Source organism: Paenibacillus glycinis, from assembly GCF_009909185.1.
In the GTDB taxonomy this organism is placed as follows: domain Bacteria; phylum Bacillota; class Bacilli; order Paenibacillales; family Paenibacillaceae; genus Paenibacillus_Z; species Paenibacillus_Z glycinis.
This window is the reverse complement of sequence record NZ_JAAAMV010000017.1, coordinates 57672-172628: the sequence shown is the minus strand read 5'-3', so window position 1 is coordinate 172628 and position 114957 is coordinate 57672. Positions and strand designations below refer to the sequence as shown.

General features: G+C 59.7%; 108 protein-coding genes and 1 tRNA gene (1 of these 109 cut by a window edge). 22 read left to right on the top strand and 87 right to left on the bottom strand.

Annotated features, from left to right (window positions below; genetic code table 11):
• The 21 genes from GT019_RS18810 to GT019_RS18710 all read right to left on the bottom strand — a co-directional run.
• On the bottom strand, positions 1 to 414 hold the 5' end (the start) of the coding sequence (locus GT019_RS18810) for a homoserine dehydrogenase (RefSeq protein ID WP_161744721.1). It extends 873 nt beyond the left edge of the window; only the first 414 of its 1287 coding nucleotides appear in the window; its start codon is at positions 412 to 414; the stop codon falls past the left edge of the window.
• A gap of 23 nt (positions 415 to 437) precedes the next feature.
• Positions 438 to 875: an ACT domain-containing protein gene (locus GT019_RS18805; protein ID WP_161744720.1), complete on the bottom strand. Its 438-nt coding sequence runs from the start codon at positions 873 to 875 to the stop codon at positions 438 to 440.
• Between the two features lie 174 nt (positions 876 to 1049).
• Positions 1050 to 2378 (bottom strand): GTPase ObgE, encoded by a 1329-nt coding sequence (gene obgE, locus GT019_RS18800; protein ID WP_161744719.1) that lies wholly within the window; start codon positions 2376 to 2378, stop codon positions 1050 to 1052.
• Positions 2379 to 2395: 17 nt separating this feature from the next.
• The gene (locus tag GT019_RS18795) at positions 2396 to 3124 is read right to left on the bottom strand and encodes a Spo0B domain-containing protein (protein ID WP_161744718.1); all 729 of its coding nucleotides are present in this window, start codon (positions 3122 to 3124) and stop codon (positions 2396 to 2398) included.
• Positions 3125 to 3258: 134 nt separating this feature from the next.
• Positions 3259 to 3564: a 50S ribosomal protein L27 gene (gene rpmA, locus GT019_RS18790; RefSeq protein ID WP_090641680.1), complete on the bottom strand. Its 306-nt coding sequence runs from the start codon at positions 3562 to 3564 to the stop codon at positions 3259 to 3261.
• A gap of 14 nt (positions 3565 to 3578) precedes the next feature.
• Complete coding sequence (locus tag GT019_RS18785; RefSeq protein WP_161744717.1) at positions 3579 to 3920, bottom strand: ribosomal-processing cysteine protease Prp; 342 nt, start codon at positions 3918 to 3920, stop codon at positions 3579 to 3581.
• Between the two features lie 11 nt (positions 3921 to 3931).
• Positions 3932 to 4243 (bottom strand): 50S ribosomal protein L21, encoded by a 312-nt coding sequence (gene rplU / locus GT019_RS18780; RefSeq protein ID WP_161744716.1) that lies wholly within the window; start codon positions 4241 to 4243, stop codon positions 3932 to 3934.
• A gap of 186 nt (positions 4244 to 4429) precedes the next feature.
• A complete protein-coding gene (locus GT019_RS18775) occupies positions 4430 to 5656 on the bottom strand; it encodes an Rne/Rng family ribonuclease (RefSeq protein WP_161744715.1) in 1227 nt (408 codons plus the stop codon).
• A gap of 43 nt (positions 5657 to 5699) precedes the next feature.
• Complete coding sequence (locus GT019_RS18770) at positions 5700 to 6587, bottom strand: site-2 protease family protein (RefSeq protein ID WP_161744714.1); 888 nt, start codon at positions 6585 to 6587, stop codon at positions 5700 to 5702.
• Positions 6580 to 7575, bottom strand: coding sequence for a M23 family metallopeptidase (locus GT019_RS18765; protein ID WP_161744713.1), 996 nt, complete (start codon positions 7573 to 7575; stop codon positions 6580 to 6582). The genes GT019_RS18770 and GT019_RS18765 overlap by 8 nt, the downstream gene beginning before the upstream one ends.
• 79 nt (positions 7576 to 7654) lie before the next feature.
• On the bottom strand, positions 7655 to 8446 hold the full coding sequence (locus tag GT019_RS18760) for a hypothetical protein (RefSeq protein ID WP_161744712.1): 792 nt from the start codon (positions 8444 to 8446) through the stop codon (positions 7655 to 7657).
• 63 nt (positions 8447 to 8509) lie between these two features.
• Positions 8510 to 9658 (bottom strand): FtsW/RodA/SpoVE family cell cycle protein, encoded by a 1149-nt coding sequence (locus GT019_RS18755; protein WP_161744711.1) that lies wholly within the window; start codon positions 9656 to 9658, stop codon positions 8510 to 8512.
• Positions 9659 to 9665: 7 nt separating this feature from the next.
• Complete coding sequence (gene minD, locus GT019_RS18750) at positions 9666 to 10457, bottom strand: septum site-determining protein MinD (protein WP_161744710.1); 792 nt, start codon at positions 10455 to 10457, stop codon at positions 9666 to 9668.
• Between the two features lie 16 nt (positions 10458 to 10473).
• Positions 10474 to 11133: a septum site-determining protein MinC gene (minC, locus tag GT019_RS18745; RefSeq protein WP_161744709.1), complete on the bottom strand. Its 660-nt coding sequence runs from the start codon at positions 11131 to 11133 to the stop codon at positions 10474 to 10476.
• A 69-nt stretch (positions 11134 to 11202) separates the two neighbouring features.
• Positions 11203 to 11727 (bottom strand): rod shape-determining protein MreD, encoded by a 525-nt coding sequence (gene mreD / locus GT019_RS18740; RefSeq protein ID WP_161744708.1) that lies wholly within the window; start codon positions 11725 to 11727, stop codon positions 11203 to 11205.
• Positions 11724 to 12599, bottom strand: a complete 876-nt coding sequence (gene mreC, locus GT019_RS18735) for a rod shape-determining protein MreC (protein ID WP_328803990.1) — start codon at positions 12597 to 12599, stop codon at positions 11724 to 11726. The genes mreD and mreC overlap by 4 nt, the downstream gene beginning before the upstream one ends.
• 101 nt (positions 12600 to 12700) lie before the next feature.
• Complete coding sequence (locus tag GT019_RS18730; RefSeq protein ID WP_161744707.1) at positions 12701 to 13735, bottom strand: rod shape-determining protein; 1035 nt, start codon at positions 13733 to 13735, stop codon at positions 12701 to 12703.
• Between the two features lie 44 nt (positions 13736 to 13779).
• Entirely contained in the window at positions 13780 to 14472 is a 693-nt protein-coding gene (gene radC / locus GT019_RS18725; protein ID WP_161744706.1) for a RadC family protein, read from the bottom strand.
• Positions 14473 to 14544: 72 nt separating this feature from the next.
• Positions 14545 to 15174 (bottom strand): Maf family protein, encoded by a 630-nt coding sequence (locus GT019_RS18720; RefSeq protein WP_161744705.1) that lies wholly within the window; start codon positions 15172 to 15174, stop codon positions 14545 to 14547.
• A gap of 35 nt (positions 15175 to 15209) precedes the next feature.
• Positions 15210 to 15452: a DUF4321 domain-containing protein gene (locus tag GT019_RS18715; RefSeq protein WP_161744704.1), complete on the bottom strand. Its 243-nt coding sequence runs from the start codon at positions 15450 to 15452 to the stop codon at positions 15210 to 15212.
• A 62-nt stretch (positions 15453 to 15514) separates the two neighbouring features.
• Positions 15515 to 16924 (bottom strand): SPOR domain-containing protein, encoded by a 1410-nt coding sequence (locus tag GT019_RS18710; protein WP_161744703.1) that lies wholly within the window; start codon positions 16922 to 16924, stop codon positions 15515 to 15517.
• Between the two features lie 134 nt (positions 16925 to 17058).
• Here GT019_RS18710 and GT019_RS18705 point away from each other — a divergent pair, with 134 nt between their 5' ends.
• The 3 genes from GT019_RS18705 (at position 17059) to GT019_RS18695 (ending at position 19046) form a co-directional block, all read left to right on the top strand.
• The gene (locus GT019_RS18705; RefSeq protein ID WP_161744702.1) at positions 17059 to 17391 is read left to right on the top strand and encodes an ArsR/SmtB family transcription factor; all 333 of its coding nucleotides are present in this window, start codon (positions 17059 to 17061) and stop codon (positions 17389 to 17391) included.
• A gap of 59 nt (positions 17392 to 17450) precedes the next feature.
• The gene (locus GT019_RS18700; protein WP_161744701.1) at positions 17451 to 17963 is read left to right on the top strand and encodes an SRPBCC family protein; all 513 of its coding nucleotides are present in this window, start codon (positions 17451 to 17453) and stop codon (positions 17961 to 17963) included.
• 222 nt (positions 17964 to 18185) lie between these two features.
• Positions 18186 to 19046 (top strand): peptidoglycan-binding domain-containing protein, encoded by an 861-nt coding sequence (locus tag GT019_RS18695; protein WP_161744700.1) that lies wholly within the window; start codon positions 18186 to 18188, stop codon positions 19044 to 19046.
• Positions 19047 to 19275: 229 nt separating this feature from the next.
• On the opposite strand, the gene murC is transcribed toward GT019_RS18695, so the two are convergent.
• The 22 genes from murC to GT019_RS18585 all read right to left on the bottom strand — a co-directional run bounded on the left by murC (position 19276) and on the right by GT019_RS18585 (position 47936).
• A complete protein-coding gene (gene murC, locus GT019_RS18690; RefSeq protein WP_161744699.1) occupies positions 19276 to 20670 on the bottom strand; it encodes a UDP-N-acetylmuramate--L-alanine ligase in 1395 nt (464 codons plus the stop codon).
• Positions 20671 to 20677: 7 nt separating this feature from the next.
• Positions 20678 to 22048 (bottom strand): bifunctional folylpolyglutamate synthase/dihydrofolate synthase, encoded by a 1371-nt coding sequence (locus GT019_RS18685; RefSeq protein WP_161744698.1) that lies wholly within the window; start codon positions 22046 to 22048, stop codon positions 20678 to 20680.
• Positions 22049 to 22053: 5 nt separating this feature from the next.
• The gene (locus GT019_RS18680) at positions 22054 to 24714 is read right to left on the bottom strand and encodes a valine--tRNA ligase (RefSeq protein WP_407945092.1); all 2661 of its coding nucleotides are present in this window, start codon (positions 24712 to 24714) and stop codon (positions 22054 to 22056) included.
• A 500-nt stretch (positions 24715 to 25214) separates the two neighbouring features.
• Entirely contained in the window at positions 25215 to 26666 is a 1452-nt protein-coding gene (locus tag GT019_RS18675; protein WP_161744697.1) for a LysM peptidoglycan-binding domain-containing protein, read from the bottom strand.
• Positions 26667 to 26856: 190 nt separating this feature from the next.
• Entirely contained in the window at positions 26857 to 27846 is a 990-nt protein-coding gene (locus GT019_RS18670) for an RluA family pseudouridine synthase (RefSeq protein WP_235948618.1), read from the bottom strand.
• Between the two features lie 38 nt (positions 27847 to 27884).
• Positions 27885 to 29186, bottom strand: coding sequence for a glutamate-1-semialdehyde 2,1-aminomutase (gene hemL, locus GT019_RS31600; RefSeq protein WP_201755453.1), 1302 nt, complete (start codon positions 29184 to 29186; stop codon positions 27885 to 27887).
• A gap of 63 nt (positions 29187 to 29249) precedes the next feature.
• The gene (gene hemB / locus GT019_RS18660; RefSeq protein WP_161744694.1) at positions 29250 to 30245 is read right to left on the bottom strand and encodes a porphobilinogen synthase; all 996 of its coding nucleotides are present in this window, start codon (positions 30243 to 30245) and stop codon (positions 29250 to 29252) included.
• An 18-nt stretch (positions 30246 to 30263) separates the two neighbouring features.
• Positions 30264 to 31835 carry a uroporphyrinogen-III C-methyltransferase gene (cobA, locus tag GT019_RS18655; RefSeq protein ID WP_161744693.1) on the bottom strand — a complete coding sequence of 524 codons (1572 nt, stop codon included), beginning with the start codon at positions 31833 to 31835 and terminating at the stop codon, positions 30264 to 30266.
• The gene (gene hemC, locus GT019_RS18650) at positions 31832 to 32791 is read right to left on the bottom strand and encodes a hydroxymethylbilane synthase (protein WP_161744692.1); all 960 of its coding nucleotides are present in this window, start codon (positions 32789 to 32791) and stop codon (positions 31832 to 31834) included. Before hemC ends, cobA begins: the two co-directional genes overlap by 4 nt.
• A gap of 3 nt (positions 32792 to 32794) precedes the next feature.
• Positions 32795 to 33472 (bottom strand): precorrin-2 dehydrogenase/sirohydrochlorin ferrochelatase family protein, encoded by a 678-nt coding sequence (locus GT019_RS18645; protein ID WP_161744691.1) that lies wholly within the window; start codon positions 33470 to 33472, stop codon positions 32795 to 32797.
• 35 nt (positions 33473 to 33507) lie between these two features.
• Positions 33508 to 34326, bottom strand: coding sequence for a cytochrome c biogenesis protein CcsA (gene ccsA, locus GT019_RS18640; RefSeq protein WP_161744690.1), 819 nt, complete (start codon positions 34324 to 34326; stop codon positions 33508 to 33510).
• Between the two features lie 27 nt (positions 34327 to 34353).
• Positions 34354 to 35739 (bottom strand): glutamyl-tRNA reductase, encoded by a 1386-nt coding sequence (gene hemA / locus GT019_RS18635; RefSeq protein WP_161744689.1) that lies wholly within the window; start codon positions 35737 to 35739, stop codon positions 34354 to 34356.
• A gap of 182 nt (positions 35740 to 35921) precedes the next feature.
• Positions 35922 to 36320 (bottom strand): adenosylmethionine decarboxylase, encoded by a 399-nt coding sequence (speD, locus tag GT019_RS18630; protein WP_161744688.1) that lies wholly within the window; start codon positions 36318 to 36320, stop codon positions 35922 to 35924.
• A 333-nt stretch (positions 36321 to 36653) separates the two neighbouring features.
• Entirely contained in the window at positions 36654 to 37313 is a 660-nt protein-coding gene (locus GT019_RS18625) for a non-ribosomal peptide synthetase module (RefSeq protein ID WP_328803989.1), read from the bottom strand.
• A 98-nt stretch (positions 37314 to 37411) separates the two neighbouring features.
• Positions 37412 to 38041 (bottom strand): ribosome biogenesis GTP-binding protein YihA/YsxC, encoded by a 630-nt coding sequence (gene yihA / locus GT019_RS18620; protein WP_161744687.1) that lies wholly within the window; start codon positions 38039 to 38041, stop codon positions 37412 to 37414.
• A gap of 18 nt (positions 38042 to 38059) precedes the next feature.
• Entirely contained in the window at positions 38060 to 40414 is a 2355-nt protein-coding gene (lon, locus tag GT019_RS18615; protein WP_161744686.1) for an endopeptidase La, read from the bottom strand.
• Between the two features lie 86 nt (positions 40415 to 40500).
• On the bottom strand, positions 40501 to 42207 hold the full coding sequence (gene lonB / locus GT019_RS18610) for an ATP-dependent protease LonB (protein ID WP_161744685.1): 1707 nt from the start codon (positions 42205 to 42207) through the stop codon (positions 40501 to 40503).
• 142 nt (positions 42208 to 42349) lie between these two features.
• Entirely contained in the window at positions 42350 to 43471 is a 1122-nt protein-coding gene (ispG, locus tag GT019_RS18605; RefSeq protein WP_161744684.1) for a flavodoxin-dependent (E)-4-hydroxy-3-methylbut-2-enyl-diphosphate synthase, read from the bottom strand.
• A gap of 101 nt (positions 43472 to 43572) precedes the next feature.
• Positions 43573 to 44829 carry an ATP-dependent protease ATP-binding subunit ClpX gene (gene clpX, locus GT019_RS18600; RefSeq protein ID WP_161744683.1) on the bottom strand — a complete coding sequence of 419 codons (1257 nt, stop codon included), beginning with the start codon at positions 44827 to 44829 and terminating at the stop codon, positions 43573 to 43575.
• 34 nt (positions 44830 to 44863) lie between these two features.
• The gene (gene clpP / locus GT019_RS18595; protein ID WP_161744682.1) at positions 44864 to 45445 is read right to left on the bottom strand and encodes an ATP-dependent Clp endopeptidase proteolytic subunit ClpP; all 582 of its coding nucleotides are present in this window, start codon (positions 45443 to 45445) and stop codon (positions 44864 to 44866) included.
• 216 nt (positions 45446 to 45661) lie between these two features.
• Positions 45662 to 46963, bottom strand: a complete 1302-nt coding sequence (gene tig / locus GT019_RS18590) for a trigger factor (protein WP_161744681.1) — start codon at positions 46961 to 46963, stop codon at positions 45662 to 45664.
• Between the two features lie 91 nt (positions 46964 to 47054).
• A complete protein-coding gene (locus GT019_RS18585) occupies positions 47055 to 47936 on the bottom strand; it encodes a hypothetical protein (RefSeq protein WP_161744680.1) in 882 nt (293 codons plus the stop codon).
• A 285-nt stretch (positions 47937 to 48221) separates the two neighbouring features.
• Between GT019_RS18585 and GT019_RS18580 the strand changes: the two genes are divergently transcribed.
• Positions 48222 to 48298 (top strand) — tRNA-Arg (locus tag GT019_RS18580).
• 211 nt (positions 48299 to 48509) lie between these two features.
• Positions 48510 to 49382, top strand: a complete 873-nt coding sequence (locus GT019_RS18575; protein ID WP_161744679.1) for an SDR family oxidoreductase — start codon at positions 48510 to 48512, stop codon at positions 49380 to 49382.
• A gap of 59 nt (positions 49383 to 49441) precedes the next feature.
• On the opposite strand, the gene GT019_RS18570 is transcribed toward GT019_RS18575, so the two are convergent.
• From GT019_RS18570 to GT019_RS18560, 3 genes are all read right to left on the bottom strand, one after another.
• Complete coding sequence (locus tag GT019_RS18570) at positions 49442 to 50773, bottom strand: 5'-deoxyadenosine deaminase (RefSeq protein WP_161744678.1); 1332 nt, start codon at positions 50771 to 50773, stop codon at positions 49442 to 49444.
• A 101-nt stretch (positions 50774 to 50874) separates the two neighbouring features.
• A complete protein-coding gene (locus GT019_RS18565) occupies positions 50875 to 51222 on the bottom strand; it encodes a hypothetical protein (protein WP_161744677.1) in 348 nt (115 codons plus the stop codon).
• Positions 51219 to 51575: a hypothetical protein gene (locus GT019_RS18560; RefSeq protein ID WP_235948615.1), complete on the bottom strand. Its 357-nt coding sequence runs from the start codon at positions 51573 to 51575 to the stop codon at positions 51219 to 51221. Before GT019_RS18560 ends, GT019_RS18565 begins: the two co-directional genes overlap by 4 nt.
• Positions 51576 to 51764: 189 nt before the next feature.
• Here GT019_RS18560 and asnB point away from each other — a divergent pair, with 189 nt between their 5' ends.
• Positions 51765 to 53609: an asparagine synthase (glutamine-hydrolyzing) gene (gene asnB, locus GT019_RS18555; protein ID WP_161744676.1), complete on the top strand. Its 1845-nt coding sequence runs from the start codon at positions 51765 to 51767 to the stop codon at positions 53607 to 53609.
• Between the two features lie 139 nt (positions 53610 to 53748).
• Here asnB and rdgB read toward each other — a convergent pair whose 3' ends face one another.
• The 3 genes from rdgB to GT019_RS18540 form a co-directional block, all read right to left on the bottom strand.
• Complete coding sequence (gene rdgB / locus GT019_RS18550; protein WP_161744675.1) at positions 53749 to 54390, bottom strand: RdgB/HAM1 family non-canonical purine NTP pyrophosphatase; 642 nt, start codon at positions 54388 to 54390, stop codon at positions 53749 to 53751.
• The gene (gene rph, locus GT019_RS18545; protein ID WP_161744674.1) at positions 54387 to 55133 is read right to left on the bottom strand and encodes a ribonuclease PH; all 747 of its coding nucleotides are present in this window, start codon (positions 55131 to 55133) and stop codon (positions 54387 to 54389) included. Before rph ends, rdgB begins: the two co-directional genes overlap by 4 nt.
• A 141-nt stretch (positions 55134 to 55274) precedes the next feature.
• On the bottom strand, positions 55275 to 56330 hold the full coding sequence (locus GT019_RS18540) for a GerMN domain-containing protein (protein WP_161744673.1): 1056 nt from the start codon (positions 56328 to 56330) through the stop codon (positions 55275 to 55277).
• A 163-nt stretch (positions 56331 to 56493) separates the two neighbouring features.
• Between GT019_RS18540 and GT019_RS18535 the strand changes: the two genes are divergently transcribed.
• Entirely contained in the window at positions 56494 to 57033 is a 540-nt protein-coding gene (locus tag GT019_RS18535; RefSeq protein ID WP_235948613.1) for a phosphatidylglycerophosphatase A family protein, read from the top strand.
• Positions 57034 to 57156: 123 nt separating this feature from the next.
• Here GT019_RS18535 and hemG read toward each other — a convergent pair whose 3' ends face one another.
• The 3 genes from hemG to hemE are packed head-to-tail and all read right to left on the bottom strand — an operon-like array spanning position 57157 to position 60669.
• Entirely contained in the window at positions 57157 to 58623 is a 1467-nt protein-coding gene (gene hemG, locus GT019_RS18530; RefSeq protein ID WP_161744671.1) for a protoporphyrinogen oxidase, read from the bottom strand.
• 35 nt (positions 58624 to 58658) lie between these two features.
• On the bottom strand, positions 58659 to 59600 hold the full coding sequence (gene hemH / locus GT019_RS18525; RefSeq protein ID WP_161744670.1) for a ferrochelatase: 942 nt from the start codon (positions 59598 to 59600) through the stop codon (positions 58659 to 58661).
• Complete coding sequence (gene hemE, locus GT019_RS18520) at positions 59593 to 60669, bottom strand: uroporphyrinogen decarboxylase (RefSeq protein ID WP_161744669.1); 1077 nt, start codon at positions 60667 to 60669, stop codon at positions 59593 to 59595. The genes hemH and hemE overlap by 8 nt, the downstream gene beginning before the upstream one ends.
• A gap of 201 nt (positions 60670 to 60870) precedes the next feature.
• On the opposite strand from hemE, the gene GT019_RS18515 reads away from it, so the two are divergent.
• Complete coding sequence (locus GT019_RS18515) at positions 60871 to 62085, top strand: MFS transporter (protein WP_161744668.1); 1215 nt, start codon at positions 60871 to 60873, stop codon at positions 62083 to 62085.
• Between the two features lie 116 nt (positions 62086 to 62201).
• On the opposite strand, the gene GT019_RS18510 is transcribed toward GT019_RS18515, so the two are convergent.
• Complete coding sequence (locus GT019_RS18510; RefSeq protein ID WP_161744667.1) at positions 62202 to 62843, bottom strand: O-methyltransferase; 642 nt, start codon at positions 62841 to 62843, stop codon at positions 62202 to 62204.
• A gap of 128 nt (positions 62844 to 62971) precedes the next feature.
• Here GT019_RS18510 and GT019_RS18505 point away from each other — a divergent pair, with 128 nt between their 5' ends.
• Positions 62972 to 64114: a THUMP domain-containing class I SAM-dependent RNA methyltransferase gene (locus GT019_RS18505; RefSeq protein WP_161744812.1), complete on the top strand. Its 1143-nt coding sequence runs from the start codon at positions 62972 to 62974 to the stop codon at positions 64112 to 64114.
• 101 nt (positions 64115 to 64215) lie between these two features.
• Complete coding sequence (locus GT019_RS18500) at positions 64216 to 66219, top strand: LTA synthase family protein (RefSeq protein ID WP_235948610.1); 2004 nt, start codon at positions 64216 to 64218, stop codon at positions 66217 to 66219.
• 78 nt (positions 66220 to 66297) lie between these two features.
• Here GT019_RS18500 and GT019_RS18495 read toward each other — a convergent pair whose 3' ends face one another.
• The 6 genes from GT019_RS18495 to melA form a co-directional block, all read right to left on the bottom strand.
• Positions 66298 to 66522, bottom strand: coding sequence for a DUF1450 domain-containing protein (locus GT019_RS18495; RefSeq protein WP_161744666.1), 225 nt, complete (start codon positions 66520 to 66522; stop codon positions 66298 to 66300).
• A 24-nt stretch (positions 66523 to 66546) separates the two neighbouring features.
• Entirely contained in the window at positions 66547 to 66849 is a 303-nt protein-coding gene (locus tag GT019_RS18490; protein ID WP_161744665.1) for an iron-sulfur cluster assembly accessory protein, read from the bottom strand.
• Between the two features lie 114 nt (positions 66850 to 66963).
• Positions 66964 to 67209 (bottom strand): hypothetical protein, encoded by a 246-nt coding sequence (locus GT019_RS18485; protein WP_201755452.1) that lies wholly within the window; start codon positions 67207 to 67209, stop codon positions 66964 to 66966.
• A gap of 20 nt (positions 67210 to 67229) precedes the next feature.
• Positions 67230 to 68447: a M14 family metallopeptidase gene (locus GT019_RS18480; RefSeq protein WP_201755451.1), complete on the bottom strand. Its 1218-nt coding sequence runs from the start codon at positions 68445 to 68447 to the stop codon at positions 67230 to 67232.
• Between the two features lie 130 nt (positions 68448 to 68577).
• Entirely contained in the window at positions 68578 to 69387 is an 810-nt protein-coding gene (gene racE, locus GT019_RS18475; RefSeq protein ID WP_161744663.1) for a glutamate racemase, read from the bottom strand.
• 216 nt (positions 69388 to 69603) lie between these two features.
• Positions 69604 to 70902, bottom strand: coding sequence for an alpha-glucosidase/alpha-galactosidase (gene melA / locus GT019_RS18470; protein WP_161744662.1), 1299 nt, complete (start codon positions 70900 to 70902; stop codon positions 69604 to 69606).
• A 173-nt stretch (positions 70903 to 71075) separates the two neighbouring features.
• Here melA and GT019_RS18465 point away from each other — a divergent pair, with 173 nt between their 5' ends.
• Positions 71076 to 71981: an AraC family transcriptional regulator gene (locus GT019_RS18465; RefSeq protein WP_235948592.1), complete on the top strand. Its 906-nt coding sequence runs from the start codon at positions 71076 to 71078 to the stop codon at positions 71979 to 71981.
• 194 nt (positions 71982 to 72175) lie between these two features.
• Here GT019_RS18465 and GT019_RS18460 read toward each other — a convergent pair whose 3' ends face one another.
• The 5 genes from GT019_RS18460 to GT019_RS18440 form a co-directional block, all read right to left on the bottom strand.
• Positions 72176 to 72577, bottom strand: coding sequence for a YtxH domain-containing protein (locus GT019_RS18460; RefSeq protein WP_161744661.1), 402 nt, complete (start codon positions 72575 to 72577; stop codon positions 72176 to 72178).
• Positions 72578 to 72703: 126 nt separating this feature from the next.
• Positions 72704 to 73186, bottom strand: a complete 483-nt coding sequence (locus tag GT019_RS18455; RefSeq protein ID WP_161744660.1) for a DUF948 domain-containing protein — start codon at positions 73184 to 73186, stop codon at positions 72704 to 72706.
• 153 nt (positions 73187 to 73339) lie between these two features.
• The gene (locus GT019_RS18450) at positions 73340 to 74011 is read right to left on the bottom strand and encodes a helix-turn-helix transcriptional regulator (RefSeq protein ID WP_235948589.1); all 672 of its coding nucleotides are present in this window, start codon (positions 74009 to 74011) and stop codon (positions 73340 to 73342) included.
• Between the two features lie 151 nt (positions 74012 to 74162).
• The gene (locus GT019_RS18445; protein WP_161744659.1) at positions 74163 to 74588 is read right to left on the bottom strand and encodes a DUF86 domain-containing protein; all 426 of its coding nucleotides are present in this window, start codon (positions 74586 to 74588) and stop codon (positions 74163 to 74165) included.
• Between the two features lie 145 nt (positions 74589 to 74733).
• Complete coding sequence (locus GT019_RS18440; RefSeq protein WP_161744658.1) at positions 74734 to 75021, bottom strand: Dabb family protein; 288 nt, start codon at positions 75019 to 75021, stop codon at positions 74734 to 74736.
• A 110-nt stretch (positions 75022 to 75131) separates the two neighbouring features.
• On the opposite strand from GT019_RS18440, the gene GT019_RS18435 reads away from it, so the two are divergent.
• Entirely contained in the window at positions 75132 to 75389 is a 258-nt protein-coding gene (locus GT019_RS18435; protein WP_161744657.1) for a hypothetical protein, read from the top strand.
• A gap of 79 nt (positions 75390 to 75468) precedes the next feature.
• On the opposite strand, the gene GT019_RS18430 is transcribed toward GT019_RS18435, so the two are convergent.
• From GT019_RS18430 to GT019_RS18380, 10 genes are all read right to left on the bottom strand, one after another.
• Positions 75469 to 75852 (bottom strand): cupredoxin domain-containing protein, encoded by a 384-nt coding sequence (locus tag GT019_RS18430; protein ID WP_161744656.1) that lies wholly within the window; start codon positions 75850 to 75852, stop codon positions 75469 to 75471.
• Positions 75853 to 76005: 153 nt separating this feature from the next.
• Positions 76006 to 76458, bottom strand: a complete 453-nt coding sequence (locus GT019_RS18425) for a hypothetical protein (protein ID WP_201755449.1) — start codon at positions 76456 to 76458, stop codon at positions 76006 to 76008.
• A 147-nt stretch (positions 76459 to 76605) separates the two neighbouring features.
• On the bottom strand, positions 76606 to 76998 hold the full coding sequence (locus GT019_RS18420) for a phage holin family protein (RefSeq protein WP_328803988.1): 393 nt from the start codon (positions 76996 to 76998) through the stop codon (positions 76606 to 76608).
• Positions 76999 to 77108: 110 nt separating this feature from the next.
• Positions 77109 to 79295, bottom strand: a complete 2187-nt coding sequence (locus GT019_RS18415) for an alpha-galactosidase (RefSeq protein ID WP_161744655.1) — start codon at positions 79293 to 79295, stop codon at positions 77109 to 77111.
• A 268-nt stretch (positions 79296 to 79563) separates the two neighbouring features.
• Entirely contained in the window at positions 79564 to 79992 is a 429-nt protein-coding gene (locus tag GT019_RS18410; RefSeq protein ID WP_161744654.1) for an RbsD/FucU family protein, read from the bottom strand.
• Positions 79993 to 80005: 13 nt separating this feature from the next.
• Positions 80006 to 82351, bottom strand: coding sequence for an alpha/beta hydrolase family protein (locus tag GT019_RS18405; RefSeq protein WP_161744653.1), 2346 nt, complete (start codon positions 82349 to 82351; stop codon positions 80006 to 80008).
• Between the two features lie 109 nt (positions 82352 to 82460).
• The gene (locus GT019_RS18400) at positions 82461 to 83606 is read right to left on the bottom strand and encodes a metallophosphoesterase (protein WP_235948569.1); all 1146 of its coding nucleotides are present in this window, start codon (positions 83604 to 83606) and stop codon (positions 82461 to 82463) included.
• A 200-nt stretch (positions 83607 to 83806) separates the two neighbouring features.
• On the bottom strand, positions 83807 to 84655 hold the full coding sequence (locus tag GT019_RS18395) for an AraC family transcriptional regulator (protein ID WP_161744652.1): 849 nt from the start codon (positions 84653 to 84655) through the stop codon (positions 83807 to 83809).
• A gap of 51 nt (positions 84656 to 84706) precedes the next feature.
• A complete protein-coding gene (locus GT019_RS18390) occupies positions 84707 to 85453 on the bottom strand; it encodes a phytanoyl-CoA dioxygenase family protein (RefSeq protein ID WP_161744651.1) in 747 nt (248 codons plus the stop codon).
• Positions 85454 to 85774: 321 nt separating this feature from the next.
• A complete protein-coding gene (locus tag GT019_RS18380) occupies positions 85775 to 86587 on the bottom strand; it encodes a phytanoyl-CoA dioxygenase family protein (protein ID WP_161744649.1) in 813 nt (270 codons plus the stop codon).
• 166 nt (positions 86588 to 86753) lie between these two features.
• On the opposite strand from GT019_RS18380, the gene GT019_RS18375 reads away from it, so the two are divergent.
• Positions 86754 to 87566, top strand: coding sequence for a helix-turn-helix domain-containing protein (locus GT019_RS18375; RefSeq protein WP_161744648.1), 813 nt, complete (start codon positions 86754 to 86756; stop codon positions 87564 to 87566).
• Positions 87567 to 87734: 168 nt separating this feature from the next.
• On the opposite strand, the gene GT019_RS18370 is transcribed toward GT019_RS18375, so the two are convergent.
• Positions 87735 to 89186 carry a DHA2 family efflux MFS transporter permease subunit gene (locus GT019_RS18370; RefSeq protein WP_161744647.1) on the bottom strand — a complete coding sequence of 484 codons (1452 nt, stop codon included), beginning with the start codon at positions 89184 to 89186 and terminating at the stop codon, positions 87735 to 87737.
• Positions 89187 to 89378: 192 nt separating this feature from the next.
• Here GT019_RS18370 and GT019_RS18365 point away from each other — a divergent pair, with 192 nt between their 5' ends.
• Positions 89379 to 90065 carry a TetR/AcrR family transcriptional regulator gene (locus GT019_RS18365; protein ID WP_161744646.1) on the top strand — a complete coding sequence of 229 codons (687 nt, stop codon included), beginning with the start codon at positions 89379 to 89381 and terminating at the stop codon, positions 90063 to 90065.
• Positions 90066 to 90125: 60 nt separating this feature from the next.
• Here the strand turns inward: GT019_RS18365 and GT019_RS18360 are convergent, their stop codons facing one another.
• The 4 genes from GT019_RS18360 to GT019_RS18345 form a co-directional block, all read right to left on the bottom strand.
• Positions 90126 to 92555 (bottom strand): diguanylate cyclase, encoded by a 2430-nt coding sequence (locus GT019_RS18360; protein WP_161744645.1) that lies wholly within the window; start codon positions 92553 to 92555, stop codon positions 90126 to 90128.
• Between the two features lie 177 nt (positions 92556 to 92732).
• Entirely contained in the window at positions 92733 to 93518 is a 786-nt protein-coding gene (locus GT019_RS18355; protein WP_161744644.1) for a phospholipase D-like domain-containing protein, read from the bottom strand.
• 53 nt (positions 93519 to 93571) lie between these two features.
• A complete protein-coding gene (locus GT019_RS18350; protein WP_161744643.1) occupies positions 93572 to 94459 on the bottom strand; it encodes an anti-sigma factor in 888 nt (295 codons plus the stop codon).
• Positions 94456 to 95055 (bottom strand): RNA polymerase sigma factor, encoded by a 600-nt coding sequence (locus GT019_RS18345; protein ID WP_161744642.1) that lies wholly within the window; start codon positions 95053 to 95055, stop codon positions 94456 to 94458. Before GT019_RS18345 ends, GT019_RS18350 begins: the two co-directional genes overlap by 4 nt.
• 189 nt (positions 95056 to 95244) lie before the next feature.
• Here GT019_RS18345 and GT019_RS18340 point away from each other — a divergent pair, with 189 nt between their 5' ends.
• Genes GT019_RS18340 through GT019_RS18330 form a run of 3 tightly spaced genes read left to right on the top strand, consistent with a single transcriptional unit; the run spans position 95245 to position 98475 of the window.
• Positions 95245 to 96411, top strand: coding sequence for a COG1470 family protein (locus GT019_RS18340; protein WP_161744641.1), 1167 nt, complete (start codon positions 95245 to 95247; stop codon positions 96409 to 96411).
• A 2-nt stretch (positions 96412 to 96413) separates the two neighbouring features.
• Positions 96414 to 97439, top strand: a complete 1026-nt coding sequence (locus GT019_RS18335; RefSeq protein ID WP_235948546.1) for an ABC transporter ATP-binding protein — start codon at positions 96414 to 96416, stop codon at positions 97437 to 97439.
• Entirely contained in the window at positions 97414 to 98475 is a 1062-nt protein-coding gene (locus tag GT019_RS18330) for an ABC transporter permease (protein WP_235948543.1), read from the top strand. Before GT019_RS18335 ends, GT019_RS18330 begins: the two co-directional genes overlap by 26 nt.
• 230 nt (positions 98476 to 98705) lie before the next feature.
• Here GT019_RS18330 and GT019_RS18325 read toward each other — a convergent pair whose 3' ends face one another.
• The 4 genes from GT019_RS18325 to ilvD form a co-directional block, all read right to left on the bottom strand.
• Positions 98706 to 99122 carry a VOC family protein gene (locus tag GT019_RS18325; protein ID WP_161744640.1) on the bottom strand — a complete coding sequence of 139 codons (417 nt, stop codon included), beginning with the start codon at positions 99120 to 99122 and terminating at the stop codon, positions 98706 to 98708.
• Positions 99123 to 99179: 57 nt separating this feature from the next.
• Positions 99180 to 100403 (bottom strand): YhgE/Pip domain-containing protein, encoded by a 1224-nt coding sequence (locus GT019_RS18320; RefSeq protein WP_161744639.1) that lies wholly within the window; start codon positions 100401 to 100403, stop codon positions 99180 to 99182.
• A gap of 62 nt (positions 100404 to 100465) precedes the next feature.
• The gene (locus GT019_RS18315) at positions 100466 to 101089 is read right to left on the bottom strand and encodes a TetR/AcrR family transcriptional regulator (protein WP_161744638.1); all 624 of its coding nucleotides are present in this window, start codon (positions 101087 to 101089) and stop codon (positions 100466 to 100468) included.
• Positions 101090 to 101205: 116 nt separating this feature from the next.
• On the bottom strand, positions 101206 to 102894 hold the full coding sequence (gene ilvD / locus GT019_RS18310) for a dihydroxy-acid dehydratase (RefSeq protein ID WP_161744637.1): 1689 nt from the start codon (positions 102892 to 102894) through the stop codon (positions 101206 to 101208).
• Positions 102895 to 103506: 612 nt separating this feature from the next.
• Here ilvD and GT019_RS18305 point away from each other — a divergent pair.
• From GT019_RS18305 to GT019_RS18290, 4 genes are all read left to right on the top strand, one after another.
• On the top strand, positions 103507 to 105264 hold the full coding sequence (locus tag GT019_RS18305; protein ID WP_161744636.1) for a methyl-accepting chemotaxis protein: 1758 nt from the start codon (positions 103507 to 103509) through the stop codon (positions 105262 to 105264).
• 74 nt (positions 105265 to 105338) lie between these two features.
• A complete protein-coding gene (locus GT019_RS18300; protein ID WP_235948541.1) occupies positions 105339 to 109064 on the top strand; it encodes a non-ribosomal peptide synthetase family protein in 3726 nt (1241 codons plus the stop codon).
• A 532-nt stretch (positions 109065 to 109596) separates the two neighbouring features.
• Positions 109597 to 110109 (top strand): HugZ family pyridoxamine 5'-phosphate oxidase, encoded by a 513-nt coding sequence (locus tag GT019_RS18295; protein WP_161744635.1) that lies wholly within the window; start codon positions 109597 to 109599, stop codon positions 110107 to 110109.
• A gap of 41 nt (positions 110110 to 110150) precedes the next feature.
• The gene (locus GT019_RS18290) at positions 110151 to 110618 is read left to right on the top strand and encodes a DinB family protein (protein ID WP_161744634.1); all 468 of its coding nucleotides are present in this window, start codon (positions 110151 to 110153) and stop codon (positions 110616 to 110618) included.
• Between the two features lie 58 nt (positions 110619 to 110676).
• Here the strand turns inward: GT019_RS18290 and GT019_RS18285 are convergent, their stop codons facing one another.
• The gene (locus tag GT019_RS18285; RefSeq protein ID WP_161744633.1) at positions 110677 to 111738 is read right to left on the bottom strand and encodes a methyltransferase domain-containing protein; all 1062 of its coding nucleotides are present in this window, start codon (positions 111736 to 111738) and stop codon (positions 110677 to 110679) included.
• Positions 111739 to 111922: 184 nt separating this feature from the next.
• Entirely contained in the window at positions 111923 to 112606 is a 684-nt protein-coding gene (locus tag GT019_RS18280; protein ID WP_161744632.1) for a DUF6022 family protein, read from the bottom strand.
• Between the two features lie 110 nt (positions 112607 to 112716).
• Between GT019_RS18280 and GT019_RS18275 the strand changes: the two genes are divergently transcribed.
• The gene (locus GT019_RS18275) at positions 112717 to 113445 is read left to right on the top strand and encodes a TetR/AcrR family transcriptional regulator C-terminal domain-containing protein (protein WP_161744631.1); all 729 of its coding nucleotides are present in this window, start codon (positions 112717 to 112719) and stop codon (positions 113443 to 113445) included.
• Between the two features lie 115 nt (positions 113446 to 113560).
• Here GT019_RS18275 and GT019_RS18270 read toward each other — a convergent pair whose 3' ends face one another.
• A complete protein-coding gene (locus GT019_RS18270; protein WP_161744630.1) occupies positions 113561 to 114007 on the bottom strand; it encodes a DoxX family protein in 447 nt (148 codons plus the stop codon).
• A gap of 82 nt (positions 114008 to 114089) precedes the next feature.
• Positions 114090 to 114680 (bottom strand): TetR/AcrR family transcriptional regulator, encoded by a 591-nt coding sequence (locus GT019_RS18265; protein ID WP_161744629.1) that lies wholly within the window; start codon positions 114678 to 114680, stop codon positions 114090 to 114092.
• Positions 114681 to 114957 lie beyond the last annotated feature (277 nt).

Sequence of the window (114957 nt, the reverse complement as noted above, 5' to 3'; positions counted from 1 at the left end):
AATCGGTATGCCGCCCGCCACGCTCGCTTCGTAGAGCACGTCGCAGCCGTTCTCGTGCGCCGCGGCCAGGATTTCGGGACCATGCAGCGCCATCAAATCCTTGTTCGCCGTGACGACGTGCTTGCCGCGGGCCAATGCCTCCAGGATATACCTCTTGGTCGTCTCGATGCCGCCCATGACTTCGACGATGACGTCGATCTCGGGATTATGGATGACCTCCCAAGCGTCCTCCGTCAATTTTGCGGGATTGATGCTGACCGCGCGAACCTTGCTTATATTTTGAACGAGCACCTTCTCGATGACGATCGGGGATCCGACCTGGCTTTGCAGATCCGTCTGATGACCCTCCACGATGCGAACGACGCCCGTTCCTACCGTGCCGAGTCCAAGCAATCCTACTTTAATCGGTTTCATTCCGTTAACCTCCAGTATATAGTCTATCCTTGGCCGACGATGGACGCCCTGCGGACGCCGTCCTGCCTGCGAAGCGCATCCGTGAATTCGGACAGCGCCCCGCCCATGAGCGAGGTATCAACGGAAATCACGACGTTGGCAAGCCCTTGCAGCGGAATCGATTGATGTATCGTCAGCACGTTTCCTTCCGAGCCGGCCACGAGGCCGAGCACCTTGGAAAGCACGCCGGCGCGATGATCCAGATCCATGGATATGGTCACGATCGTTTCCCGCTTCAGGTGATCCTGCGCGTAAACTCCGTCTTTGTACTTGTAAAAGGCGCTTCGGCTCAGGCCTACGCGCTCGGTCGCTTCGTGAACGGTGGCGGCATCGCCCCGGCGAAGCATTTCCTTGACCTGAATGGTCTTCACGATTGCTTCCGGCAGCATATCCTCGCGAACGACATAATATCGTTCCTCCACTGACCGTCCTCCTATCGAAGACATTTGTTCTTCCATAGAGGACATTATAGCGAATAAACGCCATGGCGGCAATAGTCATTTCCATGCATGCGGCGGCAAATCCCTCGTATCAAAAAAGCCGCCCCGGCCGCGTCTGCAGTAGATGCAAACACAGCCCCGGCAGCTGATCCCGTGCTATTCGTGGTAATAGAAGTCGCTTCCCTCGAAAAACTCGAAGGTAAAGTCGCCGATTCGTACGATATCGCCGTCTTTCGCGCCGATTTTGCGAAGCTCCGCGTCCACGCCCATCAAGCGCAGCGTTCTCGCGAAACGCATGATCGCGTCGTAGGAGTTGTTGAGGTTGACCCGCTTCATGAATTTCTCGATATAGGCGCTCTCCACGTAGAAGCCCTCGTTCTCCTTGCCCACCTTGAAGGAGCGGTCCTCTTCCTTGTCCAGCGTATACACCTTGCGTTCCGCCACGTCGCGCACTTCCTCGATCTGACGGGTCTCCGGCACGGTCTCGAGCAGGTCCATCGCCTTATAGAGCAGCTCCTGAACGCCCTGCTTCGTCAGCGAGGACATCGCCACGACCTGATGCTCGGCTTCGTCTTCGCGCGCCTGCAGCTGCTCCCGGAACAGCGCGAGGTTGTCCTCGGCTTCCGGCATGTCCATCTTGTTCGCCACGATGATCTGCGGACGCTCGGCCAGCACCGGATTGTACAGCTCCAGCTCCTGATTGATGGTGACCCAATCCTCGTACGGATCGCGTCCCTCCGAACCCGACATGTCGAGCACGTGCAAAATAATGCGCGTGCGCTCCACATGCCGCAGAAAATCATGGCCGAGCCCGACGCCTTCATGCGCGCCTTCGATCAATCCCGGCAGATCCGCCATGACGAAGCTGCGTCCGTCCCCGACATCGACGACGCCGAGATTCGGCGAAATCGTCGTGAAATGGTACGCGCCGATCTTCGGCTGCGCCGCCGACACGATCGAGAGCAGCGTCGATTTGCCCACGCTCGGGAAACCGACAAGGCCGACATCGGCCATGACCTTCAGCTCGAGAATGATCCAACGTTCTTCGCCGTCTTCGCCGTTCTCCGCGAAATCCGGCGCCGGATTGCTCGCCGTCGCGAATCGGGTATTGCCGCGTCCGCCGCGTCCGCCCTTGGCGACGATGATCTCCGAGCCGTGCTGCGTCATGTCCGCGATGATTTCACCGGAATCGTCATCCAAGATGACCGTTCCCGGCGGAATCCGAATCACGGTGTTCTCCGCGTTGGACCCGTGCATCGTCTTGACTTTGCCGCGCTCGCCCCGTTCGCCCTTGAAGTGCTTCTGGTAACGGAAGTCCATGAGCGTCCGCAGCCCGTTGTCCACGCGGAAAATGACGTCGCCGCCCTTCCCCCCGTCGCCGCCGGCGGGCCCGCCTTGCGGCACGTACTTCTCCCGGCGGTACGAGACGATCCCGTTGCCCCCGTCGCCGCCTTTTACGAATATTTTCGCCTTATCGACAAACATGTCTTTGCTTCCTCCATCTATTGTCCAAGCTGCGCCTCGAGGATCAACGTCCCCTTGCCATGATCCACTTCCGCCATGTGAAGCGGTGAACCGTGAAGCGCGCGCTCGCAATTCTTCTTCCATTCGCTGCCCGACGCGAGCTTCCCGTCGAAATGGAACGACAGCTGCAGCTTATCCTCGTACGCGGATATATCCATCATCAGCCTGGCCGCGTCCCCGCTGCCCGTAACGGCCGCTTCGCGGTACGCTTGTATCAGCTCTATAATCGCATTCGCCGCCTGTTCCTTGTCGGGGAACACCTCGGCCAAATTCACTTCGCCGTCAATGTCCATATCGATGATCATGGCATTGGTCCGCGTGCGGAAAGATTGCAGGAACATCACGAGCGACGGGATTCCGAGCTTGGCAATCTTGCTTTCGGTCAACATCCGTTCCCTTATCTGTTCCACGCACTGAATCGCCTTATCCGTCTTCCCCATCCGAAGATAGCCGAAGATAATTTGCAGATCGTTCATCCAATCATGCCGATGATGATTCAGCGTGGCAATCGCGGTTTGCTGCAGCGATTTCTCGAGCAGCTCCAACCGACCGGCCTGTTCCCGCGCGAGAGAACGGTTCCACGCTATCGCCGCTGCCGCGACCCAAACCAGAAAGACGGCCAGCAGCCACCGGTGCATGGGCCAAATTAATACTGCCGCCGCAGGCGCAATGACGGAAGCAGCCGCATAATATCGGGTGCGATTCATGAATCGAGCCTACTTTCCTATTCTTTCCCAACCTTAAACAGTATAGCATGAGTAAGCGGAAAGTTCATCCGGACAACCCAAGGGACGATAAAAAAAAGAAAACCCCGGTCTGCAAGCAGACCGGGGATTGTTGCTTATTCCGCTGCAGCGACAGCTGCTGCTGCAACCGGGTAAACGCTGACTTTCTTGCGGTCGCGTCCCCAACGTTCGTATTTCACGACGCCTTCCACTTTCGCGAAGAGCGTGTCGTCTTTACCGATGCCAACGTTGTTGCCCGGATGAACTTTCGTTCCGCGTTGACGAACAAGAATGCTTCCCGCCGTTACCGTTTGGCCGTCGGCACGTTTAGCGCCGAGACGTTTCGATTGGCTGTCGCGTCCGTTCTTTGTGGAACCTACGCCTTTCTTCGAAGCGAAGAGCTGAAGATTCAGTTTCAACATGGATGTTCCCTCCTTTATTCACGAAATTGTTGACGAATGACAACGTACTTCCCGTACGAGGCCGCGATGGATTCGAGCATCACGATCATACTCTCCAGGAGAAGCTGCATCTTCGCATCGGAAGCCGCATCCTCTCCGGCGGGGATTTCGGACCGGAGCCAGCCGCTCTTCATCGAAGCCGGGAGCACGACGCCCGCCAGCGCTTCGATCGCATTCACCGTGCCGACCGATACGGCCGACACCCCCGCGCAGATGATGTCCTTGCCGGGATTGGCGAATTTGGCATGTCCCTCTATCGCAAACGATACGATCCGCGAATCGACGGCGGACTGCCGTTCAATGGTGACCGTAATCATAGGTTGTCCTCTTAAGCTTGGATCTTGCCAATCGTAACTTTGGAGTACGGTTGACGGTGACCTTGCTTCCGGCGGTAGTTTTTCTTCGCTTTATATTTATAAACGATGATTTTTTGTCCTCTGCCGTGTTTCTCGACGGTCGCCGTTACAGTAGCGCCGGAAACAACCGGAGTACCCGTAACGATTTCTTCGCCTTTGGAAACAGCCAATACGCGGTCGAACGTTACGTTCTCGCCTTCAGCAGCATCCAGTTTCTCGATGTAAAGAACGTCGCCTTCTTGCACTTTGTATTGTTTTCCACCCGTTTCAATGATCGCAAACATGTGTTGCACCTCCTTATATCGAAGACTCGCCTGATGCAGGTGCCGTGAAAGCGGGCTCTCACGCGCTTATGTACCTGTTCTGTGCGGTAAATGGCCGGCAATTCGCAGTTCTCAATCGCAGACACCATAACATAATATCACACATCATATCCGATAGCAACGAAATAATATAGGATGCCGGACTCGTCAAAACGCCGGACTGCCCGAAGGCTCCTTGGCCGAAACCGGCTTTTGCTCGCGCACTTTTTTGCGCGTCATTTCCAAAAGGCCCAGCCTCGTCCATCCGACGACCTGGCATTTGGTCCGATCGGAGCGCACGTGACGCTCGAGGAGCTGCATCACTTGCTCGCGATGCGCCTCTTGTTCCATATCGATGAAATCGACGATGATGATGCCGCCGACATCCCGCAGACGAAGTAGCCTGGCGATCTGCTCGGCCGCTTCGAGATTCGTGCGGAACACGGTGTCCTCCAGGTCGGAGGTGCCGACGAAACGGCCCGTGTTGACGTCGACGACGGTCAACGCTTCCGTCTGATCCCAGACGAGATCTCCTCCGGATTTGAGTCGGAACCGGCGCTGGCAGGCTTCGTTCAGCTGCTCGTTGATATGATCCTGCTGAAAGAGCGAAACGCCGCCGATCACCGGCTCGAACAACCGGAGCCTCGGCAGCATGGCGGGGGCAAGCCGTTTCATCATGGCCTTCGTCTTCCGGAATACCGAACCGTCGTCGATCCAGATTTGGTCGATCTCGGCCGTCAGCAGGTCGCGAACCAGTCGGTGCACGAGATCCGCGTCCCGGTGCAGCAACGTGGGCGCCGAAGCCGTCTCGCCCCGCTGCCTGATCTCCTGCCAGAGCTCCCTAAGAAACTGCACGTCCTGCTGCAGCGCGTCCAGGCTCTCGCCTTCCGAGGCCGTTCGCATGATGACGCCTTCGCCGGGCAGCCGGATCCGTTCGCCGACGGCGCGCATCCGCGATCGCTCCGACTCGGTGCTGACCTTCTTGGACACGCCTATGTAATCGGCGATCGGCATATAGACCAGAAACCTGCCGGGCAGGGAGAAATGCGTCGTTACCCGGGCGCCTTTGCCGCCCAGCGGTTCTTTCATGACCTGCACGAGCAGCTCTTGTCCGGGATGAAGCAGCTGATTGATCTGCGGCTTCTCCTTCGGCTGCCGATCCAAATGCGGATGCAGCACGTCATCGATATAAAGAAAGGCGTTCTTCGGGAGTCCGATATCGACGAAGGCCGCCTGCATGCCGGGCAATACGTTCACGACGCGCGCTTTGAAGATGCTTCCGACAAGCTGGCCGGCGTTCTCCGTCTTTTCCATATAGTATTCATACAGCGATTGATCGTCCACGATGGCGATTTGAAGCATGTCTTTCTGACCGTGAACCAGCATTTTCTTCATTCTCTTGACCTCCTGCCTCAGTCGGTCTCCACGGATACCTATTTTACATGAAAAGCTCCAAGACTGCACGGTCTGCTTTTCCGTCCGATAGAAATCCGCTGACCAATCGCTGTTCCGGCAGTACGCCCAGCACGTCCCCTTTCTCCTCCATCACGACGATCAAATGATAGCTGTCCCGCTTGAACAGCCGGAGCGCGGCCAGTACCGTGTACCCCTTCGGCACGATGATCGGGAACGCCCAGGTCCCCCGCGAGACCGATCGGGACGACGACACGGCACGGTTGGTCAGGAAACGAAGGAAAAGAAAGGGAATGTTGCGATACGCCGTCCAATTGGTCAGCAGCAGAAACAAGCCGACGGCGACCAGGTTCAAATGCAAATGGACCGCGTTCTTGCTCAGTACGGCGGGCACGAAGGCGCTCACGATCATTAACGCGCTAAAGAGCAGACTGATTCTAGTACCCCAAATCAGCGTGCCGTGAAACGTCAGCGTCCGGCTTAGTCCCGCCTGCATCAGCTTCCCGCCGTCCAGCGGCAGGATTGGCAGCAAATTGAACAAGCCGATCATGATATTCGCCTGACAGACGTAAGCCGCCCAGTCAGGGTGCCACAATCCGGTTTGCCCGAACACCCAGGCGGCGCCCGCCATCCAGGCGTTCTGCAGGGGACCGGCGATCGCCACGAGCGCTTCTTCTCTTGCCGGCAGCCCGCTTCCGTCCTCGACTTCAGCCACCCCGCCGAAGGGCAGCAGCTTCACCTCGCGAACCGTCCAGCCGAAGCCTTTTGCCGCGAAGACATGCCCCAGCTCGTGTACGAGCACGATCGCGAACAATGTCAGCAGTTCGACAAAGTACCCCGTTACGACGGACGCGAGCATGATAAGCACGAATAGCGGATGAACGGACCACCGGATGCCGCCGAGTTTAATCAATCGGCACGACGTCCGCCGGATTGACGTATCGGCCCTTCTCCTTCACCGCGAAAAACAGCAGGCTTTGGGTGCCGCTTTCCTTCGGCGCCTGAAGCTTCCCGAGGGTTTTGCCCGCTTCGATCCAATCGTTGGCCGCGACGATCACGCCTGTCAGATGGCCGTATACCGTCACGCGCTCGTTGGCATGCTGCACGAACACGGTTTCTCCGTCATTCCCGTCCTTCGAGACGAGGATGACGCGTCCCGTCTCCGCCGCCAGCACCGCCTGTTCCGGGCTGCCCGCGATATCGACGCCGTCCAGCGTCTCCGCGAACGAACGCACGACCGTGCCCGCCCGCAGCGGCGAAACGATCGGGAGCTCCACGGCGCCCTCGGCAAGCCGGGATTCCTCGTCGCCATGGCTGCCGAAGAACGGAATGAACGACGGGGCGCCGGCAAACCATTTGTTATACGCGGCGGCTGCCGCGTCGAAATTCATGCTTTCCGTCAAGGCCGCGGTGACCGCCTCCTGCCCCTTCTTGGCTGCCGGGTTATCCACCTTGAACATCAAGAACACGATCGCGAACAGCGCCATGGCGACGGCCGATTGAATAAACAAGCCTCTCGCGATGAACCGGTAATCGTTCGGCCGGTCCGGCGGCGGGCCGCCCGCCTTGCTGGCGCGGACGTCCTTGCTCGGCAAAGGCGCCATGTTCCAGCCCGCGGATTCCCACGGATTGGGATTCGCTTTCCACAGCCGTTCCGGATCTTCTTCCTGCGGACGCGAACCTGACGCCGCCGGCGGCACGTCCAGGCCGGCGGGATAGCGATCCGCATGCGGCGGCACAAGAAGCATCGGCTCCTGTTCCGCTTGCTGCCTCTGAGGATGCCGCAACGGTTGAGGCTGAGAGGTTTGCGGCTGCTGTCGCGCTGCCTGCTTGGCGTTATTCTCCATGATCCGGCGGATGCGTTCTTGCCTGCGTTCGCGGACGCTGTTTCGCGTATCCATAACCTATCCCTCCACCTATACAGCTTGTTCACTCCAGTATATGAGGCGGTCGGACGGGTTATGAGTTCGTCCCCGGGGATTATAAAACGCCGAGAATCCAGCCCTCCAACGGCACGACGGCTTCGCGCTGACGAGCGGTCAGCGTCGGCAGGCTCATGTACTGCCGCAGCGTGCCGGCGGCATCCTGCTCGCGCAGCCATAAAGATACCGCATACGCGTCTTTCTCGTCCCGCTTCGTCAATTCCGGCGGGTATTCGTAGCGATTGTAGAACAAGGACGGGTACGCCTCGGCAATGACGCTCCTGCCGCCTTCCGGCGAAAGCCCGTCGAACGGCCATACGTGAAGCACGTCGGCATACTTGCGCCGAAGCTCGTATAGCCACGGCAGTCCGGCATGCGTGGAGAAAGCGACCGAGATCAAGGTCGGATTCAGGTTCAGCACGCTTTTGGCCGAAGACGTGAATTTCTCCGTCAAGCGAAGCTCCCAAGGATTAACGTACGGCAGCGTCGGCGCCGCGATCGACGAAACCGGTTGTTCTTTGACCCCGCCCCATATCCCATCGAAATGACGCATGAACGCCATCCAGTCATGGAATGCGGGCTTGACCGGCGTGGCCTCCTCAAAATACGAAAGCGGGAACGACAGTCCATGGTCCATCCCGACGATCATCGCTCCCCTAAGCCCGGCTCGCTGTTCTTCCAGCCGATCCGCCAGAAAGCGGTACGTCCCTTCCCTGGACCAGCTGGCTTGGCCGGCTGCCCTTATAGGGAGCACGTCAGCGCTCGACTCGTAGATCTGAATCGCGGTGTGCTTCTGCCGCGGCGAACCTTTGCCGGAATAATCGATGCCGACGTAGTGCTCGAACATCATGGCATTTCTCCTCCTTGTCTTCTGGCCGCCGCACAAGAAAAACCGCCCGGCGATGCCGGACGGTTACGTGGCCATTTCATACTTCTCTTGATGCACCTTGACGCTGAACACGATGCCGATGCACAGCATGTTCAACAGCAGCGAAGTTCCGCCGTAGCTGATGAACGGCAGCGTAATGCCCGTTATCGGCATCAGCCCGATCATCATCCCGATGTTCTGGAAGACTTGGAAGACGTACATCGACACGATGCCGATGACGATGAACGATCCCCGCAAGTCGTAACACTGGAAGGCGATAATGATCATCCGGTAGATCAACAAGAAATACAGCATCAGCAGGATCGCGGCTCCCTGGAAGCCGAACTCCTCGCCGACGACGACGAATATCGCGTCCGAGTATGGATAAGGAATGAACTTCCGGTTCTTGGATTCGCCCTTCATGTAGCCGTCGCCCGTCAAACCGCCCGAGCCAATGGCGATTTTTGCTTTATTCGCCTGATACACATCGTCGCCGGACGCCGTATCCGGATTGATGAACCCGTTGATCCGAACGTACCAGTGCGTCTTGTTATGGTCTTCCATGTAATCGTGGATCTGTTGGTTGTACGTGTTGAACAGGGACATGAACAAGATCAGGCAGCCGACGATGATCGACAGCCCGATCAGCACATGCGTGTAACGCACGTTGCCGATCCATAACATGCCGAGCACGATGACCAAGTAGATGATGGCATTCCCCAAATCCGGCTGGATCATGACGAGCAGGAACGGCACGAACGAAAAGACGGCGACGACGAATAAATCCTGCCGGATGCGCAGCGGATCGCCCTGCCTTCGCCCCATGAGGAACGCGACGGTGATGATCAGAATGATCTTCACCATCTCCGCCGGCTGGAACAGGAGGCCGCCGGGAAGGATGAACCAGCTCTTCGCGCCGTTGATCTCGGGCGCCAGCAAGTACACGGCGACCAGCAGAATCAAGCCAAGGCCGTATAACACATGCCACGCTTTCAGCAGCACGCGGTAATCGAAGAAGGACGCGCACAGCGCGATCGCAAATCCGGCGCCGTAGAAGATCATGGTCTTCACGTCGTAGTTCGCGTATTCGGGATTCCCGTATGTGGCGCTGTGCACGAGCAGCGTACTGGCCGCCATGAGCGCGAGCAAGATGAAGATGATGCCCAAATCTATTTTTTTCAGTTTATTCAGCACTTCGCAATCATCCTATTCCAAGAAACTTGCGGAATCGCTTCATGACGCCCGTCTTCTCTTCGAGCGGCATGAGAGGCACCATGTCGCCAAGCATGCGCCTGGCGATGTTGCGGTAAGCGATCGCGGCGCGCGAGGACGGATCCATGACCGTCGGCTCGCCGGCGTTGGCCGAACGGATGACCTTCTCGTCGTCGGGAACGATGCCGAGCAAATCGATCGCAAGCACCTGGCAGATTTCATCGATGTCGAGCATATCGCCGGAGCGGACCATATTCGCGCGAATGCGGTTAATGACGAGCCGCGAAGGCACCTGCGCCTGCTCCAGCAGTCCGATGACCCGGTCCGCGTCCCGGACGGCCGCGTTCTCCGGCGTCGTGACGATGATCGCGCGGTCGGCGCCGGCGATGGCATTCCGGAAGCCTTGTTCGATGCCGGCCGGACAGTCGATGATGACGTAATCGTATTCTTTCTTCAGCTCCACGACGATATCCTTGACCTGCTCGGGCGAGATATCGCTCTTATCCTTCGTTTGGGCGGCCGGCAGCATATACAGCTCTTCGAATCGTTTGTCCTTGACGAGCGCCTGGTTGAGCCTACAGCGGCCTTCCGCTACATCGATCAAGTCATAGATGATGCGGTTTTCGAGCCCCATGACCACGTCCAGATTGCGCAGGCCGATATCCGTATCGACCATGCACACCTTTTTCCCAAGCAACGCAAGCGCCGTGCCGATATTGGCCGAGGTCGTCGTTTTGCCGACCCCGCCTTTACCCGATGTCACCACAATCGCTTCTCCCATGACTTCACTCCCCCGCTCAAGCTCTAAACAAGACGGGCAGCTTGCGCAAGCGCTGCAGCTGCGTCATCTTATCGATTTTCATTACGCCTTCGCTCAAGAAGGCAAACTCCATCATCGCGTCCCCCGTCATCCATTCGTCCGGCGGACGGCTGATGACATCGTCGATGCGGAGCTGCGTCGGTCTCAGCAAGGACGCGGCGATGACGGCATTCTTCTCTCCCTTGAAGCCGGCATGCGCCAGTCCGCGGAGCGCGCCGAGCACGTATATGTCCCCCGTGCACATCACCGTGCCGCCAGGGTTGACGTCCCCCATCAGCAGCAGGTTGCCGTCGTGCTCGACGGTTTGGCCGGAACGGACGATGCCCGTCAAGAGCTTGATATTATTGCCGTCTTCGGGCTTCGCTTCGACCCGGGCCTCGCTCTCGATCGTTTGCACGAGCAGATTGCCCTGCTGCCGGATCGTCGCTTTAATCCGTTCTTTTTCTTCCTCGTTGATCAGACGGGTGCCGAGCTTCACTTGAACGTGAACGATGGGACCTGTCAGCAGCTGTTGATGCGATTTTTCCAATTTGTACTGCAGTTCGTCCAGCAAGGCGGAAAACTCGCAATTGTCGTCGAGGAGGAAAATCAACCCGTCCTTGACGCCTTTTATCGTAATATGCTGCTTCTCGGTCACGCTCGCTTCACCCCTCTCTCTCTATACGATTCTTTCATTCGCGCGCGTTTTCCTGCCTCGAAGGACGCGTTAATCTTCTTCCTCGTCCGTTTTGGGCTTTATGCTGCCTTCGAACCATCGTCTTGCCGGTATGTACAAGGCCAATGCGAATAATAGCTGAAGAAACAAGCTCGGAATGACATGCTGCGACAGCGCCCATTCAAACGTTTGATCCGTAAGCCGGAAAACCCGGTAGATGAAATAGACGACCGTATCGTGGACGAGAGTGGACAGCCCGATCATCGAAAGCGCCATCAAGAGCGTGCTGCGCTTGCGCTCCATCAGCAGCCCGGTTAAATACCCGACCAGCCCCATCGCGAAGGCATGCACGCCGAGAATACGGCCGTAAAAGGCCAGATCCTGCAGCAAGCCGAACGACAAGCCGAGCAGGAGCGCCGAGTGCCGCCCCCGGTAGAGCGCCGCGAAGAGCACGAAAGCGAGCGTAAAATGCGGCACGATGCGCCCGACCATATCATCCGGGAGCAACCAGTAGAAGATCGTTCCTTCCGACAGAAAGAACAGTACCATGACGCCTATGATACGCTGGAGGCTCATGGAGTTTCTGCTCCCAAATCGGAGGTTTGCACGACGAATACTTCGGTCAAATGATCGAAATCCGCCGCCGGCGTAATCGTTGCCGTGTAGGTCAGGCCGAAATCGCCCACCTGGCTGCTGTCGACCGTGCCGATGACCATGCCGCGCGGATAAACCCCGCCTTCGCCGGACGTAATGACGGTATCCCCTTTCTTCAGGGGGTCGTGCTCGGAAATTTTGGACATGGACAGCTTGCCGGTCTCCGAATCGTAATTGTCGACGATGCCGAACGACTTCTCTTCCTTGCCGAGAACCGTGGCCGCGATCAGCTTCGTATCGATCGAATTCACGTTCAGCTTCGTGATCGGCATGACGGAGGAGAAGAACGGATCGACGCGCATGATCAAGCCGACCAAGCCTTTGTTGGTGACGACGACCATGTTCGGCTTGATGCCGTCCTTGGAGCCCAAATTGATGCGGATCGTCTCGTCGTACGGATCGTTGTTGACGGCCACGACCTGGGCGATCAGATATTTATAGTTATCCAGCTGTTTCTGGCGTTCGGTGAAATCAAGATCTTCCTGAAGATCTTTTAGCTTGGCCTCCATGCCGTTGTACTTGATGCTGTCCCGCGCGTAAGCGGCAGCCGCGATGCGCAGCTGCTCGTTTTCCTTGTACACCTCGCGCATATGGGACAAGTCGTGGACGAGATTCGACACATAGCCGGCCGGCCGATACAGCCACTGCTGGAAGAAGCCCGTCGTATCGAGCGCGAAATTTTCCGGCCACGACAGCTTCTTCCGGTCGCCGATGGAAAAGCCCAACACGGCAACGAAGAGAATAAACACGATCATGAGCACAAACATCCGTTTGTTGCGCATCCAATTAAACACTTCTTCACCCGCCCATTTCGTACTGAATGCTGAACGACCCCACGGCTCGTTCAAACCAATCAGCGTCGGTCATCCGTTTTCCCCGAAATCCTTGTGCCGGATTACTTCTTGGAGCGGGAAACCGGACCTCCGCGTGTTTTGAACAGGTCGATATTGTCCAGCGCTCTGCCTGTTCCGATTGCAACGCAATCAAGCGGATTCTCCGCCACGATGACCGGCATCCCCGTTTCGCGCGCGAGCAGCTTGTCCAGGTTCTTCAGCAATGCGCCGCCGCCCGTCAGGACGATGCCGCGGTCCATGATGTCCGCGGACAGCTCGGGCGGGCATTTCTCGAGGGTGACCTTGACGGCGTCGACGATGGCATTGACGGTATCGGCCAGCGCCTCGCAAATCTCGTCCGACGATATCGGAAGCGTCTTCGGCAATCCCGACACCAAGTCTCGTCCGCGAATTTCGATCGTTTCCTGCTGTTCCAGGGCGAGCGCCGATCCGATCTCCATTTTCAGCTGCTCGGACGTTCGCTCCCCGATCATGAGGTTGTACATCCGCTTGATGTACTGCATGATCGCCTCGTCCATCTCGTCTCCGGCGATGCGGATGGAACGGCTCGTGACGATGCCGCCGAGCGAGATGACCGCAACCTCCGTCGTGCCTCCGCCGATGTCCACGACCATGCTGCCCGTCGGCTCCCACACCGGCAGATCCGCGCCGATCGCCGCCGCGAACGGCTCTTCGATCGTGAAGGCTTCCCGCGCGCCCGCTTGCACGGTCGCGTCCTTCACCGCGCGCTGCTCGACGGCCGTGATGCCCGACGGCACGCAAACCATCACGTTCGGATGGCGCGGAAACAACGAACGGCTCTTCTGCGCTTGACGGATGAAATATTTGATCATCGTGGAGGTCGTGTCGAAATCCGCGATCACGCCGTCTTTCATCGGGCGGATCGCGCGGATGTTGCCCGGCGTGCGTCCGATCATTTTTTTGGCGTGCTCGCCGACGGCTTCGATTTTCTTGGTATCGGTACGAAGAGCAACCACGGAAGGCTCTCTTACGACAATTCCTTTTCCTTTGACATAGACCAGCGTGTTAGCCGTACCCAAATCGATTCCCAGATCTTTCGAAAAACCACCAAACATAGTTGTATCTTCCTTTCTTTCGTAAGACAATCCCTCTTATTATATTACATGTGGCCTTGCTCCTTCAAACTTATAAAGCGATTGTCACCTATTACCAAATGGTCGAGTACATCGATGCCGACAAGCTCGCCCGCTTCTACCAGGCGTCTCGTGAGGGCGATATCTTCGGGGCTCGGCGTCGGATCGCCGCTGGGGTGATTATGCAGGCAGATCAGCGAGGAGCTGCTGCATTTGATCGCCGCGCGAAACACTTCGCGAGGATGGACGAGCGTCGCGTTGAGGGTGCCTACGGATAACGTTTCCGTTAAAATGACTTGATTTTTCGTATTTAAGTATAAGCAAACGAAATGCTCCTGCTTCAAATAGCGGAGCTCTTCCATCATGATTTGCGCTGCGTCGGAGGGTCTTCGGATCGTCGGCAATTCTCCCTGCTGACTGCGGGCGAGACGGCGGCCGAGCTCGATGCCGGCGCGGAGCTGCACCGCTTTGGCTGGTCCGATCCCCCGGATCTCGGTCAGCTCCGCGATGCTCATGTCCACGAGCCCGCGCAGGCTGCCGCACTGTTGAAGAATTCGCGACGCGAGGAGAACGGCGGATTCGCTTCTCGTTCCCGTTCGCAGCAAAATGGCCAGCAATTCCGCATGACTGAGTGCATCGGCCCCAACGGTCATCAGGCGCTCTCTGGGTCGGTCTTCGTTAGGGATGTTTCGAAGCACATAGGGCTTGCCTGCCTCCATGTGAGTTCCCTGCTTTCTGGTAGTGGTTGGTGTCGAGCAAGCGCGCCGTAAACCGGCTGCGTTCCGGCGCGTTTAAATAACCGCGATGCCGAATTCGGACAGCATGTCCGACAGGAGCGAGAGCGGCAAGCCGACCACGTTGAAATAGCAACCGTCGATCCGGTCGACGAGCACGGCGCCTCGGCCTTGTATGCCGTAGCTGCCCGCTTTGTCCATCGGCTCGCCGGATTCGACGTAGCGTTCGATCGTGCCGGAATCAAGCGGTTTCATGACGACTTCCGTTCTGCGGTGCGCGGTCAGCTGCCGACCGGTTCGCGGCTCGAAGCATGCGATTCCGGTAAACACCTCGTGCCGGCGCCCTTGAAGCCGGCTCAGCATGCCCACGGCATCCGCACGGTCGCGGGGCTTGCCGAGCGCTTCGCCGTCAAGCACGACGATCGTATCGGCTCCGATAATGAGCGAGGCCGACGCGTCCTCGGGCGAAAGGAGCTCTGCCGAAGCCCTGGCCTTGCGCAATCCGAGCCGTTCGACGATTTGCGGCGGCGTCCAGTGCGGAGGCGTCGTTTCATCCGTGTCGCTTGACAAAATGAGAACCGGCAAGGAAAGGCCGAGTGAAGCGACCAATTCCCGCCGGCGGGGAGAAGACGAAGCCAGCACGAGCTGGCTGGGATGTTCAATTGGGGTCGTGCGGGAATGTTCCATCAAGGCAAAGCTCCTTTGCGCATCGTAGCAGCTCCCTACAGTTTGCGGTACAGCCAAATGGCGAGCACAAGGCCGGCGATGCTGAGCAGGCTGACGTGGAGCCGCAGCGTGAACGAATAGCTCAGCACGAGCAAGTCCGCGGCGGGCGACCAAACAATGGGGGTCGATTTCGTCAGAAACGAAAGTCCTGGGACCGTAGTCAACGAACGGGCGATAAGCGCTCCGGCCAGCAGGCCGATCACGATGAACAGCAGCAATACCCAGAAATTTTTCTTCATCTTCCAACGTCCCTCGCCATTTTTTGACACGTACATTTCATTATACGCGTCCCGGGAACGCTTTACAATGATTCCATGGAAGCAAACCAGTCTTTCTGGATAAAGACCGCGTTCATGAGCGAAGTCTGCATGGACCACAGATAGGCTTCGGAAGGTTTTTTGGCATATTCGCCCGCGGCGACGGCTGCCGTGTTCACGGCCTGAACGAGTTTGTGCAGCGTGTCTTTATTCGTTTTGTCCGTCATGCCGGTCTCCATTTTGGACGCGGCTTCCGTCCATTGCTGGTGCAGCGCCTGCCATTCGCCGTCAGCGGCCGATTGTCCGCTCAGCTTCGCGACCGTCATCTCGTCCAGCTTCGCAAGCAGCCGGGCCGTGTCTTCGAAGAACGATTGCGCATCGGCCGGGGCGCCGCCATATGCGAACCCGCTCAGCGCGGGAACATCGATTTGCTTGACGTAAACGTCCATGCCGGCAAGCGTCCGGCCGAGCAGTTCGGCTTCGTCGCGATCCGTCGACATCCCGACATAGATGCGATAATCGTCCTTGGATGTCAGCGAAGCGGCCGCAAGCCCCTTGCCATGAAGTTCCGCCGCGGCTGCGCCGAGCCCGTCCTTCGTGCTGAACACCCCGTATTGCAGCATGTAATAGGAGGCTGCCGGCACGTCTACCTTCACCGTCGGAAGCCCGCCGGCGCTCGCCGCGCCGCCCGTGCTGCTCGGATTGCCGCCTTCGGTGCCGGGGTCCGTCGCCTTGCCTCCGTTCGCGGCTCCCGCCGTTTTTCCGCCGCCGGTTACGGTACCGCTTGCGGCAGGCAAGGAATCCGCCGTCGTGCCCGCGCTATCGGAACCGGTTCCGCCCGTGAACAGCGTCAAGACAAAATAGCCGAACAGCGCCCCCGTCGCGATCGCGCCCGCGACCGAAGCGAACACTTTGAACCACGACGGCCCCTGCGGCGGCCGCTTCGCGGAGCCGGCAAGCCGCGTATCGAAGGACATGCGCTTCCCCGGCTTGTTGCGGCTCCCGTACAGATCCTCCTCGACTTCGATCTGGGGATACATATCGATGATCGGCGATGCGGCGCCGCGCTTGGCATACGGCTGCAGCGGCATCTCGCGTTCCGTTCCTTCGTCGCCTAACAATATCGTATCGTCGGCCTCGAAAGGAGGCATGGCCTTCTCCGGCGCAAGCGGCGCGTACGGGGGTTCGATCTCTTCCGCGTAAGCTCTTGCCCGGGTCATCGGCTCGCGCTTCGGCATTTGTCCGTCGGCTTCGCGAATAAGCTGCTCCAGCGCATGGGCATCATTTTGAAACGGGCTGTTCCAGGCCGGGATGTCCGGCGAGAATTTCATTTCCTCTTTAAAATAACGGGCGTCATCGGCTTCCGATGCGCGCGGCTGCTCATGCGGCGGCTGCTCCACGCGTTCTCCGCTCCGTTTATCGAAACGATACGTAATGCGTCCATTCGAATTCATCGCACTCTCTCCTTGTCCGCGTACTCTAGTACATGTCTATGAGAGAGTTGAGAGAATTATGACCAGGCAGCCGCGGCATTCTTGCATTCAGCCATTCCTTTACAGGAATATTCCCTATGGAGTATATTATGAACATGAATGCGACTTTAAGCGCTCTTGCCGAGCCGAACCGGTTACACATTGTCGAGTTGTTGCGCGACGGTCCTCTTCCGGTAGGCGACATTGCCGATAGGCTTCATCTTCAGCAGCCGCAGGTTTCCAAGCATCTTCGCGTGCTGCACGATGCCGGGCTAGTCGGCATGCAGCCTGCCGCCAACCGGCGCATATACAAGCTGGAAACCCGTCCGCTCCAGGAGCTGGACGCTTGGCTGGGCTCATTCCGTCGAGTCTGGGAGGACCGCTTCGATCAGTTGGAGGATTATTTGCAAGAACTTCAGAGCAAGGCCAAGAAGCCGGATGGCGACTAGGAGGGCCTAAGCGGCATTTTCACCACGATTGAGCTAACTATTGGAGGTATTCTTGAATCATGACGCAGCAGCAAAACGGAAATGCAGAGGAATTAATCCTCACCCGCACGCTTAATGCCCCGCGCGATCTCGTTTTCAAAGTATTTACCGAAGCCGAGCATCTGTTGAACTGGTGGGGACCCAAGGGCTTGGCGATGAACGTCGCGAAAGTAGACCTTCGCCCGGGCGGGTTGTTCCATTACAGCATGAAAACGCCGGACGGCCATGAAATGTGGGGCAAGTTCGTTTACCGCGAAATCTCGCCTCCGGAGCGCCTGGTCTTCACCAATTCCTTCTCGGACGCCGAGGGAAATACGCTTCGCCATCCGGCCAGCCCGACATGGCCCATGGAAATGCTGAATACCTTGATCTTCGAGGAAGCGGACGGGAAAACGAAATTGACGATGCGCGGCATCCCCGTCAACGCTTCCGAAGAAGAGCTTCATACATTCGACAGCAACCGCTCCAACGTCCAACAAGGCTTTGCCGGTACCTTTGCCCAACTGGACGAATACCTGGCTAAGCTTGTATAACGGCATGATCAAGCAAGATGCCGGCCCCCTTCGTCCTCGAGACGGAGGAAGCCGGTCCAGACGGCAAACCAACCTTCGGGTTGGTTTTTTTTATCCGGACGCTTGGTTGATTTTGGCTTATGGGCCAGCCCGTCTCGGCGGCATAAGAAAAATAATAGTAGGGGTATAGTAAGGGCTGTGGCTTACGAGTCCGCATACTTACTAAGGCAGGTGTCTTGTTGAATGAAGGAGAAGAACCACGCTGATGCTTTGAAACAATGGCGTTTCAAAAAAGTCGCCCGATTGTTGGCGGTTTCCATGCTGGCGTTGGTGCTGTTCGTAGGCATGTCCAACGTCGGCTCCGCGATCGGCAAAGGGGCTCACGGACCGGATGTATACGTCATTCAGGGGATGCTGAAGTCGCTTGGCAGCTATTCGGGGCCGATTGACGGACATTACAACGATCTGACGGTCCGAGGCGTAAAGTACTATCAGAAGAAACACGGCCTCAAAGCTACGGGCGTCGTCGACAGCAGAACGCTTAAGTCCATCGTATACGTCTATCACGCCAAAAAGTCCGGCATGCAAATGCGAGCCAAAAGCAAAAGCTGGAGCAACGGGCGCGCGCAAGGCATCCGAAACGGCAAAGGCGGCGGCGGGCAAGGACGCGGTAACGGTCAAGGCAGGGGCGGCGGCAAAGGTCAGGCCGGCGGTCGAGGTCAAGGCGGCGGTCGAGGTCAGGCAGGCGGTCAAGGTCAGGGAGGCGGTCAAGGCCTAGGCGGCGGTCGAGGTCAAGGTCAGGGTGCCGGTCAAGGTCAGGGCGGCAGTCAAGGCCTAGGCGGCGGTCAAGGTCAAGGCGGCGGTCAAGGTCAAGGCGGCGGTCGAGGCCTAGGCGGCGGTCAAGGTCAAGGTGGCGGTCAAGGTCAAGGCGGCGGTCAAGAGCAAGGTAACGGTCAACGGCAAGACAGCGGCCAACGGCAGGACAACGGCCAACGCCAAAACAACGGCCAACGGCAAGACAACGGCCAACGGCAAGACAATGGCCCGCGGCAAGATAACGGCCCGCGGCAAGATAACGCCCAACGGCAAGACAGCGGTCAATAAAAGCAAGGCGGATACGGCTCGGGAAGCAAAGGAGTCAGATACGGCAAAAACGGCGGAAACGACTACACCACGCCATTGAGCCGGAAACCCCGCGGGGATTTCCGGCTTATCGTTTGCGCTAGAACGATGAAGGGCCCTCATCCTGTACATGTACAGGATGAGGGCCCTTTTCAAGCTTGCGAGGGAGCGCCGCTTACGGCAGCCGGCTCCATCAATTGGTTATGCCCGCCTAGGCGTTGGCACGCAGCGATTTCGCCAGCGCATCGGCAACCTTCCAGATGTCGCCGGCCCCCATCGTAATGACGAGATCGCCCGGTTTGACCCGGGCGGTCAACACCGCCAACGCTTCTTCCTTCGTCGGATAATAGCTCGTATTGGGGTTGCTGTTCTTAATGATCAACTCGACGAGCTTCTTCGAATTGACGCCTTCGATCTGCTGCTCGCCCGCCGGCGAATAGATATCCGTAATCAACACTTCGTCCGCCTCCGGGAACGCGCGGCTGAACTGCTCCAGCAGGAAGAACGTCCGGGTATAGCGCTGCGGCTGGAAGACGGCGATGATCCGTTTGCCCGTCGACTTCGCGGCGCTGATCGTCGCCTGGATTTCCGTCGGATGATGCGCGTAATCGTCGATGACAAGAATATCGTTGATTTCGCCCAGCACCTGGAACCGGCGTTTCGCGCCGCGGAAATCGAGAATCGCTTCGGCGATGGACGCGAACGGGATCCCCGCCTCGAGGCACGTAATGACGGTAGCCATCGCATTGTACACGTTGTGGCGCCCCGGAACCGAGAGCTCGATTCTACCGAGCAGCTGGCCCTGTTTCGTCATATCGAAGGAAACCTTGCGATCCCCGAGCAAAATGTTGCCGGCCCGATACACCGCCTCTTGGTCGATGCCGTACGTCAGCACGCCTTCATGGCCGAGCGGCCCCGCCAAGAGCTCGGGCAGCATGCCCTGCATGTTCTCGTCGTCCGCGCAGACGATCGCGCTGCCGCCCTGCTTCACCTGGCTCAGAAACTGCACGTAGGCCGCCCGCAATTTATTAAAATCGCCGTCGTAGTTTTCGAGATGATCCGGTTCGATATTCGTCACGATGGCGATCGTCGGATGATACTGCAGGAACGATCCGTCGCTCTCATCCGCTTCCGCGACGACGTATTCGCCCTTGCCGGCCTTCGCGTTCGTGCCGACGTTGACGATCTCGCCGCCGATGATGAACGTCGGATCGAGCTTGCAGTTCTCCATGACGAGCGCGATCATCGACGAGGTCGTCGTCTTGCCGTGCGCTCCCGCCACGGCGACGCCTTTGCCGATGTTCATCAGCCGCGCCAGCATTTGAGCCCGGTGCAGGATAGGGATATTCAAATCCTCTGCCGCTTTCCGCTCCACATTGTCCCGGGATAAGGCCGTCGAATAGACGACAAGGTCCGCTCCGGCGACATGCTCCGGCTGATGTCCGATGAATATGCGCGCTCCTTTGGCCGCAAGCTTCTCCGTAAGTTCTTGGCGCGCTACGTCGGAGCCGGTTACCTTATAGCCCATCTCCAGCATGACACGCGCGATTGCGCTCATGCCGTAACCGCCGATTCCGATGAAATGAACGTGTTCTGCTGTATTCAAAGACGGTTCACCAACCTTTTTCAGAATCCTGATTATAGAGCAATTTGGAGCGGACGTCGGCAATCAAGTAGAGCGTGCCGGTCACGACTGCCAGATCCGCCTCGCCGGTCGACATCTTCAGCCGCGCAAGCGCCTGTTTCCAATCCGGTTCCACGATGAGCTCGAAAGAATAGCCCGCTTCCTCCCGAAGTTCATGAACAAGCGCCGCCAGATCGGCAGCGGACAGAGCCTTGCGAAAATCCGCCTCTGTCACGACAAGCGTATTCACTAGAGGTAGTATATGCCGCAAAGTGTCACGATGATTCTTATTCGCGAGCATCGCGATCATAAGGTGAAGACGCTCGTACGAATACGTCTCCCGCAGCGCGGCCGCAAGCATCTGCGCGCCCTCGGGATTATGGGCGCCGTCGATGAGAATGCGCGGCGATTCGCCGATCATCTCCAGGCGGCCCGGCCATGCGGCGCTGCGGAGTCCTTCCCGTAAATCCTCGTCCTCCAGGATCAGCGCGTAATACTGCCGCAGCACTTCCAGCGTCATGACCGCAACGACCGCATTCGTCCGTTGATGCGGCCCGTTCAGCGTAATCGTCAGCTCGTCGATCGAACGGAACAACCCGTCGAAACGGAACGTCTGCTCGTTCTCCCGGACGAGGGTCGCCGTCTCGCGAAACTGGTCGCCCAGCATGTACAGCGAGCTCTTCTTCGCTCTTGCGGTATCCCGAATCACCTGCGCGGCTTCAGGCTGGCTTACCGCGCTGACGACGGGAACCCCCGCCTTGATGATGCCGGCCTTCTCCGCGGCGATCGCTTCGAGCGTGTCGCCCAGGATATCCATATGATCGTGGCCGACGTTCGTGATGACCGAGACGATCGGCGTGACGATGTTGGTCACGTCCAGGCGGCCGCCCAACCCCGTCTCCCATACGACGAAGTCCGGGTAAGCGACCGTTCCGTAGTACAGAATCGCCAGCGCCGTGGATACCTCGAACATCGAAGGCGAACCAAGCTCCGAGGCGGCGATCTCCTCGACGAGCGGCTTGAGCCGGTTTGAGAGCGCCAGCAGCGTCTCTTCCGGAATGTCGGTGCCGTTGTATTGGAAACGATTCGTAAACTTCGTGATGTACGGGGACGTGAACGTCCCCACGTCATAGCCGCAGCGCAGCAGCACGCTGGTCAGATAGGCGCAGACCGAGCCTTTGCCGTTGGTGCCCGCCACGTGGATGAACTTGAGCCTGCGTTCGGGATGGCCCGTCAGCTCCATCAGCTTCTGGATGCGCTCCATGCCGGGGCGGATGCCGAACGCAACCAGCCCTTCGATCCACAATCTCGCTTCTTCGTACGAAGCAAGCGGCTTTATGTCATGTTGTTGTTCGCTCATCCGCTTCAGCCTCTCAATTCCGCGATGCGCGCTTTGACTTTATCGCGCTTATCGGCATAGTCAGCCATTTTCGCTTTTTCTTCCTCGATGACTTTCGCCGGCGCCTTCGCCACGAAGCCTTCGTTCGCGAGCTTCTTCTCCACGCGCGTCACTTCGCTGTCCAGGTATTGGATTTCCTTCTCCAGACGGGCGATCTCCTGCGAGATGTCGATCAGGCCGGCAAGCGGCAAATACATTTCGGCGCCGGTCACGACCGCGGTCATCGCTTTGTCCGGCGCGCTCAATTCGAGGCTGACGTCCAGCTTCGACGTGCCGCAGAAACGAACGATGAACTCCTCGTTGCGCGCCAGAATGGCCGCTTCGTTCGCGCCGGAAGGCTTAATCTGAAGCTCGATCTTCTTGCTCATCGGCACGTTGACTTCGGCGCGGATATTACGGACCGCCCGAATCATCTCCATGAGGAGCTCCATCTCGGCTACGGCATCCGGCGCTTCCAGCGACGAGTCGTACACCGGCCACGGCGCAAGCGTGATCGTCTCGCCTTCATGCGGCAGATGCTGCCAGATCTCCTCGCTGATGAACGGCATGAACGGGTGAATCAGCCGCTGCGTCCGGTCGAGCACGTAAGCGAGCACCGACTGCGTCGCGCGCTTCGCCGCCGCGTCTTGGCCGTTCAGGTTCAGCTTCGCGAATTCGATATACCAGTCGCACAGATCGTCCCAGATGAAATTGTACAGCACGCGTCCCGTCTCGCCGAAATCGTAGCTGTCGATCAAGCGCGTCGTATCCGCGACCGCCGCGTTCAAGCGGTGCAGGATCCAACGGTCGGCGGTGCCGAGCTTCACGTTGATGTCGATATCCGCCGCCGTGACGCCTTCCAGGTTCATGAGGGCGAACCGGGATGCATTCCAGATCTTATTGGCGAAATTGCGCGCCTGCTCGACCCGCTCCCAGCGGAAGCGCAGATCCTGCCCAGGCGTGCTGCTCGTCGAGATCATGTAGCGCATCGCGTCCGCGCCGTATTTCTCGATCACCTCGAGGGGATCGACGCCGTTGCCGAGCGACTTGGACATCTTCTTGCCGTTCTCGTCGCGGACGAGGCCGTGCATCAGCACGTCCTGGAACGGCACCTCGCCGGTGAATTCCAGCGCGGTGAAGATCATCCGGGCCACCCAGAAGTAGATAATATCGTAACCCGTGACGAGAACGTCCGTCGGGTAGAATCGTTTCAAATCTTCCGTTTGTTCCGGCCAGCCGAGCGTCGAGAACGGCCAGAGGCCCGAGCTGAACCACGTATCGAGCACGTCCTCGTCCTGGCGGAGCGACGCGCTGCCGCAGGCCGAGCAAGCGGTCTGGTCTTCGAGGGCGACATGCATCGCGCCGCAGGCGTCGCAATACCAAGCCGGAATGCGGTGACCCCACCAGAGCTGACGGGAAATGCACCAGTCGCGCACGTTCTCGATCCATTGCAAATACGTTCTGTCGAACCGGTCCGGCACGAAGTTTACGCCTTTGCCGCCGCGCTGCGCTTCGATGGCCGCTTCCGCCAGCGGCTTCATGTCCACGAACCACTGCGTCGACAAATACGGCTCGACGACGGCGCCGGTGCGCTCGCTGTGGCCGACTTGATGGACATGGTCCTCGATCTTGACGCAGACGCCGCTCGCTTGCAGGTCCGCGACGATCCGCTTGCGGCATTCCGCGCGATCCATGCCGTTATAGGGACCGGCCTCGGCGTTCATCGTGCCGCTCTCGTCCATGACGACGATTTGCGGAAGGTTGTGGCGCAGGCCGACTTCGAAGTCGTTCGGATCATGCGCGGGGGTGATCTTAACCGCGCCGGAGCCGAAATCCTTCTCGACGTATTCGTCGGCGATGATCGGAATTTCCCGGCCGACGATCGGCAGGACGATCATTTCCCCGATCAGGTGCTTGTAACGCTCGTCTTCGGGATGCACCGCGACCGCCGTATCGCCGAGCATCGTCTCCGGACGGGTCGTGGCGACCGTGATGACGCGGGAGCCGTTCTTCATCGGATACTGCAGATGGTACAGGTGGCCGTTCACTTCTTTATGCTCGACCTCGATATCCGACAACGCCGTCCGCGCCGCCGGATCCCAGTTGATGATCTTTTTGCCGCGGTAAATCAAGCCTTTCTCGTAGAGACGAACGAATACTTCGCGCACTGCCTTGGAGAGGCCTTCGTCGAGCGTGAAGCGTTCGCGCGAATAATCGAGCGAGAAGCCCATTTTCGCCCATTGGTCGTGGATCGTCTCGGCGTAGCTGTCCTTCCATTCCCATACCTTCTCGAGGAATTTCTCCCGTCCCAGGTCGTAACGGGACTTCCCTTCTTCGCGCAGCTTCTGTTCGACCTTCGTCTGCGTCGCGATGCCGGCATGGTCCGTGCCCGGAAGCCAAAGGGCGTCGAAGCCCTGCATCCGCTTGGTCCGGATCAGGATATCCTGCAGCGTGAAATCGAGCGCATGGCCGATATGAAGCATGCCCGTTACGTTCGGCGGCGGGATGACGATCGTATAGGGCTCCGCCGAAGGGCGCTTGCCCGCTTCGAAAAACTTGCCCTCCATCCAGAAAGGATACCATTTCGTTTCCGCGGCCTTCGGGTCATAGGTCGTCGGCATTTCAGTCATCGTTTGTTTTTGCGACATGTCCATTCCTACCTCCATATTATGTCCTCTTCCGGTTCCGGCGCGGAATCGCGCGCCGCCGGTCGTTAAGCGCTTCTAAATAATGAACGAAAAAAATAAACCTCTCGCCCTTATAGCAAAGGACGAAAGGTTCTGGCTTCCGCGGTACCACCTTTGTTCCGAAGCGGCAATCTGCGCCGGTTCGACAACTCATTGACAGATAACGGCTGCGGCCGGCCGCAACTACGCGAATTGCTTCGCTTCATTCCAGCGACTCCGGGGCGACCAGTCACAGTAAGTCCCTGCAGAACCTCTCAGCGCAACCGGTTCCGCTCTCTGAAGGTATTCCTGCCACTCTTCCCCATCAACGTCATTCAATTAAATTATTGCCCTATTTTTTCTATCATACACGTTCTTATTTGCAATCGTCAATCCCAATAAGCGTTCAACCGCGCGCCGCATCGAAAAAGCCTGCCGGGAGCCCTCCTTGGAGGACCTCCGGCAGGCTTGGCGCCGCCGTATCACGGAATGTACAATACTTGGCCTTCGCTTACGATCTGATCGCTCAGCCGGTTGTACAACGCGATCTCGCGCGCCTGCAGCTGGTACCGGCCGGCGATGACGTCGAGCGTCTCCTCGCGCTGCACGATGCAGAGCCGCACCTTGCGGAACGCATTTTCGTCGCTCGGACGGCCGTAGAACAGATTTTTCCATTCGATGTCGTCGCCGGTGGTTTTGCGGTTCTGTTCCGCTTCGCGTTCCGCATGCTGCTCGGCCGCCGCCTTGGCTTCCTGCTCGCGCCGGCTGGACTGCAGCAGAGACCTGAACGTGACGTTGCCCGCGCCTTGCTGCGCCGCCTCTTCTTCCGCGGGCTTGCCGGCGAGCGCGACGCGCAGCGGTTTAGGTTCCGCGTCCGATTCCGGAACGGACACCTCGCCGAACAAATCCGGCGCGATCGCCGCGGGTTGACCCGGCTGCTGGCGGATTTGCGGTTCGAACACCGGCTGCCCGAAGGAAGCCGGGTCCGGCTGCGCTTGTTCGGCAACGGGCGATTGTTCCCAAACCTGGGCTGCCTGCGCCTCTTGCTGGACGGGCTCCTCCGGCTGAGATGACGTCTGGCGCTCGATTTCCTCGAATGCAGCCGTCGGTTCCGCTTCTTGACGGACCGCCTGCGCGAACGCGGCTTCCTGCCGGGCAGCCTCTTGGCGCTCCGCTTCCTGGCGAGCCGATTCCGCGAACGCCGCTTCCTGCCGGGCAGCTTCCTGGCGTTCGGCTTCCTGACGCGCCGCTTCCTGCTGGGCGGAGACGAGCAGCTCCTGCTCCCTCGCTCTGGCCGCGCGGGATAACGCTTCGCGCGCTTCCTCGGCTTCCGTCTGAAAAGCCGCGTAGCGCTGCTCTTCCTGCTCCGCCGCCTCGCGCTGCAGGTCAGGCTGCCAGAACTGCGGCTGCTGCGCGAAGAACGGAGGCGCCTCTTGCGGCGCGAAGGACGAAGGAGGTTCCTGCGGCGCGAAAAACGGCGGGGCCGCCTGCCGCGGATCTTCGTCCTCCCTGCTGTGCACGACCGTATACGGCTCTTCCCTCGTCCATTCGCCCTGCGGGTTGGCCTGCTCGATCTCGATGCCGAACAACGACAGCACGCCCGTGATATTGAGCGTCCGCGTAGACAAGACGTCCACGTCGAAATTGTCGATCTCCACGGAAATGTCGTCCAGGCGATGAATGCGGTTCAGCGGCAGCGTAATTTCGACCGGTATCCAATGCTCCAGCGATTGCTCCGACAGCGGCTGTTCCTCCGACCGGTAGACGCCCGTAAGAAGCAGATGGCCCTTCAGCAGCACCTGCTCGTCTTGCTGAACGATGCCGATGCGGGGTATCAGCTCGATCTCGTCCAGCTCGTCGATAGCCGCCACTTCATCGGGCAAATGCACCCGTTCATAGATATCGAATCGCAAACCGTTTGACTGGCTTGGCACGCTAGTCGTCCTCCTTTCCCCTCTCAAAAGCTTGGTTGCAGCTTCTTCGAATACAAGAAAGCACGAGCATTCGCCCGCTTTGCTTATATTCCTATGGAATGAAACGAGCAGCGCCGACCAAGAGGCGTCAATCGTTTCATCTTGCCTATTTATCTATATGGCAAGGGGTGGGCAGGCATGACTACGATTTTCACAGGGAAGCATGACGGCGGCGCGCCTCGGCGAACCATGGCGGTTCCGGGGCTTCAAGCGTCATCGCCTTGCCGCTCCATGGATGCGCGAAAGCAATCCGTTCGCCGCGCAGCGCCTGGTGGCGCAAAACGCGGTCGCTGCCGCCGTATAAGGCGTCGCCGACGAGCGGATGGCCGAGATGGTTCATATGGACGCGGATTTGATGGGTTCTTCCCGTCTCCAGCCATAAGCGGATCAGCGATGCCTCCTTATAGCATTCGAGAACTTCGTAATGCGTGACCGCGGCATCTCCCTCTGCGGCTACCCTTCTTCTGGCGCGATGATGGCGGTCCTTGCCGATCGGCGCGTTCACGGTACCGCTCTTCCGCTTCGGCACGCCATGGACGATCGCGGCATACTGCCGGCCGACGGCTTTCTCCCGCATCGCCTCGTCCAGCCGCAGCTGCGCCAGCTCGTTGCGGGCGTACAGGACCGGACCGGCGGTATCGTCGTCCAGCCGGTGAATATGCTTGGCGGGCTGCTTCTCGCCGCGCCGCAGGCTGTCGCGGACCGCGGCCTCGTCCAACGTGCCCCGCTGTCCCGGCGCCGAAGGATGCACCGGCATTCCGGCGGGTTTGTTCATCACGAGACACCAATCATCGCCGAACAGCGTTTCGGCAGAGGACTCCCCGCCGGCCGCCCGCGCGTCCGGCAGCGCCTCCAGCCCCATGCGGTATGCCGCGTCCTTGCCCGGATCGCCGGGCAGGAACGTCCGCAGCAGGACGAGATCGCCTTCCATCCGGATGCCGCCGACCGAGAACAGCCGGTTCACCCATTTCTCCGGAAATAAACCAAGGGCCAGCAGCCATATCCGCAGCTGATGCGGATGGCTCCCGGCCTCGATCGGAGAAGGAAATTTGCCTGCGGTTCGAGCGAAATCGAGCAGCCGCGCCGAAGACAGCGTCAGCCATTCTTCGTTGCGCTCGTAGGGCAGCGCAAGATGATCCATGATCATTTCCACTCCTCTATCGCGATAATCCTGCCGTATTACAGTCGGCGAAGCGCTTCGTCATGCGCTTCGATCGTGAGATCGACCGCCGCCTCGTCGTGAATGCCCGATACGAACATGCCTTCGAACTGCGACGGCGCGATGCTGATGCCCAGATCGAGCATGGAGCCGAAATACGCTTTGAACCGCTCCAGATCGGCGGTTTTGGCCGTCTCGTAATTGATGACATGCGTCTCCGTGAAGAACGGGCAGACCATGGAGCCGACGCGGTTGATCGTGCTCGCGATGCCGTGCTTCGCCGCGTTCGCTTCGAATCCGCGCTGCAGGCGTACGGACATGCGTTCCATCTGCTCGTACGTCTCGGGCGTCAAAAGGCTTAGCGTCGTATAGCCCGCCGCCATGGCGAGCGGATTGCCGGACAGCGTGCCCGCTTGATAGATCGGACCGCTCGGCGCCATCATTTCCATGATCTCCCGCTTGCCGCCGTAAGCGCCGACCGGCAAGCCGCCGCCGATGACTTTCCCGAGGCAGGTGAGGTCCGGCGTGATGCCGTACAGCCCCTGCGCGCAGTGATAATGGACGCGGAATCCCGTCATGACCTCGTCGAAGATCAGCAGGCTGCCGTACTTCGTCGTGACGTCGCGCAACCCTTGAAGAAAACCGGGCAGCGGCGGCACGACGCCCATATTTCCGGCCACCGGCTCCACGATGATGCAGGCGATTTCCTCGCCGAAGCGCTCGAAAGCGAATTTGACGGCATCCAGATCGTTGTACGGAACGGTGATCGTATGCGATGCGACGCTATCCGGAACGCCCGGGCTGTCAGGCAACCCCAGCGTGGCGACGCCGGAGCCGGCTTTGATCAGCAGGCTGTCGGCATGGCCGTGATAGGAGCCTTCGAATTTCAAAATCTTGCTCCGCTTCGTATAGCCCCGCGCAAGACGCAGCGCGCTCATCGTCGCTTCCGTCCCGGAATTCACCATGCGGACCAGCTCGACGGAAGGCACGCGCTCGCAGACCAGCTCCGCCATCAGCGTCTCCAATTCCGTCGGCGCGCCGAAGCTCGTCCCTTTCTCGGCGGTTTTTTTCACCGCTTCGATGACTTGCCGGTGCGCGTGGCCCATAATCAGCGGTCCCCAGGAAGCGACGTAGTCGATATAGCTGTTGCCGTCGATATCGTACACGCGGCAGCCTTCGCCGCGCTCCATGTACACAGGGGTGAGTCCGACGGATTTAAACGCGCGAACCGGAGAATTGACGCCGCCCGGAATGACCGTTTTCGCTTTCGCGAAAGCCGCCTTGGAGCTTTCGTCCGACCGGGTGCGATTTTTTTCAATCATGGTTGACACCTGCCTGTCTTGAAATTATGGCCTGCCCGAGCGGTATCCCCGCTGACGAACGGATTATTCGCCTTTCAGCCAGCGTGCTGCATCCAACGCGTGATACGTGATGATCAAATCCGCGCCGGCGCGTTTCATGCCCGTCAGCGTCTCCAGCACGATCGCGCGTTCGTCGATCCAGCCGTTCGCCGCCGCGGCTTTCACCATGGAATATTCCGCGCTGACGTTATAAGCGACTAACGGAAGATCGTATTGCTCTTTCAACATGCGAATGATATCCATGTAGGCGAGAGCCGGCTTCACCATCAGCATGTCCGCGCCTTCGACCACGTCGGATTCCGCTTCGCGAAGCGCCTCGCGCGCGTTCGCCGGATCCATCTGGTACGTCTTGCGGTCGCCGAACTGCGGCGTGGAATCCGCGGCTTCGCGGAACGGGCCGTAGAAGGCCGAGGCGTATTTGACCGAATAGGACATGATCGGCACCATCTCGAAGCCCGCCGCGTCGAGTCCTTCGCGGATCGCGCCGACGAAGCCGTCCATCATGTTGGACGGGGCGATAATATCGGCGCCGGCCTGCGCTTGCGACACGGCCGTTTTCACCAGCACTTCGAGCGAGGCATCGTTATCGATCTCGGCATGGCCGGTACGGCGATCGTGATGAATCATGCCGCAGTGTCCGTGGTCGGTATAAGCGCACAGGCATGTATCCGCGATAACGAGCAGATCGGGCGCCCATTCCTTGACCGCGCGCGTTGCCTGCTGCACGATGCCGTTCTCTTCGAACGCCGACGTGCCGACCGCATCCTTGGAATCGGGCACGCCGAACAGCAGCACGGCTTTCACGCCGGACGCGACGACCGCCTCGATTTCAGCGCGCAACAAGTCAAGCGACAGGTGGTAGACGCCCGGCATCGACGAAATTTCTTCTTTCACGTTCGTGCCGTGCGTGACGAACAACGGATAAATAAAATCGTCCACGCTCAAGCGCGTTTCGCGGACCATGCTGCGCATAGCCGCGGTTCTGCGCAGCCTGCGGTGCCTCGTAAGTGGAAATGCCATGATTCAAACGCCTCCTATTTATTCGGTAGCATGCGCGATCCGGGACTCCGCGATGGCCGCGATGAGTCCGTCGATCGTCGCATGTTCGGGTTGTATCGTGACGGTCAGGCCGGCTTCGGCCGCCGTTTGGGCCGTTACCGGCCCGATGCAGGCGATGTCGACGTTCCGCAGCAGCTCGAGCGGCTGCTCGACGCCCATGCGCCGAAGCACCTCCAGCAGATTCGTAACCGTGGAAGAGCTGGCGAACGTGATGACATGCACGCTGCCCTCCCGCAGCTGCTCCAGCACCGCTTCGTCCTGATCCTGGGCGATGACCGTTTCATAAACGTCGATCTCGACGGGCAACAAGCCTCGGGCCTTCAGCTCGCGCGGCAGCACGTCCCGTGCCAGATCCCCCCTTGGCAGCAGCACGCGCATGCCGGGCTCCAGGCGGTCGGTCAAGCCGACCAACAGATCGTCCGCCTGAAACTTCACCGGAAGCGCGTCCACGATGACGCCGCGCTGCTCCAGCGCCTCCGCCGTCCTTGGGCCGACCGCGGCGATGCGGGCGCGGTGGAATTGGCGGATGTCGACGCGCAGCTTCTTGAGCCGGTCGAAGAAATAATCCACGCCGTTCACGCTCGTGAACATGATCCAATCGTACCCGTCCGCATCCGCAAGCGCGGCATCCGCCTGAGCGATCGCGGTCGGCTCGGAGATCGGTCTCGTTGCGATGACCGGGAATTCGCAAGCTTCCCCGCCGAGCTCTTCGATCCGGTCGCACAGATCGCTGCTTTGCGATCTGGCTCTGGTCACGAGCACGCGCGTGCCGAATAGCGGCTTCCGTTCGTACCAGTTCAGCTTCTCGCGCTGGAGCACGACATCGCCGACGACGATGACCGCCGGCGGTTTGAAATTCGCCGCATTCACGATCGCTTCGATCGTTTCGAGCGTTCCCGTCACGGTTCGCTGTTCGACGCGGGTCCCCCAGCGAACAAGCGCGACGGGCGTAGTGGCCGGCTTGCCGTTCTTGATGAGCTGTTCGGCGATATAGCCGATTTTGGCGACGCCCATCAGAAATACGAGCGTGCCGGTAGCCAGCGTTACTTTATCCCAATGGATGGAATGATCGAGCTTGTCCGGGCTCTCATGGCCGGTAATGATCGATAGAGATGATGCCAAGTCCCGATGGGTAACGGGAATGCCCGCATACGCCGGCACGGCGATCGCGGACGTGATCCCCGGCACGATATCGAATTCGATCTCGTGCTGCCGAAGCAGCTCCGCTTCCTCGCCCACGCGTCCGAAGATCGTGGGATCGCCGCCTTTGAGACGGGTCACGATTTTTCCTTGAATCGCCAAATCGACGAGCAATTGGTTGATGTCCTCCTGCTTCATCGTATGGCGGTCGGGCAGCTTGCCCACGTAAATCTTCTCCGCGTCCGGCTTCAAATAGCGAAGCAGCCTCGGGCTGGCCAACCTGTCGTAGACAATGACGTCGCAGGCGCGGATGCATTCCATGCCGCGAATCGTAATCAGCTTCGGATCGCCCGGGCCCGCGCCGACCAGATAGACTTTCCCTTTGCTTTTCCCCGTCAGCAAATCGATCATCCTCTCACGTCCGCCAAGATGCGGTCCGCTCCTTTGCGCTTCAGCAATTCCGCGACTTCGAGTCCAAGCGCTTCCGCGTCCTGTCCCCGAGCCGATTCCTTCAGCAGCACGGCGCCGTCCGGCGATCCGACGATTCCCGTAAGCTCGAGCTGCCCCGCTCCTTCGCCCTCCAGGATGCGGGCATGGGCGCCGATCGGAATTTGGCAGCCGCCGTTCAAGGCGCCAAGAAAGCTGCGTTCCGCGGCGACCGCGAGCGCCGTCGTCTCGTCGTTCAGAAGCGACAATAAATGACGGACATCGCTATCGTTCTCGCGGCATTCGATGCCGAGCGCGCCTTGGCCGACGGCCGGCACGCAAAGCTCCTCGGACAAGAAAGACGATATTTTCGATTCCCAGCCCATCCGCTGCAATCCGGCAGTCGCCAAGACGATGGCATCAAAACCTTCGCTATCCAGCTTCTTGATGCGGGAATCGATGTTGCCCCGAACCGACTCGATCCGCAGATCGGGCCGCGCATGCATAAGCTGACTGGAACGGCGAAGACTGCTCGTGCCGACCTTCGCTCCCTGCGGCAAGTCCTCGAAAGAAACGCCGCTCGCAGAGATCAAGCAGTCGCGCGGATCCACGCGCTTCGGCACCGCGCCGTTGATCAGGCCATCCGGCAGCTCGTACGGCATATCCTTCATGCTGTGAACCGCAAGATCGATTTCGCCGTCGAACAGCGCCTGCTCGATTTCTTTGACGAATAGCCCTTTGCCGCCTACTTTGGACAATGTCACATCAAGGATTCGGTCGCCCTTCGTCACGATTTTGCGGACTTCGAATTCATACGGCAAGCCATGCTCGGCGCTCAGCGCCTTCAATTGGTCGATGACTTGTCCGGTCTGCGTCACCGCCAGCGCGCTCTGTCTCGTTCCGACGACGATCACTCTACGTCCATCCACGATATATGACATGCTTCAACGTCCCCTCTCGGCCGCTTCCAGCAGCCTGATCATCCAATGTTGTATTTCGAGCTCGTCCGGAACCTGTTTCCCGGCATTTCCAAAATCATCCCATGTCTCCCGATTCGGCAATTCTTCGGCCGCAAGCCGCAATACGGAGGCGCGGAGACCCGGGTCTCCCACCTTCGCCAGCACCCGCTTGCGCAGCGCATGGAGCCGGTCGACGAATCGTTCGTAAGCCGGCCCGTACTCCCCGTCAAGCTTCCGCTTCAACAAAGCCGTCAATGCGGGACTCGCTCCCCCCGTCGTCAAAGCGATGACGAGCTCTCCACGCCGCACGACGGAAGGCGTAATAAAGCTTCCCCGGTCGCCAAGATCGGCCGTGTTGACCAATATCCCGCGGCTTTCCGCGTATTCCGCCAGCCGAGCATTCAACGCGCGGTCGTCCGAAGCCGCGATCAGGAGAAAAGCACCCTCCGCGTCACTATCTCTGTATTCCCTGCGCCGTAACGCGATAGACCCGGCGGCGGCCAGTTTCTCGAGCTGGGCCGTCGCCCGTGGAGCCACGACGATCAACGCGCCGGCGCCGCCGTCCAGCAGTCCGAGCGTTTTGCGTTCCGCGACCGGACCGCCTCCGACGACGACGCATCGTTTGCCGGACAGATTCACCATCATCGGATAATACGCCGACATCGCCGTTCCTCCCCCGCGAATGCTTGCGCGCTGCGTTACGACCAGCCGTGAAAGGTGGAAGCCTGATTGGCGAGTACGTTCAAGAGCAGCACGGCGTAACTGACGAGATTAAACCGCGCGAACTTCAAGCCCGCGCCGTCAAACCACTGATGCTTCATGACATTCCAGATATACAGGCCGAGCGCGATGAACGAAGTCAGCACTTTCCAATCCAGCAGCAAGCCGTACCGTCCTTCGATCAGGATCGACGTGACCGCGACAGCCAGCGACAGCATCAAGAGCGGCGTCCCTACGAGCGAGACGCGAAACATAAAGCGGTCCGCGACGTCCAAGCTCGGCAGCCGCTGCATGCGTTTGGTCCACTGCTTGCCTTTCAAGCGCGCGAACAAGAACAGGTACATCCCCGAGAAAATCGCGCTGAACGTGAAAGCCGTGTAGGCCAAAATCATAAGGATGATGTGCACGATCAGCATGTCGTGGGCAAGCTCCCAGCGCGCGAGCGACGTGCCCGACCCGATCCGGAACAAATTGACCGTTAGTACCGCGAATCCGATTACATTCACGAAAAACACAATAAATTCCATTCGAAAGAAACGGCTCATCGCGAGCGACACCGTGACAAGCAGCCATGAAAAGACGAGCAAATATTCGAACAACGTCATGAGCGTCATGTCCAAATGGGAGATGATCCGATGAACGAGAAAGCCCGTCTGCAGCACCCAGACGAAAATAAGCAGCCCTGTCCCCGCTTGTTTCGCTTGCCGGTTTCGATCGACGAAATCCGAGAAGTAAAACAGGAGGCTCAGGGCATAGACATACAGTATTCCATCATAAAACCAATTATGAGTAACCATAAGCGCCTCCGCAAACCGTTGGCCGAATTAGGTCAATATCGCCCGTGCCGCGCCTTTGCCAAGCTTAGGCATGACTTCTGCCGGCGAAGCCGCTTCCGGCCGCTGGAGCGGTTTCGCGGTTTCCGCCTTCTTCTCCGCCCGCTCGACTTCGTCCTCCAGCGCGAACAGCTTGACGAACATGTCCATCGCTTGGTCGGCGTGCTTCTCTCCGGCCATTTCCTTGATCCGCAAGATCGGATCGTGCATCATCTGATTGACGATGCTTTTCGTGAGCTTATGAATGATCTTGAGCTCGCGGTCGCTTAAATCCGGCAGCTTTTTGGACAGGCTCCCCATCGTTTCCGCATGGATGTCGGCCCCTTTCGTTTGCAGGGCTTGAATGAGCGGCGCCACGCCGAGCGTCTTGTACCATTGGCGGAAAGCTTCCAGCTCCGCGACGATGAAGGTTTCGATCTTCGCCGCTTCCTGGCGGCGCTGTTCCATGTTGCTTTCGACGATCCCCTCGAGATCGTCGATATCGTACAAAAATACGTTTTGCACCGAAGCGATCGCCGGATCGAGATCTCGCGGCACCGCGATATCGATCATGAAGAGCGGACGGGACTTCCGTTTGCGCATGGCCGCTTCGACTTGTTCGCGCACGAGTACGAAGCCCTCCGATCCCGTCGAGCTGATCACGATATCCGTCTCGTGCAGACGCGCGATCGCGTCCGACATGTTGAGCGGCGTGCCGTTGAATTTATCCGCGAGCTGTACCGCCCTGTCATAAGTGCGATTCACGACATACACGCGCTCGACCCCGCTGGAATATAGATGCTTCGCCGTCAGCTCGCTCATCTTGCCCGCGCCGACGATCATGACCGTCTTGCCGCCGAATTGGCCGAAAATCCGCTTGCCGAGCTCGACGGCCGCATAGCTGACCGATACCGCCGCTTCGCCGACCGCCGTATCGGAGTGGGCTTTCTTCGCGAGCGTCACCGCTTGCTTGAAGATGGAATTGAAGAGGGTACCGGTCGTCTTCTCTTCTTGCGCCAACAAGAACGCATCCTTCACCTGTCCAAGAATTTGCGTCTCGCCGATCACCATGGAATCCAATCCGCAAGTGACGCGGAACAGATGCTCGATCGCGCGCTCGTCCTCGTACATATATAGATCCGAGGTAAACTGCTCCCTCGGCGTTCCGAACCATTTCTCCATGAAGCTGCGAATGTAATGACCGCACAAATGCGGACGATCGACGACTGCATATAGTTCCGTGCGGTTACAGGTCGCGACGATGACACATTCCATGATGCTTTTCGTTTGCTTCAACTGCTTCAAAGCCTCAGGCATATCGCGGTCCGCGAACGTAAACCGTTCTCTGACCTCGACAGGAGCTGTCCGATAATTCAGTCCGACAACTATAATGTGCATGTGCGTTCACCTGCCCTTCTTCTTGATCATTTTCATCACTTAGTATAGCACAGTTCGACAAGCCATACCCCTGCAATTATGAAAATTGTTTGAAATCCCGTCACGCGTTTTCAGGCGATTTTCAGGCATACAAAAAGACCGCGAATCGCTTCGCGGCCTTCCAATTCTCTTATTAAAAAATGTTACACAAGCTCGGCTTGCTTCATATCCGGTTCAACGACTTGCAGTTCTCCCATGCCGCGAACAAGCTTCTTAGCATGTGTCATTTTCGGTTTCAATACCGACATCATGTAGTCGATCGCCAGCTGCGGATCCACGGTTTCGCCACAGGTATAACAATCAAGAGCAGCAAAACCTCTCTCAGGATACGTGTGAATGGAAAGATGACTTTCCGACAGCAATACGAGCACGGTCGCGCCTTGTGGTTCAAATTGTTTGGCTTGCACTGAGAGTACGGTAGCGCCGCATGCTTCAGCCGCCTCTACCATTTGGGCTTGTAAAAATTCCGCGTTGTTGAGCAGGTCAAAATCCACACCCCAAGTATCAACAGCAACGTGTCTTCCGAAAGTCGAGTATTCCATCTTTCGGTTCCCCCTTCCTAGGAATAAAATGTTTAGTAATTTCATCCGCTAGGACCTACGTCATTCACTGCCCGAGGGACTTTCCTCTCGCAACATTACCATGTCCTGAGTGAATCCTGGTTCCTAATATTCATTGCAACGAAAATAAAAATACCATCTATCGCCGAGAAATGCAATAGTTTTTTTTAGGCGGAATCGCTCGGAGAACATGACGGAAACTCCAATTATAAACGTATGTAGCCCCAGGCTATTCTGTGTTCGTCCCATCGGGCGGAAACAATAAAAAAAAGCCGCAAGCATGCGGCTTTTCCACAATGGTTCAAGCGAGCCCGATCATGCCTCCAGCATGAACAGCTGCTTGGTATAAGTAGCTAAGCGCCGATCGATAATCGCGATTTGTTCCCGGTCGCTGCACTGATTGCGCAAATCAAGCAGCTGATCGATCGCACCTTGTGCGATTTTGATTTCATTCTCGATGTCCATGACCCGGAAAGCCGCTTCCAGCTGACCGATCGTGTCCTTGAACTCGAAGATCACTCTCGCTTCATTGTTTTTGTGTTCAACAATTTTGCGAACGTTGCCTTGCACGTAGTGGTACGTCATCGTATAGTTCGGATAAATGCGATTGACGACTGCGTCGCCCCGGAAAGCCGCTACGGCTTTGCGCATGGCATTCGTCAGCTTGGGATGCATGATGCGGCAGGAAAGCAAACTAACAAACTGATCTTGCTGACGCTCGAAAGTTAAGCGGACCTCTTCTCGTCCTGCGTCGTCCTCGAGAACCATCTCGTGATTGCCGTTATCCAGCACCCGCACTTGCAGCTTGACGTGCTGGTCTTCGAAAAACCGGACAAATCCCGCCATCTCTTCAGCCGTTAATTGCAGAGAAGCATTGACATACTCCGTGGCTATCCGCTGAGCCATAAAAATCTCCTCAATTCTATAAAGTAACGCGTTTGTAAATCCACTGCTACGTATATTATACCCGATCAAGGACTTTTATTCCTGCCGCCCAGCCGCGATATTCTCGCATATTTCTGAATAATTAAGGAGATTTTACAATGAGTCCGCGCTTTTGTGCGTTATCCTCGTTATTCGATCGAAACTTCTTCGGTTTCTGCCGCTTCTTCGTTACTTTCTTCGATGGCCTCGTTGATGACCGCCCATAGCTCGTCGCGGCCGAGTCCGGTCTCCGAAGAGAACAGCACATGCCGGTCGGCGGGGTGGAAACCGAGCGCCTGCTTGATCATTTTGACCTGCTTGGGCCACTGGCTCTTCGGAATCTTATCGGCTTTCGTCGTGACGACGCATACCGGAATCTCGTAATGCTTCAGCCAGTCATACATCAGTATGTCGTCCTTGGAAGGCTCATGCCGGATATCGATGATATGCAGCACCATCTTGAGCGGCTCCCGATCGCCGAGGAAGGTCTCGATCATCGTGCCGAACTGCTGGCGCTGCACTTTGGACACCTTCGCATAGCCGTACCCTGGAAAATCGACCAGATACACACGTTCGTTCACGCGATAATAGTTCAGCTGCTGCGTCTTGCCCGGCTGCGAGCTGGTGCGCGCCAAACCCTTGCGCATGATCATGCGGTTGATCAGCGAGGATTTCCCGACATTGGAACGCCCTGCCAGAGCAAACTCTGGCAAGGCATCGTCAGAGTACTGATCCGGCCTTACGGCGCTGATGACAAATTCCACGTTCGTAATTTTCACGTCGTTGCTACCTGCTTTCTAATGCGTTTGTACCGGCGCATGCGCCTCCGTGACGGCGAGCGCGTGCTGCAGCACCTCATCCATCGTGCCGACTGGCACGAACTCCATGTCGGCTTTCACGCTGTCCGGAATATCCCGGAGATCGCGCTCGTTCTCCTTCGGCAGAAGGACTTTCTTGATGCCGGCGCGGTGCGCGGCGAGCGATTTTTCTTTCAGGCCGCCGATCGGCAGCACCCGTCCCCGAAGCGTGATTTCGCCGGTCATCGCCACTTCCTTGTTGACGTAACGATTGGTGAGCGCCGAGATCAGCGCGGTCGCCATCGTGATGCCGGCCGAAGGACCGTCCTTCGGAATGGCGCCTTCGGGAATATGGATATGAATGTCGTTCTTCTCATGGAATTGCGGATCGATGCCGAGCTCGTTCGCCCGGGAGCGCGTATAACTGAACGCGGCTTGCGCCGATTCCTTCATGACGTCGCCCAGCTTGCCGGTCAGGGTCAGCTTGCCGCTGCCCGGCAGCACCGTGACTTCGATGACCAGCGTATCGCCGCCCACTTCCGTCCAGGCCAGCCCGGTCACGGCGCCGACTTGGTTCTCGATTTCGGCCGTACCGTAGCGGAATTTCGCCGGTCCGAGCCATTCCTTTACTTTCGCCGAATCGACCTCGATCGCTTGCGAATCGCCATCGCTCACGATCGCTCTCGCGGCTTTGCGGCAGATCGCCGCGATTTGCTGCTCAAGGTTGCGGACGCCGGACTCGCGGGTATATTCGCGGACGACCTGCAGCAGGCTGCTTTCGCCCATCACCATCTGCTCATCGGTGAGACCGTGTTCTTTCTTCTGCTTCGGCAGCAGGTAACGCGAGGCGATCTGGAGCTTCTCGAGCTCCGTGTAGCCCGGGATATACAACACTTCCATCCGGTCGAGCAGCGGCCGTGGAATGTTATGGATCGCGTTCGCGGTCGTAACGAACATGACTTTAGAGAGATCAAACGGCACTTCGATAAAGTGATCGCTGAACGTGTTGTTCTGCTCCGGATCCAATACCTCCAGCAGCGCGGATGCCGGATCGCCGCGGAAGTCCATCGCCATCTTGTCGATCTCGTCGAGCAGGAATACGGGATTGAGCGAGCCGGCCGTCTTCATGCCTTGAATGATCCGGCCCGGCATGGCGCCGACGTACGTCCGGCGATGACCGCGGATCTCCGCTTCGTCGCGCACGCCGCCGAGCGAGATGCGGACGAATTGGCGGCCGAGCGATTTGGCGATCGAACGGGCCATGGACGTTTTGCCGACGCCCGGAGGACCGACGAGACAGAGAATCGGCCCTTTCAGCTTCTTCACGAGCTGTTGGACGGCCAGGTATTCCAATACCCGCTCCTTCGGCTTCTCCAGCCCGTAATGATCTTCGTTCAAAACGCTCTCGGCTTTGTTGACGTCCAGATCGTCCTCGGTTTGCTTGCTCCAAGGCAGGGATAGTAACCAATCGATATAATTGCGGATGACGCCGCCTTCGGCCGACGTGGAAGGCATCTTCTCCAGCCTGTCGATTTCCTTCTCGACCTTCTCCCTGACCTTCTCCGGAATGCCGGATTCGGCCATCTGGGTGCGGAGCTCCTCCACCTCGCCTGCTCGTCCTTCTTTCTCCCCGAGCTCCTTTTGAATGGCTTTCATTTGCTCGCGCAGATAGTATTCCTTCTGGGTCTTCTCCATCTGCTTCTTGACGCGCTGGCTGATCTTGCGTTCCAGCTCAAGCACTTCGCGCTCGTTGTTCAGGATATCGAGCAGCCGCTCCAGACGCTCCCGCACGTCGATCGTCTCCAGGATATCCTGCTTATCCTTGATCTTGAGCGAGAGATGGCTCGAGATCACGTCGGCGAGCCTGCCGGGCTCGTCGATATCGGATACCGCCGCGAGCGTCTCCGGCGTCACTTTCTTCGACAAATTGATATAATGCTCGAATTGATTGAGCACCGTGCGCATCAACGCGTCGATTTCGGGGTCCGTCGTCTCGGACTCCGGAAGTTCCTTGATGGATACTTCGTAGAAGTCGTCGTTCGGCAAATAATCGACGATCTCGGCGCGAACGACGCCCTCTACCAGCACCCGGATCGTGCCGTTCGGCAATTTCAGCATCTGCCTGACTCTCGCCACCGTGCCGACGCGGTAAATATCTTCCTGCGACGGCTCCTCGATGTTCACTTCCGACTGCGAGCAAAGCAAGATCATATGATCGTCCAGCATCGCGCGATCCAGCGCCCGCACGGACTTATCTCTGCCAACGTCCAAATGCAGCACCATGCTTGGATATACAAGAAGCCCCCGTAAGGGCAGCAGGGGCAATCGACGACCTTTCCATTTAGCAGGTCCCATTCCAGCACCTCCGTCGTTGAAGTTCACGTTCACCCTATCGTGACCGAAAACCTCGGCCTTAAGTCTTAAAGCCTTTCTCCATTTTATCACTCAACGGAATCAGCCTGCAAATAGGGCAAGCCCGTCGCGATAAAAACGTCGGCCGGTTGGACCGGAGTCGCCGCCGGAGCGTCCATGTATTCCGCCCCGAAGACATGGCGGAACACTTCCTCGACGTGATCGACCGGAATGACGCGCACGCCTTGCAGATCGGCGAATATCGCCTGCCAGTTCTCGCGCGGAATGATGACGGTATCGGCTCCCGCCTGGAATGCCGCTTCCACCTTGGCCAGCACGCCGCCGACGGGCTTCACGTTTCCGTGAATGCCCACTTCGCCCGTCATGGCGAGCTTGTGGTTGATCGGCTCTCCCTTGATCGCGGAAGCGATCGCCGTCGCCATCGCGATGCCCGCGGAAGGACCGTCGATCGGCGTGCCGCCCGGGAAGTTGATGTGCAAATCGTAGTTTTCCGGCTTCATGCCCATCCGGCGCAACACGGTAAGCACGTTCTCGATGGAGCCCTTCGCCATGCTTTTGCGCCGGAGCGTGCGGCTGCTCCCGCCGCCGAGCTCCTCCTCGTCGACGACCCCGGTGATGGTGTAGACGCCTTTCCCCGGACGCGCGCCGATCGCGCTCACTTCGATTTCGAGCAGCGTGCCCATATTAGGTCCATACACGGCCAGGCCGTTTACGAAACCGACCTGGGGCGCTGCCGGCACCTTGCGGTCCGGACGGGGCGGAATTTGGCTGCTGTTGACCACCCACTCCACGTCGGAGGCGGTGATGAATTCGCGTTTCTCCGATAGAGCCAGGCCGGCGGCAAGTTGAATGACATTGACCGCTTCGCGGCCGTTCGTGGCGTAGCGCGTGACGACGTCGATCGCTTCCTGCGACGGCGGCAGACCGATTTTCTTGAGCGCGTTGACGGCGATCTGCGAAATCTCGTCCGGCAGCAGCGGACGGAAATAAATCTCCATGCAGCGCGAACGCAGCGCCGGAGGCAGTTCTTGCGGCGACCGCGTCGTCGCGCCTACAAGCCTGAAATCCGCAGGAAGCCCGTTTTGAAAAATATCGTGTATATACATCGGAATGTTGTTGTCTTCCGAATTGTAGTACGCGCTCTCCAGGTACACCTTGCGGTCTTCCAGCACTTTTAACAATTTATTCATCTGGATGGGATGCAATTCGCCGATCTCGTCAATAAACAGCATGCCCCCGTGCGCTTTGGTGACGGCACCGGGCTTCGGCTGCGGTATGCCCGCGACGCCCATGGCGCCCGCGCCCTGATAAATCGGGTCGTGAACGGAACCGATGAGCGGATCCGCGATGCCGCGCTCGTCGAAACGGGCGGTCGTCGCATCGATCTCGGTGAACTTGGCATCGGCCAAAAACGGGGAAGTCGGGTTCTTCTTCGCTTCTTCCAGCACGACGCGGGCAGCGGCCGTCTTTCCTACGCCCGGCGGGCCGTATATGATGACATGCTGCGGATTGGCGCTGCACAGCGCCGCTTTCAGCGCGCGGAGGCCGTCGCGTTGGCCGACGATGTCGTTGATCGTCTGCGGGCGCGTTTTCTCGGACAGCGGCTTCGTCAGCGAGACGGAGCGCAGCTTGCGCAGCTTATCCATTTCTTTGCGGGACTCGCGGTCGACGGCAGTCCGGTTCGTCTTCTGGTTGCGCAGCAAATTCCAAAAATACAACCCGATCACGATCGCGAAGAACACTTGAATGAACATCAGAATCACACTTAAACTCATTTTGCGACACTCCTCTCGTCACAGAAAGGACAGCTCGGGCCATTCTTCCCGTACAAAAAAATCCGGCCTTTACAGGGCGTATACTGTTCAGTATTGCCCCCGGCCGGATGGAATAATCGCGCTATTCGACTAAAGTTTGTTCTTATGCGGTTACGTGCGCGCCAGGCTGATGCTTGCGGCCGGGAATTTCGCCCGTCTCCTCGAACACGCGCACGATTTCGTCGATTTCTTTCTTCAGCTCCGAGAGCAGCTCCGCTTCCGGCACCTTGCGGATCATTTCCCCGTACCGGAACAGCATGCCTTCGCCGCGGGCGCCGGCGATGCCGATATCCGCCTCGCGCGCTTCTCCCGGTCCGTTGACCGCGCAGCCCAGCACCGATACCTTGATCGGTACTTTGATCTTGCTGATATAGTCCTCGACTTCGTTGGCGATCGAGAACAAGTCGATATCCAAACGGCCGCAGGTCGGGCAGGACACGAGCGTTGCCGCGTTGGTGATGAGGCCGAACGTTTTGAGCAGCTCGCGCGCCACCTTCACCTCTTCGACCGGATCGGCGCTCAGGCTGATCCGGACCGTGTTGCCGATGCCCATGGAGAGCAGCGCGCCGATGCCGGCAGAGCTCTTGATCGTGCCGGTATGCAGCGTTCCCGCTTCCGTAATGCCGAGGTGAAGCGGATAGCGGATGACTTCCGCCGCCATGCGGTACGCCGCGATCGCCATCGGAACGTCGGATGCCTTCAGCGACACGATGATATCGTGGAAATCCAGCTCTTCCAGGATACCGATATGGTACAAGGCGCTCTCCACCATCGCTTCCGGCGTCGGATAGCCGTACTTCTCGAGCAGGTGGTTCTCGAGCGAACCGGCGTTAACGCCGATCCGGATCGGAATGTTGCGTTCCTTGCAGGCTTTGACGACGGCCTCGACCTTCTCGCGCCGGCCGATGTTGCCGGGATTGATCCGGACTTTGTCCACGCCGTTCTCGATCGCGGCCAACGCCAGACGGTAGTCGAAATGAATGTCCGCGACAAGCGGGATATGAATCCGTTTCTTGATTTCCTTGATGGCTTCCGCCGCTTCTTTATTGTTCACCGTGACGCGGACGATCTGGCAGCCTGCTTCTTCCAGCCGCAAAATCTCGGCGACGGTCGCTTCGACGTCGGCCGTCTTCGTCGTGCACATGCTTTGGATAATGACTTCGTCGCTGCCGCCGATCGTCAGCGGACCGACCTTGACCGGAACCGTATCCTTGCGCAAATACATGATAAAACCTCTCCCATGAACGTCAAAGTCCACCCCTGCAAACCGCAATCGTCAGACCGCAGCAAGCAGAGGTGGAAGCATTTGAGGTGTTATTTAGTGGATCAGGCGCTTTCTTCCTTCTTCTTGCCCTTCTTGGAAACAAGCTCCGGCATGATCCGGTCCTGAACGACCTTCTCCGTAATGAGGCAGCTGCTGACGTCGTCGCGCGAAGGCACTTCGTACATCACGTCGAGCATCAAGCCCTCGATGATCGCGCGCAGGCCGCGCGCGCCCGTATTCCGTTTGATCGCTTCCTTGGCAATCGCTTCGAGCGCGCCCATTTCGAACTCGAGCTTCACGTTGTCCATCTCCAGCAGCTTCTGATACTGCTTCACGAGCGCGTTTTTCGGCTCGGAGAGGATACGGACCAGCGCGCTTTCGTCAAGCGGCTCCAGCGTCGAGATGACCGGCAGACGGCCGACGAACTCTGGAATGAGACCGAACTTGAGCAAATCCTCCGGCAGCACCATCGACAGGTATTCGCCTGCTTTCAGGTCCTTCTGGCCATCGCCCGCCGTATTGAAGCCGATGACTTTCTTGCCGATCCGGCGTTTGATCAGCTGCTCCAGACCGTCGAACGCACCGCCGCAAATGAACAGGATGTTCGTCGTGTCGATTTGGATGAACTCTTGATGCGGATGCTTGCGGCCGCCTTGCGGCGGTACGGACGCAACCGTGCCCTCCAAGATTTTGAGCAAGGCTTGCTGCACGCCTTCGCCGGAAACGTCGCGCGTGATCGACGGATTCTCCGACTTGCGCGCCACTTTATCGATCTCGTCGATATAAATGATGCCGCGTTCGGCTTTCTCCACGTCGTAATCCGCCGCTTGGATAAGCTTCAGCAAGATGTTCTCGACGTCCTCGCCGACATAGCCGGCTTCGGTAAGCGAAGTCGCGTCCGCGATCGCGAACGGCACGTTGAGGATTTTCGCCATCGTTTGCGCGAGCAGCGTCTTACCGGAACCCGTCGGTCCGACGAGCAAGATATTGCTCTTCTGGAGCTCGACGTCTTCCAGCTTGTTCTGCGAATTCACGCGCTTGTAGTGGTTGTATACCGCTACGGAGAGCGATTTCTTCGCTTGCTCCTGGCCAATGACGTATTGATCCAAAATATTGCGGATATCGCGCGGTTTCGGAATGTCCTTCAGATCGAGCTCTTCTTCGTGCCCGAGCTCCTCCTCGACGATTTCCGTGCACAGCTCGATACATTCATCGCATATATAAACGCCCGGTCCGGCGACAAGCTTGCGCACTTGATCCTGCGATTTACCGCAGAACGAGCATTTCAATTGACCTTTTTCGTCGTTGAATTTAAACATGAGTTTTCACCCCTTCTTGTTGGTTCGACTGTCTTTATAAGGACGTGACGACTTTATCGATCAGGCCGTAGTTCAATGCTTCTTCGGCGCTCATGAAGTTGTCGCGGTCCGTGTCGCGGTCGATACGTTCGTATGGCTGACCCGTCCGGTCCGACAGAATTTGATTCAGCTTCTTCTTCGTCTTCAGGATCCAATCCGCGTGGATCGCGATATCGGAAGCTTGCCCGCGCACGCCGCCAAGCGGCTGATGGATCATGACTTCGCTGTTCGGCAGCGCGAAACGCTTGCCTTTGGCGCCCGCCGTCAGCAGCAGCGACCCCATGCTTGCGGCCAAACCGACGCAAATGGTCGAAACGTCCGGCTTAATAAACTGCATCGTATCGAAAATACCCATGCCTGCAGTTACGGAACCGCCCGGTGAGTTAATGTACAGATGAATATCCTTCTCCGGATCATCGGCGGCCAGGAACAGCAGCTGCGCGATGACGGCATTAGCTACGTCGTCGTCGATCGCACTTCCCAGAAAAATTATCCGATCCTTCAAAAGACGGGAGTAAATATCGTAAGAACGCTCTCCCCGATTCGTTTGCTCAACGACCATAGGTACCAGATTCATGCGACCAACCTTCTTTCGTTATCGACTTGTAAATCACAACTTATTCTAACATGTTCCGAATGCAATGTCATTTTTCTGAATACTACAGTATACGATACGGGCAAATACATATGTACGTGACTGGCTCCGCACCGCGAAAAACCGTCGGTGAGGATAAAATAAGGCACGCGTTAAACGTGCCTTATCGGTAATGGAGTTTGAATTGTCGGCGGCGTCTTAAGCGACTGCCGTTTCGGTCTTGCTGTTGTCGAGCAGGAACTTGATCGTTTTGCGCAGGACCAGATCTTCCTTGATGTTGTCCAGGTTGCCGTTCGCTTCGAAAATCTCGCGCAGTTCGGCTGCAGGACGGTTGTATTGGCCGGAAAGGTTCTCAAGCTCTTCGTTCAGGTCTTCGTCGCCTACCGTAATGCCTTCGATTTTGGCGATTTGCTCCAGAACGAGATTGTTGCGAACGCGTTTCTCGGCATCGCTGCGCATTTGGCCGCGAAGCGCCGCTTCGTCTTGGCCGGAGAACTGGTAGTACAGTTCAAGATTCATGCCTTGCGTGCGGAGACGGTTCTCGAAATCGCGCAGCATGAACGTCGTTTCGGATTCGATCATCGCTTCCGGAATATCGACCACGGCAACTTCGGCCGCTTTCTCGACGACGGCCGCTTCGCGCGCGGATTCGTTCTCTTTCGCTTTGCGCTCGGACAATTTCGTCTTCAGATCGGCTTTGTATTCGTCAAGCGTATCGAACTCGCTTACGTCTTTGGCGAACTCGTCGTCGAGCGCAGGCAGGTTCTTGCGTTTGATTTCATGCAGCTTCACTTTGAACACGGCAGCTTTGCCGGCCAGGTTCTCGGCATGGTAAGCCTCCGGGAACGTGACTTCGATGTCTTTGTAATCGCCGGTTTGCATGCCTACGACTTGCTCTTCGAAGCCGGGAATGAACGAACCGGAACCGAGCTCCAGGGAATGGCGCTCGCTTTTGCCGCCTTCGAACGCTTCGCCGTCGACGTAACCGTCGAAATCGATGACCGTGATATCGCCAGTCTCCGCCGCGCCTTCTTCAAGGACCGTCAGCTCGGCATGACGCTGTTGCAGGCGGTTCAGCTCGGCCGCGACTTCTTCTTCCGTGACTTCCGCTTCGGCCGCGGGCACTTCAAGGCCTTTGTACTCGCCAAGCTCGACTTCGGGCTTAACCGTTACTTTGGCGGTGTACTTGAACGTCTGGCCTTTCGCGAATTGCTCGACGTCGATCTCCGGACGGTCGACCGGGAACACGCCGGTTTCTTTCAGCGCTTCCGAGTAGGTATCGGGAAGCAGGATGTCGATCGCGTCTTGGTACAGGCTTTCGATGCCGAAACGGGCTTCGAAAATGCTCCGCGGCACTTTGCCTTTGCGGAAACCGGGAACGTTTACTTTCTGAACGACCTTCTTGAATGCTTTGTCGATCGCTTCGTTAACTTGTCCTGCCTCAACTTCAACGTTGATCGAGACAAGATTCTTGTCTATTTTTTCCCATGTTGCTGTCATGTTATGCTTTCCCCTCCAAATTAAATAACGCTTCTGCGTCAGATCTTACCCGTAATAAACCATTCTATTATACTCAACAATCAGACGAATATCAAGACTTGCCCCCGTCGTCCTCCAAACGCAATTGCACGATTTGGCGAAGCGTCCGGCAAGCCTGTTCGTACCGGAAGCGGAGCGCGTCCGTAATGCCGTATGTATCCCGGACTTCGTCGTCGTTGACCCGTCCGTAAAGCGATAATTCCAAAACTTGGTGAAGCGCGGCGGAATAGCTGTCCACCGTCTCGTCGTCGTCGTTCTGCAGCCGTTCGTACGCCGTCGTGCCGTAAATGCATTGCAGGCACTCTTTCCATAACTCGCGCGCGAAATGAGGCAGGGACACCTCGATCACTTCGGTCACGGACTCTACCCGTTCGACGACCCTGGTCACGACCGGCGGGAATTCTTCCATGGAAAGCGGGGTCGCTTCGATCTCCAGCTCCACGAACTCGCCCATCCGCTCGAGACCGACCGTCCCCGTCACGCCCCGCTTCTTCAGGCATTGCAGCGCCTTGAACTGCAGCTCCGGATGAAGCTCCGCGCTCGTCAGCCAGTTCAGGATGACCTCGTCGACGCCCGGATGCGTCAAATACGCCGCGCGTTCCAGGGCTAGCAGCTGCTGGTCCGCCACGGGATGATGCTGCATGATATACAGCACCTGCTGCACGTAGTCCTCGTCGTACTCCGGCGGGGCGAGCGCCCGCTCGCGGAGCGCGTCCTCGTTGTCTTCGTCTTCTATGTATGCGGTCGTGCCTTTTCCCGTGCTCTCGTATCCGGGGAAGGCGACGTCAAGCCAAGTCAGCAGATTGCTCCACTCTTCGTAATGCCGCTTCTCCTCGCCTTGGCAATGGAGCAGAAAGCGCAGCAGATCCTTCGCTTCGCCGTATTGCTCGGACTCCAGAAGCCGGGTGAGGTGATTTTGGTACTGGTCGAGCATGTTAGGAAATAAGTAAACGTTCTCTCTATTGTCATCGTGGGAAGAATTGGACGTCGTAATAGAATCACCGCCTTGTTTGCCGTACTGCCCGCCGGCCTGATGTTCGGGTAGAGTTCGATTATAACACTCCATGCCGTTCATTTCCATTTTGGCCGAAGCCGATTTTTTTGAAACATGAATGCCGCTATTTTAATAGAGTCGCATGAACCGCGACGCGGCCCGTCGAATAAAATGAAGATTATGGGTTGCAATTTCAAATTGCCCATGCTATATTATTTCCTACGTGTCCCAGTAGCTCAGTTGGATAGAGCACACGCCTTCTAAGCGTGTTGTCGGGGGTTCGAATCCCTCCTGGGACGCCATTTCATTGGCTTTCGGACACGAACCCTATACTACGATATATCCAAAATCGAACCATCCTCCCGAACGCCCGGCGATAAGCCGGCGCTCGGGATTTTTTTGTTTTGCGTTAAGAATGCGAAGCCATGCGTTTAAATAAAAAGGGATCGCCGCAATATAAAGGAATGCCGTCTTTGCTCAAGCAAGCCATTTACTTTGAAGGAGTGATCCCGCATGACGCAGCAACAGCCCAAACGTCCGACATCCTTTCCCCCTCAGCACCAAGACCGGCAGCCCGGTCTCGAAAGCGAGATGAATCCGCGCCCGCAATTCCAATCGGAAGCGTACAAGCCCGCCGGCAAGCTCGCCGGCAAGGTAGCCGCGATTACCGGCGGCGACAGCGGCATCGGCCGCGCCGTCGCCCTCATGTACGCCAAGGAAGGCGCGGACGTCGCGATCGTGTACCTGGACGAGCATGACGATGCCGGGGATATTCAAGAACTCGTGGAAGGGCTCGGACGCAAATGCCTCACGATCGCCGGCGATATCGGCGATCCCGCCTTTTGCAAAGACGCCGTCGAGAAGATCGCCGACAAGCTCGGCGGGCTCGACATCGTAGTGAACAACGCCGCGGAGCAGCATCCGCAGGATAAAATCGAACAAATCACGCCGCAGCAGCTGGAACGCACGTTCAAGACGAACATCTTCGGCATGTTCTACGTCACGCAAGCCGCCATGCCGTATCTGAAGAAAGGCTCGGCCATCATTAATACCGCTTCCATCACGGCCTATCACGGGAGCCCGACGCTCCTGGATTACTCCTCGACGAAAGGCGCGATCGTCGCTTTCACCCGCTCGCTGGCGATGAATCTCGCGGAGCAGGGGATTCGGGTCAACGCGGTGGCGCCCGGTCCGATCTGGACGCCGCTCATTCCGTCGACGTTCGACGCGCAGCAGGTCGCCAAGTTCGGCGCGGACACGCCGATGAAGCGGGCGGGACAGCCGGACGAGCTGGCTCCGGCGTACGTGTATCTGGCCTGCGGCGACTCATCCTATATGAGCGGGCAGGTGCTTCACGTCAACGGCGGCGAAATCGTCAACGGCTGATGGACGCACGAAAGCCGGGAACCCTTCATGCAAGCGTCATGAAGAGTTCCCGGCTTTTTTTAGATTCGCTTGAGCAGCCGCGCGATGGAACGGTCCGCTTCGCGAAGGACGTTCCGTTTGTCGACGGTCTTCATCTTTCCCCGCTCCACGACAAGCTTGCCGTCGACCCACACGTAGGATACGTTGCCTCTAGACGCCGCGTAGACGACCCGCGAGTACGGATCCGCGTCATAGGAAGGAAACGAATGGAAATCCTCCAGGTCGAGCAGAACGGCATCCGCCTTCTTGCCCGGCTCGATGCTGCCGATCAAATGATCCAGTCCCAGCGTCCGCGCGCCGCCGATGGTCGCCATGCGCAGCACCGTCCGGGCGTTCATCGCTTCCGGGCCGCAGCGGGCTTTGTGCAGCAGCGCGGTCAAGCGCATCTCCTGAAACATGTCCAGCGTATTGTTGCAGGGCGCCCCGTCGGCGCCGATGCCCATCTCGATTCCCTGCTCCAGCAGCTCCGGCACGAGCGCCACGCCCGATGCCAGCTTCAGGTTAGAGCCCGGGCAATGCGTCATTCGCGTCCCCGTCCGCCGCAAAATATCGCGTTCTTCGTCGTCCAGCCAGATGCAATGGGCCAGCACGAGCCGAGGCGACGTCAACCCGATATGATCCAGATAAACGACATTGCGCATGCCGCGCTGCCGCATGACGAGGTCGATCTCCTCGCGGTTCTCCGCCGCGTGCGTATGCACGAGCACGTTATGCTTCGCCGAGAGATCCCTCACTTCCTTCAGCAGGCGTTCCGAGCAGGAGACGACGAAACGCGGGCAATAGGCGTATTGGATGCGGCCGCCGCCGTAGCCGTGCCATTTCTCGAGCAGCGCGGTGCTCTCGGCCACGGACCGGTCCGTCTCCTCCTGCAGCCCGGCCGGCACGTCGCCGCCCGCGTCCATCATCACTTTGCCGGAGATCGCCCGAATCCCGCCGGCCGCAAGCGCTTGAAACGCGAAATCCGTATGGCTGACCGTCTCCATGTCGAGAATCGTCGTCGTCCCGCTGCGCAGCAGCTCGCCGATGCCGAGCATCGCCGAGTAGTAGACGGATTCCTCGTCGTGCGCCGCTTCCAGCGGCCAGATGCGCGTCCGGAGCCAATCCATGAGCGCCATGTCGTCGGCCCGCCCGCGGAATATCGTCTGGCAGAGGTGGATATGCGTCTGGACGAAGCCGGGCAGCAGCAGCTTCCCTTTGGCCTCGACGACCGTGGTCCCCGCCGCGTCGTACTCCGTAATCCGTCCCCCGACGGAAACGATGATATCATCCTTGAACATGACGTCACCGGTCACTATCTCGTCCTTGTCGTTCATCGTGACGATCGTCGCATTACGCAACAGCGTCATTCCCACTGGGCAGCCCTCGCTTCCTCCGCAAGACATGCGATTGTCTTGTCAAGTATGCTCACATTGTATCATGGAAGCATGCGAAGAAGATTGAACATTCAAAAAATTTATGCCCCATCCAATAGGCGCCGAATATCGGCCCGCACGCCGGGGTAGGACAGCACCTGCTCCTTGAACGTCTCCCGTTCGCCCCAATCCGTCTTCATCGTCGGCGTATCGAACAGCTCGTCGGTCAAATCCGCGAACGCTTGATGCAGGCTGTTGTCGTACCAGTCGATCTCGCTTCTGGCATCGTTGCTCACGACCGCGATCATATCGTAATCATTGTCCCGGGACTGGCCGAAATAGGCAAGCAGCTCCGGCGTCTGCGCGTCGCTCGTCCGCACCTCGACCTCCGCGCAGTGCAGGCCGTCCCGGTCGGCGGCCCTTCTGACATGCGCTTCCGTCACGATCATTGCAGGCTCCCTTCCGGAAACAGTCCCATCGTCGCCACATGATGCTTCGTTTCGTCGGTTCCCAGCTCGTAGAGCAGCCGGTAAATATCGACGAGCAGCCCGTCGGTGCCGGCGTTAATCTGCTTGTCGGACGCGGAACGGAACGGACTCAACGCGTAGACGGACGCTTGCGCCTCGTCCATCGATGCATACTCCTCCATCAGCTCCTGCAGCCGGTTGAGCTCCTCCTCGTTCGCCGTGATCGCAAGCTCGTACGACGTGACCGTCGGGTCTTCCAGGATCGACCCGGCCTGAACGGATACGTAATAGGGCTTTCGTTCATAATAGGATGCCTCGTGCTCGTTGGCCATCATTGAAAACTCCCTTCTAAACGTTTTGTGCGCGTGCTCGCAGCCGGTCTGCCGGCAAGGAAAACAAAACTGCTTCGAAAGCATGATCCCGGCTCTAGCATCCCCCCGCGGACAGACATTTTATCCATCTCATGGGCATAACCATTCTAGTATCGCTGTTTTTAACCCTGCATCAGGAAAGGAATGAGAACCATGTGTGGATTCACGGGCTGGATCGATTGGACCGCTGACCTGACGAAACAATCCATCATCCTGGAGAAAATGACCGGTACGCTGGCAAACCGCGGCCCGGACGCCTCCGGTACCTGGATCTCGCCGCATTGCGCGCTCGGCCACCGCAGACTCTCCGTCATCGATCCCGCGAACGGAGCGCAGCCGATGGTTCGCATGTCCGACGACGATACCTATGTCCTCGTGTACAACGGGGAGCTCTATAACGCGCCCGAGTTGAAGAAAGAATTGGAGAGCCGCGGAAGGCGTTTTACGACGACCTGCGACACCGAGGTGCTGCTCGTCGCTTATATGGAGTGGGGACCGTCCTGCGTGGAGCGGTTCAACGGCATATTTGCCTTCGCGCTGTGGGATTCCCGGGAAGAGCGGCTGTTCATTGCCCGCGACCGGCTCGGCGTCAAGCCGTTCTTCTTCTCCAAGCAGCTCGGCCGCTTCATTTTCGGCTCGGAGCCGAAGGCGCTGCTGGCGCATCCCGAGGTGAAGCCGGAGGTCGGACCCGAGGGCTTGGCGGAAATCTTCATCGTCGGACCGGCGAGAACGCCCGGCGTCGGCGTCTATCGCGACATCTCGGAGCTGCTTCCCGGTCAATGCGCGATCGTGAATCGGGCCGGCACGCAGATCTCGCATTATTGGAGGCTGGAAAGCCGACCGCATACGGAGAACGTGGAGCAGACCGCCCGGACCGTCGGCGATCTGCTGAAGGATACGGTGGAACGCCAGCTCGTCTCCGACGTCCCGCTCTGCACTCTCCTCTCGGGCGGCCTGGATTCCAGCGCGCTCACGTCGCTGGCGGTGAATTACTATAACGAGACCGGGCAGGGAACGGTCCATACGTTCTCGGTCGATTATGTCGATAACGACAAGCACTTCAAATCCCATGCGTTCCAGCCCAACGCCGACGCGCCGTGGATCGAGCGCATGACGACGCATCTGGGCACGATCCACCATCCGAAGGTCATCGACACGCCGGAGCTTGTCGGCGCCCTCCATGAGGCGATGACGGCGCGGGATATGCCGGGTATGGCCGACGTGGACTCGTCGCTGCTCCTGTTCTGCCGGGAAATCAAGAAGGAAGCGACCGTGGCGATCTCCGGCGAAGCGGCGGACGAAATCTTCGGCGGCTACCCGTGGTTCCACCGGGAAGACGCGCTGAGCGCCGGCACCTTCCCTTGGTCGCTGGCCGCCGGGATGCGGGCCGACCTGCTCTCGCAGGACGTCGCCGCCTGGATTCGGCCGCTCGAGTACATCGGCGACCGTTACCTCGACGCCGTCGCGGAGGTCCCGCATCTCCCGGGCGAGGACGCGGCGGCGCGCAAGATGCGGCAGATGTCGTACCTCAACATCACCCGGTTCATGCCGACGCTGCTGGACCGCAAGGACCGCATGAGCATGGCGGTCGGCCTGGAGGTGCGCGTGCCGTTTTGCGATCACCGGCTCGTGGACTACGTGTTCAATATTCCGTGGGAAATCAAAACGGCGGGCGACCGGGAAAAGGGCATTTTGCGCAAAGGGCTGGAGGGCGTCCTGCCGCACGACGTCCTGTACCGCAAGAAAAGCCCGTACCCGAAGACGCATAATCCGAACTACCTGAATGCGGTTCGCGCGCAGCTGCTCGAGGTGATCAACGAAGGCAATTCTCCGCTGCTCCCGCTTATCAACGTGAAAAAAATCCGTCAGCTGGCGGAATCGGAAGAAGCCAGCTCCAACCTGCCGTGGTTCGGCCAGCTGATGTCCGGACCGCAGCTGTTCGCGTATCTGCTGCAGATGGATATGTGGCTGCGCGATTATAACGTCGTGATCCGTTAAGGGCGACCGAGCGCGAGCGCTCTCCATGCCGAAAAGCCAAAAACCCCATCCGCCGAGAGGAAGCGCGGGCGATCGTTTCGCCTGCCCCTCTGCAGATGGGGTTTATATTACGTTGGAGACCGAATCTCCCAATCGAACGCTAACGGACGTCCAGCTTCCCGAGCAAGCCGGCCAGCGCGCGGCCGCGGTGACTGATGGCCTGCTTCTCTTCCATCGTCATCTCCGCCATGCCCTTGCCCTCGGACGTCACCCAAAACAGCGGATCGTAGCCGAAGCCGCCTTCGCCCTTGGGCTGATTCATGATGAATCCGGGTACGTCGCCTTCGCTTTCCGCGAATTCGGCTGACGCCGGATCGTACAGCGCAAGCGCGCATACGAACCGCGCTTCGCCGAGCAGCTTCGTGCCGTCCGCCAGCCGTTCCGCTGCTTCGCCGCCGTTCGTCGCGCGCGCGAGTTCCCGCAGCAGCTTCTCGTTATTCCGGCTATCCGTCGCGCCTTCCCCCGAATAACGGGCGGAATACACGCCGGGCTCCCCGCCGAGCGCCGCCACTTCCAATCCGGAATCGTCCGCGAGCACCGGCATGTTCAGCGCTACTGCTACTTCCCGCGCCTTTTTGCGCGCGTTCTCCGCGAAGGTGACGCCGTCTTCCACGACGTCTGGCAGGTTGGGGTAGTCGAACATGCTGACGACCTCCATGCCAAGCTTGCCGAAAGCATGCGCGAATTCCCTCACCTTGCCCGCGTTCTTGGTCGCGACGACGACCGTTCCGCCGCGGATCATGCCCTGCCCGTCCCGATCCGGCCGCCCTTGTCGCCAAGCACTTCCAGCTGCTTCGCGATCAAGCTGGCGATGCCCTCTTCCGCGATGGCCAGCAGTCCGTTGAATTCCTCCCGCGAGAACGGCGCTTCTTCGCCGGTGCCCTGCACTTCCACGAACTTGCGGGCGCCGGTCATGACGACGTTCATGTCGACCTTCGCCTTGGAGTCCTCTTCGTAATTCAAGTCCAGCAGCGTGCGCTCCTGGATGACGCCGACGCTGACCGAAGCCAGAAAGTCGGTAAGAGGGTATTTGGCGAAAGCCTGGTTCTTGTTCAGCTTGTCCACGGCGAGCGCGAGCGCGACGAAAGCGCCGGTGATCGAGGTCGTCCGCGTGCCTCCGTCCGCTTGAAGGACGTCGCAATCCAACGTGATCGTGCGTTCTCCGAGCGCATGCAGGTCCACGACCGAGCGCAGCGCGCGCCCGATCAGCCGCTGGATTTCCATCGTGCGTCCCGTCAGCTTGCCTTTCGCCGATTCCCGATGGTTCCGAACCTGCGTCGCGCGGGGCAGCATCGCGTATTCCGCGGTAATCCAGCCTTTGCCCTGCCCTTTCATGAATGGCGGCACCCGCTCCTCGATCGAAGCGGTGCATAGCACCTTCGTATCGCCGAACTCGATGAGCACGGAGCCTTCCGCGTATTTGTTGGGTTGCAGCGTAATCGTAACCGGGCGAAGCTCGTCCGCCTGTCGTCCGTCCACTCTCATAATATGTAATCCTCCTGTCGATGGGTCCAAACCATTTTACCAAAAGCCGACCCGAAAAACATCTCCGCCGCCATCCAAGGCAAAAAAAGATCCGCCCGGGGGCGGATCAGGCATTGCCCGGGGCGGATCGCGGCTGTCGCATTACGATTTCAAGGCATTCACGTGCACGGGACGGCTGACGGGTTCGGCGTACGATTGATTGTCCGTGTCGACGAAGTCCGATTTGCCGTTCAGCTTGATTTGAACTTTGCCGAGGCCGGTATTCTCGGTCAACGACAGCACGATGGCCTTCAGCATCTCGGCAGGTTCGGGCTGGCCAGCCTGGTAGGCATCGTCCTGAAGCTCGACCGTCACGACGTCCTTCGCCTTGGTGACGTTCTTCACGATCACGTCCGGCGTGATGACCGAGTTCAGCGGCTGGTTGCCGATCGGGCCGCTGATGAGCTGCTCGATGGCCGTCTTGGCGCGGTTGTTGCTGCGGTTTACAAGCCGCGTTACCGGTACATAATAAGGCTCGTTATCCGGCGAGAGCGCGGAGAAATACAGCGTCACCTGCGCCGAAGTGCTGTAATCGATCCCGTTCGCGGCTTCCAGGTTGATGCCCACCGCGCGCGTAAGCGGTTCGTCCACCGGCATCGCGTCGACCGGCATGACCGCCAGCTCCTTGCCCTCCATCCAGATCTTGACGTTCTGGACATCCTGCAGGCTTGTCAGCGTCCAGGTCACCGCCTCGACGATTTTCCGTTCGTCCGCGGCATCGTAGTTCGCGAACTCCTTGGAGAAATCGACGATGGCGAGCTTCTGATCGGGAACGATATTCAGCTGCTTGATCGCGGTTCCCTTCGGCAGGATCGCCGAGAAGCCGTCGGGCAGCTCATTGGCGTACGGACTGCCGTCCACCATCATTTCCAGCGCTTTCTGTCCGGGCTTCTCGTCTTGTCCAAGCGCCGACATGACGGTGACCGGGGCGAGCAGACCGTTGCGGTCGCTCAAGTAAAGCGTCATTTGGGATTGGCCTTCTCCTTGCGCGGTCGTCGCGTCTTGGTCGACGTTCGTGCTGACGTCCTGCGTGTTGTTCGGCGGCGGATCGATGGATTCGCTCGCGGGCTGGGAAAACAATCCGCAGCCGGTCGTCAAGATGGGCAGAGCCAGCGCTCCGGCGAGCGCTGCCCGGCGAAACAGGCGATAATGAGTCATAAAACGTTTCCTCCCCATTTTGGATACATGGTGAAACCGGCCTTCAAACCTGCGGCATGCCGCCCTTTTGGTACAAGTCCTGCTTTGTAGTACTATGTATACGAGCCCTTCGAAGCAATTAGACCAGTTTTGTCCACGAAATCGAGACAAGGAGTGCCGACCATTGACCAAATCCGAATCCTACCAATTAAACAGCACCAAAATCGCGGAAGCCACGAAGGACTGGCTCACGAAACGCGGCGTCGCGACGTCGCAAATCGCCGAACTCGTCCTTTTTCTGCAGAAGGACTACTTCCCCGACCTCACGCACGATGAATGCGAGAAGCACGTGGAAGCCGTGCTCAGCAAGCGCGAGGTGCAAAATGCCGTCCTGACCGGCATCCAGCTCGATATCCTCGCGGAGGAAGGCAAGCTGCTCTCTCCGCTGCAGGAAATGCTCGAGAACGACGAAGGCTTATACGGCTGCGACGAGATTCTGGCCTTGTCCATCGTCAACGTATACGGCAGCATCGGCTTCACCAATTTCGGCTACGTAGACAAGCTGAAGCCCGGGATCCTGAAGAAGCTGAACGACAAGCACGACGCGGCCTGCCACACGTTCCTGGACGACATCGTCGGCGCCATCGCCGCGGCGGCCAGCAGCCGGATCGCGCACCGCAAGCAGGCCGAGCGCGAAGGCGTCATCGGCCCGCCGATCGATTGAGGCGTCGCGCCCGAAGGCACGTTAAAAAGGACGAAGCAGATGCAACGCGCATCCGCTTCGTCCTTTTTGGATTGGCGATCAAGCGGGATGCCCCGCTTGATCGCCAATTGAATATCGTACCCCTCAGCGGTCGATCGCGCGGTACACGATAGACGCCGACTCCTTGCCTTGCCGGATGCAATCCGGCAGCCCCACGCCGTCGAACGCCGCGCCGGCGATCCAGACGCCCGGCATCGTCGAGCGCAGCTGCGCCCGCAGCTTGGCGGTTGCCTGCGCATGGCCGACCGGATATTGCGGCATGGAGCGGTGAAGCCGCGTAATCTCCGTGAACAGCGGCTCCGCCGTGACCCCGAGCACGCCCCGAATGTCGCGGCGCACTGCTTCCTCCAGCGCCTCGTCGGGCAGGTCGACGACTTCCTCGTCGCCCGCGCGGCCGACGTAGCAGCGCAGCAGCACCTTGTCGCCCGGGCTGGCATGCAGCCATTTGGCCGACGTCCACGTGCACGCCGTGATCGTGGTTCCCTCGGAGCGCGGCACGACGAAGCCCGAGCCGTCGAACTCGACGCCGAACGAGGCCTTGTCGAACGCCATGACGACGTTCGCGACCGAGACGTACTTGACCGCGCGGAGCGCATCCACCGGCATATGCGGCTCAAGCAGGTCCGCGGCCTCGGAGGCCGGCGAGGTGATGACGATCCCGTCCGCGGAGAGAATCTCGCCATCGCTTAGCAGTACCTCGTACGGCGCCGCTCCTTGCTCGATATCCTCCTTGTCGTTCTGCCTGAACGCGACCGCCGACCGCCCCATCCGGCGCTCGGCGCCGGCGAGCGCCTCGTTCAGCGCCTCCAGCATCGTCGACAAGCCGTTCTTGAACGTCAAGAACATGCTGCGCTGCAGCTGCTTCGGCAGCTTGCTCGGCGCGGCCGGCGCCGCGGCGCCCTTGCGTTTGTTGGCGCGCGTGCCGCGAATGAGGCTGCCGTGGCGCATCTCCGCTTCCCGGAACTGCGGGAATGTCGATTGCAGGCTCAGCTTGGACAAGTCTCCCGCGTAAATGCCCGCCAGCAGCGGTTCCGCGATGCGTTCCGTCACTTCCGCGCCGACGCGCCGGCTCAGGAACGAACCGACGGATTCGTCGCCTTCCGCCTTGCTGGCGGGAAGCACGAAATCAAGCATCGCCCGCAGCTTGCCGCCCCAGGACAGCAGGCCCGTCTTGGCGAAGGGCATGATCTCGGTCGGCACGCCGAGCACGAGGCCCGGGGGCATGGGATGCAGCTTGCCGCGGTGCAGGATGTACGTCTTCTTCGCGGCCGGGTTCGTGCCCGTGAGCTCGTCTTGAATGCCCAGGTCGAAAGCCAGGTCGATGATCGGCGTCTTGCGCGCCAAAAACGAATCCGGCCCTTTCTCGATCACGAAGCCCTGCTTGCGCAGGGTGTTGATTTTTCCGCCGATCCGCTCCGCCGGATCGACGATCGTAATATGCGCCTCTCGTCCCCGCAGCTCCGCTTCCTTCAACAAATAAAAAGCGGAGCTGAGTCCGCTGATCCCGCCGCCGATGACGACAAAACGATCCAGCTTACCGTTACTCCGCATGCGCGAGTCATCTCCTCTATCCATGTCGAACCCCATTAGACGTAAACTGCCCGGCTGGCCTGCTCGATGCTGTCCGCCAGCGTCTCCATATACAGCGGGTCCGTCCCCAGCATATCGATGCGGACCAGCCGGACGCCGAGCTCCTTGGCCGCGGCCTGCGCTTCGATGTCGATATCGTAGAGCACCTCCAGATGCTCCGATACGAATCCGATCGGAGCGGACAGCACGCCTTTGTAACCCGCCTCCGCCGTCTCCTTCAGCGTCTCGAGGATGTCCGGGCCAAGCCATGGCTCGCGGGTGCGACCCGCGCTTTGCCACGTGAATCCCCAATCCGTCACGCCGGCGCCTTCCGCGACAAGCGAAGAGGTGTCTAGCAGCTGCTGCTCATACGGATCGTTTGCCTCGCGAATCCGCACGGGCAGGCTGTGGGCGCTGAACAGCACCTTGATCGGCTGGCCTTCGCCCGTCAGCCCGGCGAGCTCGGCATGCGCGTCTCTTACCCGCTTCACGAGCGCTTCGACCAGCTTCGGATGCAGGTGGTAGCTTTCGATCGCCCGGAACGCGACGCCCAGCTGCTCGGCTTTCTCTTGCGCGCGCGACATGTAGCTGCCGACGCTCATCGTCGAGTAATGCGGCGCAAGCACGATGCCCACCGCCTGCTTGATGCCCGCGGCGGCCATCGCTTCGACGCCGTCTTCGATGTACGGACGCGCATGCTTGAGTCCTTGATAGACGCTGTACCGGCCCGGCGCCGCGGCATCCAATGCTTCCTGCAGGCCTTCCGCCTGGCGATTCGTGTTCTCGCGAAGCGGGAATACCCCGCCTACGACCGCGTCGTACCGGGCGGTCAGCTCCGCGAGCTGTTCCGGCGTCGGGGCATGCCCCCTGCGGATATGCGTGTAATATTCTTCGATGCCGTCCATGCTTTCGGGCGTTCCGTAAGACATGACGAGCACGCCGATTTTCGCGTTAGCCATGGGCGACTTCCTCCTGTTCCCGTCCGAGGGCGGATATCGCCCGCGCGGAATAATCATGCACGTAGTCGGTCAGCTCGCGCAGCTTGTCGAGCGGCGCTTCCGGAAAGAGCCCGTGACCGAGGTTGAAGACGTACTTCGGTTCCTTGATGCCTTCGTCGATGATCGCCTTCGCGTGTTCTTGGATGACGGCCGTCGGGGCGGTCAGCAGGTAGGGGTCGAGGTTGCCCTGCACGCCGAACTCTCCGCCGAGCCTGCGGCGGCCTTCCGCGATCGACACGCGCCAGTCCAGCCCGATAATGTCGGCCTTCACCTTGCCGAGCGTCGGCAGCAGCTCGCCGGACGCGACGCCCGGGAAATAGATTTTCGGCTGCGGCAGGTCGGACAGCTCGCCGAAGATCCGCTCGATCGTCGGCAGCACGTACGTGGCGAAATCGCGCGGAGCGAGCGCGCCGACCCAGCTGTCGAACAGCTGGAACGCCTTGCCGCCGGCGGCCATATGCGCGCGCAAATAAGCGATGGCCATGTCCCCGAGCTTGTCCATCAGCGAGAACCACAGCTTCGGTTCCGAGTACATCATCGTCTTCGTCTTGATATACGATTTGGACGGACGGCCTTCGATCAGATAGCTCGCGATCGTGAACGGCGCGCCGGCGAACGTGATCAGCGGCACTTCGAGCTCGCGGTCCAGGATGCGAATCGTCTCGAGCACGTGGGACAAATCGCCTTCCACGTCGATCGGCGTCAGCTTCGCGATGTCCTCCGCCGTGCGGATCGGATTATGAATGACCGGTCCGACGCCCCCGACGATGTCGAAATCGATCCCGATGGACGCGACGGGATTCATGATATCGGAATAAAGAATCGCCGCGTCGACGCCGAGCTTCTTGACCGGCATCATCGTTACTTCCGCGGCCAGTTCCGGCTGTTTGCAAATTTCGAGCAGCGAGTAATTTTCTTTTATTTTACGGTAATCGGGATCGTACCGTCCCGCCTGCCGCATATACCAAACGGGTAAGCGATCGACGCGTTCTCCCCGGCAAGCCCGGATGAATAGGTCGTTGTAGCTCATTGAAGTTCCCCATTTCTATCGTTTTCCCTACGTTTCCATTATGCCCTTTTTGCAAACTCGTAACAACCGCCCCGCCCGGAGGATCATTGACAAACATATGACAATGTAAGGTTTGGCGCCTGCCGTTCTTGGACTTCCCGCTCGCTATGGTATAATTGGGATCTAGGATTCGCACGATATTCGCATCGATGGGAGATTCGCATGGAACAGTGGAAGAAAAACCTTGCCGTGCTGTGGATCGGGCAGTTTCTGGTCATGGGCGGCATGACGATGATCATGCCGTTCATGTCGCTGTACTTGCAAAGCCCGCGGATCGGCATGACGAACCAGCATGAGATCGCGACGTGGGCCGGCATTATTTTCGCGGGGAACTTCGTCACCGCCTTCCTGTTTCAACCGCTGTGGGGCAAGCTGTCGGACAAGTACGGACGCAAAATGATGCTGCTCCGCTCGGGGTTCGGCATGGCGATCGTCATGGTGCTGATGGGGTTCGCCACCTCCCCTTGGCATCTGCTCCTGCTCCGCATGGTGAACGGCACGATCTCGGGCTTCAATCCCGCCGCCGTTTCGCTGGTGTCGATCAACACGCCGAAGGAAAAAATGGGCTTCGCCATGGGCACGCTCCAATCCGGCGGCATCGCGGGCACGATCATGGGCCCGTTCCTCGGCGGCCTGCTTGCGGATGCGGTAGGCTACCGGCCGATCTTTTACTTGACGGGCGTCTCGCTGTTCGCCGCTTCCCTGCTGGCGTTCTTCATCGTCAAGGAGCGGTTCGACCGGGCCGCCGCCGCCTCGAGGCCGGCCGTCTCCATCATCGCCGGGTTCCGCCAGCTGAGCGGCGTGCCGCAGCTGACCGCGCTGTTCGCGGTCACGTTCCTGCTGCAGTTCGCCATGATCGGCCCGAACCCGCTCATGCCGCTCTACGTGCAGAAGCTGCACGGAACGGACGTCAACCTCGCCTTCTGGGCCGGCTTCATCAGTTCCGCGGCCGGGATCACCAACATGGTCGCCGCCCCGATGCTGGGCAGGCTCAGCGACCGGATCGGCCAGGAAAAGGTGCTCGGCATCTCGCTGATCGGCGCCGCCCTGATGTTCATTCCGCAGGCGTTCGCGGGAACGGTCTGGCAATTGCTGCTCTTCCGGCTGCTGCAGGGCTGCTTCCTCGGCGGACTGATCCCGTCCGTCAACGCCCTCGTGCGCCGCTTTACGCCGGACGGCATGGAAGGGCGGGCCTTCAGCATCAACAGCAGCATGCTCGCGCTCGGCAACATGGTCGGCCCCATCGTCGGCGGGCTGATCTCCGGATGGACCGGCATCGGCGGGGTATTCCTCATCTCGTCCGCCATGTTCTTCGTCAACGCGCTGTGGGTGCGCCGGACGTTGGTTTCGAAGCGGGGAGCCGTCCTGAAGGAATAGCTGCCGATCATCGCCGCAGCGCAAAAAGAGTGCCGGACTGTCTCCCTTCGGGAATGTCCGGCACTCTTCCGTATGACGAGCCAAATGAGTCCGCTAGCGTTGCCCTTTCGTTGAAGCTACTTGATCATCGCGATCGCCAAGCCGTCGTAGGCCGGGAGCAGCGTGCCCGTCAGCCGTTCGTCGCCGAGCATCGTCTCGTTGAACGCGCGCATCGCCAGGACGGACGGGCCGTTCTTGTCCGCGTCGATCGTCCGGCCGTGCAGCAGCGCGTTGTCGCCCGTAATGACGGCGCCCGGATTGCCGAGCTTGATCGCGCATTCCAGGTAGTGCGGATAACTGTCCTTGTCCGCATCGATGAAGAAGAAATCGAATTTGCGGCCTTCCTTCTCCAATACGGCCAAGCTGTCCTTCGCATCGCCGACCAGGTACGTCACGCGGTCGCCGAGTCCGGCCGCTTCGAGGTTGCCGCGCGCGGTATCCGCGTAGTCCTGCATCAGCTCCAGCGAAGTCAGCCGGCCGCCTTCCCGCAAGCCTCTCGCCAGGCAAATGCCGCTGTAGCCCCCCAATGCGCCGATCTCCAGCACGTTGACGGCCCCCGACATCCGGACGAGCATCGTCAGCAGCTTGCCGTAGCCGGACGCGATCGAGATTTGCGGCATGCCTTTCGCTTCGATCGTCGCGTGGACGCGCGCCAAATCCGCGTCTTCGCCGAGCAAGCGGTCCACGTATCGCTCGGTCGCTTCTTGTTCAGTCGACATATCGTTCGCTCTCCTCTCGCCATATCGATCAGGTAACGTTTGTAATTAATCCCTAGGATGCCCTATACTTGATTGTAAGATTTTCGCTGATCGAAAACAAGCAGCAAGAAGGCGGAGGAATAGAAACAATGGACAACCTGCAGTTGATCGCCACGGCGCCCATGGGGCTGGAAGCGGTCGTCTCGCGCGAATTGATGGATCTCGGCTACACCGACCAGAAGGTGGAGAACGGCCGGGTCGTATTTAGAGGCGGACCGGCGGATATCTGCCGCGCCAACCTGTGGCTGCGGACGTCGGACCGCGTGCTGATCAAGATGGCGGAATATCCGGCCACGACCTTCGAGGAGCTGTTCGAAGGGGCGAAGGCCATCGACTGGCCCGCGTGGATCCCGGAGGACGGCGAGTTTCCCGTGGAAGGACGCTCGCACAAATCGCAGCTCAGCAGCGTACCGGCCTGCCAGAGCATCGTGAAGAAGGCCGTCGTCGAGAAGATGAAAACCGTCTACGGGACGGAGTGGTTTCAAGAGGACGGCGCCCGGTACGTCATCGAGGTGTGGCTGCTGAACGACGTCGCCATGATCACGCTCGACACGACCGGACCTGGCCTGCACAAGCGAGGCTACCGAAAGCTCGTCACCGAAGCGCCGCTCAAGGAAACGATGGCGGCGGCGATGGTGCTGCTCAGCCGCTGGCAGCCGGAACGGCCGCTGTATGATCCGTTCTGCGGCTCCGGCACGATTCCGATCGAAGCGGCCATGATCGGCTGGAACATCGCGCCGGGCTTGCGGCGCACCTTCAACAGCGAAGGCTGGCCGCTCGTGCCGGACAGCCTCTGGGAACAGGCGCGAGAGGAAGCCTTCGACAGCGTCAAGGACGATATCCCGCTGCAGATCGCGGGCTCCGACATCGATCCGGCCGCCCTGGAGGTCGCGGACGCGGCCGTGAAGAAAGCCGGCTTCGCCAAGGAGATCAAGCTGACGCAAATGCCGGTATCGCGGATCAAACCGGACGGCGATTACGGCTGCATCGTGACGAATCCGCCGTACGGCTCGCGGCTCGGCGACGAGACGGACGCGGAGAAAGCCGTCCGCCAGCTCGGCCTCAGCATGCTGTACCTGCCGACCTGGTCCACGTTCGCGCTGACCCAGTCGCGCACGTTCGAGGAGACGATCGGCCGCAAGTCGGACAAGCGGCGCAAGCTGTTCAACGGCCGCATCGAATGCACGTTCTATCAATTTTTCGGTCCGCTGCCGCCGCGCGGCAGGTCTTAACGCCGAAGCGGTTTGGACTCTTCGGGCAAACCTACTATAATGGGATAAGATGTTGCGTTTTTGTAAACTGCTTGACGCGACCCGAAAGGAATGCTTATCCCATGACCATACCGGATCTCCCCATGAAACGGCGCCGTCTGCGGGCGCCGTTTCGTTTTGCCGCGCCGCTCCTGCGGCTCGACCTCTTCGCGTTCGTCCTGCTCATGCTGTTCAAGCTCGCGTTGTTCGACCGGCTCGTTCACGTACCCTACATGGACATGAACGGGGATGACCGGATGGTCGCCGTCGGGACGCTGGTGCTCGTATCGTTCTGGACGCTCTGGCTGCCGTGGCGCGGCCGGCTGCTTGCGCTGATCGCGCTCGACGTCGCCCTCACGGCAATCGTTTATTGCGATCTCGTTTATTTTCGCTACTTTCAGGATCTCATAACCGTGCCTGTCCTGCTGCAGGCCGGGCAGGTCGGAGAGCTCGGAGCGAGCATCCGCGCGCTGCTGTCCCCCGGAGATCTCTGGTTCGCCGCGGATTGGCTCCTGCTGCTGCCGCTCGGATGCATCGTTCTCTTCGGCAAGCGCTTCCGCCGCCACCGTCTTCCTCGGCAAACCGCGTACGCGCGATCCCGCGCGGAGCGGACCCGAATCGTCGTGCGCCGGCTGCTGCTCGGCTTGGCCGCGTTCGCCGTCGGCTTCGCGCTCGTGTTCGTTCCGGTCCATAAAGCCCGGGCTTCCTGGGCGTCGGAGCTGTTCACGGGCAATTGGTGGAACATGTCCCTGTACAACGTGACCGGCGTGCTCGGTTTTCACGGGTACGATCTGTACCGGTATGCCGACGAGCACTGGCTGCACGGGAACGGCGTGACGGCTGCGCAGACTGCGCAAGCGAAGCAGTGGTTTCAAGCGCGCGGCGAGACGCGCCGGCAGCTTGACGAATCCGATCCGCTGTTCGGCCGCTACCGGGGAAAGAACGTCATTCTGATCCAGCTCGAAGCTTTCCAAAGCTTCGTGATCGGACAGCGGATCAACGGACAGGAAGTGACGCCGAACATCAATAAACTGATGACCAGCTCGATGTACTTCGACAATTTCTACCATCAGACGGCCCAAGGCCGTACGTCCGATGCCGATTTGGCCGCCAACGCCTCGCTTCAGCCGATGCCGTCGGGCTCCGTCTTCACCCGGTTCGCCCAGCACGGCTACGACAGCATGGCGCGGACGCTCAAGGAAAACGGCTATGCGGCGAATGCGTTCCATGCGTACGACGGCGGCTTCTGGAACCGCAACATCATGTACGACACGCTGGGCTACGACCGGTTCTACAGCAAGAACGCGTTCGTCATCGACGAGCCGCTCGGCTGGTCGCTCGGGGACAAATCGTTCTTCAAGCAGGCGACCGCGATGATGAAGACGCAGCGCCAGCCGTTCTATTCCTTCTTGATCTCGCTGTCCAGCCACCATCCATATACGCTGCCGGCCAAGGTCCAAACGCTTGACGTCGGCGCGTTCAAAGGGACGATCTTCGGCGATTATCTGGAAGCGGTTCATTATGTAGATGCAGCGATCGGCGAAATGGCGGACGAGCTTAAGGCAGCCGGTTTGTGGGATACGTCGATCTTCATGTTCTACGGCGATCACGACAATTCGATACCGGACTGGCAGCCGTTCGAGCATTTTCTCGGGCGCCAGCTGAGCGACGCCGACCGGTTCCGCATCCTGAAGGGCGTGCCGTTCCTGGTCCATCTCCCGGACGACGCCCGCGCCGGGACGTATCATCAAGTCGGCGGCCAGCTCGACATCACGCCGACCGTGCTGCATTTGCTCGGCATCCCGAGCAGCGATCAGGTCATGATCGGCACGCCGCTTGTCACGGAGCAGCCGCTTCCGGACAAGCGCGTCGTCTTCCGCAACGGCGCGTTTACCGACGGACGCGTGCTCTATCTGCCTGCCGAGGACGGCCTCCCGGAGCACGGCAAATGCTATCGGTTCGCGGACGGGAGCCCCCTGGCGGATGCGAGCGGCTGCCAAGCCGGCGCGGACGAGGCGCGCAACGAGCTGCAGGCGTCGGACCTCGTCGTGGAGCATGATTTGGTGCCGGTCCTGCACGGCGAATAGCCGGACGGGGACACCAATGACAAATAGACCCTTCGACCGGAGAAGTCCGGACGAAGGGTCTTTGTATTATGGCTTCCATTACTTCTTGATATATTTGCTCGCCTTCTCGATCGCTTCATCCTCGGTCGGCGCCGTTATATAACGGCCGTTAATGAAAATGAAGGCAAACCGCGAACAAGGACCGCAGTACGATTTGCACGCGACCTTGATGTCCGCGTCGGGCGCCAGCTCCTGCAGCTTCGGCACCATCGTTTTCGGACGTATATGCTTGCATTTATCGCAAATGCGAATATCGTTTGCCATGTTCCTCTCCCCAAGCCAATTCGATTAGTGGTCGCCGGTGTTGCCTTTGGTTGGGTTCGAAATCATGAAGCCTTCCTGCGGCACGTAGAAATAATCGATGCGCACGCCGTCCAGCAGCTCGACGCCTTTCTCCAGCACGACTTTGATGTCCTTGTCCGTCTCGATGATTTCGTCGTTCGCGGACGCGTCGTCCATTTTCATCCCGTAGTGGGCGTGGTCGCCGTGGGAATGCGTGATGTAGACCCGCAGAAACTTGCCTTCGTTCTCCGGATTATCGATTTCTTCGCGAAGCACCTTCGCGGCATTGCGCGAGATTTTGACGTTCATTGCTTCTTCAGCTCCTTATGGATGGGACTTGCTCGATGCGAGATCGCAGCCGCCCGAATCGTTATGCAACTTTATTTATTCTATTGTATAGAAAGCTCGGCCATTGTTCAACCGCTACTTGAGCGAGCGGCCGTATTTGCGTTCCATGTACCGGGTGTACAGCTCCGCGGCGATCATCGTGACGGCGATATCGTCGATCGGCACGAACGGCATCACGTCCGGGAGAACCCAGTACAACAGCACCGGCACCAAATAGAGGAGCTTGTCCGTCAGCCGAACTTCCTTTGCGGCCAGCAACCGGAAGATTCGGACGAACACGCTCCGCCAATGGCGGAGCGACAGCAGTTTGCGCACGGGCATCCGCCTCCTTCCTGCGCTTATTATAGCACAAGCGAAGCCGCTGCCTCCAAGGCGGCGACCAGCAGCGGCCGCACCTCGTCGTTCAAGTCCGGAAACGCTTCGATCGGCAGCGGATTGAGGCCGTATCCGACCTCGACCGTGTAGCCCGGTTTGCGATACTGCAGGATGAACCAATCCTTGTACCCCGCGTCGCTGCCCGTCAGCTTCACGGGCTTATAGCCGCTTTCCCGTGCAAGCCTGCGGGCGATCCGCTCCGCGTCGACCGGCTCGTAGCCGCGGTAATTCCAGTAAATCTCCTGTCCCTGCGTGTGCAGCGCCACCGCGAGATCGAACTGCTGCTCCGCCGTAAATTCGGCCAGCGCGACCGCCTCCGGCTCCGACAGCGGATGCGGGCCCGGATAATCCCGCGGCCCCGGCCCGTCCGCGTCCCGCCGCGCCTGCTCCTCTTCCCAAAACGCGGGAAACTGGTCGTTCAAGTCGACGCCCCGGATATTGGCCTTCCACCGCTGGAACCGGTCCGAGCCTCGGTTCCACCGCAGCAGCTCCTGCGCGTGCGGATGATCCGGGCGCAGCCCTTCCTGGACGAGCTCCGCCCCGTCCGGATTGACGAGCGGAACGGCCCATAGCGTGACCTGCTGAAGCAGCGAACGCATGTCGACGCCGCATAGCTTCTGTCCGAACGAGGCCGCCTTCGCCGCATCCTCGAGAAAGGTCATGAGCAGCGGCGTCGTGATCCATTCGTTGGCGTGCATGCCGGCGTTGACATGCACCTTCGCGGGGCCATCGCCGAGGCGGACGGCAATGATCGGCTTGCCCATGACGCTCGCGCCGATCCGCTCGACCTGCAGAAACGGATACGCCTTCAGCAGCGCCTCCGCGTCGGCGGCCAGCTCGCGCTGTCCGTACTCCGCGCGGCCGTCCACGATCCGTCCGCTGTCCGGGCACGGAATCGTCAGCAGCAAGCCCGGCAGCAGCTTCTTCAAATCTTGATGCCGGTTCGCCTGCAGCAGCGCCTGCAGCGACAAACCGAACTTGCCCGCGATCCCGAGCAGCGCGTCGCCGGATTGGACGCGGTAGATGAAAGCCGTCTGCGCGGGAACGGACAGCAGCAAGCCCGGAAACAGCGGGCGGGCGGCGTGCAAACCGGGATTCGCCGCGAGCAAAGCTTCTGTGTTCACGTTGAACGTACGGGCGATGCGCAGCAGCGTGTCGCCCGGCTGCACGACGTATGGCAGCATGCGGGGTCACCTCCGTGAGGGTCGTGTCATATGCTACATGCTATGCCCGGTCGCATGCCCGCATGCCTTGGCGCGACAAAGAGCCGCCAACGCTTGCGGCGTTGGCGGCTCTTAACGGTCGATGCTCGTATTAGCCGATCTTCGGAACCTGCCAGACGACAGGCGTCAATTCGATCTGTTCGCCGAGCCACTGCTGGGCGATCATGCGGAACATCCGCGGATCCCCGCTGCAGAAAAACTGGTGGATCGGCAGCTCGCCGTCCCGGGTCAGCCTGTTGCGGTCATGCAGGATCGTGCTGATCTCCCGCGCCGTCTCGTCCGCGGAGCTGATCAGCATCACGTCTCTGCCCATGACGGACGCGATCGTGTCCGACAGGTACGGATAGTGGGTGCAGCCGAGTATCAGCGTATCGATATTGCGCGCTTTGAGCGGTTGAAGCGAGGTCTCCACGACCTCCTGCGTTTCCCGGGAACGGAAATTCCCCTGCTCGACGAGCGGGACGAACTTCGGGCAAGCCAAGCTGATCACGTCGATGGAAGGCGACAATTGCTTCAGCGCCTGTTCGTAAGCGCCGCTTCGGATCGTCCCTTCGGTGCCGATGACGCCGACGATGCCGGATTGCGTGCGGCCGTTGGCCGCTCTGGCGCCGGGATGAATGACGCCGACGACGGGGATGGCCACCCTGGAGCGAATATCTTCCAGCGCGACGGCCGTAGCCGTGTTGCAGGCGATGACGATCATTTTCGGACGAAACTGAATCAAATACTCCACGATTTGCCTCGTAAACCGAGTCACTTCTTCAGCGGGCCGCGGGCCGTAGGGCGCTCTTGCCGTGTCGCCGAAATACATGATTTTTTCCCGGGGAAGCTGGCGCATGATTTCCTTGCACACGGTTAAACCGCCGACGCCAGAATCCAGTATTGCGATCGGTTGTTGCACAGACACACCGCTTTCTTGAACGTTTTGACAGGACTTCAATAAGATATGACTTCGTTGACGAAAAGGTACCTACATCTTAGCGCAAATCGGGACAAGGTTCAATAAGGCGGAGCAAGCGGCGAATCGCGGGACGAAAGCGAAAAAAGCCGTCCGGGCGGCGTCGGCTTCGCTTGCGCTTAGCTGACGCGTCCGGGACGGCGTGCTCGCGTATGCGGTTTATCGGTAAGCGGGCAGCCAGTCGCCGTGCGCTTCGATCAAGTCGTCGCACATCGCTTTGATGTCGTCCATCGACAGCTCGGCGCTGGTGTGCGGATCGAGCATCGCGGCATGGTAGATATGCTCGCGCTTGCCGGTGATCGCCGCTTCGATCGTCAAGAGCTGCGTGTTGATGTTCGTGCGGTTCAGCGCGGCGCATTGCGGCGGCAGGTCCCCTGCGAACGTCGGCGTGACGCCGTTGCGGTCGACCAGGCACGTCACCTCGACGCACGCTTCGCGCGGCAGGTTCGTGATCAGGCCGGTGTTCATGACGTTGCCGCCGATGCGGAACGGCACGTTCGTTTCGATCGCTTCGAAGATGTACGACGCATACTCGTGCGTCCGCTTGTGCTCCAGCGTCGGATTGCCGACGAGCTCTTCCTTCAGCTTCTTCCAGTTGCCGATTTGCTCGATGCAGCGGCGCGGATATTCGTCCAGCGGAATATTGAACCGCTCGATCAGCTCCGGATAGTTGCGCTTGATGAAGTACGGGTGGTACTCGGCGTTATGCTCGGAGGATTCCGTGATGTAGTAGCCGAAGTTCAGCATCATTTCGAAGCGGACCATGTCGTGATGCTTCTCGTTTTGCTTCTCTCGCGCGCGGCGCTTGATCTCGGGATACAGGTCCACGCCGTCCTTGGACACCTCGAGCAGCCAAGCCATGTGGTTGATGCCGGCGATCTTGGATTTCACGCCCGTATCGTCCATGCCGAGGTTCTTGAACAGATCCTTCACGCACACCTGCACGCTGTGGCACAGGCCCACCGTGTTGATGCCGCCATGCGTGTTCATCACGTTCGTCAGCACGGCCATCGGATTCGTGTAGTTCAGGAACAGCGCGTCCGGACATACCTCCTGCATGTCCCGCGCGAAGTCGAGCATGACGGGAATCGTGCGCAGGTTGCGGAAAATGCCGCCGATGCCGACCGTGTCGGCGATCGTTTGGCGCAGGCCGTATTTCTTCGGAACCTCGAAGTCCGTGATCGTGCACGGATCGTAGCCGCCCACCTGAATCGCGTTGACGACGTATTTGGCGCCGCGGAGCGCTTCCTTGCGGTCGGTATAGGCCTTAATGACGGACGTGCTGCCGAACGTGTTCTTGATATGGTTCAGCATCGTTTCGGAATCGGAAAGCCGCTCCGGGTTAATATCGAACAGCGCGATTTCAAAGCCTTGCAGGGATGGCGTCACGAGACAATCGCCCAGCACGTTCTTGGCGAATACGGTGCTTCCCGCACCAATGAAAGTAATCTTCGGCATGTAAATGTCCTCCTCGTCATAATTCGCATTGTAAGCGGATTAATGTCTTCTTCTATACACTACTATAGAGCAAGAAACATCGGTTTGAGTAGGAATTAAAGCATTTTAAATATGTACATTTGTATTTTTCTCATTTACACTGAAAGGGTCATCCATCGAGGAAAGAAGGCGCTATGATGAGTCCGAGCCCCGCGGGCGTCCGCAGCAATTCGCGCAACCCCGACCATTCCAAATTCACCGTCATGAACAATTCGCAGCCGGCCCAAGGCGAGCTGTCCGTCATGTTCAGCGGCGAAGGCAAGACGGTCTCCGGCCATGGCATCGGCCCTGCCGTGCACAATTATTACCTCGTCCACACGGTCATCTCCGGCCGCGGGACGTTCGAGATCGACGGGCACCGGTATCCGTGTTCCCGCGGCGACACGTTCATCATCTTCCCGGACGAGCTGTTCTCCTACGTCGCGGACGACGACGATCCGTGGCATTACGTCTGGGTCGCCTTCAAAGGCCATGCCGCCGGGCATCTGCTGCTCAGCCTCGGCTTCTCGGCCGCCAACCCCATCGTCCATGGCCGTGAGCTCCGCCCGCTGACCTCCCTCTACCGCAAGATTCGAGGGACGCTCGAGCAGACGCCCTTCCCCGAGCTGGCCGACCTCGAAGCGGGCGGACATCTCCGCGTGCTGCTCAAGGAGCTCGGCCTGCTGAACGAAGGCAAGCTTGCCTTCAATTCCCTAGCCATCCTTCCGGACATCGAGCGCCAGATCAAGCGCGCCGTGCGTTGGCTGTCCTATCAGTACGCGCAGCCGATCTCGATCGAGAAGCTCTCGCGCAGCCTTGGCTACCACCGTACCCATCTGTCCAAAATGTTCAAGCAGATCACCGGCGTATCGCCCATGCAGTTCCTGCTGAAGGTTCGGATGGAACGCGCCAAAGAGCTGCTGAACGGGCAAAACCACCTGTCCATCGACCAGGTGGCCTCCTCCGTCGGGTATCCCGACGCCTTGTATTTCTCCAAACAATTCCGCAAAACGTTCGGCTGCTCGCCCTCCGAATACCGGTCCCAAGCCAGGAACGGGTAGCGCTGGCGTCGAAGCGTTATGCACGAGGTTTGACCGCCGACGCGTGTCCGAGCATCGCGTGCCGCTATGGCACAGCACCGCGCGGCGGGGACGCGCGTTACGGGCGCGCGCAAGCAAATAGGCTTTGCCGTCCGACATTGCTGCCGGCGGCAAAGCCTATTGGGGGTTCGTTCCGCTATGCTATCGAATACGCATTAGGTATTCGCCGTTTGCAGCTCTTCGCGGTGCTCTTTTATCAGCTCTTGGCCATGTTCTTTCACGTCTTCCACGGCATCCTTGACTTGCTCGCCCGTTTCCTCGATCGTATCCTTGGCCTCGGAGCGCCAGCCGCGCACGTTGTCGATGACCGACGTTGCCGTATCCTTCGCTTTGGAAGCGGCCGTGGTTGCTGTCGATCCGACTTGCTTGGCGATTTGAACCGTTTTGTCGCCGACTTGGCCGGCGATCCGCGCGGTTTGATCCGATACCGCGTGCGTTTTATCGGCGATGTCTTTGCGGAGTTCCCGGCCCGATTTCGGAGCCAGCAGCAGCGCCGCCACGGAACCTACTACGCCACCTGCGATCGCGCCATACACAAAACCTCTGCTTTTTGCCATTATGGAACACTCCTTTGTATTTAGCTGCGGCGGTTTTGCCAAGGTACATCCGGCTTTGCCGTCAGCATGAATTAGTTGACTGTTTCGCTCGCTGCCGGCGGCATGCGGCTGCAGTCGCTTATTACCTCATATCGTGCCCTGTTTCACGGCTTGCGCATGCAAGGATTCGGCCGCGGCTTCTTCTTTCCGTTTGTCTTTCCAGAAATGCCATACGGCGTAACCGACTTCCGCCCAGCCCATCGCGTCCGCAATCCCGCGTTTTGCCTTGTCGCCGGATTTGCTGGCGAATTGCTCGACCGTGTCGTTCAGCTCGCTGGAGATCCGGTTGACGGTGAATGAAAATTGGTTCGCCGACTCTCCGATGCGCTTGGTTGCTTCCGTAAGCTTCGCGATGCCGTCCACCGACTTCTGTACCGTCCGCGCCGTTTCCGTTACCGGGTCGAGCAGATCGCTGACCTGGGCAACGGCGACTTCGGCGCGGCGTTCGAGCGACTCGGCCAGCTGCATCAGCTTTTCCATGCGCTTGTCGACCGACCTTAGCCACATCAGCACGCCGACGACCAATACGACGAACGCAGCGGCCGCGGCTCCTTCAAACCAAATGGCCATTCAGGGCCCACCTCCATCCAACTCTCTGTACGATTGGGCTCGTGCCCATTTCGTATTAATAGTATAAACAGCATAGGCTTGACTTGACACAGTTTCGGCAACAAAAAAAGACACGGGAGCCGGGCTCCCGCGTCTTCATGCGTCGTTCTATGGTCATGCGCCGGCGATGCGATAGCTGCATTTGCCGCCGCCTTTCGCCAAGCATTCCGTCCGTTCGACCTCCGTGCCGAGCAGCTGCCGAAACAGCGCGAGCTCGCATTGGCAGGCCTGCTGGTAGCGGTTCGCGACATGCGCGATCGGGCAGTTGTACTCATGGAGCACCAGACCTTCGGCACCGTTCTCCACCTGCACCATATAGCCGCCGTCGTTTTGAATCGCGGCCAGCTCCGTCACTTTCTCCTCGAGCGACTTGCCCTCCATCCGGTGCGCGTAACGCTCCATCAGCTTGCGCTTGCGTCCTTCGAACAAGCGGTCGATCATCATGGCCGTTTCGGGGTCTTCTTCAAGCTCCTCCAGCAGATCCATCGCCAATACATGGTAATTTTTGGGGAACAGCAGCTCGGCCTGTTCGGTCAGACTGAACATATGCGTCGGTCTGCCCATCGCCTGCCGCACGATCGTCGGCGCGATCAAACCGTCGCGCTCGAGCGTGCCCAGATGGCGCCGCACGGCCATTTCCGTAATTTGCAGCTGCTTCGCGAGCTCTCCTGCATTCATCTGCCCGTTCGTCTTGAGCAGCGTCAGCACGGTCTGCCTCGTCGAGCCTTCCTGCCTTACGGCTTGTTCTTTGCGCATAAAGGGCGTTCCGTTCAGTTCCATTCCCATTCCATCCACCACCTTTGGCCCCCGCAAGACTCGCATTGGCCCGCAAGCCAGCTTTCGGCCCGTAAGGCCAGCTTTCGGCCTGCAAGGCCAACTAATGACGTCATTGTAACGCATTTCGGCCGATTCGTAAATCGTCGCGGCTTTGCCCGCGTTACTCGCCAAGCTCCCGAAGCAGGTAGGCTTCCACGGCTTGCTTGAAAGCCGTCAGCGCAGCCGGCATCTCCGCCGCCAATGGATGCAGCGCCTCGCGCGACCAGTCGAAATAATCCTGAACCAGCGGCCTGCGCAGCTTGACCAGCTCGAGCAGCGGTTCTTGCAGCGCTTCCGGAAACACCTGCTCGCCGGCGATGACCGTGATGATGTCCTCGTAGCTGCTGGCATCGCGCATGATGAAGCCGTCGATCAGATAGCTGCCGACGTCGGTTACGGTCTCGATCGCCAAATGCAGGGCTCTCTCCTGCGCCATGCCATGAATAAGGCTCCCGTCCCAGTTGGCGCGCAGCCACAGCAGCGACTCCGCCACGTCGGGGAGCACCGCCAGCCGGACGGAGATTTGTTCTCGGTTTACATAATACATTGCTCGTACCTCGGATTCCGGTTAAGACCGTTTGTTCTTGCGTGCCTTGCGTTTCAGCCAGACCGTCATCACGATAAGACTGATGATAATGACGATCAGGTAAGTCATCATTTCGAAAACGTCACCCATTAGTTATGGCCCGTCCTTACGTTTCGTAATCTACGCTTACCGAAGCTTCGCGAACTTCGCTCATATGCGCGATGACTTTTTTGTGTTCCGGGTGAACCTGGTACGCGTTAAGCGCCTCCAAGGAATCGAAGCGGGTCACGAGGGCAATATGGTACGAACGCTCCGAATGAATGATGTCGGTGCCGACTTCGATGGAGCGCAGCTCGTCGATCTTGCCTTCCATATTCTTGAGCACTTGCACCGTTCGCGCGACGTTCTCCGGGCTGCCGTCCTTGAGTTTGAACATTACGATATGCGTAATCATGATAAGTTCGCTCCTTCATAAATTGTGGTCGGGATGCGCTGCACCCTTTTGTCACATAATAACGCAAGGTGCCGCCACTCGGCAATCTTCCAGCAAAGGAGATGCAGCTCATGCGTTATCCGGTCACGATCACGGCCACGCTCATCGGCGTCGCGTTATGCCTCTACAATTCCACGGGATACGATCCGCATAACATGGTCTTCTTCATGTTCAGCGTTCCCGCCTGGATCGCGGACATGATCGTGGACATTCACCAGGTCAACGTCTACCTTATGTACGTGCTCACCGTCGCCACGTGGGCGCTGCTCGGCTTCATCTGCGATTGGGCCATCGGCAGAAGCAGAAGCCGCCGTCATTCCTACGATTAGCGGGCCGATGCGCGCTATCGTCCGCCTCTGCATGGCCAGGTGTTAAAAAAGGAGCCGCAGCGGGCTCCTTTTGTTTTGCTTATTCAACGATCAGCACGGATTTCATATCCGCATGGCCTACGCCGCACATGACGGCACAGTGCATCTCGAACGTACCCGCCTTATCGAACGTTACCTCTTGCGACAGCTTATCGCCCTTCAATTCAATGCCGAGGTCAGGAATGGCAAGACCGTGAATGCCGCTTTTGTTGACGAGCTCCAGCTTCACTTTATCGCCTTTCTTGACGTGATATTCCTTTTGGTCAAAAACGAAGTCCGCGGAAGCTTCCACTTTCATCAAACTTTCGCCCGGCGGCAGCGATGCAGCTTCATCGACCGGTTTGCCCGGAAGCTGAGTCGTCAGCAAAATAATGCCCAGAACCGAAGCCGCAGCGAAAACGACAAACATAATCCACTTATGCATTGCTTCTTGCTCCCCTTTTCATCAAATGTCTACTCCTTATATTACCTAAGATCGTCCGATATTCTCAACCTTAAACTGTGTCAACCGATAAACTTTTTTCTTTTTTTGACAAAACGATGAACGTTATTTGACAGATAACGGATGATACCGCGCTTATCTCCGATCGGTTCGAAGATACGCTTTGAGCACCCGTTCCGATTCCGCCTTCACGAACGTCCACGGCATGGAAAACGATCTCTGGTACCCCATGCAGCGGTAGCTGGCCGTCAAGGCTTCCCTGGTCCGTTTCTCCTCGTATACCCCGATTCCGCTTGCCTTGAACTGCTTGCGCAGATCGGCCAGCTCCAGCAGAACGCGGTCCTGCAGCCCGCGCAGCATGGATTCGTACAAACGCGGCAGTTTCGTCGGCGCCGCTCCCACGATGCGGATATCATGCTCCAGTACGGCCTTGACAACCCCGAGCAGCACATACCTCTTCACGAGCTCCAGCTCCTTGCCAAGCTGCGCCGGCGGCGATTCGCCATCGCCTTGCGTCTCCCTGCCGGGCCAGGCCGGCGGCGCCTCCTTGACGAGCTGCGCCGTGCGCGTCTCCGTATCCAGCACCATAGGTCCCCTCCAAATCGAATAATAAGAACATTTGTTCCCATTATAACAAACCGATGTCGAATGCGCAATGCGACCGGAGGCGCCCGAGAACAAAAAAAAAGAAGCCATCCCGTCTCAGGATGGCCTCGATGCCGGAGCGCTATACGGCTACTTTTTATTTTTGAGCACCTCGATCAGCTGGCGCAGCCGGTCCGGCATCGGAACGCCGATCCGGCCCAGGTTCTCGGTGATGGAAATAAGTTCGTTTGCCAAATAGAAGTAAACCGCTCCGCCCATCGCGATATTGTTAAGCTCCATCAGGATGTCGATGCGATGCGCGAGCATGATCACGAGCAGCATCATGCCCTTGCGCGCCAATCCCCAAGAACCGACAGAGCTGTTCAGCCCTCTCTTCTCTCGTATGGCAGCGGTGGTTCCCGTCACGTAGTCGACCCCCATGGCGACCAGAAGCAACGTCAGGGATTCCGGCCAAATACCGAACGAGAAGGTCAGCATGATGCCAAAAACGGCCGAGGTACTGCAAACGATCGTATGCGGCACTTGTCCCACTCTCCCTTCAGACTTCGCTGCCCTATAGCATATGGGGAAGGGAGACGGGTTGTCCCGTCATTTGTACCTGATGGGCCGTCTATTTGTCGGGACGACCGGAGTTACTTGGCCCGGAAGCGGTATACCGTGCTGAAATAATCGCCGTCCGCCCGCTCCTTGGCGACGCCGGCGTACATGAGCTCGTCCCCGCCGGCGATGTCGTCCGTTCCGATCCGCTCGTACCGGAAATCGGCATTCAAGCCTTTCAGCTTCAGGCGGCCAAGCGGCGCATGCGCTTCGTTCAGCACGACCACATGCACGACTAGCGCCTCGCGCCGATCCGGCGATACGAACATCCAGGCGGTCTCATTGCCCTCGAACGGGCTGAGCAGCCGGTGGAAGCTGCCGTATTGGACGAGTCCGCGCACTTCCTTGACCTGCTCGACCTGCCGCTTCACTTCCTCTTTCTCCGCGTCCGTAAATTGGGTCAGATCCAGCTCGTAGCCGAAATTGCCGGACATCGCGACGTCGCCGCGCGTCTTGAGCGGCGTGTTGCGGTGCACCTGATGGTTCGGCACGGCGGAAACATGGGCGCCCATGGCGCTCACCGGGTACACGATGCTCGTGCCGTACTGGATCTTCAATCGGCTGACGGCGTCCGAGTTGTCGCTCGTCCACGTCTGCGGCATGTAATAGAGCATGCCGGGATCGAAACGTCCGCCGCCGCCGGAGCAGCTTTCGAACAGCACCTTCGGGAAGGCAGACGTGATTTGCTCGAGCACGTTATAGAGACCGAGCATGTACCGGTGCGCCGTCTCGCGCTGGCGGTTGGCCGGCAACAGCGCCGAGCCGATCTCGGACATGTTGCGGTTCATGTCCCACTTCACGTACGTGATCGGCGCGCTCGCGAGAATGCTGCTCACCGACTCCATGATATAGGCCTGCACGTCCGCGCGGGACAGGTCCAGAATAAGCTGCTGACGGCCTTCGGAACGGCGGCGTCCCGGTACATGCAGGCACCAGTCTGGATGCGCGCGGTACAGGTCGCTGTCCGGCGAGACCATCTCCGGCTCGAACCAGAGCCCGAATTCAAGGCCGTGGTTGCGAACCCGCTCCGCCAGGTCTTCCAACCCGTTCGGAAGCTTGTTCTTGTCGACGATCCAGTCGCCGAGCGAGCTGTTGTCGCTGTCGCGACGGCCGAACCAGCCGTCGTCGAGCACGAACAATTCGATCCCGAGCTCGCTGCCCGCTTTGGCGATGGCTTCGATCTTGTCGGCGTTGAAATCGAAGTACGTCGCTTCCCAGTTGTTGACCAGGATTGGGCGGATCGCGTCGCGGAAGGCGCCGCGGCACAATCTCGTGAGGTACAGCTCGTGATAGGTGCGGGACATGGCGCCGAGCCCTTCATGGGAGAAGACCATGACCGCTTCCGGCGTTTGGAACGATTCGCCGGCTTCCAGGCGCCAGGAGAAATCGAACGGATTGATGCCCATGTACGCGCGGGACGTATGGAATTGATCGACTTCCACGCCGCCCGCGAAGCTGCCGCTGTAGACGAGGCTGAAGCCGTAGACGTCGCCGTGGTCTTCCGTCGCGCCGTCGGACAAGAGCGCGAAGAACGGGTTATTGTTATGGCTGCTGGATCCGCGGCGGCTTTCGATCGCCTGGATGCCCGGCGTCAGCGCGCGCTTGTGCACGTAACGCTCGCGCGCCCAAGAGCCGGAGAGCTGCAGCAGCTCGAACCGGTCGTGCGGCAGGTCGACGCTGAAGCTGAGCGCTCTCGTGAGCTGCAGGACATCGTCGCCCGCGTTGATCAGGCGCGCGGAGCGGATCACCGCGTCGAACGCTTCGAATACCGTGTACGACAATTCGACCTTTAAGCCGGACGGCTTGTCCTCCAGCGTGACGATCAGCGTCTCCGCTTCGTCCGCGCGCTCCGCGTAGACGGCCGGAAGTCCTGCCAGCGCGGGCTTGCCGGCTTGAATCGCATGGGATACGTAGAGGAGCTCGGTGACGGTCGTGCCGTTCGCATGCTGCACGGCATAAGCCGGGCTCCGGAAGTCGCTCGAGCCGTAACCCGGATACTCCTGCGGCAGCGTATCGAGCGAGATCGAACGGTCCGCGGGAACCGGATTGGGGGAGAAGGATGCCCGCTCGACGCGCTGCAGCAGGCGCTCCGCGCTGCCCTCGCTGATCTTGCGTCCCCAGTAAACATGCGCGGGAAAGCCCTCCAGCGCTTGGAACATGTAGCTCATCGAACGTGTCTGCAGATGAAACAAACCGCTCTCGGCATGGAATTTTATCGACATGAACGAAATAACCTCCCTATGGAATAAACGATGCTGACCGGGTGCGATGCGTTATACGCCAGCCGTCTACAAGTATAGGGGGAACAAGCGTTGCATGACATGGAGGCTTTTAGCGATCCTATGGAGGATTGTAGGTTGAATCTTCACTTTCCCGCATACGGCTGCATCGCCTCCAAACGTTCCGTTTTCGGCATCGTTTTGCCAGAACGCCCATAAAAAAAACGACCGTCCCCGATTCTTCCCAGAGACGGCCGGCCTGGCCGGAACCTTATGAAATGACGCCTTTCTTGAGGATGAGGTTCGCATATAGAGCGCCTTCCCCCGTCGCCACGATGGCGTACGCCTTGCGGGCCCGTTCGTAGAACGCGAAGCGTTCCACCGTTTCGAACGGCGCTTCCAGACCGGCGCGTTCGCGAATGAGCGTACCGTAGACGTCCCAAATCGGCGTCTTGACCGTATCGCCGGGCACGACCTCCATCAGCGCGGCCGGCTTGGCCACGTACGGATCGAGCGGGAACAACCGGAGAATGCCGTCCAGCAGCTCCGGGATGGGATGGCCGTCGCAGCGAATCAACCGCTGCGCATGGCTCGCCGCCGGAAAATTGGCGTCTGCGAGCACGATTTCGTCCCCATGGCCCATTTCCATCAATACCTTGAGCAGGTCGGGAGAAATGATTTTCGGAATGCCGATGAGCATGTCGTGAATCCTCCTAGGGCGATTTTTCTTCTATTCCCGCGCTCATGACCCTGACGACATCGGCGATGCCGATATCGTCCAGCATGACTTTACCCCGGTCGCTGGTAAAATAGAACGTCACCTGCGACAAATGGGCGGGGTCGAATTCGGGGTTGATCGCTTGGAACCGGTCGAAGGGAAGGCCGTACGTCTGAAACACCGGTTCCGTCGGTTCCTTGTACTTGCCGTTCATGACGCTGTTCTCCATCCACGGGAACAAGGTGAAGTGCGTGTAGGGCAGCGGCACGACCGCCTTGAACTCGGAGAGCGGCAGCCGCGCGGCCGCGCCGTTGCGGCTCCGCAATTCGATCTCCACTTGCGGCAGCGGAATGCCCGCGCCGCCGTCCTTGTCCGAATCTTGATTGAAGCCGGGCAAGTCCCTTTCCAAATTCGTCATGTTGAAGACCAATTCCTGCTGCGCCTTCGAAGTGCGGTCATGGAGCGCATCGACCGATTCCGGGAGGAGTAGCGAGTAGCTGCCGTCCCCCTGCTTCCACTGCAGCACCGCGCCGCGGGTGCCCTTGTCGTTCCCGTCGCGGTCTTCCGCCGCGGCTTCGGACCATTGCAGGCGTTCCGCTTTGGCGGTCGCGCCGTTGGTCAGTTTCGTCTTGTCGTAATCTTCGTCGATCCGCGCGAGCGGCAGGAAGCTGCCGTTCTCGAACCGGTTCAAGTACGTCGCGGCCGGCAGCCAGGATTCGCCCGTGCGGTAATCGCTGAACAGCGACTCGTACCGAACGTTCCCGTGGAGCGCGGTTTCCAGGAACGCGCCGACATACACTTTCGCGACCTGACGCTGGTCGTCGGCGTCCATCATCTCGTCCTTCCGGAGGAGCAGCCCCCCGGGCAAGCTGTCGTCCATCGTGCCCCAGCTCGTATTGAAGCGGCTGTGATTCGCTTCCCCGATGTACAATGTCGCCTTGAAGCGGTCGGAACCCGGCGTGAAGCTGGATCGGATGTATTGGCGCTCGCCGCCGAACGTGTCGACGTCGCCGTCGCTCGCGCCCTGCAGCGACAGGTAGTACGTATCCTTCAGCTGCGCTTTCTTCTTGTCCACGTTCGTGTCCGTCGGGGCGATCGCGATCACGGCTTGGATCTTCACGGCGTCGAGGCTCGCGAGCGTCTTGTCCTTGTCGAACCACGCGGAGCGGTCCGCCGCCATGGCGACCGCTTGCCCGCCGCGGGAATGGCCGATCAGCGCGACCTGCCGCAGGTCGACCTTGCGATAAAACGGGCTGCCCGCCTGCTCGTCGAACGTCTCGATCTGCTGCAGATGCTTCAGCAGCATCCATGCCCGCACCTTCATGTCGTTGTCGGGAATGTTGCCCCAGAACGAATAGTTCAGGAAATTCTCGTCCACCGACACGGCGATGAATCCGCGGCTTGCGAGCATTTCGCCCAGGTACGCGTAGCCTTCGTCGGAAAACTGCTCCATCAGATGGTTGCCGTGCACGATCAACACGAGCGGAAACGGTCCGTTTCCTTCCGGCATCCACACGCGGCCGTTAACCGGAAGCTTGGTTTCGTCGAAGCCCCAGAACAGGCTTCTCACCCATTTCCAGCGATGGATATATGCGGAGGCGTCGACGGACTCCGACTTCAATGCGGCGCCCGAGGCGAATTCGTCCCGCTTGGTGTCGGTGCCGCTTCCGTACGTGAAGGTCGTCACGGGATACGGCCCGTCCGCCGACGGATTGTCCGCCGCGATCTGCGCGACCTCCGGTTCGGCCGTCACCAGCTGCGCGTCCGCGGGAACGTCGCCGTAGACGTTCATCGGCCATCTGTCGAAGCTGAGGCCGGACACCGTGATCGTGACGATCAACGCGACCTTCAACAGCACCGGCACGCGCCGATGCGCCAACAGGCCGACGAACAACCCGCCGGCCAACCCGATGCCGGCGATAATCATTGCCAGCACGACCGAGATCCAGTCGCCGATGTCGGCTTTGTCGCCCACGTACCACATCGCGAAGCCCGTGAACGTGAGCACGCCGGTCGTCAGCCGCGGGACGGGCACGTAACAAAGCGCCAATACGTAAGCTGCCGCCAACCCCGCGGCGGCCATGCCAAGCGTGCCGATCGCCACCGCGACCGCGGCGTCGAACGCGATGCCGATGCCGGTCGGCATGCCAAGCGCCGTGATCACGAGCACCGCGCTGCATACGACCCAGAGCCCGGCCATGGCGAAACGCCAGATCATCGTATCGAAACGGAGCGTCATCCTGCCGCGGTAAATCAGCCAGGCCGCCAGCCGCCTCCAGGCGGGCTTCCTTTGCGGAGGGGTTGGCAGCGGCATGAGCGGCGAATTCAATTCAAGGTCCATATGCGGCTCCAACTCCTCGTCGATGCGTCGTTGTAGGTCTCTCTCCGAATCTAGCTGCTAGTAAATTATACGACGGATCACGGCGGCGACCAATACGAATTTGTTGTCACTATTGGCAGCCGAACCTGACGGTGATGAACAGGATCTCGCTGCGGCTGCCGATGCGGATCGGCGGTCCCCAGGTGCCGAAGCCGGAGGAGACGAACGCATGCAAGGATCCGAACTGCTTGTAGCCCCAATCCAATTCGAAAATCCGCCTCGTGATCCAATGATTCGGCGCCATCTGGCCGCGATGCGTGTGGCCGTGCAGCGAGAGATCGACGCCCGCGCCGGCGATCTCCCGAATCGCCGAAGGCTGATGGTCCATCAGGATGCGCGGCTTGTCGTCGTTCAAGACGGCCGTCAGTTCCGCGACGGACGCCCTGTCGCGATCCGTCTTGTCCTTGCGGCCGATCAAGTAAACGCCGTCTCCGATCGTCACGGTCTCGTCGAGCAGCACGGGGATGCCGAGTCCGTGCATCGCTTTCACGTAGATGTCGATGCCGCCCCCGTAATATTCGTGATTGCCGAGAACGGCGTACGTGCCGAACTTCGCCTTGATTTGGGCCAGCTGGTCCCCGAAATTGAATCGGACGAACGGCTCGACGTCGTCGTCCAGCACGTCGCCGGGCAGGAGCATCAGATCCGGCTCCAGCGCATTCGCCCGCCGGACGAGCCGGTCCAGGTGCCGCCTCCCGACCGTCGTGCCCAGATGCAAGTCGGAAGCGACCGCGATGCGCAGCTCCTTCAAGCCGCCCGCCGGCTTATCGATCGCGACGGCGTATTCGCGCACGATCGGCGACCAGGCATTCCATGAGCCGCGGAGCATGATCGCGAGCATAAGGACGATGACGGCGCTGCCGACGTACAAGATGGCGTCCGCGTTCGATATGGACAAGGCGCGCAGCAGCCAGGCGGCCAGATCCGCGAACGGGAGCAGGACGACGGCGTACTCGAATACGGCAACCCAGTACGCGCCCGCCCGTTTCCACGTCAGCACGACGGGTCCGGGAAGCCGCTTGCGCAGCAGGCGCGAGAATAAATACCCGAAGGCGACGATCACGTACAACGGCCAAAAGACGGCTTCGAACGCAGCTCCGCCGAGGTTCAGCCACTCTCCGATAAACAGCTTCAAATGCCAGCCCGCGTACGCCTGCAGGCAAACGAAAATAAATAGCATGAGCATCATTCTGACACGTGCCGGCAGCTTCCGCATGAAGGACTCCCCACAACCTTTCGCGACTCGATCCGATTCTATGATTCTTTCTTGCCTACTAATAGTATAGCGATTCGGCGGCGGAAATGCGATTGGAGCGGCAAGCGCGTATCGCAAACCCACCTTATCCGGGAAGCGGCCGCAGCGAAACGAAAAAACCGGCTGCATCCTCCCGCAGCCGGCTTGAAACCCGATCCAGTCTATCGCTTCCGATAATCCCGCGGCGACCCGCCGAAACGCTTCTTGAAGGCGCGCTCGAAATGAGGCAGCGTATTGAAGCCGGAGGCGAAGCAAATCTCCGTGACGGGCAGCCGCGTCGACTTCAGCAGCGACTTGGCGAATTGCAAACGCAAGTCCTGCACGTACGCCTGGAACGTGATGCCCGTTCCTTTGCTGAAGCATTCGCTGAAATAGTTCGGCGACAATCCGCAGCTCGCGGCGGCATCGTCCAGCGAGAGCGTCTCGCGAAAATGATGCTGGATATAGATGAGCGCCTTGCGCACGGCGGGCGGCATCGGCAGGTCGGAGCCGCGCGCATCGCCGCCAGCGGCCGGCGAGGGCCCGCTCCTGCGGGACAATTGGATGAGCAGCCGCTCGACGCTGCCCTGCACCAGCATGGCGCTTCCCGGCCGCCCGCCCGCGGACTCCTCCCAGACGAGCTCGAACTCCCGCTCCGCCGCATCGGTCTCTTCCGTACCGTAAACGGCCGTATGCCGGACGCCGTGATCGAAGAGCAGCTCCAGCATCGGTTCCCGAATGAACCGATCGTTGAAGATCAGATCGTACAATTCCAGCGTCTCGCCCGCGTCCGGCTCCAAGCTGTGGAAATCCGCGGGCGTGAGCAGGAAAGCCGAGCCTCTGCAGAGCCGCTCCGGCACGCCGTTCAGCACATGGGTGCCGCTGCCCGAAAGGACGAAGCCCATTTCAAAAAACTCATGCCAATGCGTATCGATCCGGCCGTCGAGACGATGCTTGAACAGGCTGACCGAGGCGGACGGCGTCATATAGCTGTCGTTCGTCAGACGCTCGGGTCCCTTATAGTCGTGCATGCCGCCAACCGTCCTTCCGACCGGTACAGATATCGCGATTCCCTTCGGGGTTTACGCGTTGACGAACGGATTGCCCGCGATGTCTTTCCCGCGCGCGAGCCATATTTTAAAGCCCGGGTTTTTCTCCGGGATGACTTTCGCTTCCGTGGAGAAATAGCGCATCGTGTAGCCGCAGCGGCGGTTCGGGCTCCTGTTCGGCGTCGCGCCGTGAATGATCCGGGAATCGTGGATCGAGCATTGGCCCGGCTCCAGCTCGAAATAAACCGCTTTGGACTCGTCGATGTTTTTGATCTGCGTCGCGAAAATATTCTCGTCCTCGCTCACGGCCTCGTAGTCCGAGAAGCCGTTCTTGTGCGTGCCGGGGATGACGCGCATGCAGCCGTTTTCCTTGTTGCTGCGGTCGATGGCGAGCCAGACGGTGGCGATTTTGTCGAACCGGTCGAGCCGGCCTTTCCAATACGCGGAATCCTCGTGCCATGGCGTCTGCTTGCCGATCAGCGGCTCCTTGCAGATGAAGTGGCTCGACCACAGCCCGATGTTCGGCCCGAGAATCGGTTCGACCAGGTCCAGCACCTCGTCGGCAAGCAGGAATTTCAGCAGCCGCTCGTCCCGGAAATGCGGCGTATCCAGTTCGCTGTTCAGCCGGCGGCCGACCATTTCCCACTGTTCCTCGAAGATCGCCGACAGCTCCGCCTGCTTCTCCGCGCCGAACAGCTGGTTCTTATACAGCGCGTAACCCTGCTCGTCGTAGAAATCCACTTCGGCTTGCGTTAATTTCCCGTTTGCGATGTTTGACATATCTTCCGCCTCCTATGATATCGGGGTTGCCGCCCTCTTTCAAGAGCGGCGTTGCCTGCCATGCCCCTATTATCGCGCGATTGCGGCGAAAGCGCTTTTCTTCTTCACCGATTAAGTATGCTTATCTTCGGCAGATGCAAGACAAATCTCCGAATCCGCGCCGGGCATGGACGGCAAAAAGCCGCAGTCTGTTGGGACTGCGGCACGCATGCATCCGCAGACTTGTACTTCTTGCACGGCTGGCACGACTTTCACAGCTTACGCGGCTGGCGCGACTTGCACGGCTTACGCGGCTGGCGCGACTTGCACGGCTTACGCGGCTTAATGGTACGTGAACTCGCCGACTTCCACGCCGCACGGACCGCCGTCGGGATTGCCCTCCAGCACCACTTCCGTGCCGTCGGCTTTGAAGAGCGGATTGTAGTGGATGTTGATCGTGGCCGCGGACGCGTTCGCGTAGTGGCAGATGAACGCCCGGCGGAAACGGTCCTTCGTCTTGTTGCGGTACGAGCCGTGGATCAGGTTGCCGTTGAAGAACAGCACGTCCCCTTTATCCATGATGACCGGCATCGCGACGCCGTCCTTGGGCGGCTTCACGTAATGGTTCGTGAACGATTCCGTCGTGTCTGCGGAAGTGTCCGGGCAGGCGATATCGTACGTCTGCGTCTTCGGCACGACCAGCAGGCCGCCGTTCTCTTCGTCCGCGGCGTCGACCGCGGTCCAAGCCGCGATGCAGTTGCCCGGCTCCACCTTCAAATAGAAATTGTCCTGGTGCAGCGCTTGGCCCCTGGAACCGGGCGGCTTGTAATAGAACATGCTTTGGGCCGCGTACGCCTCTTCGCCGTACAGGTCGGCCAATATGCCCAGCACCGGCGAATGCAGCATGTATTTCTTCGCCGTGTCGTTGAATCGGTGCGGATGCATGACCCGCGGGTAACGCTTGAGCGGATCTTGGGAATCGCCTGCGAGGTTCGGCTCGAAGTAGCCGGGAACCGTCTCATGGCTCATCGTCTCGAACGTGCTCTCGATCTCCGCCAGATTGTCCGGCGAAAACAGCCCTTTCACGACCAGATAACCTTCCGTATCGAATTGACGCTTCTGTTCTTCCGTAATGGCGCGCAGCGGTTGCGGCATCCGTCATCTTCCCCCTTGGCATGGCATTGAGATGTGCATTCCATGACTTCATTGTAGTACCGGCCGCCGCGAAGCAGAAGTAAGAATTATGCTGAAAACTCCATCGATCCTGCTATAATCGAAATATTGGAAGCCTATTATGCTTCGCCGGGAGTGAACGCAAGCCATGAACGCGAAAAAGACCCCTTTGCCCTCCGTCATCAAAGAACAAGGCATTCGCACCGTCGTTGCCGGACATTTCAACCACCCCGATTCCTATGCCATGAGACGGCCTGACGGCATGAGCGACTGGCTGCTTACGTATACGCTGGACGGAGGCGGATACTTCGTCATCGACGGAGAAGAACGATTCTGCCAAGCAGGCGACGTCACGCTCATGCAGCCCGGCGTGCCCCATCAATACGGGACGCGCAAAGGCGGCAATTGGCATTTCATGTGGGCGCATTTCACGTCGCGGATTACGGAGACGAGCCTCCTGCCCCAAGAAAAGCTGCTCGTCCTCGCGATGGACAACGAATCCGCGCGCGAACGCATGCAGCGGGCGTTCCGGCGCATCCTGACGGATTCCATCGAACGCGGCCTATATTGGGGGGAGCTGTGCGAGAATGCGATCCGCGAGATCGTCCTGCTGCTCGCCCGGCGCCTCTCCAAGCAGTTCGATCCGCGGATCGAGGAAGTTCGGCATCTGCTCTCCTCCCGCATGCAGGACCCCGTCCGCATCGAGGATCTGGCGCGGGAGATCGGTTTATCGCCGTCGCGGCTGTCGCATCTGTACAAGGAATCGACGGGCTCGTCCATCATCGATTCGCTGAACGACATGCGCATCCGCCAAGCGGCGCTGCTGCTGGAGCATTCCGGCCGCCAAGCCGCGGAGGTCGCGGAGGAGGTCGGCTACCTGAACTACAACCACTTCGCCAGCCAATTCCGCAAGCGGTTCGGCGTCAACCCCCGAACCTACAAGAACCAGGACCATTCGTAGGATGCATGCACGGCTGCGCCGGTCCCGTATTCCCGAGTGCGAACATGGATGCGTCAGCAACTAATTCGGCCGCCCGCGTACGAACCGTATTCGTGCCGCATTCCTGTGGCAAACGCAAAGAGCGCATCGCCGGAACCGCCCGGGATGCGCTTTTTCGCCGCCGGCGCGTTAAGCCGCCGCGGCTTCCGTCTTCGCGGTATTGCGTTTCTTGCGGATCAACAGGGTGAACGGAATCGCGGCTGCCGCGATGAAGGTCGCGATCAGGAACACGTCGTTCACGCTCATCGTGAATGAGAGCATCTGAATGACCGCGGGCGTATTCCCGCCGGCTTGCGCCAAGTCTGCGGCATGCGTCAGCGAGTGGGAAGCCAGCAGCGACGTGAACAGCGCGATCGCGAACGATCCGCCGACGTTGCGGACCCAGTTCGTCACCGAGGAGGCGTGGCCGACCATGGACGGCCCGATCTCTTCCATGCCGGCCGTGCTCGTCGCCGCGGCGGCAAACGACACGCCCAGGTTGCGGACGGCCATCCAGAAGATCACGTAGAAATTCGAGCTGTCGCTGTGGAGCTGCGTCATCTCGTAGCTGCCGATGATGATGAGCACGAGGCCGGACACCGTCATCCATTTGGCGCCGACGCGCGGATAGATCTTGCCGGCGATCGGCATCGCGAGCGCCATGATCAGCGAAGACGGCAGCAGGACGAGCCCCGTGTCCATCGCCGACGTCCCTTGGACGTTCTGCAGGAAGAGCGGCACGAGCAAGGTACCGGAGTACAGGCTGATCGTGATGATCGTATTCGCCACCAGCGTGATGGAGAAACGGTAATTGCCGAATACCCGCAGGTTAAGCAGCGGGTTCTTCGTTCTCAGCTCCTGCACGATGAATGCGGCCAGGAACAGCACGCCGAGCGCGAACAGCCCGATCGTTTTGCCGGATCCCCAGCCCCACTCGCGGCCTTCGCTGAGCGCGACCAGCAGCGAAGCGCTGCTGACCATGACGGTCACCAGACCGACCTTATCAAGCCGCGAAGCGGTACCGATGCGGTAACTCGGAATCATGATCATGATGAACGCGATGGCGATGATGCCGATCGGAACGTTGATCAGGAACAGCCAATGCCAGCTGAACTGTTGAATGAGCCAGCCGCTGATCGTCGGCCCGAATGCGGGCGCCAGCATGGCGGAGAGTCCCCAGATACTGACGGCGAAGGGCTGCTTCTCGCGCGGGATGACCTGGAAGATGATCGTCATCGTCGCAGGCAGGATCAGACCCGTGAAGATCCCCTGCAGGATGCGGAACGTGATCAGCGATTCGATGTTCCATGCCAGGCCGCACAGCAGCGAGAAGACGACGAAGCCGCCCATGGCGTAGAGGTAGACGTTTTTATACCCGAATTTATCGCCCAGGTAGCCGGTCAGCGGCGCGATCGTGCCCAGCGAGAGCATGAAGCCGGTCAGCGTCCATTGAACGGTGCTGAGCCCGGCGTGAAAGTCGTTCATGAAGATGGTCAGCGCCACGTTGATCGTACTGATCCCGAGAATGCTTAGGAACGCGCCGAAGAAGATGGCGATCATAATGGGCCAGAAGCGGACGTTCGCAACGGTGGAAGTGCTCATAAGGATGGTTTCTCTCCCTTGCTTGAAAGTAATGGCGCCGTCAGGCTGCGCCATTTTGGCAGAACTGATCATACACCAATGCCTAGATAAAGTAAACTCATTTCATCGATTTCAGTTTAGTTCGGCTAGAAAGTTTATTTCGGGGTCCGTATTGTGTATACTAACTGGTATGGAAAGAGAGTGTGAGCGCTTATGGAAACGACCAATGAAACGCAAAGCTGCCGATATACGGACGATACCATCAAGAACAAGTACGTGGCCAAGCTTCTTCATCCCGTGAAATTAAGCGGCTTTCAAAGCCTGCGCATGGACGACATCGCCAAAACGATGGACCTGTCCAAAGCGACCTTGTACAAATATTTTCCGTCCCGCGACGAAATCATAGACTACCTGGCGCAGCTGTTCGTCCGGTTCGTCGTCGGCTCCGAAAGCCAGTTCGAGACCGGGAGCGGCGAAGCGTTCATCAAAGGCTTCAACTCCTCGTTCGCCCAAACGCTCATGATCGCGAACTACGGCACGGAAGTGTTCTTCCACGATCTCCGCGAGGTGTATCCGCAATTGATGGCTTCCATCGACGTCGCGATCAGCGAGCGGCACGAACGCTTGCGCCGCTTCTATGAGCAAGGCATGGCGGAAGGCTGCTTTCACGAATCCAACGCGACGCTGCTCATCCTCCAGGATGAACTGATGTTCCGCAACCTGCTCGATCCTCACTATTTGATGAAGCATAACTTGACGCTGCGCGGCGCGATCGGCGACTACTACCAGATCAAGAAGCGTCAGCTGTTCAAGCCTGACGTGTACGAACAGATCGACGACGCGGCCATGACGGAGCGGATCGAGCAGCTGGTCCGCAAAGTGACGTACGGCGTGTATTAAACGAAAGGTCCTTGGGATGCGATAGGCGCATCCCAAGGACCTTTTTTGGCGTTCCCTCGCTTACAAGCCCCGCAAATCGGCTTCCGCGGACGCTGCCGCCTCCGTATGCGGTCCACCCTCCGCGACAACGCGATTGCGGGTACGCTTGGCTTCGTACAGCCCTTTATCCGCGGCGGACACCAGCGATTCCGCGTCGCTGCCGAAGGCCGGCACGACCGTCGCCACGCCCAGGCTGATCGTCAGGAAACGGCTGACATGCGATCTCGCGTGCGCGATTTCCCGTCGTTCCACCCGGATCCGCAGCGACTCCGCCAGCGCCGCCGCTTCCTCTCGCGCCGTGCCCGGAAGCACGATGCCGAACTCCTCGCCGCCGTAACGGGCGACGAAGCGGTCCGACGCGTCAAGCGAATCGCGGATCGTCGCCGCCACCGTCTTCAGGCACATGTCCCCGCCGAGATGGCCGTAGGTGTCGTTGTACGCCTTGAAATAATCGATGTCCAGCATGATCAGCGACAGCGGTTCGTTCTTCAGCGCGTGCTTCTCCCATTCCTCCCGCAGCCGCTCGTTGAAATACCTGCGGTTGAAGACGCCCGTCAAGCCGTCGAGCGAGGATAGCTTCTTCAATTCGTCGTTCGCCGCCTGAAGCTCGGACTGCACGGCGATCCGCTCCGTAATGTCCGACAGCGAGACAAGCACGCTGCGGATGCGCCCTTCCCGATCGAACACCGGCGAGCAATTGCAGGAAATCATCGTCCGCGCGCCGCCGGGCTTCTCGAATATGAATTCGCTGTTCGTCACCGTGCGCCCCGTGCGCATGGCGATCGCGACGGGAAATTCGTCGGCCTGCATCCGCTTGCCGCCGAAGTCATACAGCACCCATACGGCATCCTGGTAGGCGCGGTTCACGATCGTTGCCTTGTCCATGCCGAAGATATCCTCCGCCATCCGGTTCGCCATCGAGATCATGCCGTTTTCGTCGACGACGACGATGCCGGACGGGACCGTCTCGATGATGGTCCCGAGCCGCAGCCGGCTTTCCTCCAGCGCCTGCTCGACCTTACGCTGCTCCGTGATGTCGATGCCGATGCCGATGATGTGCTTGATCTCGCCGTCCGTCTCCAGCAATATCGTATTCGACCACGCGATGAGACGCAGCTCCCCGGAACGCGAACGCCAATGGTTCTCGTTGCGGTTGCTCCCGCGGGCGGTCATCAGCTCGTTAAAATGCCGCTCGACGTCCGCGCGTTCGTTCTCCGGAATCAGACGATCGTAGATGGACAGGTTCCGCATCTCCTCGAACGTATAACCGGTGGCCGTCTCGCAGCTGGCGTTGAAGCGCAGAATGCGGCTGTCCTTATCCAGGACGACGATCAGCGAAGCCGCCGTGTCGATGATCGACGACGCGAAATTCCGCTCCTTGCTGAGCGCTGCCGTATGCTCGAGAATCGTATCCGACATGGAATTGAACGTCAGGCCGAGTTGGCGAAATTCGACCGTCGACGCTTCCAGCACGCCGGGATCGATACGGTAATGATAACCCCCGTCCTTGATCATCCGGACGCCCCGCAGCAGATGGTTGACCGGTCTCGCGATCTTCTTCGAGGTGCGGAGCATGACGAGCACCGCCGCTAGCATCGCCAGCAAAATGAACAACGACGCATACTCGAGCTCCGTATAGAGCGAAGCCAGCACGTCTTTCCGGGCGGCCTCGCCGATGATGAGCCAGCTGCCGTTCTTCGTCCATAGGTAATCGCCGTACACCGGGATGCCGGCGTAATTGCGGTAGGCCTGCCGCGATTGGATGCCGGTTTCGGCCCGTTCGAGCAGGGTCGGGCCGACCCGGACCGGCTGATCGTCGCCGCTGCCTTCGCCCGTAATCAGCGCGCCTTCGCGGTCGACGAGGTATGTCTGCCCTTTCTCGCCGTACGAGAAGCGCTCCATCAGCTGCTCGATGGTCGTCAGCTCGACCGTTCCCATCACGAGGCCTTTGAAAATGCCGTCTTCCCCCGTCACCGGCGCCGCGAACACGATAATGCGCTTGCCGTCCTTCCGCGAGAGGAGCACGTCGGAGATCGAATCGTTGCCTCGCCGCGCTTCCGCGAAGTAAGAGCGGTCCTCGATATTCAAGCCGTCCGCGGTATGGCCTTTGTCGTCTGCCGAGGTCAGCGATCGAAATTCCAGGTGATTGCGCTTGACGAGTCCAAGCAACTGCTGCATTTGAGCCGTTTCCCCGCTTTTGACGGCGGGATAATTCGCGATGAGCCGGATGTCCGACATCCGGTCGTCCAGCCATTTATCGATAAACTGCTGCTGCAGCAGGATCGTTTGTTCCAGTTGGCGATGAATGCTCGTCTTCTGATTCACGAGCTCCACGTACGAGAAGATCAACGTGCAGGCGCATCCGACGATAAGAACGAATACGAGGCCAAGCGATCGCAGCTTGCCGTTCAGGGTCGGCCTTTTCTTGGCGGGTTGAAGCGCGGCTTTCATGTTCGGTCACTCTCCTTGCTGGGCGAAGCCGGGTCAACCCAGAGGTTGCATGCGATCTTTATTCGACAAAAAAACCGAAATTCCTCCGGCGATCCGCGTGATAATGTCGTTCGGTGTCGCAATACGGCAAAAAGCCCGCCGACAGGCGGGCTTTGCCGATGGCTGCGCGTCAGCCGTTTATTTCTCGCAGGCGACGCCGTCGCCGTCGCCGTCCATCTTCGCGCTGTAGCCGGGGTCGCCCTTATGCAGCGGCGCTTTGCCGGCGGCCTTCGCTTCGGCGCAGCTCGCGAACGCGGTGACGCCGGCCGGCGGTCCGGCAGCGGGCTCCGTCCCGCTAGCCGACTCGGATTCGCCTTCCGCATCGGTCTCCGAGGACCCTTCGGCTGGCTGCCCGATGACGGGCGAGATGGAGTCGAATCCGTCCGCATCTTCCCACATCGCCTGAAATTGACTTTCGAACGACTGCGCGACCTCGCCGCCGCGCAGCACCATCAGCACTTCGTCGTTGTCCGTGCTGGCGGCCTTCGAATAGTTGAACGAGCCCGTCGTCGCCGTCTTGCCGTCCGCGATCGTCATTTTGAGATGCATGAGGCCGCTATGTTTGTTCTGCTTCATCGGGATGCCCGCGCTGCCGAGCAGCTTAAGCGCTTCGCGCTGGCTCTTGCCCTGGGCCTGGATGCGGTCGGTGATGATGCGCACCGCGACGCCGCGCGTCTGCGCGCGCTTGATCGCGTCCACGATGTCCGGCTTCGTCAAGCTGTAGATCGCGATGTCGAGCGTTCGAGCGGCACCGTCGATGACGCCGATCAACAGCCGCTCCGGCTGCTGGTCCGCCTGCGTGAACGCCCATTCCGCCTGAATCCCTTCCGCGGCCGGAGCCGACGCCGACGGCGAAGCGTAGAGGGAGCAGCCGGAGAGGAACACGGCTAATAATGCCGGGAGTACGAAAGGAATGCGTTTCATGCTGCTGCCTCCTGCATGCGGTTTTCCTTAGTTTACCACGAATTCCGCGGCGTTCAACCGCGCCGCAGCCGGAACACGAGCGCGTCGGGCTCGGTCGGGTTGCTGCTGCCGCCGGCCGGCTCGACGGTCAGGGCGATGCGATGGGCTTGCAGCAGCATTTCCTGCTTCACGTACAAGTGCGCGCGGCTCGGACGGTCATGATGCAGCAACCCCAGATTCACGTGCTCATCCTGATTGACCGCCCATACCTGAACGTCGTGCGCGGCGCTCGGAAGAAGCCCTTCCAGCATCACGTACACTTCGCCCGACGTCTCGTTGAACCAGATATACCCCTCGCCCAGTTCTTCCGCCTCGGGATGAATCTTGAAGCTCGCCGTCCGCGGATCCTGCAGGAAGGCGGCGGCGGTCGGCTCCAGCACGGCCGCATCGACCATGCGCCGCTCCGATTGGCTCGGCGCCGTCCGGTACACGCCCGCCGCGAGCAAGACCAAGAGCGCGGCGGCGACTGCGGCGGCGACCATTCGGCGATGCGCCGGCAGCAGGCGGCGGAGGCGCAGTCCGGCCGAACGCGCGCGGACGTAACGGCGCAGTCGTTCCCGCCGCGCATCGGACGGCATCGGTTGTTCCCGCCTCGACGCACCGCGTCCCTCACCCGCCGCGGCGTCCGCGACGATAGCCGCCGTACCGGCCCATGCATGCCCGGCGCCCGCGATCGCCGGCCCGCCCGCCCGCTCCATGGCCGGCACTTCGGTACTGCCGGCTCCTTCCAGCAGGGGCGTCCACGTCTCCCTGATATCCCGGCACCGCGCGCAGCGCGCGAGATGGCTTGCCATCGCATCGCGTTCGGCTTGAGGCTTATGCCCGAGCAGCCAATCGATCCAATCCTCTTCTCCGTAGAGCTTGTTGCAGGCATCGTCCGCGTCGTGCGGCTTCCCGTTCATTTGCGCCCCTCCTTCGTGCCGTTCTCCTTCTCGCCCGTCCATCCCTGCTTCTCCAGCTGCTTGCGCATATTGTGCAGTCCGTACCTCACCCATGACTTCACGGTGCCGAGCGGCACGTTCCAGGCGGAAGCCATCTCGCTGTGCGTCTTCGCGCCGTAATAGCTGCCGATCACGGCTTGCAGCTGCCCGGCGGGAAGCGCCTGCAGCGCCTCGCGCACCGCTTCCCCCTGCATCCGCGACAGCACCTTCTCGTCGGCGGCGTCCGCCGAGTCGGGAACGGCTTCCTCGCTCCACTCCTCGCGGCGAAGCAGCCGCTTGCCCCGCCGAAGCCGGTCCAGGCATCTGCTGCGGGTCATGACCGCCAGCCAGGCCTCCACGGAGCCGCGCCGGGGATCGTAGCGTTCTCCGCCCCGCCGAAGCGCTTCCAGAAAAACGTCATGGCAGGCGTCCTCCGCCTCCATCCGATCGCCGAGCATGCGCAGCGCGATGCTCATAATAAGCGGCGCGTAACGCGCGTAGAAGCGGTCGAATGCCTCCACGGAGCCTGCGCACATGTCGCGGAGCACGACGGACATGTCTTCGCCGGACTGACTCATCGCTGCCACCTCTCCTCCGATTTGTCGTGTTCCGTACCGCCCCTTCTTCTCTCGTTGTACCAAAAATCGGCGTCTTCGAAAACAAAAAAATTTTTGCCCCGGCGTAAATCCAATCCGCGCTTTCGTGCGTACCGACTACGAAAAGCTGCCCATCCGGCAGCGGAATAAATCGCTCGAGGAGGGGATCGCATGCTTCGTGCATGCCGTAAACAGAGCATCCGATGGATGCTCGCAATATGTCTCGTATTGGGGGCGGCCGCGTTCGGCTTCGGCGCTGGACCGGCCTCGGCCGCGGGTTCGGTGGAGCTGTACACGCCTTATTTGGAGCTGTCCGCGCCGCCGGGCGATTCCATCGCGTACGCCGTGGACGTCATCAACCGCGGCAGCGCCACGGAAACCGTGGACCTCGGTTTTGACGCCAAGGGCAACAAGTGGAATTACGGGCTGACGGCCGGCGGACGAACGGTCAGCCGGCTGGCCGTCAAAGCGGGCGAAACGCAGACGGTTAATCTGCAGCTGGACGTGCCGCTCGAGGTGGACAAAGGCGTCTACGATTTCGCGGTGAAGGCGGGCGGCGTCTCGCTGCCGTTGTCCGTGCAGGTATCCGAGCAAGGTACGTTCCGGACGGAGCTGACGACGGATCAACCCAATATGCAAGGCCATTCCGATTCCACCTTCACCTTCAGCGCGACGCTTCGCAACCGCACCGCGGAGAAACAAACGTATGCGCTGCAGGCGCAGGCGGAGCCGGGCTGGGACGCGACTTTCACCGACGGCAGCAACAGCGTGACGTCCGTCGAGGTCGATCCGAACGGCGAGAAATCGATCAGCATCAGCATCAAGCCGCCCGAAACCGTCAAGGCCGGCACGTACAAGATCCCGATCGCCGCCGGCAATAACGCCACCTCCGCGGACACGGCCGTCGAAGCCGTCGTCACCGGCACCTACGACCTCAAGCTCAGCACCGCCGACGACGTGCTCAGCACGGACGTCACGGCCGGCTCGGAGCGCCGCCTGGACATGGTCGTGACGAACGCCGGGTCCTCGGAGCTGAAGAACGTCGCGCTGTCCGCCGAGACCCCTTCCGGCTGGGAGGTTTCCTTCGAGCCGGCGAACGTGGACACGATCGCGCCGGGCGGAACGACGCATGTCCAAGCGACGATCAAAGCCGACAAGAAGGCGCTCGCCGGCGATTACGTCGTCGGCATCACGGCGGCCGCGCCGGAGAAAAGCGCCGACGCCCAGATCCGCGTCGCCGTCAAATCGTCGGTGCTTTGGGGCTGGGTCGGCATCCTGATCATCCTCGCCGTCGCGGGAGGCATCTACTTCTTGTTCCGCAAGTACGGGAGGCGGTAATCATGGCGATGCCACAATCCCAACCGGCGCTTCCGGACGAAACCAGTCCGGTCATCGAGCTGAGCAGGCTGACCAAGCGGTACGACGGGCAGACCGCCGTGAGCGGCCTGAACCTGTCGATCGCCAAAGGCGAGATCTTCGGGCTGCTCGGTCCGAACGGCGCCGGCAAAACGACGACGATCCTGATGATGCTCGGCTTGACCGAGCCCACGAGCGGACGCGTGCGGGTGTGCGGGCTCGATCCGACCCGGCAGCCGCTGCAGGTTAAGCGGCGCGTCGGCTATATGCCCGACGATATCGGCTTTTACGAGGACCGCACGGCGCTCGACAATTTGCTCTTCACCGCCCGGCTGAACCGCATCGCGCCCGCGGCAGCCCGCGCGCAGGCAGCGGAGCTGCTCGAGCGGGTCGGCCTGTCCGATGCGCTGAGCAAGAAGGTCGGCGCGTTCTCCCGCGGCATGCGCCAGCGGCTCGGCATCGCGGACGTGCTGATCAAGCGGCCCGAGATCATCATTCTCGACGAACCGACGCTCGGCATCGACCCGGAGGGCGTGCGCGATCTCCTGCGGCTGATCCAGGATTTGAGCCGCAAGGAAGGGCTGACCGTGCTCCTCTCCTCGCATCACCTGCACCAGGTGCAGCAAATTTGCGATCGCGTCGGGCTGTTCGTCCGCGGCGAGCTCATCGCTTCCGGCGACGTCGCATCGCTCGCCCTTCAGCTCGACGACGATCGCGCCGTTACCGTGGAGCTCGAGGTTTCGGGCTGGAACGCGGCGCTCGGCGAGCAGCTCGCCGCGCTCGAAGGGGTCCTGGTCTATTCGAGCACCATGGGGACGAGTGCCGGCGACGGCGCGATCCGCGTCACCCTGCGCTGCGACCGCGACTTGACGACGACCGCGGCAAGGACGGTCATCGAAAGCGGGGCGAACCTGCACGCGGTCCAGCGAAAGCAATACGGTCTGGACGACATCTACCACCGATACTTCGAAGGAGGCGGTCCCGTTGATCGAAACGCCGGCAAATCCTAACGACTTCGCGCGCAGGCTGCTTCGGCGGCTCAAGGGACGCAGGCGCCCCGAGGCGGAGGACGGCCTCGGCATCTCCGAGCCCGGCACGATTTCGCCGTTCTGGGTCATCGTGCAGAAGGAATTCGGCGACCATATGCGCAGCTGGCGCTTCGGTATCCTGATCGGCATCATCGCGCTCGCCTGCATCGGCTCGATCTATGCGGCGGTCACCGCGCTGAAGGACGGCGTCAAGACGCAGGATACGGACACGTCCTTCCTGTTCCTGCAAATGTTCACGGCTTCGGACGGCACGCTGCCGGCGTTCTCGACGTTCGTCTCGTTCCTCGGACCGCTCATGGGCATCGCGCTGGGCTTCGACGCCATCAACTCGGAGCGCGGCAAAGGCACGCTCAGCCGGCTGCTCTCCCAACCGATCTACCGCGACGACTTTATCCGGGCCAAATTCACCGCCTCGCTGCTGTTGATCGCGGTCGTGTTGTTCGCGCTCGGGTTACTCGTCATGGGACTCGGGTTGTTCACGATCGGGTACCCGCCGACGCCGGAAGAGGTGCTGCGGGTCGTGCTGTTCCTGCTGGTCGGCGTCATCTACGTCGGTTTCTGGCTGAATCTGTCCATGCTGCTGTCCATCCGATTCCGCCAAGCGGCGACCTCCGCGCTGTCGGGAATCGCGCTGTGGATTTTCTTCTCGGTGTTCTACGGCATGATCGCGAGCATGATAGACAAAGCGACGATGCCGCCGGAAACGTCCGCGCTCGACATCCTGCTCCGGCATGCCGATCGCATGCTCCTGCTCAACCGCCTGTCGCCCGCTTACCTGTTCTCGGAGACGACCGGCACCCTGCTGACGCCGGGGATCCGCTCGCTCGGACCGCTCACGACGGAGCAGGTGGTCGGCGCCATCGCGAGTCCCCTCCCGCTCGGGCAGAGCCTGCTGCTCTGCTGGCCGCAGCTCGTCGGCCTGTTGGCGGCGACGATGATTTGCTTCGGACTGTCGTATGCGCTGTTCATGCGCCAGGAGGTGCGCTCGCGGTCGTAAGTTTCGCCGTAAGCGCTATGAAACGATCGCAAGCCATTGCGGCCCGGGTAGGCATCCGGCTGCAATGGCTTGCTTCGCGAGAACGCGGTGAACGCTTGATGCCATTAGAGCGGCGTTCCATCGGCGACAGTCTGAATGGCGCGGTGCGTTCCGCCCCTGCTCGCGCATGCAAAAAAGACTCCGCTGCATCTCGCTGCAGCGGAGTCTTCTCTTGTCGATTCGCGGACGGGCTAGCCTTGGGACGCGGCGCTCTCGTCCATGTAGATGACTTCCCACAGATGGCCGTCGACGTCCTGGAAACTCCAAGCGTACATAAAGCCGTGGTCTTGCGGGTCGTTCGATATTTTACCGCCGGAGGACAGCGCCTTGTAGACGATTTCGTCCACGCTTTCCTTGCTCGAGGCGGAGATCGCCAGAATCATTTCCGTGCTTTTGCTGGCATCGGCCACTTTCTTCTTCGTAAAATTTTTGAAGTACGGTTCGGACAGCAGCATGACGAAAATATGCTCGCTGATGACCATGCAAGCCGCGTTCTCGTCGGAGAATTGCGCATTGAACCCGAACCCGACCTCGTTGAAAAACTGAACGGATTTCTTTAAATCCTTAACCGGTAAATTGACGAAAATTTTATCGGATTGAACAGCCACTATCGATCACCTCTTCGTCAGGATAGTGGATAAGCCCTCTTATGTCAAATTCCGCGGTTATTGGATGCCGCTGGAAGCCTTCGCCGTCTCGGACGGCCCGGCCGAAGCCGACACGGCGCCGTGCTTCTTCAGCACGGACAGCAGCGTCAAGACGATGCCGCCTCCGCCCATCGCCGCCAGCGTCCAGGTCGGCGCGCCCAAATTCCGGTATCCCTCGAAGTAGAACAGGTCCCGCAAACCCTCGACCGCGAAACGAAGCGGCAGCCAGGCGTACAGGAAATGATGGCTGAACGGAGGCAGCAGCTCCGGCGGCAGCGTAAGGATCGGCACGCCGAAAAAGAAGACGAGAATGAAGAGCGGCATGCCCGCGAGACCGAGCCAGCTCACGACGGTCGTCTGGATAAGGAAGAACACGAAGCCGGCGAAGAACAAATACCAGCCGATCGCCGCGTAATCCGGAATGGCCAAGCCGAACCATTGACCGGCGATCCAAAGAATGCTGAGCGAGGCGGCGCCCGTCGCGACCGCGCCCATGACGATTTGCGATACCCGTATGCCGAGGCGATGGAGACGGAAGCCGTGCTCGGTCGCATTCTTCGCCGCCACGAACAGCATCATCGTCGCCACCATCGCGCCGAACCAGACGAGCTGCGTGAGCACGACGGGCGCGTTGCCGTTGGAGCTGTTCGCGCCCACGGCATTGAGATTGCGGGTGGTCACCGCGATCGGCGCCGCCAATGCCTCCGACTGCTTCACCGTCAGCATGCCGCCATGCTCGGAAGCGGTCGCCAGCATTTGTTCCCGGACTTGCGCGCTCGCGCCGTTCATCAGCTGCGTCAGGATTTGATTCGCCATCGTCGCGCCGTTATAATTCATGCCTTGATTGACGTACAGCAAGACGCCCGCGGGCTGCGGATCCGCGGTCAACAAGGTCGCCAGCTTGCCGGAGAAATCGGCCGGTATCACGAGCGCGGCATAAGCTTCCTCGCGATTCATCGCATCGACGGCCGCGTCCTCCGATGCGGCCGTTCGCCATATCAGCGGCATTTCTCCGCCGTTCGGCGCATCGGCCGCCTGCATGCGTTCGGACAGCTCCTTGCCGAAATTCGACTCGCCCGCAGGCGTATTGGCTCCGGCATCGCCCTGCACGAGCAGCACGGGAAGATCCTTCGGCACCGGATTGACGGAAGAGCCGAGCTGCGCCAAACCCAGGACAAGAATGACCATAAAGACGATGAGTATGGCGAGATAAGGATGCTTCTGCCGGAAAAACTTGAGCATAAAAAAAATCGACCCCCAAATTAATTAATTCAACGCTCGGTGAATGGACAGGCCGAAAAAAATCACTTTCGCCATTGCGACACGGAGAAAGTGACCATATTACGAATATACGTCTCGACTTCGACGCCGACGACATTAATGAACGAGACTTCCCGAAGCGCGCAAACGACGCCGACGGACAACAGCTGATGCGCGGCTAACCCGAAGTCCATCTCGCGGATCTCGCCCGCTTCCGCCCGTTTGCGGAGCACCTCCGTAAGGCTGCGATGCCGCTGCTGGATCATTTCGGACAAGAAATTCCGCCGGTTCGATTGAACGGATTCCGCGTCGCGGAACATGATCCGGATGAACGCCCGGTCTCCCGTCAAGATCGTGTACAACCCGATCAAAAACTGGGACAGCGCCGTCTCGAGCGGCAGATCCGGTTCCATGGAAGCCAGGAGTTCGTCCATGATGGCCACTTTCGACTCCTGCGCCTCCGTGAAGACCGTCTCCAGAATCTCCTGTTTCCCATCGGGAAAATAATGATACAGAAGACCGTCCGTGATGCCCACGTGCTTGTTGATCATCCGCATCGAAGTGCCGTGAAAGCCGTGCTCCGCGAACAGTTCCTTGGCGCCCCGCAATATCTGTTCCCTGCGTTCAGCCGCCTGCATGTCCCTGCTCGTCCGGGGAATCCGTTTCAATGCCTTTCGCCTCGCTTTGCCTTCATTTCATTCTACGATTGTTTAGCGAAATCATACGCGTTATCCGGCCGAATGTCAATCGGATGGCCGCGCGGCTCGCCCGAGGGCGGTACGCACTAAAATAAATCCGTGACCGCTCCTTTCGAGGCGGAAGACACCAGCCGCGCATACTTCGCGAGCGCGCCGCTTGTCGCCTTGAGCGGCGGCGCCGTCCATGCCGCTTTGCGAGCCGCCAATTCCTCCGCACTCACCGCGAACGAGATCTCCTGCGTCCCGCTGTCGATCGTGACAAGGTCGCCGTTCTGCAGCAGCGCGATCGGACCGCCGACTTGCGCCTCCGGCGCGGCGTGCCCGACGACGAAGCCGTGGGAGCCGCCGGAGAAACGGCCGTCGGTGATGAGCGCGACTTCGCCGCCGAGTCCTTTGCCGACGATCAGCGCCGTGACGGACAGCATCTCAGGCATGCCCGGGCCTCCCTTCGGCCCGCAGTAACGAATGACCAGCACGTCGCCGGCTTTGATCTCCTCGTTCATAATCGCTTCCGTCGCGGCCGTCTCGCTGTCGTATACGCGTGCCGGCCCCGTGAAGCGGAGCTTCTTCATGCCCGACATTTTGGCGATCGCGCCTTCCGGCGCGAGATTGCCCCTGAGCACGTACAGCGGGCCGTTCGGTTTAAGCGGCCGATCGAACGGACGGATGACCGTCTGGTCGGCGGCGAGCGGCGCCGATGCGTCCAAATTCTCCGCAAGCGTCCGGCCCGTGACCGTCATGCATTCCCCGTGGAGCAGCCCTTCCGCATGCAGCAGCTTCATGACGCCTTGAACGCCGCCGACCTGGTTCAAGTCTTCCATGACGAATCGGCCGCTCGGCTTCATATCCGCCAGATGGGGCACTTTCGCGCGAATCCGCTCGAAATCGTCGTAACTCAGTTCCACTTCGACCGAGTGGGCGATCGCGATCAGATGAAGGAACGCGTTGGTCGAGCCGCCAAGCGCCATGACGACGGTGATGGCATTCTCGAACGCCTCCTTCGTCATGATATCGCGCGGATAGATGCCGCGCTCCAGCAGTTGCAGCACTTGCGCTCCGGCTTGCCGGCACTCTTGTTCCTTCCCCCGGGAAATCGCCGCGGTCGACGACGAACCGGGAAGGCTCATGCCCATCGCTTCCGCGGCGGCGGCCATCGTATTGGCCGTGTACATGCCGCCGCAGGCGCCAGGGCCGGGGCAAGCGCTGCATTCCACCTTATGCAGCTCTTCCGCGTCGATCCGCCCGTCGTGGTAGCTCCCTACCGCCTCGAACGCGCTGACGATATCGACGTCCTTGCCGTCCAGCTTGCCGGGCTGTATCGTTCCGCCGTACACGTACACGGACGGCAGGTTCAGGCGGCCGATCGCCATCAGGCAGGCGGGCGTGTTCTTGTCGCAGCCGCCGACGGCGACGAGCCCGTCGAACCGTTCCGCGCCGGTGACGATCTCGATCGAATCGGCGATCGTCTCTCTGCTCGGCAGCGAGAACGTCATTCCTTCATGCCCCATCGAGATGCCGTCCGAGACGGTGATCGTGTTGAATATGAGCGGCGCGCCGCCGTGTTCCCGCACGCCCTCCTTGGCCGCGCGGGCGAGTCCGTCGATATGCATGTTGCATGGCGTCACCTCGCTCCAGGTGCTCGCCACCCCGATCATCGGCTTCTTGAAATCTTCGTCCGTGAAGCCGACCGCGCGCAGCATCGCCCGGTTCGGCGCCCGATTCGCGCCCTCGCTGATGACCTTGCTGCGGACGCGCAGATCTTTCTTGTCGTTCATCGCGCCTTACCATCCTTTCATAGTGGAAACTAAGATTCTAGATCGATATATGTATACAATATATCGCATACTTCTATTTCTTACAACGAGTTCCTCGCAGCCCCGCTCCCGCATCGGGAGATTCCGGTCGCGGGGATCTCGGATATAATTTCCCGTTCGCGCATCCCTTAATCGGCGAGGGCGTCTTGGTCGGAAGCTTGCCGCATGCCCGTCCTATCGGCGCGGTATTTTTGGCATTTGATTTGCGGCACATGCCGGCTTACCTTTAATTCCGACAAACCGATCACGGATTTTCGTTTTTCGGAAGCCCTTTCTTTGCTATAGCGCCGCGATTCGCCGTCCTGCCCCGGCTGTATTTATAACGTAAGCAAAGCTCCGATTTCGCTCCTTTATCGCCCGCTTTTCGCATGTAATTAATCAGAAGAATTTTGTAAAGTTTGTGAATTCTATAAAATTCCAGTCCTTCCCTTACGATAATATAAAAGTCTTGGGTATTTTTGGCTGTTTTACGCGTTTCCCCAAAGCATTAGTCCCAGAAGGAGGGAGTTTAGACCTGCACATAAGAAGGACCGGGCATAGTTCCAACTACAATCATACCAGGAGCGAAACAACATGAAAAAAATGATCGGCATGTCTTTTTTTATGAAAAACCTGCTACTTTCGTCCTTTAACATCATCTTGATCGGGGCCGTGCTCATCACGTCCGGCTATCTGATCGAGAAAAACGTGCTGATCGATCAACTCCACGGCGAGATTACCGCGGTTACCCAAACTTGGGCCAAAGGACTCGACGCGAAAGCCGTCGAGCAGGCCGTGACGGAGAAAAGCTACGACGGCCCCGTGCAAGCGAAGCTGCGGACGTACCTCGACGCCGTCAACAAAGATAATCCCAATATCGCGCAGGCGTATATTTTCGGCACCGAGCTGAAGGACGGCAACCAGACGACGCTCGTCGCCATGCCGACCAGCCTGATGGACGCCTTCAAGGAAGCGAAGCTGAACATCGGCGATTTCTACGAGCAGCCGAAAGAAGTCGAGGACGGGCTGAGGAGCATGCTCGCCAGCGGCAAGCCGACCTTTACGTCTTTCTACTCCGACGATTTCGGCACGTGGACGACCGTCGCGTATCCGATCCATGACGCGGACGGGAAAATCTTCGCGTATTTCGCCGCCGACGTCGACGCGAGCGCCGTTCCGAACGGACTGAACAAGCTGCTGACGAGCGGAATCGGCATCATGGCGATCTTCCTCGTCATCGTGCTGCTCGTTCAATATCTGGTTTCCCGCACGACGATGAAGCCGCTGAGGGAACTCATGCGCGGCATCGAGCAGGTCAGCGAGGGCAACCTGGACATCTCGATCAAGACCGGGGACGACGACCTCGGCCGGATCAACGCGAAATTCAACGTGATGGTCGGCCGCATCGGCGAAACGATGGTAAAGGTGCAGCAAGCCACCCATCTGCTGAACTCCTCGTCCAAACGGCTGCATGCCATTTCCGAGCAGAACAGCGCGGAAGCGTCGACGATTACCGCCAGCATCAACGAAATCATGCATAACATCTCCGCCCAGGAGCAAGCCGCCGGCGAAGGGGCGCGGGCGATGTCCGAGATGGCCGTCGTCATCCAAAGCATCTCCGACAATTCGTCGCAGGTGGCCAACGAAGCGTCGGTCATGGAACAGATCTCGATCGAAGGCAACGGCGTCGTCAAGCAGGTGACCGAGCAGATGAGCCAAATCGACCAATTCGTTTCCGACACCGGCGCCGTCGTCAAGCAGCTCGAGAGCCGCTCGCAGGAAATCGAGAACATCGTCTCCGTCATCGCGAATATCGCCGCGCAAACCAACCTGCTGGCGCTCAACGCCTCGATCGAAGCGGCCAGGGTCGGAGAGCACGGCAAAGGTTTTGCCGTCGTCGCGGGAGAAGTCCGGAAGCTGGCGGAGCAATCCAATCAGTCCGCGACGCAAATCACCGAGCTCATCAAGGAAATCCAGGCGGAAATCTCTCGGGCCGTCCAAGCGATGGAACAAGGCTCCGGCGAGGTTCGCTCGGGCATCGAAGTCGCCGGCAACCTCGAGTACCTGTTCGGCAATATCCTGTTGGCCACGCGCACGGTCTCGAATCAGATCCACGAAGTATCCGGCTCGACCCAGCAGATGTCCGCCGGCACGCAGGAGCTGACCGCCACGTCGGAGGAGCTTTCCGCGACCGCCGGCATGACCGCGGAGAACAGCTCGCGAATCGCAAGCTCGATCGAGCAGCAGAAGGCTTCGCTCGGCACGATCGTGGAAGCTTCGACGGAGCTGAACGCCGTGTCCGAAGAGCTGCAGTCGCTGGTCGGCCAATTCAAAGTCAGCCCGAAACGATAAACCGTTCCGTCGTCGTAGTCGCGCAAGTCAACCAATAAACCATAACGCCCTGCAATGGATCAAGGGGAGAACGGATGAGAGCCATGAATGAGAAAATCGTCGATTCACAAGCCAATGCCTACCAACGCGATAACGTCCTGCTGCTGCCGACCGATTTCCCCAAACATCACCGTACCTGCGCATTCTCGATCGCCGAGCATGCGCTCGGAGCCCGGCTGAGCGAAGCGATGGAGAACGCCGCGCACGCCGATCCGCAGGTCGAAGACTTGCTGGCTGCCGTTTATTATGCCTGGATCTACCGGATGTCGGGCGAGAAGGAACTGACGGCGGGACTGCACCTGAACGATTCGTCCATCTGCGTATCGCTCGAGATCGAACCGGGCGCGACGTTCCGCGGCATCCGCGAGCTCGTGCGCGGCGCGGCGGCCTCGCCGGCGCCGAGCGCCGGCGAGGCCGAAACCCGATTCGCCGTCCGCCGGTCGCCGAAAGCCGCCGGGGAGCAGCTGATCTGGCAGCTTCGCGAGCGCGAAGGCGTCTGGACATCCGTCGTGGAGTACGACGATTCGCTGTTCAAAGCAGAGACGATCGAGCGATTCGCGCATTATTACGCCGCGCTGCTGGAAGCCGCGCTCGCGCATCCGGACCAAAGCATCGCCGGCGTAGATATTCTCGCGGAATCGGACGCGGCGGCCCACCGGCTGCTCAACGCCACCGACGCGGCATACGAACGGAACGAGACCGTTCACGGCATGGTGGAACGGATGGCCGTCCGCTATCCCGATAAAACGGCCGTATCCTCGTCCGAAGGCGCCTTGACTTACCGGCAGCTGAACGAGGCGGCCAACCGCACGGCCCGCGCCCTGCTCGCGCAAGGAATCGGCGTCGGCGATTTCGTCACGATCTATATGGAGCGGAGCATCGAGCTCATCGTCTCCCTCTTGGGCGTGCTGAAGGCCGGAGGCGCCTACGTGCCGGTAGATCCGGAACATCCCGAGGAGCGCAACCAATATATCGTGGCGGACACCCGCTCTGCGTTTATCGTGACCAAGGAACGTTATCTCGATGGCGCGCGGGGACTGAGCGCCGGCGCCGCGGCGGTCAAGGACGTACTGCTGTACGACCGGGACTTCGCCGGCTTCGACGGCTCGGACAATCCGTCCGTGGGCGTTCTGCCGGACGATCTCGCGTATATCATCTATACGTCCGGATCGACGGGACGGCCGAAAGGCGCGCTCATTCGCCACGAAGGCGTCGTCAACCTCGGGGAGACGGTCCGGCGCGATTGCAAGATCGAGCCCGAGGACGTGCTTACGCAGTTCTCCACTTACAGCTTCGACGCATCCGTATGGGATACGATCGGCGCGCTGTTCTATGGCGCGACGTTGTACCTGCTCTCGCCGGAGGAACGAATCTCGGTCGAGCTGTTCGCGACCGCCGTGGAGCGCACGGGAACGACGATCATCGCGATCCTCCCTACCGTGTTCTTCAACGAAATTACCGCCTACCTGTCGGACGAGGGTTACCGGAAGCTGGCCGGCGTCAAGCTCATCACCGTGGCCGGCGAAGCGCTCTACGGCGCGCAGGTGCGGGCGTTCCAGCGCCATTTCCGCGACCGCATCGCGATCGTGAACGTCTACGGGCCGACCGAATGCACCGTCTGCACGACGACGCATGTCGTCGACGCGCTAATCCCGGACGAACTGACGAACGTGCCGATCGGAAAGCCGATCGGCAACTACAAGGTCTACATCCTGAACGAAGCCAACCGGCTCTGCCCGGTCAACGTCCACGGCGAATTGTGCATCTCCACCGTCGGGCTGGCCAAAGGGTATCTGAACCAACCGGACAAGACGGCGGCGGCATTCGTCCCGAATCCGTTCGCGGAAGGCGAGCTGATGTACAGGTCCGGCGATATCGTGAAACTGCTGCCGGACGGCACGATCGAATACGCCGGACGCCGCGACTCGCAAATCAAGATCCGCGGCCACCGGATCGAGATCGGCGAGATCGAGGACAATTTCATCAAGATCGCGAACGTGCAAAACGTCGCCGTCATTCCGAAGAAGGACGCGAACGGCCACAACATGCTGATCGGCTATTTCACGTCGCGGGACGGACATCCGGTTCCGCCGGCCTTGATCAAACGGGAGATCTCCGAGAAGCTGCCCGCGTATTTCGTGCCGAAACGGATCGTGCAGCTGGACGCGATGCCCCTGTCCCCGACCGGCAAAATCGACCGTAAAACCTTGGCCGGCTACGAGCATCGCGAGGAAACCGCCGAAGCGCACGGCCCTGGTCCCGAGAACGATACCCAAGCCGCGATCGCTCTGGCCTGGAGAGCGGCGCTCGAGCTCGAGCATGTCGGCATCCACGACGATTTCTTCGCCGCCGGAGGCGACTCGCTCGCGGTCATGCACGTGCTGACGCTCCTGATGCCGGTCTTCCCGGGCTTGAAAATCAACGATTTCTATCGCTGCAGAACGGTCGCGGGGCTGGCGCGGCGCACGGAGGAACTGCAGGCCGAAGCGCTCGAGGAGGCGCTCCGGTTGCCTGCTGCGAATCCTGACGTTTCGGACATTTCGGCCAATCGCGAGAAAACGGCGCTCGACGAATATCCGCTTGCCTTCGGCGAGATTCGCCCGCTTCCCCTGGACGCGATGCCCAAAGCCGTGCTCCTGACCGGCGCAACCGGCTATCTCGGCTCTCAGCTGTTGTACGATCTGCTTCAGCAGAGCAGCTCGGAGATCTACTGCATCGTCCGGAAATCCGGCAAATGGAACGGCTTGACGCGTTTGCAGGACGCGATGAGCCATTATTTCGGACCGGCGGTCCTGGACTTGATGCAAGGCAGGGTCATCGCCTTCGAGGGGGACCTGGAACGCCCCGATCTCGGTTTCTCCGAAGCGGATGCCGCGGTCGTCCTCGCGAAAGTCGACGCGATCATCCACAGCGCGGCCGACGTCCGCCATTTCGGCGACGAAGAGCGCTTTGCGAGAACGAACGTCGACGGCACCCGCCATCTGGTACGGCTGGCCGAGGAGCTGCCGCGGCGCGTGCGCTTCCATCACGTCTCCACGCTCGGCATTCCCGAAGATCTCGCCTTGAGCGGGCAATGGGAGCGGGTGCTGGAGCAGCCGGTATTCGAAGCCGGCCTTCGCGTCGAAAGCGTCTATACGAACAGCAAGCTCGAGGCGGAGAAGCTGCTTATCGAAGCGGCGGGACACGGGCTCGACGTCACGATTTACCGCGCGGGCAACCTAACCTGCCACTCGCTCACCGGCAGGTTCCAGCGCAACATCGACAGCAACGCGTTCTACCGCATGATCAAAGCGATGCTGGTCTTCGGCAAAGCGGTCGAGGCCGACTGGGACGTGGACTTCACGCCGATCGATTATGCCGGGCAGTCGATCGTCCATCTGGCCCTGCGTCCCGATACGATCGGATGCGTGTACCACATCTGCAACCCGGTGCAGCTGCCGTATTCGCAGCTGCTGGACGGTCTGCGGGGCTTCGGCTACGACATCGAGACCCTGGCGCCATCCGCTTACGGCGAATGGCTGATGCACAGCGGCGCGACCGGCAACCTCGAGGCGGTCAAGCTGGCAATGGCGCAGCTGGAAGGCGACGGCGCCAAAAATTCCGCGTACCGCTACGGTTGCGCGGAAACGACCGCGCTGCTGAGCGGCACGGGAATCGGCTGCGCGGAGCCGGATCGCGATTTCCTGCGCCGGATGATCGCGTACGCGGCGGACATCGGGTATTGGCCGTCTGCTCCGGCAATGCCGGCGGTAACTTCTTAAGATAACCTTCCATCGAAAGCCGGATGCCGGATCGCCGCAAGGCGAGATGGTCCCGTGCTTCGTGGAAGTACGGCAGCGGCGCGCTCCCCGTTCGGGGAAGCGCGCCGCTGTTTTATGCATATACGGTTTACAGGCAGCCCACTTATCACGCAAGCGGAGGATTTCCATGCATCGCCAAAAATTCAATTGATAATGATTATCATTATTGGTATAATTCGAGTGCATTCATTATCGATACCCTATGGAGGGTTTTCCGTATCATGAACCAAGCCGTTTCCAAAGCCGTGCCGCTTGCCTCGCTCCTGGCGATAACGGCCGCCTTGCAAAGCACGGAACGGAGCTAATGCCTTCGTTGACGAGGCCGCCCGGGCGACAAACGTCCCTACTCGCGCGGCGCTGCCGAAAACGGACGCATTCGGCTCGCGCCGCCCGTGCCCGAATCAACCGCAGAAACTGCCGGAATCGAATATTCCGTGCCACGCCGGGACTCCGGACCGCGAACATCTACTATAAGAGAAGGGGAGGAAACGATTTGAAACCGATCGATCACGACAAGATCAAACAGCAGTATCTGCTCTTCGCCGACAGCCTGAAATCGCTCCTGCTCAGCACCGTCGACGAAAGCGGCAGCCCGTTCATCTCTTATGCTCCGTTCGTGAAGCATGACGGCCGGTTCTACATCTACATCAGCCGGATCGCGAACCATTTCCGTCATCTCGAAAGCAATCCGCTCGTCGACGTCATGCTGATCGAGGACGAATCCCGCACCGCGAATCTGTTCGCCCGCCAACGCGCGCGCTTCGTTTGCAAGGCCGCCAATGTCGGGAACGAAGGACACGAAGAAATATTCGCGCTGTTCGAAGGCAGATTCGGCGGGAACATGATCGCCATGCTGCGCGGACTCGATTTTTCCCTGTTCGAGCTTGCCGCCCGGGAGGGCCGATACGTCGCGGGATTCGGGCAAGCCTACGATATCGACCTAGCCGGCGATACCTTCGATCACGTCAACCGCGATGGCCACGGCCAGACGTCGACGAAAGCCTGATCTGCCATCCTCCATATTCGCGAATAGAAAGGAATGCCGTTATGAGCCACTATGATTCCGTACTTCCCATTTGGAGCGCCATCCAGTCCCGCTTCTTCCGCACCGCCTCGCAGCTGCCCCAGGAAGACCTGGCGCTGAAGCTCGGTCCCGCTTCCATCGGTTATATGCTGAAGCATAACGCGGAAGTCGAATTCATGTTCACGGAATGGTTCTTTCGTAAGCCGATACCGGAAGGGATCCGGCTCTCGACCAACGCCGGACCGGCCGGCGACGGCGGCGGAGAGGCTACCCTGAACGAGTTGCTGCAGCTGCTGGGCGATTCCAACGAGCATCTGCGCAATGCCATGCGAGACCTCCCCGAGGAAGCCTGGACCGAGCCCGTCGAATCGCCGATGGGCGGTCCCGCGACGACGCCGCTCGAGGCGGTCGGCCGGCTCATGTACCATACCGGCATCCATGCCGGCCAGATTTCCCTCATTCAGAAGAACGCCAAGGCCAAGCAAGCCTAGCGCGACGAAATCGGCCCCGAGAACGGCAAATTGCCGTTTTCCGGGCCGCTTCTCTCGGTTAGTCTTTGCGCAAATACACCACGCGCGAGGGACGCCGGACGACTTCCGGCTTTTCCGGTTCCACCATCTTGATTTGCATCTGCTTATTGGATTTCGCGGCGCCGGCCTTCGAAGGTTTCGCCTTCGGCTTCGTTTTCGGATCGGATTTGGGGCCGGCCTTCGAATCGGCTTTGGGCTTGGCATCGGGCTTCGATTCGGGTTTGCCTCTGGGGTCGCTTTTGGGACCGGTCTTCGATTCGGGTTTGCCTTTAGGTTCGGAATTGGGGCTGGTCTTCGGAGCCGCTTTCGAATCGGTCCTGGCCTTCGGCTTGATCGTGCCTGCCGCCTTCTTTCGGCCGTTTTCCTCCGCTGCGCGTTGCTCTTCCTCACCCTCGGCCCGCGTGACGGGCTCGGATTCGATGACATTCTCGGCATTTTGCCTCGTGAGCATGCTGTCGTGGAGGCGCCGCTCCTTGATGCGGGCCGGTTCCTCCAATTGGGACCCGGCCAGAATGCTGCATTCTTGCTTGGTGACCGGCTCTTTGACGACCGCGAAATGATACAGGATCTCATCGACCATGTTATGCTGCACGTCCATCAGGCCGATTCGTTCTCCCGGCTCGTAGAGCGGCGACAAATAAAGCGGGAAGTAAAAAAACTCCATGCGCAGCAGTCGGAAATCGACCCCGAGATCCTCTTCGGCAATGAACTCCGGCGAAAACTGCGAGGCCGATACGATTTCGCGGTGATGCTCCTTCGGCGTCAAATAATACGGCGTGTATTCGTTGAAATGGCTGCGGACCGCCGGATTCGCGATATGAATCGCGGCCTGGGCATGCGGAGCGACGATGCAGACGACCGCTTTGTGCTTGCAGACCCGGTAGATCTCTTTCATCACGCTTCCGAGATCCTTCGCGTACTCCAAGCTTCTGCTCGCGAGCAGGAAGGACACGGAATTGTCCTCCAACGGCAGCCTGTCGTTCAAATCATGCACGATATCGGGATGAACGGACGGCATGATGTCGATGCCGACGCATTCGCGGTGCTTGTCGGCTCCGCAGCCCAGATCAACGCGATGCATGCGCAGCCCCCCGCTTCATCGCCCGCGATGCATCGTCCCTTGCCGCCGTGCCGCAATGCCTTACATGCACCGAATCCTTGCAGCCGAATATTGCAGCCATGATAGAAGACCGCCCTCCTCCGAATTGCTCCATACAGTCATTGTATGAACCCTGCGGCCGGCGATATGACGCGGACCTCGTTCCTCAATCGGAACAGGGCCGCCGGAAGAAAGCAACGAGCCTGCCCGATGCCGGCACGACGGAGACGAGCTCCCAGCCGTACCGGCCCCAGCGGCCGAGCGCGTCGTCGAGGTTCCAGCCGTGCAGCTGGCCGTCGTCGCCAGGCTTCAAGCCGTCGCCGAAAGAGGTGTCCGTCGCGTACTCGAACGACTGCCGCGCGGTCTCGCCTTGCGGTTCCTTCAGCGGCAGCCGCTCCTGCGGGAGATCCCAGCGGATCCGAAAGGACGGGTCGGAGAGCGCGGCGACGATAGCCTCCCGCTCCGTCGCTTCCAGCGCAAGCAGCCGCGGAGCGCACGGCAGGCGAAACGAACGGTGCGAGTGATACACCTGGAGCACCATCGTTCCCAGCGCGTCCCCGTCCGCCGTCCGCACGACGTACCAGGCGCAGCGCTCGCGCTCTTCCGGCGGACCCCAATTCTCCACGGAATCCTTTCGGTTGAAGCCGGGCTTGATGTCGTATCCGTCTTCCGCAAGCCTGGCGGCAACGGGCAGCATGAACCGCTGGATCCATACGCCGTAGGCGCGGTCGCCGTGTGCGGCGAACATTTCCGTCAACTCGTCATGTCGATCTTCGAATACCGCCCGCCAGGCGCGCGCAAGCGTCTCTCCGGCCATGCGGGTTATCGCTTCAATGGTGCTTGCCTTCATCGTTCATCGTCTCCCCATTATAATTTAACAGTGATAAATAGTAATTTAATATCGTTAGATTAATTGTTTGTGCTATACTTGTCAACAGCATACTTGGAGGTCGAGCCCGCATGGCAAGAAGACGCATTCACCCCTCGTCAACCGAGGGAAACGGCATTATCGGCACCGAACCTCTTCATACCCCGCTTGACCGCGCGCGCATTGTTGGCGCGGTGCTGCAGCTGCTGCAGCATGAGGGCCTGGATGCCATCAGCATGCGCAAAATCGCCGACGTCCTCGGCGTGAAAGCCGCAGCGCTATACTACCACGTGAAGGACAAGGAGCAGCTGCTGCATCTGTTGGCGGAGGAAATCAGCTTCGGCATCCCTATTCCCGATCCCACCGCGGCTTGGCCGGCGCAGTTGAGGTCGTGGGCGGAGAGCTTTCGCGCCAGCTTGCTTCGGTTCCGCGATGCCGTGCCGATCATGAACGCGGCGCATGCAGCCAGTCCGAATCGGTTGGACCATATCGAATATTTGTACCGCACGCTGGCCGAAGCCGGTTTCGCGGATGAACGGGTACCTTGGCTGGCTGCCATGCTCAAAAATTATATTTACGGCTTCGTCGAGGAAGAAACCCGGCTGCGCGAGCGGGCGCAGGCCGCGCGGCAACGGCAGGACGAGGCGGAGAACGGCTATGCGAAGCAGATCCTCGCGCTGCCGCAGGAGCGGTATCCTCATTTCGTCCGGCTGGCGGCCTTTACCGTCTCGATGAACGGCGACGAGGAATTCAGGTTCGGCTTGGACGTGCTGCTGGACGGATTTCGCGCGCAGCTACTTGGCGTACATCGCGAGTCCTAGCGGTTGCGCGACAAAAAGCGGCTGCCCGGGAAAGTCCCGGATAGCCGCTCGATTGTCGTGTTCGGTTACCTGTTTAATCCGCCTGTTAGGCATAGAGCATCGTCTCGGCGCGACGTTAGAAGATCATCGGGGAAGCCAGCAGCGCCGCCGCGATGAACGCGAACTGCAGGACGGTCCGCGCGATAAGTCCGGGCACCGGTCTGCCGCCGATCGTCAGCTTCTCCCGCGCCCCCCGCACGTTGGCCGGGAAGATCAGCACGAAGAAGACGGCCAAGCAAACGGCCGCTGCGTGCGAATACGCCGGAATCAGGATAGCCGCGGCGGCCGCGATCTCCAGCAAGCCCGTCACCGTGACGATGCCCGCCGCGTTCGGCAGCGAGCGCGGGACTATCCTGATCAGATCCGGGCGGCGCTTGCCCCAGTGCGCCGAAGCCGTCAAGAGCAGCATGGCCGCGACGGCCGCCTGCAGCGAATGCTGCCAATCCGCGAGATACGGTACGCCGGCGAAACCCAGGATGCGAAACAAAATGCATGAACCGGTCAAGACGATAAAAGGCGCCATTTCAATTCCTCCCCGTGTTTAGCGAACCAAGGTTATCCAGTCCGAGACGCTGCGCCGACGTCCTCGCGGCGCAGCCTGCGCGCTAGCCGCGCAGGCTGCCGCTCACGAACAAGGCGAAATGCTCCGCCGTGAACGCCCGCGCCGCGTTCGGAATCGACGCTCTCGCCCGCAGGCCGAGCGCCAGCACCACGAACAATTCCGCCGTCCTGTCAGCATCGACCGAATCCGGAATCACGCCATGCCGCTGTCCCGTGACGATCCATTGCTTGGAGAACCGGACGGACCGCTCGTAAAATTGCCTTAGCACCTCGGCGACGGCCGGCTCATCCTCCTTGCCCAGCAAATACATGAGCACCTTGTTGGTCGGGCTTCCGGCGTCCTCCAATCCGGCGAAACGCTTCGCCAGCAGCTGCATCGGCTCCTCGAACGAACCGCCGTGGCGCTCGACCTCGTCCTCGAACCGGTCGTTCGTATCGGACAGGCTTTCCTCCAGCACCCAGGCGAACAGCTCGTACTTGCTCTTCACGTAATGGAAAATCGCGCCTTTGGACAGCTCGGACCGTTCCATGATGTCCTTCATCGTGATGACGTGGCAGCCCTTCTCCCCGATCAGCGCCTTCGTCGCCTCCAACAGGTGCCGAGTGGTCAGCTGTCTTCGTTCTTCCTGCTTCATGACGATTTCCTCCGTTTTCCAGTTGTTGCTTTTATTATATATACAGACCATCGGTTTGTAAATAGGCCGAGTAAAAGAAGCCGTCTTCACCCGGCTTCTCCGCGCGTATTGCCTTCAACAAAGCCGCGCAGTCCGTTCCGAGCCGGTTGGAAACCGATCTGCAGCAGCGCCTCCGGGCTCTCCAAGTACGTCACGCTTGCTTTCGGGGAAGCTTTGCCCGTCCGTTCGACCGATGACCGATGACCGATGCCATGCGGGCTTCATCGCTCTGAGGATG

Coding starts and splice junctions, on each gene's coding strand:
- GT019_RS18785 (WP_161744717.1), bottom strand. CDS start 3,920: ATGATTACGGTCACCATTGAACGGCAGTCCGCCGTCGATTCGCGGATC.
- GT019_RS18340 (WP_161744641.1), top strand. CDS start 95,245: ATGCTTCGTGCATGCCGTAAACAGAGCATCCGATGGATGCTCGCAATA.
- hemB (WP_161744694.1), bottom strand. CDS start 30,245: ATGGCATTTCCACTTACGAGGCACCGCAGGCTGCGCAGAACCGCGGCT.
- rdgB (WP_161744675.1), bottom strand. CDS start 54,390: ATGATCCGCGGCGGAACGGTCGTCGTCGCGACCAAGAACGCGGGCAAG.
- GT019_RS18710 (WP_161744703.1), bottom strand. CDS start 16,924: ATGAATTCGAATGGACGCATTACGTATCGTTTCGATAAACGGAGCGGA.
- rpmA (WP_090641680.1), bottom strand. CDS start 3,564: ATGTTGAAACTGAATCTTCAGCTCTTCGCTTCGAAGAAAGGCGTAGGT.
- GT019_RS18345 (WP_161744642.1), bottom strand. CDS start 95,055: ATGAGTCAGTCCGGCGAAGACATGTCCGTCGTGCTCCGCGACATGTGC.
- GT019_RS18265 (WP_161744629.1), bottom strand. CDS start 114,680: ATGAAGCAGGAAGAACGAAGACAGCTGACCACTCGGCACCTGTTGGAG.
- GT019_RS18765 (WP_161744713.1), bottom strand. CDS start 7,575: ATGGATACGCGAAACAGCGTCCGCGAACGCAGGCAAGAACGCATCCGC.
- GT019_RS18320 (WP_161744639.1), bottom strand. CDS start 100,403: ATGCTCAAGTTTTTCCGGCAGAAGCATCCTTATCTCGCCATACTCATC.
- GT019_RS18575 (WP_161744679.1), top strand. CDS start 48,510: ATGACGCAGCAACAGCCCAAACGTCCGACATCCTTTCCCCCTCAGCAC.
- GT019_RS18280 (WP_161744632.1), bottom strand. CDS start 112,606: ATGAAGGCAAGCACCATTGAAGCGATAACCCGCATGGCCGGAGAGACG.
- GT019_RS18400 (WP_235948569.1), bottom strand. CDS start 83,606: ATGCGGAAGCTGCCGGCACGTGTCAGAATGATGCTCATGCTATTTATT.
- rph (WP_161744674.1), bottom strand. CDS start 55,133: ATGAGAGTGGACGGACGACAGGCGGACGAGCTTCGCCCGGTTACGATT.
- GT019_RS18465 (WP_235948592.1), top strand. CDS start 71,076: ATGATGAGTCCGAGCCCCGCGGGCGTCCGCAGCAATTCGCGCAACCCC.
- GT019_RS18485 (WP_201755452.1), bottom strand. CDS start 67,209: ATGCCCGTGCGCAAACTGCTGTCGCTCCGCCATTGGCGGAGCGTGTTC.
- GT019_RS18445 (WP_161744659.1), bottom strand. CDS start 74,588: ATGTATTATGTAAACCGAGAACAAATCTCCGTCCGGCTGGCGGTGCTC.
- hemG (WP_161744671.1), bottom strand. CDS start 58,623: ATGCGGAGTAACGGTAAGCTGGATCGTTTTGTCGTCATCGGCGGCGGG.
- GT019_RS18455 (WP_161744660.1), bottom strand. CDS start 73,186: ATGGCCATTTGGTTTGAAGGAGCCGCGGCCGCTGCGTTCGTCGTATTG.
- GT019_RS18460 (WP_161744661.1), bottom strand. CDS start 72,577: ATGGCAAAAAGCAGAGGTTTTGTGTATGGCGCGATCGCAGGTGGCGTA.
- clpX (WP_161744683.1), bottom strand. CDS start 44,829: ATGTTTAAATTCAACGACGAAAAAGGTCAATTGAAATGCTCGTTCTGC.
- GT019_RS18585 (WP_161744680.1), bottom strand. CDS start 47,936: ATGCTCGACCAGTACCAAAATCACCTCACCCGGCTTCTGGAGTCCGAG.
- minD (WP_161744710.1), bottom strand. CDS start 10,457: ATGGGAGAAGCGATTGTGGTGACATCGGGTAAAGGCGGGGTCGGCAAA.
- clpP (WP_161744682.1), bottom strand. CDS start 45,445: ATGAATCTGGTACCTATGGTCGTTGAGCAAACGAATCGGGGAGAGCGT.
- GT019_RS18435 (WP_161744657.1), top strand. CDS start 75,132: ATGCGTTATCCGGTCACGATCACGGCCACGCTCATCGGCGTCGCGTTA.
- GT019_RS18370 (WP_161744647.1), bottom strand. CDS start 89,186: ATGAGCACTTCCACCGTTGCGAACGTCCGCTTCTGGCCCATTATGATC.
- GT019_RS18350 (WP_161744643.1), bottom strand. CDS start 94,459: ATGAACGGGAAGCCGCACGACGCGGACGATGCCTGCAACAAGCTCTAC.
- GT019_RS18305 (WP_161744636.1), top strand. CDS start 103,507: ATGAAAAAAATGATCGGCATGTCTTTTTTTATGAAAAACCTGCTACTT.
- cobA (WP_161744693.1), bottom strand. CDS start 31,835: ATGATCGATTTGCTGACGGGGAAAAGCAAAGGGAAAGTCTATCTGGTC.
- GT019_RS18430 (WP_161744656.1), bottom strand. CDS start 75,852: ATGCATAAGTGGATTATGTTTGTCGTTTTCGCTGCGGCTTCGGTTCTG.
- ilvD (WP_161744637.1), bottom strand. CDS start 102,894: ATGAACGACAAGAAAGATCTGCGCGTCCGCAGCAAGGTCATCAGCGAG.
- speD (WP_161744688.1), bottom strand. CDS start 36,320: ATGGAATACTCGACTTTCGGAAGACACGTTGCTGTTGATACTTGGGGT.
- GT019_RS18540 (WP_161744673.1), bottom strand. CDS start 56,330: ATGACTCATTATCGCCTGTTTCGCCGGGCAGCGCTCGCCGGAGCGCTG.
- asnB (WP_161744676.1), top strand. CDS start 51,765: ATGTGTGGATTCACGGGCTGGATCGATTGGACCGCTGACCTGACGAAA.
- hemE (WP_161744669.1), bottom strand. CDS start 60,669: ATGAGCTACAACGACCTATTCATCCGGGCTTGCCGGGGAGAACGCGTC.
- GT019_RS18560 (WP_235948615.1), bottom strand. CDS start 51,575: ATGATGGCCAACGAGCACGAGGCATCCTATTATGAACGAAAGCCCTAT.
- GT019_RS18405 (WP_161744653.1), bottom strand. CDS start 82,351: ATGGACCTTGAATTGAATTCGCCGCTCATGCCGCTGCCAACCCCTCCG.
- GT019_RS18380 (WP_161744649.1), bottom strand. CDS start 86,587: ATGCCGCAACCGCTGCGCGCCATTACGGAAGAACAGAAGCGTCAATTC.
- GT019_RS18480 (WP_201755451.1), bottom strand. CDS start 68,447: ATGCTGCCATACGTCGTGCAGCCGGGCGACACGCTGCTGCGCATCGCC.
- GT019_RS18760 (WP_161744712.1), bottom strand. CDS start 8,446: ATGATGTTCGAGCACTACGTCGGCATCGATTATTCCGGCAAAGGTTCG.
- GT019_RS18285 (WP_161744633.1), bottom strand. CDS start 111,738: ATGCATCGCGTTGATCTGGGCTGCGGAGCCGACAAGCACCGCGAATGC.
- GT019_RS18500 (WP_235948610.1), top strand. CDS start 64,216: ATGACCATACCGGATCTCCCCATGAAACGGCGCCGTCTGCGGGCGCCG.
- GT019_RS18775 (WP_161744715.1), bottom strand. CDS start 5,656: ATGAAGAAAATGCTGGTTCACGGTCAGAAAGACATGCTTCAAATCGCC.
- GT019_RS18700 (WP_161744701.1), top strand. CDS start 17,451: ATGACGCAGCAGCAAAACGGAAATGCAGAGGAATTAATCCTCACCCGC.
- GT019_RS18515 (WP_161744668.1), top strand. CDS start 60,871: ATGGAACAGTGGAAGAAAAACCTTGCCGTGCTGTGGATCGGGCAGTTT.
- hemL (WP_201755453.1), bottom strand. CDS start 29,186: ATGATTGAAAAAAATCGCACCCGGTCGGACGAAAGCTCCAAGGCGGCT.
- radC (WP_161744706.1), bottom strand. CDS start 14,472: ATGGAGGCAGGCAAGCCCTATGTGCTTCGAAACATCCCTAACGAAGAC.
- obgE (WP_161744719.1), bottom strand. CDS start 2,378: ATGTTTGTCGATAAGGCGAAAATATTCGTAAAAGGCGGCGACGGGGGC.
- GT019_RS18730 (WP_161744707.1), bottom strand. CDS start 13,735: ATGTTTGGTGGTTTTTCGAAAGATCTGGGAATCGATTTGGGTACGGCT.
- GT019_RS18410 (WP_161744654.1), bottom strand. CDS start 79,992: ATGCTCATCGGCATTCCGAAAATCATTTCTCCCGACCTGCTCAAGGTA.
- GT019_RS18715 (WP_161744704.1), bottom strand. CDS start 15,452: ATGAAGAAAAATTTCTGGGTATTGCTGCTGTTCATCGTGATCGGCCTG.
- GT019_RS18705 (WP_161744702.1), top strand. CDS start 17,059: ATGAATGCGACTTTAAGCGCTCTTGCCGAGCCGAACCGGTTACACATT.
- ispG (WP_161744684.1), bottom strand. CDS start 43,471: ATGTATTTGCGCAAGGATACGGTTCCGGTCAAGGTCGGTCCGCTGACG.
- mreD (WP_161744708.1), bottom strand. CDS start 11,727: ATGAGCCTCCAGCGTATCATAGGCGTCATGGTACTGTTCTTTCTGTCG.
- GT019_RS18290 (WP_161744634.1), top strand. CDS start 110,151: ATGAGCCACTATGATTCCGTACTTCCCATTTGGAGCGCCATCCAGTCC.
- GT019_RS18490 (WP_161744665.1), bottom strand. CDS start 66,849: ATGAACGTCAAAATCTCGCGCAATGCCGCGAAGGTGCTTCGCGAAGAA.
- GT019_RS18505 (WP_161744812.1), top strand. CDS start 62,972: ATGGACAACCTGCAGTTGATCGCCACGGCGCCCATGGGGCTGGAAGCG.
- GT019_RS18415 (WP_161744655.1), bottom strand. CDS start 79,295: ATGTCGATAAAATTCCATGCCGAGAGCGGTTTGTTTCATCTGCAGACA.
- GT019_RS18720 (WP_161744705.1), bottom strand. CDS start 15,174: ATGGAACATTCCCGCACGACCCCAATTGAACATCCCAGCCAGCTCGTG.
- lon (WP_161744686.1), bottom strand. CDS start 40,414: ATGGGACCTGCTAAATGGAAAGGTCGTCGATTGCCCCTGCTGCCCTTA.
- GT019_RS18395 (WP_161744652.1), bottom strand. CDS start 84,655: ATGCACGACTATAAGGGACCCGAGCGTCTGACGAACGACAGCTATATG.
- GT019_RS18365 (WP_161744646.1), top strand. CDS start 89,379: ATGGAAACGACCAATGAAACGCAAAGCTGCCGATATACGGACGATACC.
- hemC (WP_161744692.1), bottom strand. CDS start 32,791: ATGTCATATATCGTGGATGGACGTAGAGTGATCGTCGTCGGAACGAGA.
- GT019_RS18275 (WP_161744631.1), top strand. CDS start 112,717: ATGGCAAGAAGACGCATTCACCCCTCGTCAACCGAGGGAAACGGCATT.
- hemH (WP_161744670.1), bottom strand. CDS start 59,600: ATGGCTAACGCGAAAATCGGCGTGCTCGTCATGTCTTACGGAACGCCC.
- GT019_RS18355 (WP_161744644.1), bottom strand. CDS start 93,518: ATGAAACGCATTCCTTTCGTACTCCCGGCATTATTAGCCGTGTTCCTC.
- GT019_RS18450 (WP_235948589.1), bottom strand. CDS start 74,011: ATGGGAATGGAACTGAACGGAACGCCCTTTATGCGCAAAGAACAAGCC.
- GT019_RS18495 (WP_161744666.1), bottom strand. CDS start 66,522: ATGGCAAACGATATTCGCATTTGCGATAAATGCAAGCATATACGTCCG.
- GT019_RS18375 (WP_161744648.1), top strand. CDS start 86,754: ATGAACGCGAAAAAGACCCCTTTGCCCTCCGTCATCAAAGAACAAGGC.
- GT019_RS18335 (WP_235948546.1), top strand. CDS start 96,414: ATGGCGATGCCACAATCCCAACCGGCGCTTCCGGACGAAACCAGTCCG.
- ccsA (WP_161744690.1), bottom strand. CDS start 34,326: ATGGTTACTCATAATTGGTTTTATGATGGAATACTGTATGTCTATGCC.
- GT019_RS18300 (WP_235948541.1), top strand. CDS start 105,339: ATGAGAGCCATGAATGAGAAAATCGTCGATTCACAAGCCAATGCCTAC.
- hemA (WP_161744689.1), bottom strand. CDS start 35,739: ATGCACATTATAGTTGTCGGACTGAATTATCGGACAGCTCCTGTCGAG.
- GT019_RS18425 (WP_201755449.1), bottom strand. CDS start 76,458: ATGGTGCTGGATACGGAGACGCGCACGGCGCAGCTCGTCAAGGAGGCG.
- GT019_RS18440 (WP_161744658.1), bottom strand. CDS start 75,021: ATGATTACGCATATCGTAATGTTCAAACTCAAGGACGGCAGCCCGGAG.
- GT019_RS18795 (WP_161744718.1), bottom strand. CDS start 3,124: ATGAATCGCACCCGATATTATGCGGCTGCTTCCGTCATTGCGCCTGCG.
- GT019_RS18680 (WP_407945092.1), bottom strand. CDS start 24,714: ATGTCGCAAAAACAAACGATGACTGAAATGCCGACGACCTATGACCCG.
- lonB (WP_161744685.1), bottom strand. CDS start 42,207: ATGAGTTTAAGTGTGATTCTGATGTTCATTCAAGTGTTCTTCGCGATC.
- melA (WP_161744662.1), bottom strand. CDS start 70,902: ATGCCGAAGATTACTTTCATTGGTGCGGGAAGCACCGTATTCGCCAAG.
- GT019_RS18645 (WP_161744691.1), bottom strand. CDS start 33,472: ATGTCGGCGTATTATCCGATGATGGTGAATCTGTCCGGCAAACGATGC.
- GT019_RS18685 (WP_161744698.1), bottom strand. CDS start 22,048: ATGAGCGAACAACAACATGACATAAAGCCGCTTGCTTCGTACGAAGAA.
- rplU (WP_161744716.1), bottom strand. CDS start 4,243: ATGTTTGCGATCATTGAAACGGGTGGAAAACAATACAAAGTGCAAGAA.
- GT019_RS18510 (WP_161744667.1), bottom strand. CDS start 62,843: ATGTCGACTGAACAAGAAGCGACCGAGCGATACGTGGACCGCTTGCTC.
- GT019_RS18695 (WP_161744700.1), top strand. CDS start 18,186: ATGAAGGAGAAGAACCACGCTGATGCTTTGAAACAATGGCGTTTCAAA.
- GT019_RS18360 (WP_161744645.1), bottom strand. CDS start 92,555: ATGAAAGCCGCGCTTCAACCCGCCAAGAAAAGGCCGACCCTGAACGGC.
- GT019_RS18390 (WP_161744651.1), bottom strand. CDS start 85,453: ATGTCAAACATCGCAAACGGGAAATTAACGCAAGCCGAAGTGGATTTC.
- tig (WP_161744681.1), bottom strand. CDS start 46,963: ATGACAGCAACATGGGAAAAAATAGACAAGAATCTTGTCTCGATCAAC.
- GT019_RS18565 (WP_161744677.1), bottom strand. CDS start 51,222: ATGATCGTGACGGAAGCGCATGTCAGAAGGGCCGCCGACCGGGACGGC.
- GT019_RS18670 (WP_235948618.1), bottom strand. CDS start 27,846: ATGGATCATCTTGCGCTGCCCTACGAGCGCAACGAAGAATGGCTGACG.
- GT019_RS18270 (WP_161744630.1), bottom strand. CDS start 114,007: ATGGCGCCTTTTATCGTCTTGACCGGTTCATGCATTTTGTTTCGCATC.